General features: G+C 64.4%; 99 protein-coding genes, 2 tRNA genes and 1 pseudogene. 22 read left to right on the top strand and 80 right to left on the bottom strand.

Features of this window, described 5'->3' with window-relative positions:
• The coding region (locus tag MY55_RS18950) for a pyrimidine 5'-nucleotidase (RefSeq protein WP_047236487.1) at positions 1 to 682 on the top strand (682 nt) is incomplete at its 5' end.
• Positions 683 to 761: 79 nt separating this feature from the next.
• On the opposite strand, the gene MY55_RS18945 is transcribed toward MY55_RS18950, so the two are convergent.
• The 6 genes from MY55_RS18945 to MY55_RS18925 form a co-directional block, all read right to left on the bottom strand.
• Complete coding sequence (locus MY55_RS18945) at positions 762 to 1,826, bottom strand: ABC transporter substrate-binding protein (protein WP_043579519.1); 1,065 nt, start codon at positions 1,824 to 1,826, stop codon at positions 762 to 764.
• A 94-nt stretch (positions 1,827 to 1,920) separates the two neighbouring features.
• Positions 1,921 to 2,715, bottom strand: coding sequence for an ABC transporter permease (locus tag MY55_RS18940; protein WP_047236486.1), 795 nt, complete (start codon positions 2,713 to 2,715; stop codon positions 1,921 to 1,923).
• Positions 2,708 to 3,601, bottom strand: coding sequence for an ABC transporter permease (locus MY55_RS18935; protein ID WP_172670362.1), 894 nt, complete (start codon positions 3,599 to 3,601; stop codon positions 2,708 to 2,710). Before MY55_RS18935 ends, MY55_RS18940 begins: the two co-directional genes overlap by 8 nt.
• Positions 3,602 to 3,604: 3 nt before the next feature.
• On the bottom strand, positions 3,605 to 4,690 hold the full coding sequence (locus MY55_RS18930; RefSeq protein ID WP_043579516.1) for an ABC transporter ATP-binding protein: 1,086 nt from the start codon (positions 4,688 to 4,690) through the stop codon (positions 3,605 to 3,607).
• A 145-nt stretch (positions 4,691 to 4,835) separates the two neighbouring features.
• Complete coding sequence (locus MY55_RS23860) at positions 4,836 to 5,192, bottom strand: hypothetical protein (RefSeq protein WP_146008420.1); 357 nt, start codon at positions 5,190 to 5,192, stop codon at positions 4,836 to 4,838.
• A gap of 15 nt (positions 5,193 to 5,207) precedes the next feature.
• The gene (locus tag MY55_RS18925) at positions 5,208 to 5,798 is read right to left on the bottom strand and encodes an OmpW/AlkL family protein (RefSeq protein WP_043579514.1); all 591 of its coding nucleotides are present in this window, start codon (positions 5,796 to 5,798) and stop codon (positions 5,208 to 5,210) included.
• Positions 5,799 to 5,942: 144 nt separating this feature from the next.
• On the opposite strand from MY55_RS18925, the gene ubiD reads away from it, so the two are divergent.
• Entirely contained in the window at positions 5,943 to 7,418 is a 1,476-nt protein-coding gene (gene ubiD, locus MY55_RS18920) for a 4-hydroxy-3-polyprenylbenzoate decarboxylase (RefSeq protein WP_043579512.1), read from the top strand.
• A 54-nt stretch (positions 7,419 to 7,472) separates the two neighbouring features.
• On the opposite strand, the gene MY55_RS18915 is transcribed toward ubiD, so the two are convergent.
• The 3 genes from MY55_RS18915 to MY55_RS18905 form a co-directional block, all read right to left on the bottom strand.
• Positions 7,473 to 8,039 carry a HutD/Ves family protein gene (locus MY55_RS18915; RefSeq protein ID WP_052258325.1) on the bottom strand — a complete coding sequence of 189 codons (567 nt, stop codon included), beginning with the start codon at positions 8,037 to 8,039 and terminating at the stop codon, positions 7,473 to 7,475.
• Between the two features lie 132 nt (positions 8,040 to 8,171).
• Positions 8,172 to 8,486, bottom strand: a complete 315-nt coding sequence (locus MY55_RS18910) for a hypothetical protein (protein ID WP_152681658.1) — start codon at positions 8,484 to 8,486, stop codon at positions 8,172 to 8,174.
• A complete protein-coding gene (locus MY55_RS18905; protein ID WP_043579507.1) occupies positions 8,483 to 10,201 on the bottom strand; it encodes a M30 family zinc metallopeptidase in 1,719 nt (572 codons plus the stop codon). Before MY55_RS18905 ends, MY55_RS18910 begins: the two co-directional genes overlap by 4 nt.
• Positions 10,202 to 10,381: 180 nt before the next feature.
• Here MY55_RS18905 and MY55_RS18900 point away from each other — a divergent pair, with 180 nt between their 5' ends.
• Entirely contained in the window at positions 10,382 to 10,741 is a 360-nt protein-coding gene (locus tag MY55_RS18900; RefSeq protein WP_043579506.1) for a YggL family protein, read from the top strand.
• Between the two features lie 102 nt (positions 10,742 to 10,843).
• Here the strand turns inward: MY55_RS18900 and MY55_RS18895 are convergent, their stop codons facing one another.
• The 6 genes from MY55_RS18895 to MY55_RS18870 form a co-directional block, all read right to left on the bottom strand.
• Positions 10,844 to 11,443 (bottom strand): YdcF family protein, encoded by a 600-nt coding sequence (locus MY55_RS18895; RefSeq protein ID WP_043579503.1) that lies wholly within the window; start codon positions 11,441 to 11,443, stop codon positions 10,844 to 10,846.
• Between the two features lie 81 nt (positions 11,444 to 11,524).
• Positions 11,525 to 11,764, bottom strand: coding sequence for a DUF2164 domain-containing protein (locus tag MY55_RS18890; protein ID WP_047244254.1), 240 nt, complete (start codon positions 11,762 to 11,764; stop codon positions 11,525 to 11,527).
• A gap of 95 nt (positions 11,765 to 11,859) precedes the next feature.
• Positions 11,860 to 12,831, bottom strand: a complete 972-nt coding sequence (locus tag MY55_RS18885; protein WP_208856063.1) for a hypothetical protein — start codon at positions 12,829 to 12,831, stop codon at positions 11,860 to 11,862.
• 228 nt (positions 12,832 to 13,059) lie between these two features.
• Positions 13,060 to 13,419, bottom strand: coding sequence for a hypothetical protein (locus MY55_RS18880; protein WP_157889390.1), 360 nt, complete (start codon positions 13,417 to 13,419; stop codon positions 13,060 to 13,062).
• A gap of 137 nt (positions 13,420 to 13,556) precedes the next feature.
• Positions 13,557 to 14,960 (bottom strand): aspartate ammonia-lyase, encoded by a 1,404-nt coding sequence (gene aspA / locus MY55_RS18875; protein ID WP_065202882.1) that lies wholly within the window; start codon positions 14,958 to 14,960, stop codon positions 13,557 to 13,559.
• 151 nt (positions 14,961 to 15,111) lie between these two features.
• A complete protein-coding gene (locus MY55_RS18870; RefSeq protein WP_065202881.1) occupies positions 15,112 to 16,020 on the bottom strand; it encodes a LysR family transcriptional regulator in 909 nt (302 codons plus the stop codon).
• 134 nt (positions 16,021 to 16,154) lie between these two features.
• Between MY55_RS18870 and MY55_RS23855 the strand changes: the two genes are divergently transcribed.
• Positions 16,155 to 16,736 carry a hypothetical protein gene (locus MY55_RS23855; RefSeq protein WP_155419260.1) on the top strand — a complete coding sequence of 194 codons (582 nt, stop codon included), beginning with the start codon at positions 16,155 to 16,157 and terminating at the stop codon, positions 16,734 to 16,736.
• Between the two features lie 32 nt (positions 16,737 to 16,768).
• Here MY55_RS23855 and MY55_RS18860 read toward each other — a convergent pair whose 3' ends face one another.
• The 19 genes from MY55_RS18860 to MY55_RS18770 all read right to left on the bottom strand — a co-directional run bounded on the left by MY55_RS18860 (position 16,769) and on the right by MY55_RS18770 (position 34,938).
• The gene (locus MY55_RS18860) at positions 16,769 to 18,649 is read right to left on the bottom strand and encodes a polysaccharide biosynthesis protein (protein ID WP_065202879.1); all 1,881 of its coding nucleotides are present in this window, start codon (positions 18,647 to 18,649) and stop codon (positions 16,769 to 16,771) included.
• 2 nt (positions 18,650 to 18,651) lie between these two features.
• Positions 18,652 to 19,119 (bottom strand): GNAT family N-acetyltransferase, encoded by a 468-nt coding sequence (locus MY55_RS18855; RefSeq protein ID WP_047244243.1) that lies wholly within the window; start codon positions 19,117 to 19,119, stop codon positions 18,652 to 18,654.
• Positions 19,116 to 19,784 carry a sugar transferase gene (locus MY55_RS18850; protein ID WP_080509629.1) on the bottom strand — a complete coding sequence of 223 codons (669 nt, stop codon included), beginning with the start codon at positions 19,782 to 19,784 and terminating at the stop codon, positions 19,116 to 19,118. The genes MY55_RS18855 and MY55_RS18850 overlap by 4 nt, the downstream gene beginning before the upstream one ends.
• Positions 19,781 to 20,944, bottom strand: a complete 1,164-nt coding sequence (locus tag MY55_RS18845) for a DegT/DnrJ/EryC1/StrS family aminotransferase (RefSeq protein WP_043579490.1) — start codon at positions 20,942 to 20,944, stop codon at positions 19,781 to 19,783. The genes MY55_RS18850 and MY55_RS18845 overlap by 4 nt, the downstream gene beginning before the upstream one ends.
• 188 nt (positions 20,945 to 21,132) lie before the next feature.
• A complete protein-coding gene (locus MY55_RS18840; RefSeq protein WP_065202878.1) occupies positions 21,133 to 22,362 on the bottom strand; it encodes a glycosyltransferase family 4 protein in 1,230 nt (409 codons plus the stop codon).
• 5 nt (positions 22,363 to 22,367) lie between these two features.
• Positions 22,368 to 22,799, bottom strand: a complete 432-nt coding sequence (locus MY55_RS18835) for a hypothetical protein (RefSeq protein ID WP_043579486.1) — start codon at positions 22,797 to 22,799, stop codon at positions 22,368 to 22,370.
• Positions 22,796 to 23,905, bottom strand: coding sequence for a glycosyltransferase family 4 protein (locus tag MY55_RS18830; RefSeq protein WP_047236475.1), 1,110 nt, complete (start codon positions 23,903 to 23,905; stop codon positions 22,796 to 22,798). The genes MY55_RS18835 and MY55_RS18830 overlap by 4 nt, the downstream gene beginning before the upstream one ends.
• Positions 23,902 to 24,993: a glycosyltransferase family 4 protein gene (locus MY55_RS18825; RefSeq protein WP_065202877.1), complete on the bottom strand. Its 1,092-nt coding sequence runs from the start codon at positions 24,991 to 24,993 to the stop codon at positions 23,902 to 23,904. The genes MY55_RS18830 and MY55_RS18825 overlap by 4 nt, the downstream gene beginning before the upstream one ends.
• A complete protein-coding gene (locus MY55_RS18820; protein WP_065202876.1) occupies positions 24,986 to 25,567 on the bottom strand; it encodes an acyltransferase in 582 nt (193 codons plus the stop codon). The genes MY55_RS18825 and MY55_RS18820 overlap by 8 nt, the downstream gene beginning before the upstream one ends.
• The gene (locus MY55_RS18815) at positions 25,564 to 26,835 is read right to left on the bottom strand and encodes a lipopolysaccharide biosynthesis protein (RefSeq protein ID WP_047258473.1); all 1,272 of its coding nucleotides are present in this window, start codon (positions 26,833 to 26,835) and stop codon (positions 25,564 to 25,566) included. Before MY55_RS18815 ends, MY55_RS18820 begins: the two co-directional genes overlap by 4 nt.
• Before the next feature lie 4 nt (positions 26,836 to 26,839).
• Positions 26,840 to 27,937 carry a DegT/DnrJ/EryC1/StrS family aminotransferase gene (locus MY55_RS18810; protein WP_065202875.1) on the bottom strand — a complete coding sequence of 366 codons (1,098 nt, stop codon included), beginning with the start codon at positions 27,935 to 27,937 and terminating at the stop codon, positions 26,840 to 26,842.
• Between the two features lie 52 nt (positions 27,938 to 27,989).
• On the bottom strand, positions 27,990 to 28,556 hold the full coding sequence (locus MY55_RS18805; RefSeq protein ID WP_043579477.1) for an acyltransferase: 567 nt from the start codon (positions 28,554 to 28,556) through the stop codon (positions 27,990 to 27,992).
• Positions 28,557 to 28,572: 16 nt separating this feature from the next.
• Positions 28,573 to 29,103, bottom strand: a complete 531-nt coding sequence (locus MY55_RS18800; protein WP_043579476.1) for a DUF4337 domain-containing protein — start codon at positions 29,101 to 29,103, stop codon at positions 28,573 to 28,575.
• A 57-nt stretch (positions 29,104 to 29,160) separates the two neighbouring features.
• Positions 29,161 to 30,219 (bottom strand): Gfo/Idh/MocA family protein, encoded by a 1,059-nt coding sequence (locus MY55_RS18795; RefSeq protein ID WP_043579474.1) that lies wholly within the window; start codon positions 30,217 to 30,219, stop codon positions 29,161 to 29,163.
• On the bottom strand, positions 30,220 to 30,801 hold the full coding sequence (locus MY55_RS18790) for a YdcF family protein (RefSeq protein ID WP_043579472.1): 582 nt from the start codon (positions 30,799 to 30,801) through the stop codon (positions 30,220 to 30,222).
• Between the two features lie 3 nt (positions 30,802 to 30,804).
• Complete coding sequence (locus MY55_RS18785) at positions 30,805 to 32,109, bottom strand: nucleotide sugar dehydrogenase (protein WP_047236490.1); 1,305 nt, start codon at positions 32,107 to 32,109, stop codon at positions 30,805 to 30,807.
• A gap of 233 nt (positions 32,110 to 32,342) precedes the next feature.
• Positions 32,343 to 33,086 (bottom strand): polyamine aminopropyltransferase, encoded by a 744-nt coding sequence (locus tag MY55_RS18780; protein ID WP_047236471.1) that lies wholly within the window; start codon positions 33,084 to 33,086, stop codon positions 32,343 to 32,345.
• Positions 33,087 to 33,132: 46 nt separating this feature from the next.
• A complete protein-coding gene (gene ttcA / locus MY55_RS18775; RefSeq protein WP_043579469.1) occupies positions 33,133 to 34,104 on the bottom strand; it encodes a tRNA 2-thiocytidine(32) synthetase TtcA in 972 nt (323 codons plus the stop codon).
• A gap of 75 nt (positions 34,105 to 34,179) precedes the next feature.
• Positions 34,180 to 34,938, bottom strand: coding sequence for a pteridine reductase (locus MY55_RS18770; RefSeq protein ID WP_065202874.1), 759 nt, complete (start codon positions 34,936 to 34,938; stop codon positions 34,180 to 34,182).
• An 81-nt stretch (positions 34,939 to 35,019) separates the two neighbouring features.
• Between MY55_RS18770 and MY55_RS18765 the strand changes: the two genes are divergently transcribed.
• From MY55_RS18765 to MY55_RS18755, 3 genes are all read left to right on the top strand, one after another.
• The gene (locus MY55_RS18765) at positions 35,020 to 36,177 is read left to right on the top strand and encodes a class I SAM-dependent methyltransferase (protein WP_065202873.1); all 1,158 of its coding nucleotides are present in this window, start codon (positions 35,020 to 35,022) and stop codon (positions 36,175 to 36,177) included.
• A gap of 87 nt (positions 36,178 to 36,264) precedes the next feature.
• Positions 36,265 to 36,341: transfer RNA gene (locus tag MY55_RS18760), tRNA-Met, on the top strand.
• 35 nt (positions 36,342 to 36,376) lie between these two features.
• Positions 36,377 to 36,453 (top strand) — tRNA-Met (locus tag MY55_RS18755).
• 73 nt (positions 36,454 to 36,526) lie between these two features.
• Here the strand turns inward: MY55_RS18755 and MY55_RS18750 are convergent.
• The 8 genes from MY55_RS18750 to cysC all read right to left on the bottom strand — a co-directional run bounded on the left by MY55_RS18750 (position 36,527) and on the right by cysC (position 49,113).
• The gene (locus tag MY55_RS18750) at positions 36,527 to 37,525 is read right to left on the bottom strand and encodes a sulfotransferase family protein (protein ID WP_047236468.1); all 999 of its coding nucleotides are present in this window, start codon (positions 37,523 to 37,525) and stop codon (positions 36,527 to 36,529) included.
• Between the two features lie 46 nt (positions 37,526 to 37,571).
• A complete protein-coding gene (locus MY55_RS18745) occupies positions 37,572 to 38,426 on the bottom strand; it encodes a class I SAM-dependent methyltransferase (protein WP_043579463.1) in 855 nt (284 codons plus the stop codon).
• Positions 38,427 to 38,511: 85 nt separating this feature from the next.
• Entirely contained in the window at positions 38,512 to 39,381 is an 870-nt protein-coding gene (locus tag MY55_RS18740) for a TauD/TfdA dioxygenase family protein (RefSeq protein WP_043579461.1), read from the bottom strand.
• On the bottom strand, positions 39,368 to 40,150 hold the full coding sequence (locus tag MY55_RS18735; RefSeq protein WP_047236467.1) for a sulfotransferase family protein: 783 nt from the start codon (positions 40,148 to 40,150) through the stop codon (positions 39,368 to 39,370). The genes MY55_RS18740 and MY55_RS18735 overlap by 14 nt, the downstream gene beginning before the upstream one ends.
• Positions 40,140 to 45,683 carry a non-ribosomal peptide synthetase gene (locus MY55_RS18730; protein WP_167595312.1) on the bottom strand — a complete coding sequence of 1,848 codons (5,544 nt, stop codon included), beginning with the start codon at positions 45,681 to 45,683 and terminating at the stop codon, positions 40,140 to 40,142. Before MY55_RS18730 ends, MY55_RS18735 begins: the two co-directional genes overlap by 11 nt.
• 50 nt (positions 45,684 to 45,733) lie before the next feature.
• On the bottom strand, positions 45,734 to 47,185 hold the full coding sequence (locus MY55_RS18725) for an FAD/NAD(P)-binding protein (protein ID WP_208856062.1): 1,452 nt from the start codon (positions 47,183 to 47,185) through the stop codon (positions 45,734 to 45,736).
• Positions 47,182 to 48,465, bottom strand: a complete 1,284-nt coding sequence (locus MY55_RS18720) for an MFS transporter (RefSeq protein ID WP_065202871.1) — start codon at positions 48,463 to 48,465, stop codon at positions 47,182 to 47,184. Before MY55_RS18720 ends, MY55_RS18725 begins: the two co-directional genes overlap by 4 nt.
• A 30-nt stretch (positions 48,466 to 48,495) precedes the next feature.
• Positions 48,496 to 49,113 (bottom strand): adenylyl-sulfate kinase, encoded by a 618-nt coding sequence (cysC, locus tag MY55_RS18715; RefSeq protein WP_080509572.1) that lies wholly within the window; start codon positions 49,111 to 49,113, stop codon positions 48,496 to 48,498.
• Positions 49,114 to 49,499: 386 nt separating this feature from the next.
• On the opposite strand from cysC, the gene MY55_RS18710 reads away from it, so the two are divergent.
• From MY55_RS18710 to sbnB, 3 genes are all read left to right on the top strand, one after another.
• Positions 49,500 to 49,931 carry a ParB N-terminal domain-containing protein gene (locus tag MY55_RS18710; protein WP_065202870.1) on the top strand — a complete coding sequence of 144 codons (432 nt, stop codon included), beginning with the start codon at positions 49,500 to 49,502 and terminating at the stop codon, positions 49,929 to 49,931.
• 70 nt (positions 49,932 to 50,001) lie between these two features.
• On the top strand, positions 50,002 to 50,991 hold the full coding sequence (sbnA, locus tag MY55_RS18705; RefSeq protein ID WP_043579456.1) for a 2,3-diaminopropionate biosynthesis protein SbnA: 990 nt from the start codon (positions 50,002 to 50,004) through the stop codon (positions 50,989 to 50,991).
• Positions 50,984 to 52,015 carry a 2,3-diaminopropionate biosynthesis protein SbnB gene (sbnB, locus tag MY55_RS18700; protein WP_047258480.1) on the top strand — a complete coding sequence of 344 codons (1,032 nt, stop codon included), beginning with the start codon at positions 50,984 to 50,986 and terminating at the stop codon, positions 52,013 to 52,015. Before sbnA ends, sbnB begins: the two co-directional genes overlap by 8 nt.
• Before the next feature lie 8 nt (positions 52,016 to 52,023).
• Here the strand turns inward: sbnB and MY55_RS24485 are convergent, their stop codons facing one another.
• From MY55_RS24485 to MY55_RS18665, 7 genes are all read right to left on the bottom strand, one after another.
• On the bottom strand, positions 52,024 to 53,676 hold the full coding sequence (locus MY55_RS24485; protein WP_065202869.1) for an acyl-CoA dehydrogenase family protein: 1,653 nt from the start codon (positions 53,674 to 53,676) through the stop codon (positions 52,024 to 52,026).
• Between the two features lie 181 nt (positions 53,677 to 53,857).
• Positions 53,858 to 55,561 (bottom strand): hydrogenase maturation protein, encoded by a 1,704-nt coding sequence (locus MY55_RS18690; RefSeq protein WP_065202868.1) that lies wholly within the window; start codon positions 55,559 to 55,561, stop codon positions 53,858 to 53,860.
• A 138-nt stretch (positions 55,562 to 55,699) separates the two neighbouring features.
• Positions 55,700 to 56,566, bottom strand: coding sequence for an AraC family transcriptional regulator (locus MY55_RS18685; protein ID WP_065202867.1), 867 nt, complete (start codon positions 56,564 to 56,566; stop codon positions 55,700 to 55,702).
• Positions 56,567 to 56,709: 143 nt separating this feature from the next.
• Complete coding sequence (locus MY55_RS23850) at positions 56,710 to 57,669, bottom strand: XVIPCD domain-containing protein (RefSeq protein WP_146008417.1); 960 nt, start codon at positions 57,667 to 57,669, stop codon at positions 56,710 to 56,712.
• 11 nt (positions 57,670 to 57,680) lie between these two features.
• Positions 57,681 to 58,274 carry a hypothetical protein gene (locus MY55_RS23845; RefSeq protein ID WP_146008416.1) on the bottom strand — a complete coding sequence of 198 codons (594 nt, stop codon included), beginning with the start codon at positions 58,272 to 58,274 and terminating at the stop codon, positions 57,681 to 57,683.
• 107 nt (positions 58,275 to 58,381) lie between these two features.
• Positions 58,382 to 60,718 carry a glucosaminidase domain-containing protein gene (locus MY55_RS24040; RefSeq protein ID WP_052941733.1) on the bottom strand — a complete coding sequence of 779 codons (2,337 nt, stop codon included), beginning with the start codon at positions 60,716 to 60,718 and terminating at the stop codon, positions 58,382 to 58,384.
• A 36-nt stretch (positions 60,719 to 60,754) separates the two neighbouring features.
• Positions 60,755 to 61,321, bottom strand: coding sequence for a hypothetical protein (locus MY55_RS18665; protein WP_146008415.1), 567 nt, complete (start codon positions 61,319 to 61,321; stop codon positions 60,755 to 60,757).
• A gap of 257 nt (positions 61,322 to 61,578) precedes the next feature.
• Between MY55_RS18665 and MY55_RS18660 the strand changes: the two genes are divergently transcribed.
• The 10 genes from MY55_RS18660 (at position 61,579) to lnt (ending at position 70,441) form a co-directional block, all read left to right on the top strand.
• Positions 61,579 to 62,280 (top strand): S4 domain-containing protein, encoded by a 702-nt coding sequence (locus MY55_RS18660; protein ID WP_043579435.1) that lies wholly within the window; start codon positions 61,579 to 61,581, stop codon positions 62,278 to 62,280.
• Between the two features lie 233 nt (positions 62,281 to 62,513).
• Positions 62,514 to 63,716: a cation:proton antiporter domain-containing protein gene (locus tag MY55_RS18655; protein WP_052258316.1), complete on the top strand. Its 1,203-nt coding sequence runs from the start codon at positions 62,514 to 62,516 to the stop codon at positions 63,714 to 63,716.
• 85 nt (positions 63,717 to 63,801) lie between these two features.
• Positions 63,802 to 64,179: a hypothetical protein gene (locus tag MY55_RS23835; RefSeq protein WP_043579433.1), complete on the top strand. Its 378-nt coding sequence runs from the start codon at positions 63,802 to 63,804 to the stop codon at positions 64,177 to 64,179.
• A 27-nt stretch (positions 64,180 to 64,206) separates the two neighbouring features.
• Positions 64,207 to 65,541, top strand: a complete 1,335-nt coding sequence (miaB, locus tag MY55_RS18645) for a tRNA (N6-isopentenyl adenosine(37)-C2)-methylthiotransferase MiaB (protein ID WP_043579428.1) — start codon at positions 64,207 to 64,209, stop codon at positions 65,539 to 65,541.
• Between the two features lie 82 nt (positions 65,542 to 65,623).
• A complete protein-coding gene (locus MY55_RS18640; RefSeq protein ID WP_047244234.1) occupies positions 65,624 to 65,911 on the top strand; it encodes a YciI family protein in 288 nt (95 codons plus the stop codon).
• Positions 65,908 to 66,579 (top strand): HAD family hydrolase, encoded by a 672-nt coding sequence (locus MY55_RS18635; protein WP_052878088.1) that lies wholly within the window; start codon positions 65,908 to 65,910, stop codon positions 66,577 to 66,579. The genes MY55_RS18640 and MY55_RS18635 overlap by 4 nt, the downstream gene beginning before the upstream one ends.
• Positions 66,576 to 67,535 carry a PhoH family protein gene (locus MY55_RS18630; RefSeq protein ID WP_043579424.1) on the top strand — a complete coding sequence of 320 codons (960 nt, stop codon included), beginning with the start codon at positions 66,576 to 66,578 and terminating at the stop codon, positions 67,533 to 67,535. The genes MY55_RS18635 and MY55_RS18630 overlap by 4 nt, the downstream gene beginning before the upstream one ends.
• Positions 67,522 to 68,025 carry an rRNA maturation RNase YbeY gene (gene ybeY / locus MY55_RS18625; RefSeq protein WP_043579422.1) on the top strand — a complete coding sequence of 168 codons (504 nt, stop codon included), beginning with the start codon at positions 67,522 to 67,524 and terminating at the stop codon, positions 68,023 to 68,025. Before MY55_RS18630 ends, ybeY begins: the two co-directional genes overlap by 14 nt.
• 3 nt (positions 68,026 to 68,028) lie before the next feature.
• Entirely contained in the window at positions 68,029 to 68,880 is an 852-nt protein-coding gene (locus MY55_RS18620) for an HlyC/CorC family transporter (protein ID WP_043579420.1), read from the top strand.
• Positions 68,881 to 68,950: 70 nt separating this feature from the next.
• Positions 68,951 to 70,441 (top strand): apolipoprotein N-acyltransferase, encoded by a 1,491-nt coding sequence (lnt, locus tag MY55_RS18615; RefSeq protein ID WP_065202866.1) that lies wholly within the window; start codon positions 68,951 to 68,953, stop codon positions 70,439 to 70,441.
• Here lnt and MY55_RS18610 read toward each other — a convergent pair.
• The gene (locus MY55_RS18610) at positions 70,438 to 72,075 is read right to left on the bottom strand and encodes a methyl-accepting chemotaxis protein (RefSeq protein ID WP_244270698.1); all 1,638 of its coding nucleotides are present in this window, start codon (positions 72,073 to 72,075) and stop codon (positions 70,438 to 70,440) included. The genes lnt and MY55_RS18610 overlap by 4 nt on opposite strands.
• A gap of 177 nt (positions 72,076 to 72,252) precedes the next feature.
• Entirely contained in the window at positions 72,253 to 74,130 is a 1,878-nt protein-coding gene (locus tag MY55_RS18605) for a methyl-accepting chemotaxis protein (protein ID WP_043579415.1), read from the bottom strand.
• Positions 74,131 to 74,549: 419 nt separating this feature from the next.
• Between MY55_RS18605 and MY55_RS18600 the strand changes: the two genes are divergently transcribed.
• Complete coding sequence (locus MY55_RS18600) at positions 74,550 to 75,347, top strand: MOSC domain-containing protein (RefSeq protein ID WP_043579413.1); 798 nt, start codon at positions 74,550 to 74,552, stop codon at positions 75,345 to 75,347.
• Positions 75,348 to 75,380: 33 nt separating this feature from the next.
• The gene (locus MY55_RS18595) at positions 75,381 to 76,295 is read left to right on the top strand and encodes a glutaminase (protein ID WP_047258485.1); all 915 of its coding nucleotides are present in this window, start codon (positions 75,381 to 75,383) and stop codon (positions 76,293 to 76,295) included.
• A gap of 79 nt (positions 76,296 to 76,374) precedes the next feature.
• Here the strand turns inward: MY55_RS18595 and rplQ are convergent, their stop codons facing one another.
• The 29 genes and pseudogenes from rplQ to rpsJ form a co-directional block, all read right to left on the bottom strand.
• A complete protein-coding gene (rplQ, locus tag MY55_RS18590) occupies positions 76,375 to 76,770 on the bottom strand; it encodes a 50S ribosomal protein L17 (RefSeq protein ID WP_043579409.1) in 396 nt (131 codons plus the stop codon).
• A gap of 25 nt (positions 76,771 to 76,795) precedes the next feature.
• Positions 76,796 to 77,779: a DNA-directed RNA polymerase subunit alpha gene (locus tag MY55_RS18585; RefSeq protein ID WP_043579524.1), complete on the bottom strand. Its 984-nt coding sequence runs from the start codon at positions 77,777 to 77,779 to the stop codon at positions 76,796 to 76,798.
• Between the two features lie 23 nt (positions 77,780 to 77,802).
• Complete coding sequence (gene rpsD, locus MY55_RS18580) at positions 77,803 to 78,423, bottom strand: 30S ribosomal protein S4 (protein ID WP_043579407.1); 621 nt, start codon at positions 78,421 to 78,423, stop codon at positions 77,803 to 77,805.
• Positions 78,424 to 78,441: 18 nt separating this feature from the next.
• Positions 78,442 to 78,837 (bottom strand): 30S ribosomal protein S11, encoded by a 396-nt coding sequence (rpsK, locus tag MY55_RS18575; protein ID WP_011137709.1) that lies wholly within the window; start codon positions 78,835 to 78,837, stop codon positions 78,442 to 78,444.
• 18 nt (positions 78,838 to 78,855) lie between these two features.
• A complete protein-coding gene (gene rpsM, locus MY55_RS18570) occupies positions 78,856 to 79,218 on the bottom strand; it encodes a 30S ribosomal protein S13 (protein WP_043579405.1) in 363 nt (120 codons plus the stop codon).
• A 70-nt stretch (positions 79,219 to 79,288) separates the two neighbouring features.
• Positions 79,289 to 79,402, bottom strand: a complete 114-nt coding sequence (gene rpmJ, locus MY55_RS22885) for a 50S ribosomal protein L36 (protein WP_011137711.1) — start codon at positions 79,400 to 79,402, stop codon at positions 79,289 to 79,291.
• Between the two features lie 37 nt (positions 79,403 to 79,439).
• Positions 79,440 to 79,653: pseudogene (locus MY55_RS24035) on the bottom strand (S1 domain-containing protein).
• 17 nt (positions 79,654 to 79,670) lie between these two features.
• On the bottom strand, positions 79,671 to 80,990 hold the full coding sequence (gene secY / locus MY55_RS18565; RefSeq protein ID WP_043579403.1) for a preprotein translocase subunit SecY: 1,320 nt from the start codon (positions 80,988 to 80,990) through the stop codon (positions 79,671 to 79,673).
• A gap of 11 nt (positions 80,991 to 81,001) precedes the next feature.
• Positions 81,002 to 81,433: a 50S ribosomal protein L15 gene (gene rplO / locus MY55_RS18560; RefSeq protein WP_047238189.1), complete on the bottom strand. Its 432-nt coding sequence runs from the start codon at positions 81,431 to 81,433 to the stop codon at positions 81,002 to 81,004.
• Between the two features lie 3 nt (positions 81,434 to 81,436).
• Positions 81,437 to 81,622 (bottom strand): 50S ribosomal protein L30, encoded by a 186-nt coding sequence (rpmD, locus tag MY55_RS18555; RefSeq protein WP_011137715.1) that lies wholly within the window; start codon positions 81,620 to 81,622, stop codon positions 81,437 to 81,439.
• Positions 81,615 to 82,133, bottom strand: a complete 519-nt coding sequence (gene rpsE, locus MY55_RS18550; protein ID WP_043579400.1) for a 30S ribosomal protein S5 — start codon at positions 82,131 to 82,133, stop codon at positions 81,615 to 81,617. The genes rpmD and rpsE overlap by 8 nt, the downstream gene beginning before the upstream one ends.
• A gap of 13 nt (positions 82,134 to 82,146) precedes the next feature.
• Entirely contained in the window at positions 82,147 to 82,500 is a 354-nt protein-coding gene (gene rplR / locus MY55_RS18545; protein ID WP_043579398.1) for a 50S ribosomal protein L18, read from the bottom strand.
• Positions 82,501 to 82,513: 13 nt separating this feature from the next.
• Entirely contained in the window at positions 82,514 to 83,047 is a 534-nt protein-coding gene (gene rplF, locus MY55_RS18540) for a 50S ribosomal protein L6 (protein WP_043579396.1), read from the bottom strand.
• 9 nt (positions 83,048 to 83,056) lie between these two features.
• Entirely contained in the window at positions 83,057 to 83,452 is a 396-nt protein-coding gene (rpsH, locus tag MY55_RS18535) for a 30S ribosomal protein S8 (RefSeq protein ID WP_043579394.1), read from the bottom strand.
• Positions 83,453 to 83,466: 14 nt separating this feature from the next.
• On the bottom strand, positions 83,467 to 83,772 hold the full coding sequence (rpsN, locus tag MY55_RS22880) for a 30S ribosomal protein S14 (protein WP_076098371.1): 306 nt from the start codon (positions 83,770 to 83,772) through the stop codon (positions 83,467 to 83,469).
• 4 nt (positions 83,773 to 83,776) lie between these two features.
• A complete protein-coding gene (rplE, locus tag MY55_RS18525) occupies positions 83,777 to 84,316 on the bottom strand; it encodes a 50S ribosomal protein L5 (RefSeq protein ID WP_043579390.1) in 540 nt (179 codons plus the stop codon).
• 9 nt (positions 84,317 to 84,325) lie between these two features.
• Positions 84,326 to 84,640 carry a 50S ribosomal protein L24 gene (gene rplX / locus MY55_RS18520; RefSeq protein ID WP_043579388.1) on the bottom strand — a complete coding sequence of 105 codons (315 nt, stop codon included), beginning with the start codon at positions 84,638 to 84,640 and terminating at the stop codon, positions 84,326 to 84,328.
• Positions 84,641 to 84,649: 9 nt separating this feature from the next.
• The gene (rplN, locus tag MY55_RS18515) at positions 84,650 to 85,018 is read right to left on the bottom strand and encodes a 50S ribosomal protein L14 (RefSeq protein WP_043579386.1); all 369 of its coding nucleotides are present in this window, start codon (positions 85,016 to 85,018) and stop codon (positions 84,650 to 84,652) included.
• 203 nt (positions 85,019 to 85,221) lie between these two features.
• Positions 85,222 to 85,485, bottom strand: coding sequence for a 30S ribosomal protein S17 (gene rpsQ / locus MY55_RS18510; RefSeq protein ID WP_011137724.1), 264 nt, complete (start codon positions 85,483 to 85,485; stop codon positions 85,222 to 85,224).
• Between the two features lies 1 nt (position 85,486).
• Positions 85,487 to 85,675 carry a 50S ribosomal protein L29 gene (gene rpmC, locus MY55_RS18505; protein ID WP_021478360.1) on the bottom strand — a complete coding sequence of 63 codons (189 nt, stop codon included), beginning with the start codon at positions 85,673 to 85,675 and terminating at the stop codon, positions 85,487 to 85,489.
• Complete coding sequence (gene rplP, locus MY55_RS18500) at positions 85,675 to 86,091, bottom strand: 50S ribosomal protein L16 (RefSeq protein WP_043579384.1); 417 nt, start codon at positions 86,089 to 86,091, stop codon at positions 85,675 to 85,677. The genes rpmC and rplP overlap by 1 nt, the downstream gene beginning before the upstream one ends.
• Positions 86,075 to 86,776, bottom strand: coding sequence for a 30S ribosomal protein S3 (gene rpsC, locus MY55_RS18495; RefSeq protein ID WP_043579382.1), 702 nt, complete (start codon positions 86,774 to 86,776; stop codon positions 86,075 to 86,077). The genes rplP and rpsC overlap by 17 nt, the downstream gene beginning before the upstream one ends.
• A 10-nt stretch (positions 86,777 to 86,786) precedes the next feature.
• On the bottom strand, positions 86,787 to 87,116 hold the full coding sequence (rplV, locus tag MY55_RS18490) for a 50S ribosomal protein L22 (RefSeq protein WP_021478358.1): 330 nt from the start codon (positions 87,114 to 87,116) through the stop codon (positions 86,787 to 86,789).
• Positions 87,117 to 87,125: 9 nt separating this feature from the next.
• A complete protein-coding gene (gene rpsS, locus MY55_RS22875) occupies positions 87,126 to 87,404 on the bottom strand; it encodes a 30S ribosomal protein S19 (RefSeq protein WP_011137729.1) in 279 nt (92 codons plus the stop codon).
• A gap of 6 nt (positions 87,405 to 87,410) precedes the next feature.
• Positions 87,411 to 88,244, bottom strand: coding sequence for a 50S ribosomal protein L2 (rplB, locus tag MY55_RS22870; protein WP_076098370.1), 834 nt, complete (start codon positions 88,242 to 88,244; stop codon positions 87,411 to 87,413).
• A gap of 11 nt (positions 88,245 to 88,255) precedes the next feature.
• Entirely contained in the window at positions 88,256 to 88,564 is a 309-nt protein-coding gene (gene rplW / locus MY55_RS18480) for a 50S ribosomal protein L23 (protein WP_043579379.1), read from the bottom strand.
• Positions 88,561 to 89,181, bottom strand: a complete 621-nt coding sequence (gene rplD / locus MY55_RS18475; protein ID WP_043579378.1) for a 50S ribosomal protein L4 — start codon at positions 89,179 to 89,181, stop codon at positions 88,561 to 88,563. Before rplD ends, rplW begins: the two co-directional genes overlap by 4 nt.
• On the bottom strand, positions 89,181 to 89,825 hold the full coding sequence (gene rplC / locus MY55_RS18470) for a 50S ribosomal protein L3 (RefSeq protein WP_043579376.1): 645 nt from the start codon (positions 89,823 to 89,825) through the stop codon (positions 89,181 to 89,183). Before rplC ends, rplD begins: the two co-directional genes overlap by 1 nt.
• Before the next feature lie 157 nt (positions 89,826 to 89,982).
• On the bottom strand, positions 89,983 to 90,294 hold the full coding sequence (gene rpsJ, locus MY55_RS18465; RefSeq protein WP_011137734.1) for a 30S ribosomal protein S10: 312 nt from the start codon (positions 90,292 to 90,294) through the stop codon (positions 89,983 to 89,985).
• Positions 90,295 to 90,334 lie beyond the last annotated feature (40 nt).

The raw sequence follows: 90,334 nt of genomic DNA, 5'->3' as shown, positions 1-90,334 counted from the left end.
AATGGATAATCTGCGTCCCACCTTCATCACCGCATGCAGTCCCAACGTGAACCATAAAACCTGGATTTTCGATCTCGACGACACCTTGCACCACGCCAGCGGCGGCATCTTCGACCACATCAACAAGCTGATGACCGAATACATGATGCGCCACCTCGGCGTGGGCGAAGAAGAAGCCTGCGCGCTGCGCTCGCGCTACTGGGCGCAGTACGGCGCCACCATGCACGGGCTGACTACCCACCACGGCATCGACCCGCAGCAGTTCCTGGTGGATACCCACCCGGTGGATGTGCTGGCTCAATGGCTGCAGTTTGAAGACCGGCTGGCCGACAGCCTGACGGCGCTGCCCGGCCGCAAGATCATCCTGTCCAACGGCCCCAACCATTACGTGGAAGGCATTTTGCAGCGAATGAGCATTCGCCATCATTTCGAATCGGTATACGGCGTCGACAATCTCAATTACGTGCCCAAGCCTCATGTAGACGCTTTCCATACGGTGCTGGCCCGCGAGGGGCTGCGCGCCGAGCATTGCATCATGGTGGAGGATTCGCTGCCCAATCTGCTGACCGCCAAGGAATTGGGCATGACGACGATCTGGGTCAGCAAGGAGCCGCGCCGGCCGGCGCATGTCGATTTCCGCATCGAGCGCATCAGCCAGTTGAAGCGGCTGCAATTGGGCTGAAACGCTCTATATAGATGCGGACGCGAAAAAGGCCGGGGATTCCCGGCCTTTTCTTTTGGCGCCACACGATAGAGTAAGCTTATTTCAGCTTGATCTCCGACCACACCTTGTTCAGTTCGCGGCGGTCCTTGGCGTTCAGGTCATGCAGCTGCTGCAGGCGCGGCAGATCGGTGGCGCTCGGGAAGATGGCCGGGATCTTGGTCAGCTCGGTCTTGACGAACTTGCCGGCGGCGGCGTTGGGGTTGCCGTTGCCCAGCTCGTTGGTCAGGCCGGCGGCGTTCTTGCCGTCCAACATGAAGTTGATGAACTTGTAGGCCAGGTCCTTGCGCGGCGCGTCCTTCAGCACCACGAAGTTATCCAGCGACAGCGTGTTGCCCTCTTTTTGCAGGCTGAAGTTCAGCGCGAAGTTGCGCTTGGCCTTCTTGGCGTCCTGCTGCGCCTGGAACATATCGTTGGAGTAGCCGAAGGCGACGTAGATGTTGCCGACAGTCAGCTCCTTGATGTACGACTGGTTGTTGAAGGCGGCCCAGTACGGCTTGGCCTTCAGGATCACGTCGCGCGCGGCTTTCCAGTCCGCCGGATTGGTGGAGTTGGCCGGCTTGCCCAGGTACATCAGCGCCGCGGACACCAGCTCGCGCTGTGAATCCAGCACGGTGACCTTGCCCTTGATCTTGGCCAGCAGCGCCGGATCGAAGATCAGCGCCCAGGTGTTGACCTTGTCGCCCAGGCCCAGCTGCTTCAGCTTGGTTTCGTTGTAGCCGATCAGGGTGGTGGTGAACGCGTACGGGGCGGAGTACTTGTTGCCCTTGTCGAAGAAGCTGTTCAGATAGCCCGGGTTCAGGTTCTTGAAGTTGGGCAGCTGCGTCTTGTCCAGCGGCTGGGCCTTGCCCTGCTTGATCAGCGCGTCCACCGCGAAGCCGGTGGGCACCACCATGTCGTAGCCCTTGGCGCCGGCGGCCAGCTTGGCCAGCATTTCTTCGTTGTCGCCGTAGTAGTCCTGCACCAGCTTGCACTTGCAGTAGGCTTCAAAGTTTTTGGCTGCCGCTTCGGACAAATAGTTGTTCCAGTTATAGAGATGCAGCTCATCGGCGGCGAACGCCTGGGTGGAGGCCGCCAGCGCCAGCATCGCGAGAATCTTCTTCATATTTTGCTTCCTTTGTATTGCACAGCATGGTGGTACTACGAGAAAGACCGGGCAGCGCCCCTCTGGACTGCCCGACCCCGTCTTGCCCCGCGTCTCAGCCGTTGGCGCGCAGCGCGCTGGGCGACACCCGGGAGGCGATGACGATCAGCGCCAGCGTCAGCAGCATCAGCAAGCTGGATACCGCGTTCACTTCCGGCGTCACCGCGATCTTGATCATCGAGTAGATCTCCAGCGGCAGCATGCTGGCGCCGGCGCCGGCGGTGAAGAAGGTGATCACGAAGTCGTCGATCGACAGCGTGAACGCCATCAAGGCGCCGGCGATGATGCCGGGCTTGATCACCGGCAGCGTGATCAGGCGGAAAGCCTGGAACGGGGTGGCGCCCAGATCGCGCGCCGCCTCCACCAGGCTGTCGTCCATGCCCTGCATCCGCGCACGCACCACGATGGCGACAAAGCCGATGCAGAAGGCGATGTGCGACAGCAGGATAGTGATGAAGCCCAGCTCCAGAATGCCGATCAGCTGGTTGACGATGACGAAGAAAATCACCAGCGACACGCCCATCAGCAATTCGGGGATGGCGATCGGCGTCAGCACCAGGAAGGGCAGCAGCCTCAGCTTGTAGCGATGCAGCGCGACGCCGGCCAGCGTGCCCAGAATGGTGGCGAAGAAGCTGGCGATGACGCCGATCAGCAGCGAGTTGCCGGCGGCGGTCAACATTTTCTGGTTATGGAACAGCTTGTCGTACCACTTCAGCGTGAAGCCCACCCACTCGGCGTTCAGGCGCGAATCGTTGAACGAGTACAGCACCACGATCACCAGCGGCAGGTACAGGAACAGGTAGGTGACGATAGCCGACGCCCACAGCCACTTCGATTGTTTCTTAGCCACGGCCCTTCCCCCTTCTGGCCACCACGGCCCCCAAGGCGGCGATCAGCAGCACGCCGCCGGTCAGCATGATCGACAGCACCGAGCCGAACGGCCAGTCGCGGGTATCCAGAATCTGCTGCTTGATCAGGTTGCCTATCATGATGGATTCGGTGCCGCCCAGGATGTCCGGGATGGCGAACATGCCCAGCGCCGGAATGAACACCAGCGCCGAGCCGGCGAACACGCCGGGCAGCGACTGCGGCCAGGTGACGCGCCAGAAGCGCTGCCAGGCGTTGGCGCCCAGGTCCTGCGCGGCGTCCAGCAGCGCCATGTCGTGCTTTTCCAGATTGGCGTACAGCGGCAGCACCATGAAGGGCAGATGCACGTAGACCAGGCCGACGATCACCGCGAACGAGGTGAACAGCAAGCGCACTGGCTCGAAGCCCAGCGAAGTGAGCACCAGGTTCAGCGCCTTGGTGAACGCCGACTGCGGGCCGAGGATGATCATCCAGGCGTAGATGCGGATCAGGAAGTTGGACCAGAACGGCAGGATCACCAGCAGCAGCATCAGGTCGCGGTATTTCTTGCCGGAGCGCGCGATCAGCCAGGCCAGCGGATAAGCCATCACCAGGCACACCGCGGTGGTGATGGCGGCGTAGCCGGCCGATTTGACGAACAGCTCCAGGTACAGCGGCTCCTCCACCAGGCGGTGGAAGTTGTCCAGCGTCAGCTGCCAGACACGCTGGCCGTCCTCGATGGTGAACAGGGGCGCCAGGCCGCCGTAGTCGCCGGGCTGGCGGAAAGCGGCCACCAGCATGATCAGCGACGGAATCAGAAAGAACAATACCAAGTACAGCAAGGGGGGCCAGGATAGCGCCCACTTGCCGAAACGATCACGGATGGCCATCGCTTACTCCGTCAGGAAGCTGCCGGCGTCGAAGCGCCAGGCGATTTCGACGATGTCGCCGTCGTCGAAGAACTTGGCGACGCCGGGGATGTTGTTGGCCTGCATCGCCTCGATACGCACGCCGTCGGCCACTTCCACCACGTAGAGGGTGACGTCGCCCAGGTACAGGCAATCATGCACGCGGCCCTTCAGATGCGCCTCGTCCGGCTGCGCGGCCAGCGACTTGTCCAGCCGCACCTTCTCCGGCCGCAGCGCCAGCCAGCCCTGCTGGCCGGGCTTGACGCCGTCGACCGCCAGGCACTTCACCTCGCCGCAGCCCTTGATGTCCACCGTCATCGCGCCGCCGTCCAGCGACTTGACCGTGGACTCCAGCACATTGCACTGGCCGAGGAAGTCGGCGACGAAACGATTCTTCGGGTAGCTGTACAGCTGCTCCGGCGCATCCAATTGCTCCACCTGGCCGTGGCTCATCACCGCGATGCGGTGCGACAGCGCCAGCGCCTCGCCCTGGTCATGAGTGACGTAGACGAAGGTGATGCCCACTTCCTTCTGCAGATTGATCAGTTCGATCTGCATCTCCTCGCGCAGCTTGGCGTCGAGCGCCGACAGCGGCTCATCCAGCAGCAGCAGGCGCGGGCGGTCCACCAGCGCGCGGGCGATGGCCACGCGCTGGCGCTGGCCGCCGGACATTTCGTGCGGGTAGCGGCTGCCGAACGGCGTCAGGCGCACGTCGGCCAGAAGCTTGTCCACTTGCGCCTCGATCTTCGCCTTGTCCCACTTGGCCATTTTCAAGGGGAAGGCGATGTTCTCGCGCACCGTCATGTGCGGGAACAGCGCGTAGCTCTGGAACACGGTATGCACCGGGCGCTTCTCCGGCGCCACCTGCGACATGTCCTGGCCATCCAGCAGAATCTGGCCGGCGTCCGGCTGTTCGAAGCCGGCCAGCATGCGCAGCAAGGTGGTCTTGCCGCAACCGGACGGCCCCAGCAGGGTGAAGAACTCGCCCGCCTGGACCGACAGGCTGACGTCGTTGACCGCCGTGTAGTCGCCGAAGCGTTTGACCACGTTTTTGATTTCAAGGAGAGCCATTGATCTTCCCCACCACGAAAAAGGGCGCCAGTTTAACAAAAAACAATTTCCGGGTCCGCTGAAATCCCTTGTAAATTCAAGACCTCAGCGCATTTTCCCACCTAGCCGCGCCAAGCTGGCAAGCCATCTGGATAAGTTGCTCTTTTCAATGAAAAAAACGTTTATGGACAAGGGCTGGCGCGGTGAAAAATATCAGGACTGTCATTGTTGCAAATGATGTATTTTGACAACAAGCTTGTCCCAGCACGGCTTTTCCGGCGCCGAAAGCTGCTTTTGCGGCGGCCTTCGGCGCCATGGCATGGCGCGATAGCCGCGCTTTGGCGCAGGCTGCTGCCCTCGCGCCCTGCAGGATCGACCGCCGCCGCCGGGAAAAATTCACCTTTTGCCGCATTATGACGGCATCAAGCGCGGCGGTCATCGCCAGCGCCATGCCAAAGCCATCAAATGCCGGAATCCCGACCGCCGGCAAAAGAAAAAGGCGCCTCGCGGCGCCTTTTTGCACGATGGAACGTCTCGTTCAGAACTTGGTGCCTACACCCACGCCGAACACCCACGGGTCGACATGCAGCGTGCCCAGCTTGACGTTGCCGGCGCTGACGTCGGTCTGCACCCACAGCTTCTTCACGTCGAAGTTGACGAACCAGCTCTTGTTGATCGCGATGTCCGCGCCGGCTTGCAGCGCCGGGCCGAAGCTGTTCTTCTTCACGGTGATCGCGCCGTTGGCCAGCCCGTCATTGTAGAAACGGGTGTAGTTGAGGCCGGCGCCGACGTACGGACGGAAAGTCGCTTCCGGCGCGAAGTGGTATTGCACGGTCACGGTCGGCGGCAGCACCGACACCTTGCCGATATCGACGCCGTTATTGGTGATCTTGTGGCGCGAAGTGCCCAGGATCAGCTCGGCGCCGATATTGTTGGTGATCATATAGGTGAAATCCAGCTCCGGCGCGGCGGACGATTTGGCGTCCACATGGGTGCCGGCCGCGCCGTTGCTCCAGCTGGCGGACGGGTCCACGTCGATCACGCGGAAGCGGGCCAGAATGTCGCCCTGGGCGGCAAAAGCGCTGGCGGAAATCATGCCGATCGCGGCGGCGAGAGCGAGCTTCTTCATTTTCTGTTCTCCAATGGGGCTGAAAAAACAGCCGTGCGGCCTGCCGGCGTTGACAGCGAACCCTGCCGGCAGTAGCGTGCGGCGTTCGAAGGCAGATTATCCAAGCCCCCTCTTCCACACTTTGCGCCAGATCATGAAAAAATCATGAAATATGCCGATCTACGGGAATTCATCGCCCAACTTGAACAAAAACAGCTGCTGAAGCGCATCGCCTCGCCGGTATCCCCTCATCTGGAAATGACGGAAATCGGCGACCGCGTGCTGAAGGCCGGCGGCCCCGCGCTGCTGTTCGAACAGCCGCGCAGCCCGGACCGGGGCTATGACTTCCCGGTGCTGGCCAATCTGTTCGGCACGCCGGAGCGCGTGGCGATGGGCATGGGCGCCAGCGAGGTGATGCAGCTCAGGGAGATAGGCAAAACGCTGGCCTACCTGAAAGAGCCGGAGCCGCCGAAGGGCCTGAAAGACGCCTGGGACAAGCTGCCGTTGTTGAAGCAGGTATTGTCGATGGCGCCGAAGGAAGTGAAAAAGGCGCCGTGCCAGGACATCGTCTGGGAAGGCGACGCGGTCGATCTGGGAAAGCTGCCGATCCAGCACTGCTGGCCCGGCGACGTCGCGCCCTTGATCACCTGGGGCCTCACCGTCACCCGCGGCCCGAACAAGAAACGGCAGAACCTGGGCATCTACCGCCAGCAGGTGATAGGCAAGAACCGCGTGATCATGCGCTGGCTGGCCCACCGCGGCGGCGCGCTGGACTACCGCGAATTCCGCCAGCAGAACCCGGACCAGCCTTACCCGGTGGCGGTGGTGCTGGGCTGCGATCCGGCGACGATACTGGGCGCGGTGACGCCGGTGCCGGACACGCTGTCCGAATACCAGTTCGCCGGCCTGTTGCGCGGCAGCCGCACCGAGCTGGTCAAATGCATCGGCTCCTACCTGCAAGTGCCGGCGCGCGCCGAAATCGTGCTGGAAGGCCACATCCACCCGAACGATATGGCGATGGAAGGCCCGTACGGCGACCACACCGGCTATTACAACGAGCAGGACAGCTTCCCGGTGCTGACCATAGACCGCATCACGATGCGCGAGAATGCCATCTACCACAGCACCTACACCGGCAAGCCGCCTGACGAGCCGGCGATCCTGGGCGTGGCGCTGAACGAGGTGTTCGTGCCCATCCTGCAAAAGCAGTTTCCGGAGATCGTCGATTTCTACCTGCCGCCGGAAGGCTGCAGCTACCGGATGGCCATCATCAGCATCAAGAAGCAGTACCCCGGCCACGCCAAGCGGGTGATGATGGGCTGCTGGAGCTTCCTGCGCCAGTTCATGTACACCAAGTTCATCGTGGTGGTGGACGACGACGTCGACACCCGCGACTGGAAGGAAGTGATCTGGGCGATCACCACCCGGATGGACCCGGTGCGCGACACCACGCTGATCGACAACACGCCGATCGACTACCTGGACTTCGCCAGCCCGATTTCCGGCCTGGGCGGCAAAATGGGCCTGGACGCCACCAACAAGCTGCCGGGCGAGACCAATCGCGAATGGGGCACCCCTATCGTGATGGACGCCGCCACCCGCCAGCGCGTCGACGCCATCTGGAGCGAACTGGGGCTGTAAGCGCCGTGCCGACGCGGCCCGAAAGCCAACCTCGCGGTTGGCTTTTTTTCGTCCTCAATCCAGCCGGCTGACCCGCGCCAGCCAGGCGACGCCGCCGCCGCTGGCGCGCAACTCCATCGCTTCGTCCTCGGCCGCCAGCAGGCAGCCCGGCGGCAATGCGCTTCCGTCGCAATGCCATTCCCCTTGTTGCAGATACAGCAGGGTCAAGTCGGCCGCCGGCGCCCGCAACACGCCGCCGGCCGGCAGTTGCAAGCGCTCCAGCTCTCCCCGGCCCCAGTCGCGCGCCAGCATCAGGTTGCAATCGCGCAGCGGCCCGCCGAGCAGACGGCAATCCACCCCGGCCTCGCCGGGAAAGGCCGCCACCTGGCCGGCCTGCGCCAGCCGCAACAGGCGGCCATCGTCCAGGCGCAGCTCCATGCCCTCTCCCTCCAGCAGGCCCAGCAGCCGGTCGACGCCGGGAAAATGCGAAAACGGCCCGCCCCGCGCCACATCGGCGATGGACAGCCGCGCGGCGAAGGCGTCCTGCCGGCGCGGGTGCGGCAGCCGGAACAATTCGCAGGTCTGGCCGCCGCCATTGGCCCACGGCATCGGGCGGAAAGCATCTTGGGTGTATAGCCGCATGCGGCAAGCTCCTGTCCAGGCTGAAGACAGCCATCTTGCAGAGACGCGCCGCCGCCGTCCACACCCCGGCGGCGCGCCGATGAAAAAACCCGGCATCGTCGCCGATGCCGGGCTGGTCCGCCAGAAACGCGGCTAGCGCTCCAGCTCCATCTGGCTCAAGACCACCATTTCGCCCGACAGCTTGCTCTGCGCGCTGCGCAGCGCGCGAAAGCGCACCTTGTCGCCGGCGCGCGCCGCGAACGGCGCCAGCTGGCGCTTATCCAGCGCGCCGGTTTCATCGCTCGGCAGTATGGTCAGCAAGGCGCCGTCGCTGCGCTGGATCGCCAGCTGGTTGAACGGCGCGTTGCCGACGCTGACCAGCTTGCCGTGTTCCCACGGCACCTTGGCCATGCCCAGCGAGGCCAGCAGGCCGCAGGCCGCCAAGACGCCCGCCAACAGCCGTCTCATCGCTTCACCAGGCTCAGGCGCGAGTTGGCAGGCACCGTGATGCTCACCTGGCCGGCTACCGGCGCCAGGGTCAAGCGGTATGCTTCCTGAGCGGAGTCTGCCGACAGCTGGACTTCGCTGGGGTTAATGTTGATCTGCGGCAGCGCGATGGTCTTGCCGGCCGGGAAATAGCGGCTGGCTGGCAAGCCCAGCTGCTTGGCCGGGAAGCCGTAGCCGGCAGGCCAGGTGGAGAAGTCCGCCAGCGCCAGGCTGGTATACAGCTGCTGCATCAGGCTGCCGTAGTCGCCGCCGCCTACCGCCGCCAGGCCGTCGTCCAACGCCCGCTCGCCGACATTGGCGCCGGTGACCCAGGGCTTCATCACGCCGGCGCCGTACTGATGCAGCATCAACATGCCGGTGGCCAGCGCTTTCGGATAGCAAGTGGTGCCGAAACTGTCGCCGCTCATCGCCGACCAGCGCTTCAAATCGCAAGCCGGCTGCTTCAGGAACTGGCTGAAGTCGCCGCCCGAGCGCAAATCGGGATGCGAGGTCGCGCTGTCGCCGCGGCCGCCGCCATAGGTATCGGCCGCCACCAGGTAGCCCATGGTCTGCGCCGCCAGCTCGTTCTCCCAAGTCGTGGTGCGCGGGGAGCCCACCATGCGGCGGAACAGCTTATTGTAGCTGTACAGCAAGTGCTGGTACTCATGCCCCAGCGTCGACAGCGTCAGCGCCGGGCCTTTGCCGCTCGGGCTCCAGCTCTGGCCATCGTCGGCGGCCACCAGCGTGTCCACGTTGAGGAAGGTCACCAGCGCTTCATTGCTGTTGGCGAACTCGCTGCAATCGCTGCCGCAAGTGGGGTCCGACGCAGCGGACTTCAGGATAGCGTTGAGAGGGTACGCATAGCCCAGCAAGCCCTGGAAAGCGTTGGCCGGCTGATTCAGCTGCGCCAGCACCAGATGCACATCCTTGGTGCCGGCATCCAGGGTGATGCCCTGCCAGGTCGAATGCACCGGGCCCCACGGCTCGCTGATCACCGCCGCCTCGATCGGGAACACGCTGTTGGCGAAGCGCTCGGCCAGGAAAGCCGCCTGCTGCTGCGTCACCGCGGCCGCGTCGTTTTGCGCCCAGACATAGACGGTTCCGCCATTCGGCAGCGCCTGGCTTGCCTTCATCGTGGCGTTCAACGCGCGGCTGCCGATGCTGTCATACCACGAACGGCTATCGTTGAGCGCGTAACTCCGCGCGGCGATCTGGACGCGTTTCTCCAGGCGCATCCGCGCCTGCGCCCGGCTGGCGACGGCGCCGTAGCTTGCCGCATGCGCGTAGAACTGCTGCATCTTCTGTTCCAGCACTGCCTCCGCCGCCGCATTGTTGCCGCGCGCGGCGCCGCTGCTGCCGCCGTAACCGAGGGGATCGCTGTCCACCTGGGTCATCACCGCGTCCCAGCGGGCTGTCAGCGGGCCGTTGACGGTGATCTGCATGTCCTGGCCGGTATTGTTCTGCAGCTGGTATACCTTGCCGACCGCATCCGCGTTGGCGCTGGCAGGCAGCGCGCAAACGCCGGCCTGGCAGCTCAGGTCGCCAGTGACGGCGGCCTTCTGCGGCGGATTGAGGGTCGTCGCCACCTGATTGCCGGACGTCGTGGAAGAAGAGGAGTCGCCGCCGCCGCCGCCGCAGGCGGACAGCAGCGCAGCCATCACGGACAGAACGAGAATGTTTTGCTTGTTATTCAACATTTTATTAATTAAGTGTAAATTAAACCGTGGATTTGTAAAATGATCGCAACATTGCCAAGAATAAAGACGGAATATCCGTCCAGTCAATTTACCCGCCTGTCCTGCCGCCCGCGCTTCCTTTTTCCAGACACTGGCCGCGCCCCCTGCTATCATCCGGTTGTTTAGAAATAAGGATCGAACATGGCCTTCCCGCGCAATCCCAACTCCGTCCAACGCCTGAAACGCCTCAACAACCGCCAGCGCAAGAAAATGCGCGTCGGCGAGTTCCGCGAACTGGGTTTCCACCTGGTGGCCCAACTGCGCGAAGGCGTGGACACCGACGCGCTGCTGGATGGCTGGCTGACCCGCTTCGACGAAGCCGGCATCAGCTTCGGCGGCCATTTCGACGGCAAGAGCCGATTGGAAGGCGTGGCCTTCCCGGTGAGCGGCAGCCAAATCACCGATGCGGTGCGCGGCGAGCTGGTCGCCTGGCTGCAGGCGCGCGCCGAGGTGCAATCGCTGGAAGCCAGCGAGCTGATCGATCTGTGGCACGCCGCCTGAACGCGGACGCTGCCCAGAAAAAAAGCCGGCTGACGCCGGCTTTTTTCTTGCCCACCCGGCTTATCCACAGCCATCGGCAAAATTCGCTTTTATCCACAATCTTCACGACAACTGGCGAAACGCCCGATAACCGACGTATAGCCAGGTCTCCCGCGCCAGGAAGCGCGACCAGCTGGACAGCGTGCGGAAACGGCTGGACTGGGTGGGCGCCGGGTAGGCGCGCAGGCCCAGATCAGCGGCCATCAGCACCGCCCGGCGCATATGCAGCGGATCGCTGACCAGCAGATAGGAGCGGATGCCAAACTGGCGGCCCAGATCGCGGGCGTTGGACAGATTCTGCCAGGTGGTGCGCGACTCGGTCTCCACCAGCATCGCCGTCATCGGCACGCCCTGGCGCGCGGCGAACTCGCGGCCGACATCGGCCTCGGACGGATAGCCCGGCTGCGGCGTGCCGCCGGTGAACACGATCCAGCGCACCTTGCCGCCCTGGTAAAGCTTCACCGCGTGGTTGATGCGCTCGCGGAACACCGGCGACGGCTTGTTGCCCCAGGCCGCGGCGCCCAGCACCAGCGCCGCGTCGGCGCCGTTCTGCTCGTCCCCGTCGCCGTAGTCGACGATGGTCCAGGCGATGTAGGCGAAACCGAGCACCACCAGCAGCACCGCCAGCAAAAAGCCTTTCATCATCAAACGCAAATAGAGCATCGGCACAACGGCATCAGGGGGAAGGATGAATGATTGTAACCGCAATCGGCGGCGGCCGGCAGCCGCCGTCAAACGGCGGCGCTAGCGCTCCAGCTCCCAGATCGCCGCCTGCAGGGTTTCCATGCGCTCCGCCAGCGCGGTCTGCGCATCCTGCAAGGCCTTGTTGTAGATGTCGCGTCCCATCTTGTCGGCCAGGAAATCCAGCAGGAAGCGGGCGTCGAAGCTGCCGATCTCCAGCCCGAGCTGGTCCGCCAGATAAGCCTGCACTTGCGGGGCCAGGTGTTGCAGTTGCTGCTCGCTGAGAAGGAATTGGGTGGCCATCGTCGCGTCCGGATCAAAAGGGGTGATTATGGCGCGGCGGCCATCTGCCGGATAGCCAGGCAAAAACCGCCCGCGCCCTCTCCTGGGCCGAAGGTCTAGGGGATTTGGCACCTCGGCGCGCCAGCCGGGCAACGCCACAACCAGTTGACCTCGGCAGTCTCAGCCAACTTGATAGAAAACGCCATCGCCGGCGATGACAAGGAAATCGTCGCCAAATCGCTGCTGAAGCTCGTGGTCATCGGTTCGCTGGTGCCGGCCACCGTCTTGAGCGCGATCGGACTGCCCAGCTGTATGCTCAACTGGCTGTTGGCCAGCAGGTAAGCGATATTGTTCTGGATGTACTGACCCAACGGAAAACTGCCGCCGCCGGGCAAGGCCACCACCTTGCCGGGCGGAACCAGCCGGTTCAGGCCAATCAGCAAGTTCTGGTCGGGCTTGTACAGCAAAGTATCCTTGACCTTGGCCAGGGCCGCCTGCACGCTGCTCTGCACCGTGCTGTCTATCTTGCCTTCGGCCTTGCTGATCAGCGCGTCGCCCAATACCGGCAGAATCCAGCTCAAGTTCGAGTCGCAATCGGTGGACGAACTGGAAGTCGCCGTCATGCCGGTCTTGTCGCCGGCGATGGCGCCATTCGCGGCTCCGTACTGGCCGGTAATGACAATATTGCTCAGCGTCAGCGTGTTGGTGCAGGTATAGCTGATTACGCCCCATTTATGGCCGGAATACTGGTTACGCACCTGGTAACTGAGCCCGGACAAGGTCATGTAGACCACGCCGCTGGCATCCGGGCGTATCGTTGCCAACGCGTTGCCGCTGACCACCCCGCCTAGAAAGGTCGCGCCGTTCTGCGCCACCAGTTGCGACACTCGTCCGTTCAAGCCCTGCTGCAAGGTATAGGGCACGGTTTGCAAATCCATGGCGGTCTGCCGCAATTGCCCCATCGACTTGGCATCCTCGCTGTAGCTGAGCGACCCGCCGCCGTAATTGATGGTTGCCCGGTACTGGTCCGACACCAGTGTTGGCGACCAATCCGCCTGCGCCCAGCCCGCGGCAAACAGTCCAATCACAAAAAACGCCTTGCGCATCATGAATATTTCCTCAAGTGAACAAACGCCCGCGCGCCGGATCGGCGCGCAGGCGGACTGAGTGGTCTTCGACAGACTTTCCCTCTCAGAAATTATCCAAATATCATATAACATTGCTCGCAATGCGCGCACGCTAATTTTTACCTCTTTGGCATGTCCGTGCCATTTTCGGTCTGCCTGGCTTCCGGGAACAAGGCGCGCGGCCTGCCGTTATATCCTCGACCATTCCCGCCCCAGCAACAGCAAGCCGCGCTGCCAGACCCGCTGGCTGTGCCGCAGGCAGTCCTGCCATTGGCGGCGCGCTCCTTCGTATGGCAGCGCATGCGCGCCGGCCTGCTCCAGCCATGCGAAACCAGCCGGGCTGCTGTCGTGCCATAACGCGATGCCGTCGGCGCAGCCGCGCCGCGCCAAACGCGCCAGCTTGTCCGGCAAGGGCGCCGGACTCAGCCAAACGCGAGCGCCGTGAAACAGGCTGGAGCGCCAATAGCGCTGCTGGCAGCGCCAGCCGTCCTGCAGGCAGGACCAGGCGCAGGCCGGGAATTCGCAACTCCACCACAGCATCGGACTCATCATGCGCTCCTTGTTTTGTGCAGTGCACAATAAAGTTATACCCGCTGTTGGACGCCATCGCCAGCCGCATGTGAGCGCGCAAAAAAAACCGGCGCACCAGGCGCCGGGAATCACGAGTCAAACAAAGGAGAAACGGTTTACAGCGTCACCCAGCGCGGCCGGGTCAACATGTCGGGCTGCAGGATGTCGTCCAACTGCTCGCGGGTCAGCAGGCCATGGGCCAGCACCACCTCGGCCACGCTGCTGCCGTTGGCGTGCGCTTCGGCGGCCACGCGGGTGGCGGCTTCGTAGCCGATCACCGGGTTCAGCGCGGTCACCAGGCCGATCGAGCTTTCCACGCTCTGGCGCAGGCGCTCGCGGTTGGCGGTGATGCCTTTCACGCAATGCTCGGTCAGGGTGTCGCAGGCGTTGGCCAGGTGGCCGGCGCTGCGGAACAGGCTGTAGGCGATCACCGGCTCGAAGGCGTTCAGCTGCAGCTGGCCGGCTTCGGCGGCCATGGTGATGGTCATGTCGTTGCCGATGACTTCATACGCCACCTGGCTCACCACTTCCGGAATCACCGGATTGACCTTGCCCGGCATGATGGACGAACCGGCCTGGCGCGCCGGCAGATTGATCTCGCCGAAGCCGGCGCGCGGGCCGGACGACAGCAGACGCAGGTCGTTGCAGGTCTTGGACAGCTTGACCGCCACGCGCTTGAGCACGCCGGACAGCTGCACGAAGGCGCCGCAGTCCTGGGTGGCTTCGATCAGATTCGGCGCGGTGATCAGCTGGCTGCCCACCAGCTCGGACAAGTGCAGGCAAACCAGCTTGGCGTAATCCGGATGGGCGGTGATGCCGGTGCCGATGGCGGTGGCGCCGAGGTTGATCTCCAGCATCAGCGCGCTGGCTTCCTTCAGGCGTTGTTCATCTTCGCCCAGCATCACGGCGTAGGTCTGGAATTCCTGGCCCAGGGTCATCGGCACCGCGTCCTGCAGCTGGGTGCGGCCCATCTTCAGGATGTCCTTGAACTCCCCGGCCTTGTCCTCGAAAGCCTTGCGCAGCACTTCCATCCGCGACACCAGCTTCAGCACGCCCCAAAAGGCGGCCAGGCGCAGCGCGGTCGGGTAGACGTCGTTGGTGCTTTGGCACAGGTTGACGTGCTCGTTCGGGTGCAGGTATTGGTACTCGCCCTTGGCGTGGCCCAGCAGCTCCAGCGCGCGGTTGGCGATCACCTCGTTGGCGTTCATATTGGTGGAGGTGCCCGCGCCGCCCTGGATCACGTCGACGACGAACTCTTCATGCAGCTTGCCGGCGCGGATTTCCTCGCAGGCGTCGACGATGGCCTGGGCCAGCTTGGAGTCGAGAATGCCGAGGTCGCGGTTGGCCTGGGCGGCGGCTTGCTTGATGCAGGCCAGCGCGCGGATCAGATCGCCATAGCTGCCTATGGTCTGGCCGGTGATCGGGAAATTCTCGATGGCGCGCAAGGTGTGCACGCCCCAATAGGCGGTGGCCGGCACGTCGCGGTTACCAAGCAAATCGTGTTCGATGCGGGTGGTCATCTGCGGGTCTCCTCAGGGCGGCCGTCATGCGCGGCCTGCAATGCCCCGCACTGTATGCCTGCCCCGCCGGCTTGGCCAATTCCGAATCGGGATGGGGTTATGCAGGAATTGCATAACCTTGCGGCAGCCTGGCCCGCGCGGGCTTACCGCCTCACACCGCCGGGTGGCGCGCCGCCAGATACGCCCACAAAGCCTCTTGTTCCGGCTTGGCGTGGCGCAGATCGCAATACAGCTGGATCTCCATTTCCACGCTCCACTCGTCGCCGCCGGCCGGCAGCAGCAAGCCGGCCTGGCACTCCGCCGCCACCGAGCTTTCCGGCAGGAAAGCCAGGCCGTGGCCGGCCAAGGCCATCTGCTTCAGCCCTTCGGCCATATCGGTTTCGTAGCGCAGCGACAGGTGCGCCGGCTGCGGCCCGCTGACCAGCAGCAAATCGCTCATCAAGCGGAAATAGGCGTTGCTGGCGTAACCCAAAAACGGCAGCGGCGCCTCCTGCCGCCCCGGCAGGGCATACACGGGCGCGCCGTCCGCGGCGATGGCGTACGGCCGCAGGCGCTCGACGCCCAGCCGCAAGCCGCCGTAGCGCGCGTCATGCAACTCTACCGGCTGCTTGGGATGGTGGTAGCACATCAGGAAATCGCTGCCGCCTTCGACGAAGGCCAGCACCGCGTCGTGCACATTGCTGGCCTGCAGTCGGCAGGACAACTGGCCGAAACCGTCCTCCACCGCGGTCAGCCACTTGGGAAAATACGAGAACGACAGCGTGTGCGGCACCGCGAACTCCAGCGTGCCCTGCGGCAAGGGCTGCAGGCCGCGCAGCATGGTGCGGGTGGTGTTGAGCTGAGCCAACAGCGGCACCGCTTGCTGCTGCAGCAGCTTGCCGGCCGCGGTCAGCTTGGTCGGATAAGTGGTGCGGTCTATCAGGTCCGCGCCCAGCCAGCTCTCGAGCGCGCGGATGCGCCGGGAGAAAGCCGGCTGCGTCAGGTGGCGCAGCTCGGCGGAGCGGGTGAAGCTGCCGGTATCGGCCAGCACCAGAAAGTCTTCCAGCCAGCGGGTTTCCATCGCTCAAGGTCCAGATTGCGGATGCCAGATGGTACACCGCCGGGGCACTTTGCGGCGCGCGCGCACTCTACCATGAGTCCCGCCGCCGCAATGTCACAAGCCATGCACCAAACGCAAACAACAATGCCATCAACATGGCAAAGGTCCGCATTTATTTTACAGATATGAGCGCGCTTACCGTTCCCCGCCCTTCGCCGCTGCCACGACGGCCGCTGGCCATCGCCGCAAGCCTGCTGTTGCATGCGCTGGCGCTGTTCGCCTTGAAAGCCGCGCAACAGCAGCCGGCTGCCGCGCCGCAGCCGCTGCGGGTGAGTATGGTGCCCATCACCCTGCCCCCGCCTGACCCGCCATCACGGGCCGCTTCGGCGAAGCCGGCGCCCGCCGCGCGATCGCCACGCCCGGCGCATGCCGCTCGCGCCGCGACAGCCGTTGAAACGACCGCCCGACCGGCGCGGCAGGGGAAAGCCACGGCCAGCGCCGCACGCGCGGAGCCACGCCTAACCATTGAGGGGCTGCGCCAGCAGATGCGGCAGCTGGAACCGGAAAACGCCAACGCCAAACCTCTGCGCGAGGATCCGGAAAAGGCCCGGCTGGCGCGCAATATCAATCGCGCCGAGCGCGCCGACTGCGCCAAGGCCTATGCCAACCTGGGCTTGCTCGCCGCCCCCATGCTGCTGAAAGACGCCTTCGATAAAGACAACGGCTGCAAGTGGTAGCTTGCAGCCGTTGATTTAGGGATAGGGTACGATCAGCCCTGCAGCGTCACCCAGTCCTGCGTCGCCTCCGCGGCCTGGAACTCATGCACCGCCTCCTGCATCAGGGCGAAGGCGGCCGGCGCGTCCAGCCGCTGGCAGGCGTCGGCCAGCCGCTGCAGCAACGATGCCATTTCGGCGTCGGACAGGTGGTACTCCTGCGCGCGCAGGATGCGGGCGTGGTCGGTGGCCAGCACGTTGTCGCCGATCAACAGCTCCTCGTACAGCTTCTCGCCGGGCCTGAGGCCGGTGACGCGGATTTCGATATCGCCGCCCGGATGATCCGCATCCTTCACCTCCAGGCCGGACAGGTGCACCATGCGCCGCGCCAGATCGATGATCTTCACCGGCTCGCCCATGTCCAGCACGAACACGTCGCCGCCGTCGCCCATCGCGCCAGCCTGGATCACCAGCTGCGCCGCTTCCGGGATGGTCATGAAGTAGCGGGTGATGTCGGCATGGGTCAGCGTGATCGGGCCGCCGGCCTTGATCTGGCGGCGGAACAGCGGAACGACCGATCCCGAGCTGCCCAGCACATTGCCGAAGCGCACCATCACGAAGCGGGTGCGGCTGCCGCGGGCGTGGCGGGTCTGCAGGGTCAGCTCGGCCAGCCGCTTGGTGGCGCCCATCACATTGGTGGGGCGCACGGCTTTATCGGTGGAAATCAGCACGAAGGTGTCGACGCCGCAGTCCTCCGCCGCGCGGGCGGTGGTGTCGGTGCCGAAGGCGTTGTTGACGATGCCGGCCACCGGATTGTGCTCCACCATCGGCACGTGCTTGTAGGCGGCGGCGTGGTACACCGTCTCCACCTGGAAGGCGCGCATCACCTGGGTCAGCCGCGCATAGTCGGTGACAGAGCCCAATATCGGCGTGCGCGGGATGCGCGGCGCGATCTGCGCCAGTTCCTGGTCTATGCTGTACAGCGCGAATTCCGACAACTCGAACAATACGATGCGCGCCGGGCGGTTCTTGACGATCTGGCGCGCCAGTTCGGAGCCGATGGAGCCGCCGGCGCCGGTGACCAGCACTACCTTGTCGCGGATGTTGCGCGCCAACAGTTCGGCCTTCGGCGGCACCGGATCGCGGCCCAGCAGATCCTCGATCTCCACCTCCTTCAATTCCTCCACCCGCGCTTCGCCGGACACCAGGTCGGCCATGCCGGGCAGGCGCTTGATCGGCACCCGCAGCCGCTCCAGCGACTCCAGGATTTCGCGCTGGCGGCCGCGGCCGACCGAAGGCATGGCCAGCAGGATGCACTTGGCCTGGGTATCCTTGACCAGCGCCGGCAGCTCGTCCGGCGCATGCACCGCCACGCCGCGATAGGTGCGGCGGCGCAGCTCGGGGTTGTCGTCGACGAAGGCCATCGGCCGGTACTCGCGGCCGGCCTGCAAGGCCAGCATCAGCTGCACGCCGGCCTGGCCGGCGCCGTAGATGATCACCGGATCGCGCGGCGCCTCGGTGGCGTCGATGCGCCTGACCAGACCGCGCAGCAGGAAGCGGCTGCCGCCAATATAGGCCATCGCGAACACCCAGAAGATGATCACCGACGCGCGCGGCATCGCCCAGACGTGGGCCATCTGGATCACCGCCTGCAATACCAGCACCGACAGCGTCACGCCGCTAAACACGGTGAAGATGATCTTGTCGTCCAGGTATTTCAGCACCGCGCGGTACAGGCCCAGCTTGATGAAGATGGGAATCGCCCACAAGGGCGGCACGATGAAGATCCACAGGTGCGGATTGAGCTTGGGGTCCCAATAACCGCCCAGGCGCAGGAATACCGCGCTCCACAACGCCAGCGGCAGCAGCAGCGCGTCCATCAGCGCCAGCATCGCCATCTTGTTGTGTCGGGAGAAGGCTAGCAGTTTTTCAAACATGGTCATTCTTTCCTATCCGGCCGCCATTGATACAGCGCGTCCGGACAGCGTTCCTCGTTATCCAGTCCATCGCCCAGGCTCAGCAATGCGAAGCCATGCGCCTCGTAAAAGCGCCGCGCGCCGGCATTGGCCTGGAACACATGCAGGCGGCAAGCCTGCGCCCGCTCCACCACAACCCGCTGCAACAAAGCCGCGCCTATGCCCGCGCCTTGATGCCGCGCGGCGACATACAGCTGATCCAGCCACCTGAGGCCATCTTGCGCCGAACAGGCGGCGAAGCCGGCGATCTCGCCGCCCCGCTCCGCCAGCCAGACATCGCCCGCCGGCAGCAAGGCCTCGGCGAACCAGGTCCGCACGGCGGCCTCGCCATGCGCCAACGGCGCATAGGGCATCGCGCGGCGGCAATCCAGGTAGATGCCGGCCAATGCATCGGCGTCGGCGGGCATGGCGGCGCGGATCGTGATGGTCATCGGCTGACGATCTTCATCAGGGTGGCGACAATGATGCGGATGTCTTCGAGCAGGCTATGGGTTTCGGCGTAGCGGACGTAATAGCCCAGCTTCTCCGGCAGCACCTCGTCGATATAGGCGCGCTCCGGATCGGCGGCGCGGCCCAGTATCTCGTTTTCATCGATCATCTTTATCGACGCCCAGTCGGTGATGCCTGGGCGCACCGACAGCACGATGTCCTTCACCTCGGCCGGATAGTGCGCGACGTATTTGGGCACCTCCGGCCGCGGGCCGACCAGGCTCATGTCGCCGAACAGCACGTCCAGCAGCTGCGGCAGCTCGTCCAGCTTGGTCTTGCGCAGCACTCGGCCGGCGCCGGTGACGCGGCTGTCGGCGCCCACCGTCAATTGGCCATGGCGTTCGGTATCCACCTGCATGGTGCGGAATTTGTGGATGCGGAACAGCGCGCCGCCGCGCCCCACCCGCACCTGGCGGAAAAACACCGGCCCCGGCGAATCCAGCTTCACCCACAGCGCCACCGCCATAAGCGGCAGCGCCAGCACGGCGAGACCCGCGCCGGCAGCGGCGATGTCGAACAGCCGCTTCAGCAAACGCGAGCCATGGCGGCGCGGCTGGCAGCAAGGCGGCAACAACTCGCCGCCCTCTTTTTCCAACCGATCGCTCATGCGCCCAGGATCTCGCGCACCGCGGCGATGACGCGGGTCTGGTCGTCGTCGGTCATCTTGGTGTACAGCGGCAGCGTCACCTCGGCCTCGAACGCGGCGTCAGCCACCGGGAATTGCTCGCGCGTCAGCTGGTAGCCGTCGCGCCATACCGGCTGGCGGTGCAGCGGGATGAAGTGCACCGAGCAGCCGATGCCCTTCTCCGCCATCTTGGCGATGAAGTCGTCGCGGCTGACGCCGGCTTCCGGTTTGATCCGCACCGGGTACAAGTGCCAGGCGTGGTTGCTGCCCTCGTCCTTGGCGCGCGCCGGCAGGATCAGCGGCAGGCCGGCCAGCTCGCGGTCGAAGCGCTGGGCCATGACTTCGCGCTTGTCGTAAAAGCCGCGGATTTTCTTCAGCTGGTGAATGCCCATCGCCGCGGCGGTGTCCGGCATATTGTACTTGTAGCCTGGAGCCACCACCTCATAGAACCAGGCCGGCGTCTTGGACACATAGCGGTCGAAGGCGTCGCGGCTGATGCCGTGCAGGCGCATCACCTTGCAGCGGGCGATGATGTCCTTGTTCTTCGACACCACCATGCCGCCTTCGCCGGTGGTCATGGTCTTGTTGGCGTAGAAGCTGAACACGGTCACGTCGGAATCCAGCGTGCCCACCAGCTTGCCCTTGTAGTAGGTGGGCATCGCGTGGGCGGCGTCCTCGACGATCTTCAGGCCATGCTCGCGGGCGATGGCGATGATTTCGTCCATCTCGCAAGCGAGGCCGGCGAAGTGAACCGGGATAATGGCTTTGGTCTTGCCGGTGATCGCCGCGCGGATGGCGTCCGGGCGGATGTTGAAGGTGGCCGCGTCCACGTCCACGCACACCGGGTGCGCGCCCAGATAGCGCACCACTTCGGCGGTGGCGGTGAAGGTATAGGACGGCACGATCACTTCGTCGCCCTCGCGGATGCCGATGGCCTCCAGCGCCAGATGCAGGCCGGCGGTGGCGGAGTTCACCGCGATCGCCTCGACGCCGTCGCCGAGGAATTGCGCGAAGTCAGCCTCGAACTGCTTGGTCTTGGGGCCGGTGGTGACCCAACCGGAACGCAGCGCGTCGACCACTTCGTTGATCTCTTCCTCGCCGATGTCCGGCAAGGCAAACGGCAAAAATTTCTGTTCGCTCATTTCTCAGTCTTTCGTCTTAGCGCGGCCTAGCATGGCCGCCGTCCATGTCCATCGCCGCGCGCCTCGCGCGCGGCCTGCAAAATCTTGCGTAGGGCGGAAGCCCCAAAGGGGCGTTCCGCCATTCCATTTATCTCTTGCAACGGCAGAGGCGGAACGCCCGCTATGCGGGCTTCCGCCCTACGCCAAAATCACAGCTTCACCGCCGCCAGAAAGCGTCGCGCCAGCACCGCGTAATCGTGGTTGGCCAGCACATAGGCCTTGCCGGCCGCGCCCATCGCTTCGCGCTCGGCCAAGGGCAGCACCGCCATGCGTTTGACCGCGTCGGCGATGACGGCTGGGTCTTCCACGCCTATGCTCAAGCCCGCGCCGGCATCCTTCACCATGTCGTTGCCGGCCTCCACCGAGTGGATCACCGGCTTGCCGGCCATCATGTAGTCGAACAGCTTGTTCGGGTTGATGCCGAAACGGTAGATCGGCAGCTTGCGCCAGCCTATGTACAGCGCGTCGCATTCTGCCAGGAAGGCCGGCACGCTGCGCTTGGCGATGGCGGGCAGGAACATCACATTGTTCAATTTCAGCTCGGCGGCGCGCGCCACCAGCGCTGCCTTGTCCGGGCCGTCGCCAACCAACACGAAAGTCACCGGCGCGTCCTGCATCAAGGCCGCCGCTTCCAGCAGGTAATCCAGCGCGTTGGCCAGGCCGTGGCCGCCGGCGTAGCCGACGATGAAGCGGCCGTGGGACTTCAGCTCCGCCAGCCGCATCCGGTGCTCGGCGGACAAAGGCTGCGCCTCGCCCTGCCATTCGCCCACATCCACGCCGTTGGGGATCACCGCGTATTTTTCCGGCACCATGCCATGCGCCATCATGTAGTCCCTGGCGCAGGGCAGCATCGACACCACGGTGTCCGCTTTTCTGTAACCGAAGTCCTCCGCCCACTGCAGCAGGCGGATGAACGGGTGTTTCGGCGACATGCCGCCCACTTCCACCGGCGTCAGCGGCCACAGGTCGTGCACCTCGTACACCAGCCGCGCGCCGGTCTTGCCGGCGATCCAGGCCGCCGGGATGGTGTCCAGCGGATAGGTAGACGAGGCGATCACCACGTCCGGCTTCCACTGTTTCAAATAGCGGCCGGACAGGCCCATCACCTTGGCGAGGAAGCTGAAGATGTTCAACACCCGGCCCAAGCCGTTGCCTGCGTAGGGGCGGGTCTTGCACCAGGTGTAGCGGATGCCGTCGATGTCCTCGTCGCGGTACTTGCCGTCCACTTGCGGATGAGTCTGCCGCAGGTGCGACACGTCGGCCGCCAGCATGTTGACTTCGTGCCCGGCCTGCACCCATTCGCGCGCCAGGTAATAGGGACGGAATTCCATGCCGTGGCGCGGACTGCCGGCGTAGTGATTGATGTAGAGAATGCGCATAGTTTCTATTGCTTGTTTTCCATTGCGGCGCGTTGCAGCCGCCGCCAGTCGCGGCTGGCGAAATAGGCGCCGAAGGCCATCCAGAACGCCAGGGTGAACAGCGAGCCGTTCAACAACGGCAAACGCCCGCTGCCCAGCCACTCCATACCCAGCACGAAAGCCAGCATCGGTCCGCCCCGGCCTATCGCCCCATGCAGCAGCAAAAAGCGCATTTGCCCGCCCGCCGCCACTTGCGGCCAGCGACCGCTGGCCAGCATGCTTCGCAGCCAGACGCTCTGCGCCAACAGCGGCGCCGCCGCCAGCAAGGCCACCAGGCTGTGCAGCCATACCGTCTGCGCGGAAAAGGGCGTGCCCTTGAATTGCCAGTTGATCGCCGCCATCAGCGCGCCCAACGGCAGCGCCAACAGCAAGCTCAGCGCGGCGGTACGCCACGTCATTGCGCGCGGCCTTCCAGCTGGCGGTACAGGCCGACCAGCTTTTCCGCCTCGGCCGCCCAGCTGTATTTGCCCAGCACTGCCTGCTTGCCGGCTTCGCCGAGCGCGCGCATCCGCGCCTCGTCGCCCAGCAGTTCGTTGATGGCGGCGGAAATGGCTGCGGCGTCCTGCGGGTCCACCAGCACGCCGCAGCCGGCGTCGTCGACGATCTCGCGCCACACCGGGAAGTCGCTGGCGATCACCGGCATGCCGGCGGCCATGTATTCAAACAGCTTGATCGGCAGCGCGTCGACGTAGTTGGGCGTGGGGAACAAGGTCACCAGGCCGATCTTGCTTTTCGCCAGCACCTCGGCCACGCCCTTGCGGTCCAGCACGCCCAGGTCGTTGACCCGCGCCCAGCCGGGCTCGGCCTGCACCTTGGCGCGCAGATCGCTCTCGCTCCACGGCCCGGCCAGGTTCAGCCGGGTGGCGGTGCCCGGCAAAGCGGCGACGATGGGTTCGATGCCGCGGATGCGGCTGATGCCGCCGATATAGCACACCTCGTTGCGGCGGCTTTCCCACGGCGTGTCGCGCACCAGCTCTTCCAGTATCGGGAAGTTGCACACGTCCAGCGCATTGGCCCCCAGCTTCTCGAAGCGTTTGCGGATGTGCGGGGTGGAGGTGACGATGGCGTCGAAGCGGCGCGCCGCCCAGTCCTCCAGCGTCTCGAAGCCGCCGGACACCAGCGGGCGCACCGCGCCGGGTATCCAGTGCTTGGCCAGAATCTGGCGCGGCACATCCTCGTGCACGTCGTACACCACCTTGATGCCGGCCTGCTTCAGGCGCACGCCGGCCGGAATCAGCTCCGGATCGTGGAAATGCACCACGTCCGGACGCAGCTTCAACGCGGCCTGGTAGACGCGCTTGACGGTGCCGGTCATTCGCGACAGGCGTCCGCCGGTCTTGGGGCCGACGTCGTGGATGCGCACGCCGCCCCGGATTTCCTCGCCCTGGCCGTCGGCGACGATCAAGGTCACCTCATGGCCGGCCGCCGCCAACGAGCTGCACTCCTTGACGAAGATGCGGATGTCGTGGCGCGGATGGGCGGAGGTCAGATGGGCTATCTTCATATTTTTCTACCCTTGTCGGCGGCCAGCTCGCGGTACAGATCGGCGAAACCGGCCATATTGGCCTGGTGCAGCGCCTTGGCCGCCACCAGGCCGCGATTGGTCGCCGCCAGGCTTTGCAGGGCGGCGTCGTCTTCGGCTTGCGCCATCGCTCGCAGCAGTTCCGGCCCCAGCCGGCTCACGTCCTCGGCGATGGCGCCGTTGAGGCCGTCTATCACCCATTCGCCGTTGGCCGGCAGATTGGACAGCAGCGGCAGGCAGCCATGGCCCATCGCCTCCAGCAGGCTGATGCTGGTGGCGTCGGAGCGCGGCACGCTGACGAACACGCGGGAATCGGCGTACAGCTTGCCCAGAGTGGCGCTGTCGACGAAACCGGCGAACTCGACCCGCTTGAGCCCCAGCGCCGCCGCCAGTTGTTTCAAATTGTCGGTCTCGCCGCCGCTGGCGGCGACCACCAGGTTCCAGTCGGCGCAGCGGCCGCTCCTCTCCACTTCGGCCCAGCCCTTGAGGATGGCGTCTATCCGGTACAGCGGCTTGTGCAGCCGGCAGGACAGCACCTGCTTTTTCTTGGCGGCGACAGCGGGTTCCGGCGGCAGCGCGTCTATGCCGTAATTGAGCAGCGCGATGCGGCAGTCGCCGGCCAGCTCGCGGATTTGCGCCGCCATGTACAGCGAATCCGACGTCACCGCGGCGGCGGCCTGGAGGTTGCCGCGCACCATCGCGCGCAGCAGCCGGTTCTGCCGCGGCAGCAGCAGCACGTCCGAGCCCCAGGCGGTCAGCAGCGTCGGAACGTCCGAGCCCGCCAGCGCGCGGCGCGCGTGCCAGGCCACGCTGTTGGCCTGGTGGACATGAACCACGTCCGGCTGGATCTGCTGGATCCAGGCCTTGAGCTTGCCGGCGCTTCCCAGCGCCTTCAGGCTGAAATCGACGCGCAGCTCGCCCTTCAGATTGGCCGGGCACTTGTCCGCCGGCGGCTCGCCGTTGCAGGCCAGGTAGATTTCGCCCACGTGCGGCGCGATGCCGGCGAGGAAGCGCCAGGTATGCACCGAGGCCGAGCCCACCACCAGCAGGCGGCGTATCGCTTCACTCATCGGCCCAGGCCTCGTACAGCGGATGCAGGTCCGGGTGCTGCGCCAGCCATTCGGCGTCCATGTCGCGGGTATCGCCGACCACCCGCGCCGGATTGCCGGCCAGGATGGCGAAATCCGGATACTCGCCGGCCGGCACGAAGCTGTACGCCGATACGATGCTGCCCTTGCCCAGCGTCACGCCCGGCATCAGCACCGAATGCGGGCCGACAAAGCTGTACTTGCCAAGCTTGGTGGGCTTTTTCAGGTAGCCGGCGTGGTTGTCGCGGTCCAGATACTCGCGGCCGTACAGCCGGATGGCGACATGGCTGGAGTGGGTCAGCAAAGACACGTAGTTGGTGATCTGGCAGCCCTCGCCGATGTAAAGGCCGCCGGAAGAGTCGATCAGGTTGAAATGGCCGATATAGACATTGTCCTCGACCATCAGCTTGTCGATATGTTCGATCCGCGTCATGTTGGAGACGCGGGTGCGCTTGAGGAAAACGCCGTCGCCGCGCTGGAAGCCGTACACCATCCGCGGCCGCACCCACGCCGACAGCCGAAAGCGGATGCGGCTGAAAAATCCATTCCAGTTCATCGAGCTGCCTTATAAAGCCAGGTGAAATATGCAATGAAATAGCCGGCCATCACCACCGACACCAGCTGGAAAGTGGGTACGGCATCCTGCCAGATGTGGAAACCCAGCCACAGCGATCCCAGGAACAGCACGGCCTGCACCAGGGACAGGAAAAACGCGAAGCGCTGGCGATTGATCACCGGCGGCACCATGCCCAGCGGCGAGGCGACGAAGTGGAACAGGATGTACAGCGACATCGCCTCGGCGTAGCGGCCGGCGTCGGCCCAATTGTGGCCGAACACCAGCGTGAACAGCGGCTCGCCGAAGATCTGGATCACCAGGAAGGGAAACAGCGCCATGCCAAACAGCGTCAGCATCATCTTGCGCAGGATGGGGCGCAAGGGCTTGCCCAGGTTCCGCGCCTCGGCCAGCTCGCGGTAGGCCACCTGCGCCACCGCCTGGCCGATCAGCGCCGCCGGCAGCTTCAGCACCCGCATCATCAGCCCGTAAAAGCCGACGGCCGAGGTGCTGGCCAGCATCGCCAGCACCACCAGCGTGACCGAATCCAGCATCGCGGTGCTCAGCGCGTGCGGCGCGTTGATCTTGGGAAACTCGATATAGGCGGCGGCGGCCTCGCGCATGCCCTGGCGGCTGAGCTCGCGGCGCCAGGGCATGCGCGACTTGAAGTCGGCCCAGGCTTGCGACAGCAGCGAGCCCAGCTGCCCCGCCAGCTGGCCCAGGATCAACCCGCCAGCGCCGGCGCCCAGCCAGCCGGCCAGCACCTGGGTGCCGGCCATGCCCAGCGACTGCGTCATGCGGCCGTTGGCGTTGGCCTGGTAGCGGCGGTGGCGGTTGTTCCAGTTGGTCCAGGCCTGCATCAGCCCGGCCAGCCATACCGACAGCGGCAGCAACAGCAGCCAGGACTCCAGCTCCGGCGCCCCCAGATGGGCGGCGATGTGCGAATGCCCGCCCAGCAGCACCACCAGGCCGATCAGCAGGGCCAGCGCGCTGGCGCACAGCAAGGACAGGCCCATCAGGTTGCTGGCGCGCTTCTCGTCGGCCGGCAGCACGATGGCCATTTCGTAACGGGCGGTGGCCAGCACCGCCAGCGTCGACATCCACGACACGTACACGGTCTGGATGCCCACCTCGTGCGGGTTGTACAGCCGGGTGATCAGCGGCGACGCCAGCAGCGGCACCACCTGGGCCACGGCGGCGCCGGTGACCAGGGTGATGATGTGGCGGATGAAGCCGCTTTTAGGCATGCGCAGGGAAGCCAGCGTCAGCATCCCCTCAACCCAGCGCCTGCTTCACCGCGGCGACGATGGCGTCCTGCGCGGCTTCCGTCAGGAACGGATGCATCGGCAGGCTCATCACGCGCTTGCCGGCGGCCTCGGCCAGCGGGAAGCTGCCCTCGCCCTGGTCCAGGTGGGCGAAAGCCGGCTGCAGGTGCAGCGGAATCGGGTAATGCACGGCGGTGGGCACGCCCAGCTCTTTCAAGCGCGCCTGCACCGCGTCGCGGTCGTCCACTTCTATGGTGTATTGGGCGTAGACGTGGGTGTTGCCCGCGCCGACCACCGGCACCCGGGCCACATCCTTCAACAGCTGGCTGTAGCGCGCGCCGATGCGCTCGCGCGCGGCCACTTCGTCGGGGAAGCTGGGCATCTTGGCCAGCAACACCGCGGCCTGGATGGTGTCCAGCCGGCCGTTGATGCCGATGGACGGGTGGTGGTAGCGGCGGTCCTGGCCGTGGATGCGGATTTCGCGCATCTTCTTCGCCAGCGCGTCGTCGTTGGTGAAGCAGGCGCCGCCGTCGCCGTAGCAGCCCAGCGGCTTGCTCGGGAAGAAGCTGGTGGTGGCGATGGTGGACAGATTGCCCGACTTCTTGCCATGCTGGCTGGCGCCGAAGCTTTGCGCGCCGTCCTCGATCACCGCGATGCCATGCTTGGCGGCGATGGCGTTGATGGCGGCGAAATCGGCGGCCTGGCCGTACAGGCTGACCGGCATGATGGCGCGGGTGGCCGGCGTGATCGCCGCTTCCAGCAGGTTCGGGTCCAGGTTGTAGCTGATCGGGTCGATATCGACGAACACCGGCTTGGCGCCCAACAGCGCGATCATCTCGCCGGTGGAGATGAAGGTGAACGGCGTGGTGATCACTTCGTCGCCCGGACCGATGTCCAGCGCCATCATCGCGATCAGCAGCGCCTTGGTGCCGTCGCAGACGCCGATGGCGTGCTTGGCGCCGGTGTAGGCCGCCAGTTGCTCCTCCAATTCCTTCACTTCCGGCCCCATGATGTACTGGCCGTGGTCCAGCACCGCGTGGATGCGCGCGTCGATGTCGGCCTTCAGGTGCTGGTACTGCGCTTTCAGATCAATAAACTGGATGGACATGGTCTTCTCGATATTCGGATGAGGGCGGCCAGGCGGGCCGCCCGGACAAAACTCACACCGGCGTGCAGTGATTGCCGCCGACTTCGTAATGGATGCCGCAAGACGCGCAGGAATGGGTGCCGATGTCGTTGGGCAGGCGCTCGCCGCAGCCGCACATCCAGCCGATGCGCTTGGCCGGCGCGCCCACCATCAGCGCGTAGGCCGGCACGTCGCGCGTCACCACCGCCCCGGCGCCGATGAACGCGTACTCGCCGACGGTGTGGCCGCAGACTATGGTGGCGTTGGCGCCGATCGACGCGCCCTTCTTCACCACGGTGCGGCGGTATTCGTTCTTGCGGTTGACGTGGCTGCGCGGATTGTTGACGTTGGTGAACACCATGGACGGGCCGCAGAACACGTCGTCTTCCAGCGTCACCGCGTCGTAGATCGACACATTGTTCTGCACCTTGACGTTGTCGCCGATCAGCACGTCGTTGCCGACGAACACGTTCTGGCCGAACGAACAGCCGGCGCCGATCCTGGCGCCGCCGCAGATGTGGACCCAGTGCCAGACGCGGGTGCCCGCGCCGATCTGCGCGCCTTCGTCGACGATGGCGGAGCTATGGACCGTGTATTCCATGGTGCGAAACCTCTAATCAGAAAAACAGGAAAAAGCCGTCGGCGAAATACACCAGGCCGAGGCCGGCCACCGGCAGCGCCGCCAGCCAGATGCGCTTGCGCTTGAACAGGCCGGCGATCGACGAAATCAGGATCGCCACCTGCAGGAAGATCACTGCCATGCCGAACGGCTTGCCCTGGCGCTGCGCCTGGTTGCGCTCGTCTTCCAGCTGGCGGGCGCTCTTTTCAATCGCCTTGCGCTCTGCACTGTAGCGCTCCGCGCGCTTGGCCGCCTGGTCGATGGCCGCATCGTAGCGCCGGCGCTGCGCATCGCCCGCCGGCAGGTTGTCGCGCTCGAACTGCAGCCGGTCGCGCTCCATCTCGTACAGATTGCCCTTGATGCCCTTGGCCTGGTAATACGCCCACTGGTCCGATGCCTGGGCCTGGGCGATGACGCTGCGGGTGGAATAGCCGCCGCCCTTGAAGGTCGACAGCGTGGCGCACACCGCGAGTATCACCGTGGTGAGCGCCAAATAGTTAAGCCAGGGTTCTTTTTTCTCTTCAGCCATCGCTAGCCAATATCCACGTAACAAGGCCGGCCCAGTCGGGCCGGCCGGATGCCATCATCAATAATCCAGCGGCAGGCTGACGCGGCGGCCGTCGCGCGCCGACAGGTACATCGCGATCAGCAGCTCCAGCGACTTCAGGCCTTCGCGGCCGTCGGTTTCCGGCGTGGCTTCGCCGCGCATGGTCTTGATCACGTTGTCGTAGTACAGCGGGTGGCCGAAGCCATACACGCTGGTCGTCGCGTAGCTGGCGTTCTTGATTTCGTCGTCCATCGCGTGCGGCTCGGCGAATTCCCAGTGCTGGATTTCGTTGACGGCCATGCCGCCCACGCGCACCGAGCCCTTTTCGCCCAGGATGGTGATGCTGCCTTCCAGGTTCTTCGGGTAGGTCAGCATGGTGACGTTCATGCTGCCCAGCGCGCCGGAGCGCCACTTGACGCTGACGGTGCCGGTGTCTTCCACCTCGATATTGCGCGCCAAAGTGGCGGTGTAGGCCTGCACGCTCTCAACCGGGCCGATCAGCCAGTCCAGCAGGTCGACATAGTGGCTGGCCTGGTTCATGAAGGCGCCGCCGTCGAATTCCCAGGTGCCGCGCCAGCCGGCCGCGTCGTAATACTCCTGCGGACGGGTCCAGAACACATTGACGTTGACCATGTAGATGCGGCCGAAGCGCTTTTCCGTCATCGCGCGCTTGAGCAGCTGCAGCGTGTCGTTGCGGCGGTTCTGCTTGACCACGAACAGGTGCTTCTGCGCCTTGTCGGCCGCCTTGACCATTTCCAGGCCGTCTTCCCAGCGGGTGGCCATCGGCTTTTCGGTCATCACGTGGAAGCCGGCTTCCGAGCACTCGATGCTCTGGCGCGGGTGCAGGCCGGACGGCGTGGTGAGAATGACGATGTCGGCGTTGGTCTGCGCCAGCATCGCGGTGAGGTTGTCGTGGCCGCGGGCGCCGGTGCGCTCGACAGCGGCCCGCAGCGCGGCCGGGTCGATGTCGCAGACGTCTACCAGCTCGGCGCGGTCGGCGTGCTTTTCCAGCGAGCCGAAGTGGTTGTTGGCGATGCGGCCGCAGCCCACCAGGGCGAAGCGGATCTTGCGATCGGTAATCGGAGGAGTCACTAACATTCAGAAAGTCCAGTAACGTACTGAATACACCAGTATCTTCAAATATTCGGACAGCACCGCGCCGGCTTCATTGAGCGCCAGGCTGTGGTACAGGTCGTCGCCGGGGTACACCGCGTGCATGCCCCACTCCACGCCGGGCCAGGCCTGGCGGAAGGTTTCCAGCGCGCGCCAGGAATGGAACCACGAGGTCACCAGCGTGATGCGCCTGGGTTGCTGCGCGGCCAGGTAATGCCGGGTGAACTGCGCGTTCTGGTAAGTGCTTTTCGACAGGCACTCGTAGCCGATGCGCGAGCGCGGCACGCCCGCCATCACCAGCCGCTTGACGATCAGCCTGCAATCGCCCTCGCCGCTGACAAACACGAACGGCGCGCGGCCCTGATGAAACAGTTCCGCCGCGCCGATTACCCTTTGCCCGCTCTCCCCGCCCAGCACCACGATCCAGTCGGCGCGCTGCTGCGGCGTTTCCGCCACCAGCAGGGTCTTGGAATAGCGGATCAGCGGCGCCAGCGCCAGCGCGGCCAGCAGGGCGATGCCGCCCACTGCCGCCAGCCACGCGCCCAGACGGGGAAAGCGCTGCCACATGGATCAGGCCTTGACGATGTGCCCGGCCGGCTCCAGGTACTTGCCGCGGCTATCCACCAGCAACTGGGCGTTGGCCTTCAGCATCGCGTAGTCGAACTTGTCGTGGTCGGTGGCCAGCAGCACGCAGTCGTAGCCGGCCACGGTTTCGGCATTCAGCGCCACGCTCTTCAGGTCGAACTTGTGCTCGCGCATCTTCGGGAACACCGGCACGTGCGGATCGCTGTACGCCACTTCGGCGCCCAGGTCGCGCAGTTTTTCCATCAGGAACACCGACGGGCTCTCGCGCATGTCGTCGACGTTCTTCTTGTAGGCGATGCCCAGCACCAGCACGCGGCTGCCGTTGATGGACTTCTTGCGCTGGTTCAGCGCGGCGGCCACCTTGGACACCACGTAGTCGGGCATATTGCTGTTCACTTCGCCGGCCAGTTCGATGAAACGGGTGTTGACGCCGTATTCGCGCGCTTTCCAGGTCAGGTAGAACGGGTCGATCGGGATGCAGTGGCCGCCCAGGCCCGGGCCCGGGTAGTAGGGCACGAAGCCGAACGGCTTGGTGGCCGCGGCGCGGATCACTTCGTGGATGTCGATGCCCATCTTGTCGGCGACGATCTTCATCTCGTTGACCAGGCCGATGTTGACCGCGCGGTGGATGTTCTCCAGCAGCTTGGTCATTTCGGCGGCGCGGGTGGACGACACCGGCACCACCTTGTCGATCACCGCGCTGTAGAGCGCGACGCCGATTTCCTGACAGGCCTCGGTCACGCCGCCGCACACCTTGGGAATGGTGCGGGTGGTGAAGTTCGGGTTGCCCGGATCCTCGCGCTCCGGCGAGAACACCAGGAAGGCGTTGTCGCCGACCTTCAGGCCGCGCGACTCCATCCGCGGCAGCAGCTCTTCGTCGGTGGTGCCCGGGTAGGTGGTGGATTCCAGCGACACCAGCTGGCCTTCGCGCAGGTAGGGCACCAGGCTGTCCATGGTGTCCAGCACGAAGCTGAGGTCGGGCTCGCGGTACTTGTTCAGCGGCGTCGGCACGCACAGGATCAGGGTATCGGCTTCCGGCACGCGGCTGAAGTCGGTGGTGGCCTCGAAGCCGCGCTCCAGCGCGGTGGCGATGCTGTCGGCGGAAATGTGCTCGATATAGCTTTTGCCGGCCATCAGGGCATCGACCTTGCTCTGGTCGATGTCGAAACCCAGCACCTTGTAGCCGACTTCGGCGAAACGCAGCATCAGGGGCAGGCCGACATAGCCCAGGCCCACGATGCCGATCACAGCGGATTTGTCCGCGATACGATTGAGCAGTTGCTGCTTGATCACGATGAATGTCCCAACAGGATGTAAAAGCTTGAGCGGCAGACGCCCGTCTGCCGCCCGGTAACTCGGTACTGCGCCAGCTTCGATGCCGCCCGGCGACGCCGCCGCCGGAGCCTAAGCCCGCAACAGCGCCCAAAGCGCGCGCAACTGGCCATTATACGCTCCGTCGCCGCGGTTTTTGGGTAAGCAAACGTAACCGCATCGACGATTCCGCGCCGGACTCCGCCCGCCGCTCAGATCAGCAAGTGGCCGGCGGTCTGCTGGTTGGTCTGCTTGATGCGGTTGACGAACTCGCCGAACTCCAGGCCGAAGCGATATTCCAGCTCGTCGGCGCGCTTTTTCAGCGCCTCCCACTGCGTCAGGCTCGGGCTCTGGCGGAAGGCGATCACCGCGACATTGCCATGGGTGGCCGCAGGCAGTTCGATCACCCGGCCCTCGAAAACGTTCAACAAACGCTCGATGAAAGCCTGATAGCGCTTGTCGCCGCTCCACCAGTTGGTGACGAACACGCCCTTGGGGCTCAAGGCCCGCTTGCAGTCCTCGAAGAAGTCCTCGGTGGTCAGCGCGTCGACGATCTGCAGGCCGTCGAAACCGTCGACCAGGATGGCGTCGGTGGAGCCGCGGAAAATTTTCACATAGTCGGCGCCGTCGGCCTCGACGATCTCGAAGAAATCGCCCTCCTCCGGCAACTGGAAGAAGGCGCGCGCCACCGCGATCACCTGCGGATTGATATCCACCGCCACGCTGACCGCGTCCGGCAGGTATTCGTCGATGAAGCGGGCGAACGATCCACCGCCCAGGCCGATCTGCAGGATATGCTTGGGATCGTCGTTCCACAGCAGGAAACCCATCATCGCGCGGCTGTAGCTGAGCACCAGCTCCGGCGGATCGTCCAGATCCATCGAGCTTTGGATGGTTTCCGACCCCAGGTGCAGCGAGCGGATATTGCCCTCTTCCGAGATTTCCACCTCCGGCATCGCCTCCACCGCCGGCCTCACGCGGCGGCGGAACGGGTGCAGCGCCCTACGCGCCACAGCCGCTGCCCTCCGGCTTGCGCGAGTCGAGAATGCTGATGGTGCGCTTCTTGGGCGCGGCCTCGGCCGCGTCGTCCTCGTGCGGCGCCGGATCGCGGAACTCTTCCTTGTCGAAGGCGGTATCGCCGCCGGCGAACGGCGCGTCGCCGGTCGTCAAGGACGCGAAATCGTACAGCTTGGTGTCGGCCAGATGCGACGGAACGACGTTTTGCAGCGCGCGGAACATGCTCTCGACGCGGCCGGGGAAACGCTTGTCCCAGTCGTTGACCATCTCCTTCACCACCTGGCGCTGCAGATTGGGCTGCGAGCCGCACAGATTGCACGGAATGATCGGGAATTCGCGCAGCTGGGCGTAACGTTCGATGTCCTTCTCGCGGCAGTAGGCCAGCGGGCGGATCACCATGTGGCGGCCGTCGTCGGACACCAGCTTGGGCGGCATGGACTTCAGCTTGCCGCCGTAGAACATGTTCAGGAACAGCGTGTGCAGGATGTCGTCGCGGTGGTGGCCCAGCGCGATCTTGGTGGCGCCCAGTTCGTCCGCCACGCGGTACAGGATGCCGCGGCGCAGGCGCGAGCACAGGCTGCAGGTGGTCTTGCCTTCCGGCACCAGGCGCTTGACGATGGAATAGGTGTCTTCCTCGACGATGCGGTATTCGACGCCGATGGACTTGAGGTATTCCGGCAGCACATGCTCGGGGAAGCCCGGCTGCTTCTGGTCGAGGTTGACCGCGACGATGGAAAAGTCGATCGGCGCGGACTTCTGCAGGCCCAGCAGGATGTCGAGCAGGGTGTAGCTGTCCTTGCCGCCCGACAGGCAGACCATCACGCGGTCGCCCTCTTCGATCATGTTGAAATCATTGATGGCGTCACCGACATGGTGGCGCAGGCGCTTGGCCAGTTTGTTGCCTTCAAACGCGGCCTTCTTGGCCTTGTCGTCGAGCGCGGCGTTCAGTTCGGACATGGGTACGGCTAAGAAATTGAAAAACAGGCGATTTTACCGTTTCCCGCCGGCAAAAGCCATGCCGGCGCAAAACCGTCACAACACGATGCCGCGGCCGCCGTCCACCGCCAGGATCTGCCCGGTGACATACGTCGCGTCCAGCAGCAAGAAAGCCACCGCCCGGGCGATGTCTTCCGGCACGCCGGCGCGCCGCAAAGGGATGGTTTCCTCTATCCTGGCGCGGGCCTCGGCGCTGAACGACGTCTCGTCTTCCGGCCACAGGTTGACGCCCGGCGCCACGCCGTTGACGCGCACCGCCGGCGCCAGCTCTATCGCCAGGCTGCGGATCAACTGGGCGTGGCCGGCCTTGGCCAGGTTGTACACCACGTGGCGCGCCATCGGCCGCTCCGCATGGATGTCGGCGATGCCGACGATGGCGCCGCCGCGGCGCGCCAGCTCCGGCGCCAACGCCTGGCTGAGAAACAGCGGCGCCTTCAAATTGCTGCCCATCAAGTCGTGCCAGGCGGCCTCGTCTATCCGCCCGACCTCGGTCGGGGAAAAGCTGGAGGCGTTGTTGACCAGGCCGTCGATGCGGCCGAACGCCGCCAGCGCGCGCGCCGCCAACTCCGGCAGCGCCGCGGTGTCCAGCAGATCGGCCCGGACCAGCTTGGCGCTGCCAGGCCGCGCCGCGTTCAATTCCGCCGCCAGCGCCTCGGCATCGGCCTGCGAGCCGCGGTAGTGCAATACCAGCCTCAAGCCGCGCGCATGCAGCAGCCTGACAATGCCCGCCCCCACCCGGCGCGCGGCGCCGGTGACCAGAATCACGCGCTCATCTTGTTGTCGCTCTGTCAGCATTGTTTCCTCGTTTAGAATTGCCTCTTCACGGGCGCGGCGCTTTGCACCACAATCGCGCCACATTGTAGCAGGACGACCACCATGAGCACCCTACCCGCCGCCAGCCCCGAGGCGCTGGCCATCAGCCAGGCCCTGAGCGGCCGCATCAGCCAGGCCATCGCCGACGCCGGCGGCTGGATACCTTTTTCGCATTATATGGAACTGGCGCTGTACGCGTCGGGAATGGGCTATTACGCCGCCGGCAGCAGCAAGCTGGGCGAGGCCGGCGACTTCATCACCGCGCCGGAGCTGACGCCGCTGTTCGGCCAGGCGCTGGCGCGCCAGCTGGCCGAGCTGCTGCCGCAGACCGCCGGCGCGATCTACGAATTCGGCGCTGGCACCGGCAAGCTGGCGATAGACGTGCTCGCCGAGCTGGAGGCGCTGGGCTGCCTGCCGCAAAAATACGTGATCCTAGACCTGTCGCCGGACCTGATCGAGCGGCAACGGCAAAACATCCGCGCCGCGCTGCCTCACCTGGCCGACCGCGTCGAATGGGCCAGCCGCCTGCCGGACGCGATCGACGGCGTCGTCATCGGCAATGAGCTGCTGGACGCGATGCCCTGCGAAATGGTGTTCCGCGATGAAAGCCGCCGGCTGCGCCAGCGCGGCGTCACCGTCCGCGACGGCGCGCTGGCCTACGAGGACCGCGACTTCGCCGACGCCCGGCTGGCCGAGCTGGCCGCGCAACTGGTGCCGGACATTCCGCGCTACGAAACCGAAATCAGCCTGGCCAACCGCGCCTTCGTCGCCACCGTGGCCGGCGCGCTGAGCCGCGGCGCCATCCTGCTGATCGACTACGGCCACGCCGCGTCCGAGTACTATCACCCGGAGCGCAGCATGGGCACGCTGCTGGGCCACTACCGCCACCACACGGTGCAGGACCCGTTCTACCTGCCCGGCCTGATGGACCTGACCTGCCACGTCGACTTCAGCGCGGTCGCGCAAAGCGGCCTCGACGCCGGGCTGGACCTGATAGGCTACGCCAGCCAGGCGCAGTTCCTGCTTAACTGCGGCATCGTCGAGGCGCTGCAGCGGCTGGATCCCAACGACGTCAAGGCCTACCTGCCGGTGGCCAAGGCCGTGCAGCGGCTGCTGTCGCCGCAGGAAATGGGCGAAACCTTCAAGGCGATAGGCTTCGGCAAGGGCGTGGACATAGACTGGCAGGGCTTCGCCCGCGGCGACCGCTGCTACACGCTGTGAGGCTTCGCCACAATCTCGCAAAAGGCGCTTGACAGCCCGAGGGGGCCTAAGTATAGTTCGCGTCTCGGTGCGAAGGCATCGAAATGTGGCGAATTAGCTCAGTCGGTTAGAGCGACGGAATCATAATCCGCAGGTCCGGGGTTCGAGTCCCTGATTCGCCACCACAGTTTGATGAGAAAACGCGCAAGCGGTTTCTCGCGGCGAATTAGCTCAGTCGGTTAGAGCGACGGAATCATAATCCGCAGGTCCGGGGTTCGAGTCCCTGATTCGCCACCAGCGCAGTCAAAAAGCCAGCTCTCCGAGCTGGCTTTTTGCTTTTCCGCCGGCCAGCTTCCAAGCCGGCCCGCCCTCACAGCAGGCGCGCGAGCCCCGCCTCCCGCAACAAGCCCTCCGGCCGCGACTGCCGCCACAAATCCTCGAACTCCTCGACGATGCCATCCGCCACCGGGCGCGCCGCCAGCGTCGAGCGCGCCAGGATGGAGCCTTGCTGCGCGTCGGCGCGCAAGGCCTCCGCCAATGGCGCCTCGAACGCCGCCAGGTCGGCGCGGTGCGGCAAGATGCGCCGCAGCGCGGCGGCCGGGTCGGCCAGCAGGTCCTCGTACCACACCAGCTCCGGCTCGGCCCCGGCCGCGCGCAGGTGCTGAAACGCCTGCGCCGACTGCCGCAGCAGGGCCTCCAGCTCGGCCGCGCTGTCGCCGAACGCGCGCGAATAGGAACGCACCCAGTCCTCCCGCCCGCGGAACATGAACACATAGCGGGCGTTGGGCAGCGCGCGGACAAACGCCGCCGCCGCCAGATTGCACACCGCCCTCAGCTTGATCACCGGCGACGGGCCGCAGGCGCGGCGCAACGCCTCGACGCAGCTGCGCACGATGAGCTCGCCCGCCTCGGCCGCCTGCCGGCCCTGTTCGGCGTTGTCGACCAGGGCGATATTGGTCAGCGCGTCCGGCTCCGACACCGCCTGCTCGCCGACCGCGGCCAGCATCCTGGACAGCAGCGTGGAGCCGCAGCGGCCGATCGAGAAGATGAAGGTCGGCGTCATGCCTTCGGCCTGTCCCAGTTCAGGCAGCCGCTCGAACGGGATGTCGGCCAGCATGGCCGCCTGCCGTCGCTGCCGCTGGTACAGGAACGGCGCGTCCGACAGCGGCGACGCGTCCTCCCAGCGGCTGTAGCGCAGGCGCTCGGCGCGCCAGTCCACGCATAGCGGCAGGTAGCGGCCGAAGTCCTCTATCTGCGCCGCCGCATCCACCGCGGCGACGATATCGCTGGCGAAATCGTCCGGCCGCACCATCCTGGTGCTCTCGCCATGCGTCACGCCGCTCACGCGGCGCAGGTATATCTTTCTCATGCCATCGCTCTTTCAAGCGCCGCGCCCGGCGGGCGCGGCAAACGCTTCAGGACGCGCGGCGTCCCGGCCGCACCACCCAGCTCTCGCGCGAGCCGTTGCGGTAGTCTTCCAGGTCGGTCCAGTCGCTGACCCGCTGCGCCATCCAGTCCACCCGCGCATGCTCCAGGCCAAAGTGCTCGAACAGCATTTCCAGCGCCGAGCGGTTGGCCCAGGCCATCAGCCCGCTGGGGCGCACCGTCGCGCCCGGCGCCTGCGGGTCCTCGTACAGCAGCACCATGCTGCCCACCTTGCTGCCCGGCCCCGGCAACACGCTGGCCATCAGCCGCTTGAAGCGCGCCAGCAAGGACAGGCCGCGGTCGCCGCCCTGCTGGGTGTCGCGCACCCACAGGTTGACCTTGTGGTTGCGCAGCCGCTCGCGCAGGTTCCACTGCTCCTTCGCCACCCAGGTGTCCAGAATGAAGGCGCCCGGCGCGATGCGGCGGATCTCGCGAATGATCTCCACCTGCTCGATCAGGTGGCTGAACACGCCGAAGCACAGCACGGTGTCCACCGAACCGGTCTCGATCTGCTTCAGGTGCTCGACCAGGTCGCCGCACAGCACCTGGTAGCTGTCCGGCGCGTGTCCGGCGCGGCTCAGATTGTGGCGCGCGTGGATCACGTGCTCTTCGCGCGCCTCCACCCCTATCACCTTGCTGGCGCCGTGCTTGAGCGCCGCGTGCATGAAGCGGCCGTCATGGCTGGCCAGGTCGAGCACGCGCTTGCCCTTGAAACAATCGGGGTTGCGGCCCATCAACACCTCGGAGCGCCAATTCAACCGATTGGCCTGCGCCCGCACATTGCTGGATTCGAGGAATATCGATCCATTGAAGTCAACGACTGCCACGCCTGCTTGGTTCGACATCTTGCTACCCATATTGAAGTGAGTGAAAACCACGCGGCCGGCGCGATGCCCGGCCGCTCTTTATCCGCGGCTGCGCCGCCGGCCGTCAGGCCGTTTCCAGCGCGGCGCGCCGGGCTTCGCCCACGCCGAACGGCGCGTCGCCCTTCACGCACACCCGCTGCGCCAGCCGATGCGCGTCGCCGTAGTCGTTGACCGCCACGTGGGTGGTGCAGCGGTTGTCCCACATCGCGACATCGCCTTCCGACCAATGCCAGCGGACGATGAACTCCGGCCGCTCCATCCGGGCGTACAGGAAGTTGAGGATGTTGGCGCTCTCTTCCGAACTGAAGCCGACGATGTGGGACGTGAAGAAGGGATTGACGAACAGGCATTTGCGGCCGGTTTCCGGATGGACCCGCACCAGCGGATGCTCGGCGCGGGAAATCCGCGACATGTCGAGATCGGTGCGCTTGTTGCCGCCCGGCCGCGCGGCGTACTCCGGCGAGTACATGTCGTGCACCGCGCGCTGGCCTTCCAGAAAGGCGCGCATGCCGGGCGACAGCGAGGCGTAGGCGGCCTCGGAATCCGCCCACATCGTGTCGCCGCCGCGCGCCGGACGCTCCTTCACGCACAGCACGCCGAAAGCGGTCGGCGTCTCCGACACCGTCAGGTCGGTATGCCACATTTCGGCGCGGCCGCTGCCGTTGCGGCTGTCGAACAGCGTGATTTCCGGGTTCTCGGCCAGTTTGGGCGCGAACGACGGGAACTCGGTCTCGATCTCGCCGAAAGCCTGGGCGAAGGCGATCTGCCGCGCCATCGACAAGGCCGGCTGGCCGCGGAACAGCAGCACCTTGTATTGCAGCAGCGCGCGGCGGATTTCGCCGGCCAACTCCGGCGACGGCGTCAGGCTGACGTCGCAGCCGCGCACTTCCGCGCCTATGGTGCCGCTGAGCGGGCGAATTTCAAGCGTAGCCATCTTCTGTCCTCTCCTGTGCAATGGGTATCCCGGCCTGTTCCGCCGCCGCGCCGCCGGCCTCGAACAGGCGGCAGGCGAACTGGTACAACTCGACGTCGAAACGATTCTTCTCCAGCACCCGCTCCCTGCAGGCGGCCGACAGCTCCAGTTCGGGGCCGTAGCTGCCGGCGTTCATCTTGCCGGGCGCCGGCAAGTTCCAGCCGAACTTGCGCGCGAAGCGCGCCATCGACTCGTCGAAGCGCTCGGTCAAGCCGAAGGCGGCGAACTCCTCGGCCAGCTTGCGCTTGGCTTCGTCGCAATGCTGCTGCGACACCGGTTCGCGCACCGAGGCGAATTGCGCGCCCGATATCGCCCGCACCTGGTAGTTGTCCAGGTCTATGCTGGCGTCGCTGAGCAGGAAGGGCTCCAGGCCCAGCCGCCGCTTCAGCAGATAGGAATGCAGGTAGTTGCGCTTGTCCTTCAGCGCGTAGAAGTAATAGGAAATCAGCCGCCGCACCGGCTCGCGCAGCAGCGCGACGTAGTCGAAGCCGCGCAGCGCCGGGTCGAAGCCGTGGACGAAATGGCCGCGCAGCAGATCGAAGCCCTGCTTGTCCGCGCCATCCAGCCGGCAGAAGGCCTCGATCTTGCCATTGGCCACCTTGACCTCCTCGTCGGCGTAGAACTTCGCCGTCCGGCGGCCCTGGTACAGCTGGTCCAGAGCATGGCCGAACGCGGTGCCGGCGGTGCGGGGAATATGCACGAATGCCAGTTTCGGCAGCTCAGCGGCCATTTCTCGCCTCCTTGCCGCCGACGCGGCGCCAGATGTCGGCCAGCGAGGCGGCCAGTTCGGCCGGGCAATCGCGCAGCAGGTAATGGCCGATGCCCGGATACTCGATCAGGCTCACCTCGTCGGAGAGCAGGCCCCAGTCGCGATAACGCTCGGCGTAGCCGGACACGATGGGGTCCTCGGTGCCCACCAGGCAGAACACCGGCGCGCCGATGCGCTCGCCGGCCTCAGCGGCCCGCTCCCGCACCAAGTGGTTGTAGTAGCTGTCCGCCATGTGGCAGTCGTAGCTGAAGTCGTGCAGGAAGAACGCCCGCTCGTCGGCCTCGGCCGGCAGCGTGGAGCCGATGGAGCCGAGAAAGGCCACGATCTGCTCGTCGCTGCGCACATCCTTCGGCGTCGGCTCGGTGCGCAGCAAGGCCCCGCCTATGCACAGCGCGCGCAGGTCGGCGCCGCGCCGCTTCCATTCGCGCACGACGCCGAGCGCCAGCGCCGAACCGTTGCACTGCGCGAACACCATCAGCGGCAAAGACGACATCCGGCCCAATTCGTCGCAGACCTCCGCCGCCAGCCGCTCCACCTCCGCCACCATCGCGGCATCGTCGTCCACCTCGTTGCGCGGCAGGTTCACCGCGCATGCCGCCAACGGCACGCCAGCGGCGGAGAATGCCCGGCCCATCTCGATGAAGCTGACCGGTCCGCCGCCCGAATTGGCGATGCACAGCAGCATCGCCTCGGCTTGCACCGGATCGCCGGCGATCGGCGTCAGCGTCTTTTGCGCGTCGCCGTCCAGCCCGGCCAGATGTTCGGCCAGTGCCGCTATCGTCGGGTAGTCGTAAAGATGGGTGACCTCCAGCGGCGCGCCGTACTTGGCCGCGATGCGGATCGCCTTGAAGGAGTCGCCGCCGACATCGAAGAAGTCGTCGCTGATGCCTATGGCCTGGCTGCCGATCACCTCGCGCCAGATATCCGCCAGCCGGCGCTCGACCTCGTTGGTCGGCTCGACGCAGGCGGCGCGCGGCGCCGTCTCTTCGTAACCGGCCAGCAGCGCGCGGCGGTCTATCTTGCCGCTGGGCAGCTGCGGCAGCTCGCTTTCAAAGCGGAAGACCGACGGCACCATATAGGGCGGCAGTTTTTCCTTCAGTTCGGCGACGATGGCTTCGCGCTCGCCGTCGGCGCGCGCCACCGCGAAGGCGCACAGGAAAGCCTCGCGCCCCGCCGGGCGGATTTCCAGCACCGCCGCCTGCCGCACCGCCGGCAAGGCCTGCAGCGCCAGCTCCACGTCTTCCAGCTCGATGCGCATGCCGCGGATCTTGACCTGCTTGTCCTTGCGGCCGTGATAAAGCAGCACGCCGTCCGGCCGCATCACGCCCAGGTCGCCGGTTTTGTACAGCCGGCCGCGGTACTTGTCCGGGAATGGGCTGTCCAGGAAGGCCTGCGCGGTGGCGCCGGCCATGCCGACGTAGCCGCGGCCGACGCCGACGCCGGTGACGACGATTTCACCCATCTCGCCGTACGGCAGCGGCCGCAATTCGTCGTCGACGATGTACACGTCGAAGTTGGCCAGCGCGCGGCCGATCGGCACCGGATTCTCCAGCGCATCGCCCGCCGACATCAGGTGATGGGTGATGTCGTCCGACGCCTCGGTCGGCCCATAGGCGTTCACCGCGTGAGTGTGCGGGAACAGCTTGAACCAGCGCTTGAGCAGCGACGCCTCTATCGTCTCGCCGGTCACCAAAAGGTACTGGACGCTCAGCGCCAGCCCACCCGGGTGCTTGTCCTCGATATGCTCGACCAGCACCGACAGATAGGTCGGCACCACTTCCAGCACGGTGACCCGGTCGGCGGCGAGCCGCGCCAGCAGGCCGGCGACATCGTTGACCGCGCGATCGTCGTACACCACGGTGGCGCCGCCGCGCGCCAGCGCGATGAACATCTGCCAGACCGACACGTCGAAACTCATCGACGCGTTCTGCGCCACCCGGCTGGATTCGGTCACCTTGCAGTCGATCGCCTTGTTGACGATGTTGTTGAGCATGCCGATATGCTCGACCATCGCCCCCTTGGGCTTGCCGGTGGAGCCCGAGGTGTACAGCACGTAGCTCAGGTCGTTGCCGGAGATGTGCACATCCGGATTGCGCTCGTCCAGTCCCGGCAACTGTTCGACGGCGTCGTAAGACACCGCGCGCATACCCAGCGCGGCGGCGTTGTCGGCAGCCGCCTCGACGCTGTCGGCGATCACGAACGCCGCGCCGGCGGTTTCCAGCATGTCCCGCACCCGCTGCGCCGGCAGGACGGGGTCGAGCGGGATATAGGCGGCGCCGGCCTTCCACAAGGCCAGGATGGCGATGACCAGCTTGTCCCCGCGCGGGATGCGCACGCCCACCAGGCTGTCCGCGCCCAACTGCGGAAACTGCTCCAGCAGGTGATTGGCCAGCCGGTTGGCGGCGCGGTTCAACTGTTCGTAGCTGTAGCTGCGCTCGTTGCAGATCAGCGCGATCTGCTCCGGCGTGTCCTGGGCGTGGTTTTCCACCAGATGCGGCACCAGATCCCGTCCCAGCCGCAGGTCGCCCTGGCGCCGCGCCATGCTGAGGCCGGCGGCGTCGCTTGCGGCTTCGGCGCGCGCGGCGGCGCCGACCGCCGCGCTCAGCGGCTCGGCCAGGTTCTGGGGCATGCGGGTAAGCACCGATTCGAGTTTATCGGCCATGGCGTCAATGTCCTTTTTGTGAAACCGCGATGAGTCAAATTCAATGTCGAAGGCCAGCCGCGCCCCGGGCATTACCGACAAGGTGAGCCCGTAATGGGTTTCTCCGGCGTAGCCGCGTTCCGATACGCGCAGGGCCGTCGCCGCGCCGTAATCGGCGGCCGGGTAGTTGTCTACAATCACCACGCTGTCGAACAGCGGCTGGTCGGCGCGCAGGCCGCTCTGGCGCTGGATGTCGATCAGGTCGATGCTGGCATGCCGGTCGCGCAGCAGATGCATGTCGCGCACGGTCCGCAGCCAGTCACCCAGCCTGGCGCCGGGGTCTAGCGCAAATCGGGCGGGCACGGTGTTGATCAGCGGCCCGACGATGCGCTCGACGCCGGGCAGATCGATGGTCCGCCCCGCCGAAGTCACGCCGAAAACCACGTCGGACTGGCCGCTGTAATGCGCCAGCAGCAACGCCCAGGCCGCCTGCATCGTCGCGGCCAGCGTCGTCTGGCCGGCGCGCGCCATCTCCGTCAGCCGGCGGGTCGCCTGCTCGCTCAGCCGGCGCCGCGACTTGGACGCCTCGCCGCCCAGCGGCGGCAGGCCCGGCTGCTCTATCCGCAGCGCCGCGCGCGGGCCGATGCCGGCCAGCGTCTCGCGCCAGTAGCGCAAGCCCTCTTCCCGCGGCTGGCCATGCCGCCAGAACGCCGCCTCGGCGAAAGACGGCGCCGGCGGCAGCGCCGGTTCCTGCCCTGCCCGCAAGGCGCGGTAAGCCTCGAACACCTCGTCCCACACCAGCGTCACGCTCCAGCCGTCGATGATGCTGTGGTGATGGGTCCAGCAAAAACGGTGGCTTTGCTCGCCCACCCGCGCCAGCAGGAAGCGCATCAACGGCGGCCGCCCGAAATCGAACGGCGTCTGGCGATCGGCCTGGCGCCAGCGCTCGAACGCGTCCGGCGCCTGCCCGCGGAGGTCTTCCTCGCGCCAGTCCAGCGCCGGCGCCGCCACCGCCAGCTGCAGCGGCTGCTCGCGCTCGAAACCGACGAAGCCGGCGCGCAGCGCCGGGTGGCGTTCGATGACGATGCGCCAAGCCTCGCGGAACCAGCCGGCATCCAGCTCGCCCTCCAGGGTCAGATAGGCCTGGTTGGTATAAGCGTCGGCATGGCCGGGCAACTGGCTGTGGAAAACCATGCCGATCTGCATGCCGGTGGCCGGGCTCAACTGCTCCAGCGCCGGAAAGCGTTGCCGCCAGCCGGCCAGTTCGGCCGCCGTCAGGCCCAGGCCGGGGAAGTCGGACGGACTCAGGCTGGCGGCTTGCGCCGGGTCGGCGCAGTGCTCCGCCAGCTCGCGCAGCGCCTCGTCCAGCCGCGCCGCCAGCACGTCCAGCCCTTGCGCCGGCACGGCCGCCGCGCGGCAGCTCAGCGTCAGCCGCAAGCAGCCGTCGCGCCGCTCGCCGCGCAGCCGCAACGGCGGCCCGCCGGCGTCGTCATCGTCGTTCGGCAGCGCCAGCCGCGCGATGCCGGCGCGCGCCGCTGCCGGCGCGTCGAAATCGCCGTCGTAACGGAATGCCAGGCGCGCGGTTCGGCCAGCGTCGCCCAGCTCTTGGGTCTGCGCGCGGCAGCCTTCCTTGGCCGCCAGGATCGCCGCCCCCGGCGCAAGCTCGCCGGCCGCCAGCGCCAGCGTCAAACCGCGTTCGACATCGAACTGGCCGACCGTGGCCGCCAGCTCGGCGTCGGCCGCGCGGCCATCTTGCGCCAGCCGCAGAGTAAGCGCCCTCTCGCCCGACCAGCGGCAAGCCGCCAACAGCGCGGCCGCCAGCAACAGCTCCTCCGGCCGCGCCCGATGCTTGCGCAAACCGCTCTCCAGCATGGCGGCGCTGCGCGCCGCATCCAGCTCGGCAACCGGCGCTAAGACCCATTCGCCGCCCGCCGCCAGCCAAGCTGCTTGCCGCGGCTCGCCTTCCCGCTTCTCACACCACTCTTGGTAGCGGCCAAACCCGGCTGCGCCGCGCGCGGAAATGGCGCCGCGCCGCCGCCATTCGTCGAAGGCCGCGCGCAGGTCGGCCAGAATCGTGCGCCACGATGCGGCATCCACCGCCGCCTGCCGGGCGCTGAGCCATAGCCGCGCGCCATCGCGCCCCTTTTCCAGCGCCGCCATCAACACGGGACCGGCATCGGCCTGCGGCTGCGGCGGCATCGACGACGCCGCGCGGCCATCCCGCGCCTCGCGCGCCAGCGCGTCGGCATCGGCGCGGAATTCCGCGCGCCATTCGCCGCCCTGGCGCGCAAACCGCAGCCGCAGCGCATCGTGGCCGGCATGCAGCGCCCGCAGCCAGGCCTGCAGAAAACGCTCGTCCATCTCTTCCGGCACTTGCAGCAACCGGCGGCTCACCGCGCCGCCATCCAGCGCCGCCAGCTGCGCGGGCCGCAGCGCCAACCGCCCCTGGCTGGGCTGCCGTTCGGGCGAGGCCTGGCTGGCGCTCGCCGCCAGCGCCGCGATGGTCTGGTGGCGGAGCAGGTCTTGCGCCGACAAGGCTATGCCCTTGGCGCGCGCCTGCGCCGCCAGTTGCACCGAGGCGATGGAGTCTCCGCCGGCGGCGAAGAAATTGTCGGTCGCCGATAGTCCCTCGACGCCGAGCACCGACTGCCAGATCTCCCGCAGCGCGCTTTCCAGGCCGGCGGCTGCCGGCGCGCCGCCGTCGGCCAGCTGGGCATCGACGTCGTAAGCCAGCAGCCAGTCGTCCGCGGTCATGTCGCAGGCGCGCGGCACGCCGTCGGCGCCGGCGCGCAACGGCGTCCAGGCCGCGTCCGCCGGCGGGGCTTCCTCCCGCGCCAGCATCGGCTCTCTCATCTCTATTCTTGAATTCATCGCCGCTCTTCGGAAAATGTCGTCGGCGGCGCTCACGCGCTTGCCGGTTGCGCCGGCTGCCGCAGCCGCGTTTCATCGCCGCAGTCCAGGCTCAAGGCCTCGGCCAGCCGCGCGACATGAACGCGCAATTCCGGCACCGCGGTCGCCTCCCAGTAACGGCCCTTAAGGAAAGGGCCGACGTAGTGCAGCCAGCGGGAAGCGACGCCGGCGCTGTCGCGCAGCGCGTAGCGCTCGTCCAGCTCGAACCCCAGGCCGAGCGCGTCCGGCACCAGCAGGCCGTCGGCTTGCAGGCTGTCCAGCAGCGGCTCGTCCAGCCGGCGGACATCGCCGCGCGGGCCGGTGCAGTTGATCACCGCCCCCACTTGCAGGCGCAGCGCCTCGCCGCCGCCGCGCGGCTGCAGCGTCGCCTCCACGCCGTCGCCGGTCTCGCGGTAGGCGATGGCCCGGCCGGCGAGCAGGCGCAGCGAGCCGCTCGCCAGTTCGGCGCGCAGCCTTTCCCCGAGTTGCGGCGCGCAGCGGTGCCGATGCACCTCCCAGAACGGCCGCAGCCGCTGCAGGAAGCGGCGCCGTTCCGGCAGCGGCAAGGCCTGCCATAGCTCCGGGGTGCGGGCGCGCAAGCCGCCGACGATGTCGCGCCAGTCGCCGCCGCCGCGCGCATGGCGCGCCGCCGCGCCGCGCACCAGGCTCAGGTAGTTGCGCGCGGTCGGCTCGCTCAGCATCGCGTGCAACAGCGACTCGTCGTAATGCGGCGGGTTGTCCAGCGCCCGGTGCGCCTGCGGCGCCAGGCCGCGGCGCGATATCGCGTGGATGGGCGCGCGATGGCCGCGCTCGCGCAGCTCCAGCAGGATGTCCAGCATGGTGAGGCCGCTGCCTATCACCAGCACCGGCTGCTCCGGCGCGACACGCGCCAGCGCGCCCGGCGCCCAGGGGTCGCGGATGTAGCGGCGGCTGGCGTAAAACCTGCGCTGCGCCGCCGCGATGGGCGGATCCAGCGGCGCGTAGTTGCCGACGCAGAGCACCACCCGGTCGGCGTCCAGCGCGCTGCCGTCATCCAGCGTCAAGCGCGCACCCTCGCCATCGGCGCGCGGCCGCAACGCCGCCACGCCGCCAACCACGGTGCGCAAGCTCGCTCCCGCCGGCGCGTCGCGCTCGGCGTCCCGCAACAGCTGCTCCAGGTAATCGCCGTACAGGCTGCGCGCGACGAAGCTGCCGGGCGCGGCGTCGGCGATCCGCTGGCGGACATAACGGTAAAACCCGTCGCCCCGCTCCGACAGCGCGTCCATCCTGCCCACCGGCACGTTCAGCACCTGGGTCGCGGTGCGGCTGCCATACGCCACGCCGCGCGCCATCGGCCCGGACCGATTGATCAGCACCACCCGCAGCGGCGTGGCCGGCGGCTGCCGCAACAGCCGCGCCGCCAGAGTCGCGCCGCAAAAACCGGCGCCGATAATCGCAATCGTCTTCATCGCTTCGCTCTTGTTCATTTGCAGTGGCCGTCCATTCCGCCGGCACCGCTCACCGCCAGGACCGCGTCCGGCTCGTCCGCCTCCGCCAGCGGCAGCAGCCAGCCCAGCAGGCACGACGCCGACATCAACAGGCCCGACATCAGCAGCGCGGCCCCCACGCCGAGCGGCTCCGCCACGCAGCCCCAGGCGAAGCTGCCCAGCGACATGCCGCCGATGATGCAGGAATGGAACAGGGACAATGCCCGGCCCGCCAGCCGGTCGGGCGCGCCGGTTTGAATCGAAAGATTGAAAGTGGACACCGACGCCACCCAGCTGGCGCCGGCGACGGACAGGCCCAGCAGCGTGCCCGGCAGCGCCGGGCTCACGGCGGCGGCGATAATGCCCAGGCCAAAGGCGAAAGCGCCGCCGCGCACCACCGTTTCCTTGGCGTGGCGCGCCCGCAGCGCGGCTCCGCCCAGCGCGCCGGCGGTGGCGCCGACGCCGAATGCCGCCAGCAGCATGCCGTAGGTGCCGGCGGCGCCGCCGAACTGCTGCTTGGCGAACAGCGGCAGCAACGCCCAAACCGGGCTGCCGAGAAAACCGAACAGCGCGCTGCGGAACAGCGCGTCGCGCATCCGCCGCGCGCGCCAGCAATAAGCGACGCCGCCGGCCAGCGCCGCCAACAGCTTCTCGCGCGGGTGCCGGCGCGGCGGCGGCCGTTTCCACGACAACAGCGCCGCGATCATCACCGCGCCGGCCAGTGCGCTGATCAAGAACGCCGCGCCAGGGGTGAACCTGGCCACGATCAGTCCGCCGAACGCCGGCCCGGCGGCGCGCGCGAAATTCAAGGAAAAGCTGTCCAGGGCGATCGCGGCGGACAGCTGGCTGCGCGGCACCTGTTCGGCCACCGACGACTGCCAGGTCGGCTGAAACAAGGCCGCGCCGCAGCCATTGAGGAAGGTGCAGGCCAGAATCATCGCCGGCGCCAGATAGCCGGCGGCGCTGAAGCCGGTCAAGGCCGCGGCGACGGCGAACACCAGCGCCTGCGACGCCAGCATCACCGCGCGGCGGTCCCAGGCGTCGGCCGCCACGCCGGACAGCAATGCGAACAGGGCGATCGGCACGCTGGCCGCGGTCTGGACCAGCGCCACCATCGTCGGCGTCGGCGCCATCGACGCCATCGCCCAGGACGCGCCCACGCCCTGCACCGTATAGCCGACATTGGCAGCCAGGCTGGTCAGCCAGACGACGGTGAAGGTTCGGTACGCGAACGGGCCTGACAGATCCGCCCACCAGGCGCGCAGCGCAGCTAAGGCCATCGCCAGCGCTCCCTCGTTCCGGCGCCGCGCTCAGCCACAAACGCCAGCCTCGGCGCGGGTGGCCGCCGCGCGCGCCATCGCCTGGTAATGGCCGAGCAGACGCTCCGCCGCCGCTTCCACGCCGGTGACCGTGGTATCGATCCGGATCGCCGGCTCCCGCGGCGGCTCGTAAGCCGCGTGCAGGCCGGTGAAGCCGGTGATCTTGCCGGCGCGGGCCAGCCGGTACAGGCCCTTGGGGTCGCGGGCTTCGGCGACATCGATCGGCGTGTCGATGTAAACCTCGACGAAGCGCTGCGCGCCGACGATGTCGCGCGCCGCCAGGCGGAAAGACGCCAGCGGCGAAATGCAGGACACGATCACCAGCAGGCCGGCGTCCGCCATCAGCGCCGCGACTTCGGCGATGCGCCGCACGTTCTCGGCCCGGTCGCTCTCAGAGAAACCCAGATCGGCGTTCAGCCGGCCGCGCAGCTCGTCGCCGTCCAGCATCGCCGCCGCATGGCCGGATGCCAGGCACAACTGCTTGAGATGGCTGGCGATGGTGGTTTTGCCGGCGCCGGAAATGCCGGTCAGCCACAACACCGCCGGCGCGCCGGTAAGCGGCTGGGGAGAGTGGGGGGTGGCGTAATCGGGAGAAATGCGGTTGCCCATCCATGCCTCGCAAATTTCGGTTTGGCTGGGCAAGGCGCCGCGATGCCGCCGGACCAGCCGCCTCGCCACAGCAAATGAACAAATGACTTTGGTATATGACGAACTTATACATTACACATATCAAAAATTCAATTCATTATGAATAAAAATTTCCTCAAACAATTCAATCCGGAAATTCATCCCAAAGAGCAGCTTCGAACTGGCCATTAGCAGGGATTCCCGATCGCGCATCACGCGCGTGAGCTTAAGTTGACAATCTCATACCTGCATTGTCTAATGTCATTTGATTATGCAAAAAACATATAAGCGCTTTCCCTGATCAATCCATGGCCGCCCTGCGCATGCGGGACCGGCCGGTGGTTTAGATATTCCGCACAAGGGGTGACATGAATCCGAGGCCAATCGAGACCGCCGCAGCCAGGCCCAAGCTTGCGCTGCTGCCGCCGGACCGGCTGAAGCCGACCGAGGAGTTCCTGCCGGAACGCTTGGGGGAGGTGGCCGCGCGGGTGCTGGCCGATGGCGGATGGAAGACGCCGATCCTGGTCGAGCGCCGCACGCTGGTGGTGATGGACGGCCATCATCGCCGCGAATTCGCGCTGCGCCACGGCTTGATGCTGGTGCCCTGCCTGTTGCTGGACTACGCCGACGTCGCGCTGGAGGCCCGCCGCGACGACCTGCTGGTCACGCCGGAAGAGGTGATCGCGCGTGGCCTGGAAGGCCGGCCGTACCCGCCCAAATCCACCCGGCACACGCCGGTGCCGGCGCTGGATTGCAGCTGCTGGTTCGCGCTGGACGAGCTGCTGCCGCCGCGGGCCTGAGCCAGGCGCCCGGCCGCGCCCTTCCCGCCTGCCGGCGGTATTTTCCTTTCACCTGCTGCAGGAATCTTGCATGCGATACGACTCCATCGAACAAGCCGTCTCCGACGATATTTTCCTGAGGCTCGAGCAATTTTCCCCATCGGGCGACGTGCACTTGAAGATAGAAGGCTTCAATCCGGGCGGATCGATCAAGATCAAGACCGCGATGGCGCTGATCCGCGACGCCGAGGAGCGCGGCCAGCTCGCGGCCCGCAAGAAGATAATAGAGTCCAGTTCCGGCAATCTGGGCCTGGCGCTAAGCCAGATCGCCGCGGCGCGCGGCTATGACTTCGTCTGCGTCGTCGACAAGAACACCAGCGCCCAGAACATCGGCATGATGCGCGCGCTGGGCACCACCGTGGTGGTGATCGAGCAGCGCGACGAGCACAACGGCTATCTGGGCAACCGGCTCGCCTACATCCGCCAGGCCATCGCGCGCGACCCCGAGCGGATCTGGCTGAACCAGTACCAGAATCCGGCCAACCCGGCGGTCCATGCCGACATGACCGCGCGCGCCATCCTGAACGAGTTCGGCAGCGTCGACTACCTGTTCGTCGGCGCCGGCACCACCGGCACCCTGATGGGCTGCGCCGCGTTCTTCCGCGGCCATTCGCCGCAAACCCGGCTGATCGCCGTCGACTCGGTAGGCTCGGTGACTTTCGGCACGCCGGGGCAGGCGCGCTATCTGCCTGGGCTGGGCTCCAGCGTGCAGCCCCACTTCTTCGACGCCGCCGCGGTGGACCGGCTGATCCAGATTCCGGAAGCCGAAACCATCGCCGCCTGCCGCGATGTCGCGCTGCGCTACGGCTATCTGGGCGGCGCGTCCACCGGCACGGTGCTGGCCGCGGTGCGGCGCCTGCACGCCGAACTGCCGGCCGACGCCGTGGTGGTGGCCATCTCGCCCGACCTGGGCAACGGCTACCTGGACACGGTCTACGACGACGACTGGTGCGATCAACGCTTCGGCCCGGCATGGCGCCAGGCCTCCCAACCGCTCAACGAGAATCTGACCTATGCATAACTCCGCCCCGAATTTCAGCGTGATCACCGGCGACTTCATCCATGGCGCGCTGGCGCAGGCCAAAACCGAGGTGATCGACATCATCCGCCAGGCCTATTTGCTGCACCACCAGCGCAAGACGGTCAATCCGGACAGCTATTTCCTCCGCTTCGCCGACAGGCCCGAGGCGCGCATCATCGCGCTGCCGGCGGCGATCCGCGACGCCGATTCGGCGCTGGAAGTCTCCGGCATCAAGTGGATAGCCAGCTATCCGGGCAATGTCGACGCTAATCTGCAGCGGGCTTCGGCGGTGGTGCTGCTCAACGACTACCGCACCGGCTATCCGTTCGCCTGCCTGGAAGCGTCCCAGATCAGCTCGGCGCGCACCGCCGCGTCGGCGGTGCTGGCCGCGCAGCAGTTATGGCCCCACGGCCGGCGCGCCGGCTCGCTGGCCATCATCGGCGGCGGCGTGATCGCCGGCAGCATCCTGTCCTTCTTCGATGCCGCCGGCTGGCACTTCGACGACGTGCGCGCCTACGACATCAACGATGCGCATCTGGCGGCGTTCACCCGCAATATGGGCGCGAGCCTGCGCTACCCGATCCGCGCCGCCAGCCGGGACGAGGCCTTGCAAGCCGACATCGTGGTGCTCGCCACCACCGCCGGCACGCCGTGGATTCCCGCCGGCCACGCCTTCGCGCCGTCGCAGCTGATCCTCAACGTCTCGCTGCGCGACCTGGCGCCGGAAACCATCGTCGGCGCCAACAATGTGCTGGACGACGTCGAGCACTGCATGAAAGCCAACACCTCGCCACACCTGGCGGAGCAGCGCTACGGCCATCGCGGCTTCATCGACGGCACGCTGGCGCAAGTGATGCAGGGCGAAATCCGCCTGGATCCCGCCAAACCGACCATCTTCTCGCCCTTCGGCCTGGGCGTGCTGGACCTGTGCCTGGCGATGTTCTTGTACCGGAAAAGCGAAACCGAGGGCGCCAGCCATCCGGTGCCGGGCTTCTTCGCCGACACCCAGCGCTGGAACGGCTGAGCGGCGGCTCAAACCGGCAGGCTGCGCCGCAGGATGGATTCCACATCCATCCCGCCGGCATCCAGCGCGCCAGCCACCCGGCCCCATGCCGCGTCGCGCAGGCGGCTGGCGATGAAAGCGTCGGCGATGAAAGCCGGCGACTGCGCGCGCAGCAGGCAAGCCTGCGCGGTTAGGGCCAGCAGCTGGGCAAAACGGCGGCCCCGCGCCTCCAGTTGCTCCGGCCCCGCCTGCGCCTGCGCGCGCAAATCCCCGATCGCATCCGTCAGCCCGGCCTCGCCCGCGGCCATCGCCGCCAGATCCGCCAGCAGCCGCTCCCAGGCTTCCGGCTCGCGCCGCACCGCGCGCGCCACATCCAGGCACATCACATTGCCTGAACCTTCCCAGATGGAGTTGACCGGCGCCTCGCGGAACAAGCGCGCCATCGGCCCGGCATCGACATAGCCGTTGCCGCCGAAGATCTCCATCGCCTCGCCGCTCCACTCCACCGCGCGCTTGCACACCCAAAACTTGGCGGCCGGCGTGACGATGCGCTTCCAGGCCCGCTCGGCCGGCTCGCCGTCACGCTCGAAAGCCTGCGCCAACCGCATCGCCAGCGCCAGCGCCGCCTCGCTTTCCAGCGCCAGGTCGGCCAATACCGCGCGCATCGCCGCCTGCTCCGCCAACACCTTGCCGAAGGCCATCCGCCGGCGGGTGTACGCCAACGCCTGCGTCGCGGCCTGCCGCAACAGCGCCGCGCTGCCGATCACGCAATTGAGACGGGTATAGGTGGCCATTTCGATGATGGTGGGAATGCCGCGTCCGGGCTCGCCCAGCAGAACGCCCCAGGCGTCCTGGAGTTCCACTTCGCTGCTGGCGTTGCTGCGGTTGCCCACCTTGTCCTTCAGGCGCTGGATCGCCACCGCATTGCGGCTGCCGTCCGGCAGCCAGCGCGGCACATAAAAGCACGACGGCCCGCTGTCCGCCAGCTGCGCCACCACCAGGTGGGCATCGCTGGTCGGCGCGGAGAAAAACCATTTATGGCCGCGCAGCCGGTATTCGCCGCCGCGGCCGCCATGACCGAGCGGCTCGGCCCGGGTGGTGTTGGCGCGCACGTCCGAACCGCCCTGCTTTTCCGTCATCCCCATTCCGATCCAGGCGCAGGCCTTCTGCGCCAGCGGCAGGTCGCGGCCGTCATGGACATGGCTGAACAGCTTGTCCCGCAGCACCTCCCACAACGCCGGCTCCCTGCGCAGCAGCGGAATGGCCGCCTGCGTCATGGTGGCCGGGCACAGCGTGCCCGCCTCCACCTGGCCGTGCAGATAGCTGCCGGCCAGCGTGGCCGCCCAGCGCCCGCCCCGCTCCTCGGCGAAAGGCAGCGACACCAGCCCCTGGCCGCGGTACATCTGCAGCAGCCGGTGCCAGGCCGGGTGGAAATCCACCTGGTCGACGCGTCGGCCGCGCCGGTCGAACGCCCGCAGCCGCGGCGGGAAAAGATTGGCCTCCTCGGCCAGTTCAAAGGTTTCGGCGCGGCCCAGCGTCTCGCCGTAGCCCCGCAGCCAGGGCACGGCCCACTCGGCGCCGGCCCGACTCAGCGCCTCGCCCAAGGCCGGGTCGCTGTCCAGCAGCTTGTAGTCCGTCAGTTCGTCGAACTGATTGCTCACTTCATGCGTTTGCCAGCCCATGTCCCGACTCCTGGATGAATGCCAGCCTGCGCTGGCCGCCGCCAAACTGGCGATGCGCACAGTATAAGGGCGTCGTCCGGCCAGAAAATCCATGATTCAGGCCAGTTTCCCGCCCAGGCGAATCGCGCGTCCGCGCGGCAAAAACGAGCAGTCCGCTTGTCCGCGCCAAGCTTTCCGCCAGCTAGCCTCCCTGCCGCGCCCATGGCGCGACCAAGCGCTGCGGCGTGCCGCAGGCCCGGCGCTTGTGGACGAAGTTGCCGCATTTCTCGATGAACTGGCGGCGGTTGCGCAACATGTCCAGCCGCATTTCGCCCAGCTCCGCCTGCCGGCATCGCTCCAGCTGCGCCAGATCCAGCGTCTCTTTGCGCTCGCGCCAGGCCTGCCAAGCCGGCGTCAACAAAGCCTGCTTCGCCGCTTGCAGCAGCCAGCGGCCGAACTCCTGCTCGTCGCGCGGCCCAATGTCCTGCACCATGCCCAGCCGCCAGGCCTGGCGGGCGCCCAGCGGCAGGCAGTCGTTGCACAGCTTGACCGCCGTTTCGGCCCCCACCGCGCGCGACAGCGTGTAGGTCCAGTACTCGGAGCCGTACAGCCCCATGGTCTGGTAATGCGGATTGAACACCACGCCCTGGCGCGCCAGCACCACGTCGGCGGCCAACGCCAGCATCGCGCCGCCGGCGCCGGCGTTGCCGGCCACGCCCGCCACCACCAGTTGCGGCGCGGTCAATATCTCCAGGCAGACATCGTCTATCGCCTGGATATTGCGCCAGGCCTCGGCGCCCGGGTCCTGCGCCGCCTGGATCACGTTCAGATGGATGCCGTTGCAAAAGCTGCCGCGCCCGCTGCGCAGCAGCAGCACTTCGCAATCCTGCCGCTTGGCCCATTGCAGCGCCCGCTGCAGGCGCCGGCATTGCTCGGTGCTCAGCGCGCCGTTGTAGAACTCGAAGGTCAGCTCGCCCACCTTGCCGACCCGGCGGTAGCGGATAGGCTGATAGGATTCTTCGCAATGCGGATGGGTGGCGATAGACCATTCCAGCCTTGGCACCTCATCCAGCAGGTCCGCCAGCAGATGGCGCGCCGGCAATTTGAAAGTTTCTTCGCCGGCCTCGGGCGCGCGCCGCAGCGCGCCCAGCCACAGGCTGGCGTCGCCGGTTGCCACCAGCACCGCGTCGTCATGCACCGCCAGAATCTGGCCCGGGCTGCCGCGCCTATGATCCAGGTGGGCGTCGTACAGGTAGTAGCGGCCGCCGGCCAGATCCGCCAGCACTCCGGGCTGGCCGTCGCCGGCGTCGATGCGGCGCTTGATCGCCTCCGCCGGCTCGCGCCAGTCGAATGCCCGATCCGCCTGCTTCATATTCGGCTGCAGCCGGCCGCGCACCGCCGGATCGGCATAGTCGACCGCTTGCGGCTGGTAGCCGCCGACGAACTTCTCCACCACGTCGCGTAGGCAATAGATGGCGGCGTCGCTGACCAGGCCGTTGTAAAGTTCGGACTTGCGCAGCCCCGCGGGCAGATCGAACTCGCGGCTGGACCACACCGGGCCGGCGTCCATTTCCTCCACCGCCTGCAACGCGGTCACGCCCCAGCGCTTCTGCTGCAGGCTGATCGCCCAGTCCAGCGCCGACGCGCCGCGGTCGCCGACGATGCCCGGATGAATGATCACCACCGGAAAAGGCGCGTCGCGCCACAGCCGCGCCGGCACCCGGTCTTTCAGAAACGGGCAGATCACCAGCTGCGGCGCCGCCGCCTCTATCTGCCGGCAGACATCGTCCGCATCGTTGAACAGCACCACGCTGGGCTCGTGGCCCGATTCGCGCAGCTCCAACCAGGCGCGCTGGGTAAGGCCGTTGAAGGCCGAGGACAACAGGACGATTCTCAAGGCTTGCATTGCGTTCTTCCCCACGGGATCGATCAGTCGAAACCGGGGATGCTAGGCCGGGCCATCGCAATGACATTTGATTGACGCCAAGTCTCATCCTGTTGAGAACCATGCCCTGGCCAAAATACCAGTGCGTCGATGCCGCCCTCAGCTCAAGGGCAAATAAATGTCCGTCTGCAGCAAATGTTCCGGTGTTGCGCCGACCAGGTTGAGGTACAGGAAATACACCGGGAAGTCGCGCAGGCTCTCGCCGCTGGACGGCAGCCACTGCCGGTACAGGCAGTACACGCTTTCGCCCAGCCGCTGATGCGAGCCGACATGGCGCAGCACCGCGCAGCGGCCGCCGGGAATCTCCTTGGCCACCACCCCCTGGCGGTTGGCCGGCACCGGCCCCGCCACGCTGCCGCAAATGTCGAAGCGGAAATCCGCCGCCGCGGTGGTATCCGGGTTGTCGTAAGCGATGCCGTAAGTCTGGCTGCTGGTCAACGGCGACAGGCCGCTCTCCTTGCGCCACTCAATGAAGCGGCTGGCGCTGTCGTTTACCCGCTCCGGCGCGCCGCGATGCTCCAGCGCGGCCACCCGCACCGTATCCACGACCATGATCTTCACGTCCATATCCTCCATCCTCTCTCTGACGGGAACAGGAAACCGGGTTTGCCAATGCGCCCAATCCGGCGCGCGGCGAAAGGCGCTGGGCGTCTGGCCGAAAGCGTGCTTGAAAGCCCGGGAAAACGACTCCGGATTTTCAAAGCCGGCATCCAGCGCGATGTCGGTGATCCGCAACAAGGGCTGGAACACCAGTTGATACGATGCCCGCCGCAGGCGCTGCAGCTGGATGTAGCGCGCCACGCTGGCGCCGCAATAAGCGGCAAACTGGCGCTGAAAATGAAAGCGGGAAAAATGCGCGACCTGGCTCAGCCGCTCGATATTGAGCGGCTGTTGCAAATGTTGATCGATATGATCGAAAACCCGCGTGAAACGCCGCGCATAGTCGCCGGCCCTGGATCTGCCCATGACACCTCCTTCGCCACGCCGACTATGCCAAAAACGGCAATCGCCGTCCTGACCGGAAATGCTGGATGCGGCAAATCCGCAGGCAAAAAAAGTCCGCGGGTAAAACCGCGGACCAATAGGGTAGAGAAAAAGAATGCCGGCGCTCAGCCCAGGCTCATGCCCCCAGCCGAACGGGAGGCGGTCCGCACCGCCTGGGCCGGCGCGGGCGCTGCCTTGTCCGGCGTCGCCGCCAGCGCTGCCAGCGCCGTCGCCGCCGGCTGCCGGATCGCGCTGTCCACCTCCACGCTGGCATGCTGGATTTTCTGGCCGCCGTCGCGGCCGATCAGCGTGGCCGTGCCCGGATCGGCGGCGTTCAGCACCGCGCCATCGGCCTTGGCCATGCCGTTTTTCCAGCCGCTGTGCGCCAGCGACGCGCTCAGATTGTCTATCTGCCCGGGCTGCAGCGCCGCCAACTTGGGCTCGCGCCGCTGCAGCGCCTCCACCGCCTGCGCGGTTTGCGTGGCGAATTTCTGCTTTTCCGGCGACAGCGCGTCGTTTTCGGTCAGCAGCTTCTGCAGCAACGTCCGGTTTTCCGGCAAGGGGTTGGTTTGCCGATGATTCAATCGGCTATGTGGAATAGGTGCAGGAATGGAGTCAAAATCATTGGCATTGTTGACCGGCTTGAGAGAGCCTTCGTACTTGGGAAGCGCTTGCTGGCCTGCCAGGCCATACGCTTGCATATTCAAACCTGCATGGTTCAAACCTTTCCACGTAAAGTCGATGCAGCTATTGGTAAGTCCATTATAATTCAAGTCGAAATACTTGTTAGAATGATTCTTAGCGGCCTCACCATACTCTTTCAGCTTTTCATACTGCTCTTTAGTTATTTCTATAGTACGGACATAGTACGGAGAACTATATCTCTTCGTATCGCCATGCTCAACTATGCCAGCCCCATGCGTGCTTCCATGATTTTTAGGGGCGAAGCCATAATCATCAACCTTTTTCCCATCAGAAATTCCAAACCACACATGCCCAGCCGCAGAAGTCGCATTCGGGTCATTCTTGTCGCCCATCAGCTTGGTGCCTGGCGCTGCCACATAAATGCTCAATGTGTAAGGCATGATTCTCCCCGCTACTTCCCATAAACAATATGATCAAATACAACTCTGGAGTCCAAGCCCTTCAAACGAGCATCGCCCTTCACAAGTTCGACACTGGCATGATACTGGCCTGGTTCAAATTTATAATCAAGCACATCCAGATCAATATACACCTGTTTTTCATCCTCGCTGCCCTTGCCGGACAAGTCCCCAGACAGATAAACATCTCCGACAGCGCTCTCTCCTTTCTCAGGTTTCTCGCCATATAAGACAACTGGCGACCACTTCACCCCATCGAAACGGGAGACATGCACCCGAAACTCAAGTTTAACTTGCTCCAGCAAATCGGGAACCACATCCTCTGGCCGTTTGAAAACAAACCGGGCAATCACGCCATAGCGGTTAAGGTGTGGGTTAAACTTTCCAGGAACAATCCAAAAAACTGAACTTACTTTTTGGCCAGGCCTATCCATTGGAAAGTCAAAACTCATCGGCGCCTGAGGCTGGACAAACCAATAGCGGTCTTGCGTGCGCTCCCGCCAATAGAAAAACATGCTGACCGCCAAACCGATGGCCAGCACAAAAATCATCAGCAAAAGAACACGACGACTTTGGGGATGGGACACTCAACGCTCCTTCATTTCGCACATCCGGTGCGAGCTGGTGACAGACCGCCATGCTCAAGCACGGCAGCCATCCGGCACAAGCTGCAAAAATCCCGAAATGCGCGCCCTCACATCCCCATCGCCGGCTGCTTGGCGCGCGCCGGCGGCTGGTGCGCCTGCGCCTTGGCCGCTGGCTGGCCATGCTCAGGCGCCGCCGCCAGCAGCGACAGCGAGTGCTGCGCCGACTGCTTGATCGCATCCCTCAGCTCCACCGCGGCGTGCTCGACCTTGTTGGCCGCGCTCTTGTAAAGCATGCTGATCTTGCCGGGGTCGACGGCGTTCACCATCACCGCGCCCACCTTCTCGATGCCCTTTTTCCACCCTTCCACCGCCAGGGCGGCGCTCAGGTTGTCCACCTGGTGCGACGCCAGGTCTTTCAAGCGGCCGTCGCGCTGCTGCAGCGAACCCACGTGCTGCCGCGTCTGCTCCAGCAGGCTTTGCTTGCCGTCGGACAGGCCCGCGTGCTGGGCCGCCTGCGGCGCGGCGTCAGGCTTGTAGAAGTCATCCTTGGGCCGCAGCGCGCCCAGGAAGGCCTGCTTGCTCCAGTAAGGATTGCTGCTCAGATTGACTTCCGCCGGGCCGGTGGAGGTTTGCGAGCCGTAGAACATCTGCTCGCCCTTCTCGTTTTTGCCCTTGTAGACCGCCACGTGCTGGCCGCCGCCCGCCATCTTGAACATCAGGATGTCGCCCGGCTGCAGGTCTTTCTTGTTGTCGATCACATTGAAGTTGCGCTTGGCGTAGTCGGTTATATTGGCGTGGGGATGCTGGCCGCCGTGTCCGCCGTTGAACAAGGTGTGAGTGGTGAAGTTCGCCGCGCTCTTGAAATCATCGGTCACCTTGGTATTGCCCAGCTGCAGCGTGCGCCATACCAGCGATGAGCAATCCACGCCTTTCTTGCCATCGTGATCCGTGTCCGCCTCCAGCCGGCTGCCATCGATGCGATTGCCGTTGGGTTTCTTCTTGTTGGCCAACTGGCCCGCCATGTCGGCGCGGCCATATTCAAAAGTGCCGTCGCCGAAATGCTCCAGCGCGGCGTTGACCATGCGCGAGCCGCGGTCGTTGCCGGCAACCGGCTGCGGATGCTGCGACTTGTCCTGGCCGGCATGCGCCGCCGCTTTGGCTTGAGCATGGGCTGCCTGTGCCGGCATATGCTGAGCGTGAGCCGATTGCGCCGGCCCGGCAGGCGCCGTCGCTTTGGCTGGGCCATGGGCACCCTGTGCTGGCGGATGCGAAACATGAGCCGCCTGCGGCGCGGCGGGCTTCGCCTGCTCGATCTGCGGCTTGGCCGCCGCGGCCTGCTCCACAGGCTTGGCTGGCGTAGGCTGCGCCGGACTGGCGCCGGACTGGGGCTGGGCAGCGACCGTCGATGCCGGCTGGTTTGGCGAGGGCGCGGCCGGCGCCGCGCCGAATTCCGCGCTGACCTGTTGCAGCTTGTTGCCGGCATCCTGCCCCACCAGGCTGATCTTGCCCGGATCGGCGGCGTTGACCACCGCACCGTTGATCTTGGCCATGCCTTGGCGCGCGGCGTCGACCGCCAGTTGGCCGCTCAGATTGTCCAGTTGCGCGGCGTCCAGCTTCTGCAGGCGGGCGTCGCGCTGTTGCAGCGCCTGCACGGCGTTTTTGGCTTCCTGCACCAGATGCTGCTGCGCCTCCGGCAACAGGGTCTGCACCCGCTCCGCGCTGGGCGCGGAAGCCGCCGCGGCGGATGGCTGCGATTGTTTCGGTTGCTGCGCTTGCTGCTGAGCAGCATGCGCGGCGACAGGCTGGGCCGGCTTATCATGCGCGACAGATGCCGAAACGGCTTTGACCGGCGGCGGGGAGGCCTGCGCGGCGCTGGAATGCGGCGCCTGCGAGGCGACGGCCGGCTTTGCCTGGCCCGCCGCGTCAAACTCCGGATGCCGCTTGCGGGCTTCAGCCAGCGCATGGCGCATGGTGCGGCCATGGAACAGTTCGATCATGCTTTCCGCGTAATTTTCTGCAGTAGCGTAGCCGCCTTTCTTCAACGCATGGGCTTCCTTCTCCATATTGCCCTTCACGCCGGGATCCATCAGCCCCGCCTTGGCATAACGCGAGCTGTTCTGCAACATTTGCATCCGGTCTGCCAGAGAATCCGCTACCGAGGGATAAACGCGGAAAGCATCATCCACCCAAACTTTCTTGCCGTTCTGTTTTTCCCAGACATGGTAAACCTTGGAGTCGCCCTTCCAGGACGACCCCGTCTTGATATTGAAGACGTTGTTGCTGCCCGGCAGCACCTTCTCGCCCCAGCCGGTCTCCTGCGCCGCCTGGGCAAGAATCAGCTCCCACGACATGCCGCTCTTGCGCGAGGCCTCTCTCGCCGCCGGATAGAGGGAAACGATGAAATTGATCTTGTCCTGTTGAGAGTAATGCTTCTTTTCTGCCATCACGGTTTCCTTAAAATTGTTCGAATGACAGCCTGATTACTTGGCGACCGTCAGATCAGCCTGCAATTTCACGGAGAATGCCTTGCCCGGCTTGCCGCCCATCGCGTCTCGATAAACTTTGCCGCGCACCACCAGTTGGCCCGCGCCGTCCCACATGAAGGCGGCAGGCCCCTCCCCCACTCTGGCCACGCCGAAATTCTGGCTGCTGTATCGCACCGGCAACATGACCCGCTTCTGCAGGCGGCCATGCTCGATGCGATCGACAAACAGCAATGTCCGCTTGTCGGTCATGATGGAACTGGTATCCAGCTCTTCGACGACGTACAAGGCCGCGCCTTTCTGCAAGCAGGCCATGGCCCTCCCATCGCTGTAATTGGGATCCGGCAACGGCAGAGCGATTCTCTGCCGGACCGCCCCGTTCTTTTTCACCAGCACCACCGACTTGCTGTCGACGAAGTCCTCGGTTTCGCCGCCCGCCACGCAAACGCTGCCATCAGCCAAGGCCGTCTGCCCCAGAGAGGTGAAAGTGACTTCCGGCCCCTCATTCTCCGCGGCCATCGCCTGCTGCCCACTCAACAACCCAGCGCATACCGCCGCTGCCAACAAAACTTTCCCGCACGACATCGTGCCCCCCCATGACTGCCGCAGCCCTCACGCTCCGTGCAGGAGCCCACCGCGACCCAATTGATAAAATGTTTATCAAAGTATATATTATATCAAATATTTTAAAAGGCAAATTACCTTTACCCCGCAGTCGGCCGCGCCAGCCATCCTCCGGCCTGCCCAGCCCGCTACACTGGATTTGTCAGCCGCGCGCCGGCAACGGATAATCGCCGGCCACATACGCAAGGATGTAACCAATGGATGATACAAGCGTGCGCCTGTCCAAGCGCATGGTGGAACTGGGCCTGTGCTCGCGCCGCGAGGCCGATGCCTGCATCGAGCAGGGCCTGGTGAAAGTGGATGGCAAAGTCGTCAATACGCTGGGCGCGCGGGTGCGGCCGGAGCAAGAGATCACGCTGGCCGGCAAGCCGCAGGCCTTGGCCGCGCTGCCGGTGACGATGCTGCTGCACCGCCCGGCAGGCGAGGACGCGCCGCCGGCGCAACTGCTGGGGCAAGACAGCCGTTCGCCGCAGGACGCGTCGGAGCAAGTCTGGCTGGCGCGCCACCGCCAGCACCTGAGCGCCTTCGGCGCCGTGGATGAGCAATGCCACGGCCTGCTGGTGCTGACCCAGGATAAAAAACTGCCCCGCCATCTGGCCGAGTGCGAGATGGAATTCCTGCTGCAAGTGGAGCAGGCGCCGGCGGCCGACGAGCTTAAAGCGCGCGTCGCAGCCATCCGCCTGGACGGCAAACCGTTGCGCCAATGCAAGATCAGCCGCCAGAGCGACCATCAGCTGCGCTGCGCGGTTTACGCGCCGCGCGCCGGTTTCTTCGCCGAAATCAGCCGCCAGCTCGGCGTCCGCCTGCAAAGCGCGCGCTGCATCCGCATCGGCCGCCTGGCCTTGGCCGGACTGCAGCCGGGACAATGGCGCTATCTGCAGCCGTTCGAACGCTTCTGACCCTTGCCCGCGCCAGCCAGCCCGACTCCGCCGCGCGGGCTGGCGCCTCCGGCTTTCCATTTGATGGCGCTGCGCCTTGCTCCGCCGCCGCGGACGCCTCATCGCGAGCAGATCAAGGCTCGCGGCCTGGCTTCGCGCCATGATGAAAGCTGAATGAAATAATAAATTTATCGGAACTCGGTTCCTGATATTCCGTCTTTATACCATCCAGCCATTCAACCGGAATTCCGCCCATGCCCCACGACACCCCCCTGATCACCACCATCGTCGGCGGCCTGGTATTCGCCTTCGCCTTCGGCATGCTGGCGCTGCGCCTGCGCCTGCCGCCGCTGGTGGGTTATCTGTGCGCCGGCATCCTGGTGGGGCCGTTCACGCCCGGCTTCCAGGCCGACACCGCGCTGGCGCCGGAATTGGCCGAGCTGGGGGTGATTCTATTGATGTTCGGCGTCGGCCAGCACTTCTCGATCAAGGACCTGATGGCGGTGAAGGCCATCGCCGTGCCGGGCGCGCTGGCGCAAATCGCGGTGGCCACTTTGCTGGGCATGGGGCTGTCCCACTTCCTGGGCTGGCCGCTGGGCGAAGGCCTGGTGTTCGGCCTGGCGCTGTCGGTGGCCAGCACGGTGGTGCTGCTGCGCGCGCTGGAAGAGCACGGCTGGCTGGAAACCGAGGATGGCAAGATCGCCGTCGGCTGGCTGGTGGTGGAAGACCTGGTGATGGTGCTGACCCTGGTGCTGCTGCCGGCGGTGGCCGGCGCGCTGGGCGGCGCCCAGGCCGCGCCGTCGCTCGAGCAACTGGGCTGGACGCTGATGCTGACGGTGGGCAAGGTGGCGGCCTTCGTCGCGTTGATGCTGGTGGTCGGGCGCCGCTTCATTCCCTGGATGCTGGAGCGCGTCGTCCACACCGGCAGCCGCGAGCTGTTCCGCCTGGGCGTGCTGGCCACCGCGCTGGGCGTGGCCTACGGCGCCACCCAGCTGTTCCAGATTTCGTTCGCGCTGGGCGCCTTCTTCGCCGGCATGGTGATGGCGGAATCGCCGTTCAGCCACCGCGCGGCCGAGGAGTCGCTGCCGCTGCGGGAGGCGTTCGCGGTGCTGTTCTTCGTGTCGGTCGGCATGCTGCTGAATCCGCAAGTGCTGCTCAACGACGCGCCGACGCTGCTGGCCACCGTGCTGATCATCGTGCTGGGCAAATCGCTGGCCGCCTACGGCATCGTGCGGCTGTTCCGCCGCGGCCGCGCCACCAGCCTGCGCATCGCCGCCAGCCTGTCGCAGATCGGCGAATTCTCGTTCATCCTGGCCGGGCTGGGCATGTCGCTGGGCTTGCTCAGCCCGCGCGGCCAGGCGCTGATCCTGGCCGGCTCCATCGTTTCCATCCTGCTCAACCCGATGATGTTCGCGTTGGCCGAACGCTTTCGGCCTGCGGCGCTGGCGGCCGAGTAGCCGGAAAAAATGCTATAAACATCTGGCCCCGCCCGACCAGTCGGGCCGTCTATGGTAGAATCGCGCGCAAAGCGTTCAAATTGCTATGAAAAAGCCCATCGCCGCCCTCTGTCTATGCCTCGCCCTGCCCGCAGCCGCCGGCAGGCTGCTGCCCGACAGCCTGGTGATGGGCAAGTTGGGCGACCAGAACGCCGCCGGCATCGCCTTCGTCCGCGCCGACCAAACCTTCCTGCAGCGGCTAGGGGGGCTGATCGCCGTGCCGCCGCCGCGTTTCGCGCTGGCCCCCGGCCTGCGCATCTTCGATGGCGGCAACCGCTTTCTGCTGAGCGGGCAATTGAATGATCTCAGGGGCAAAACCGTAGGCGTGACCTTCGATCCGCAAGGCAGCATCAACCGCATCTGGGTGCTGGGCGACGATGAGATCGAGGCGCTGAAGCAGCGCCAGGCCCGGACCACCCCTTAAACCGAACCGCAGGAAACCCGAGTAGCAATGAAGAAGGTATACATCAAGACCTTCGGCTGCCAGATGAACGAGTACGATTCCGACAAGATGGCGGACGTGCTGGGCAGCACCGAAGACATGGTCAAGACGGATACTCCGGAAGACGCCGACATCATCCTGTTCAACACCTGCAGCGTGCGCGAGAAGGCCCAGGAGAAAGTGTTCTCCGATCTGGGCCGCGTGCGCCCGCTGAAGGAAGCCAAACCCGGCCTGATCATAGGCGTGGGCGGCTGCGTGGCCAGCCAGGAAGGCGACGCCATCGTCAAGCGCGCGCCCTACGTCGACGTGGTGTTCGGCCCGCAGACGCTGCACCGCCTGCCGGAAATGATCCGCGCCAAGCGCGACAGCGGCCGCGCTCAGGTCGACATCTCCTTCCCGGAAATCGAGAAATTCGACCATATCCCGCCGGCCAAGGTAGACGGCGCCGCCGCCATGGTGTCCATCATGGAAGGCTGTTCCAAATACTGCTCGTTCTGCGTGGTGCCCTACACCCGCGGCGAGGAGGTGTCGCGGCCGTTCGAGGACGTGCTGACCGAAATCGCCGGCCTGGCGGCGCAGGGGGTCAAGGAAATCACGCTCCTGGGCCAGAACGTCAACGCCTACCGCGGCCTGATGGCCGACGGCGAGATCGCCGACTTCGCGCTGCTGCTGGAATACGTGCACGAGGTGCCGGGCGTGGAGCGCATCCGCTTCACCACCAGCCATCCGCGCGAATTTTCCCAACGCATCATCGACTGCTACGCCAAACTGCCCAAACTGGTTTCCCACCTGCACCTGCCGGTGCAGTCCGGCGCCGACCGCGTGCTGATGGCGATGAAGCGCGGCTACACCAGCCTGGAATACAAATCCATCATCCGCAAGCTGCGCGCGATCCGCCCGGACCTGTGCCTGTCGTCCGACTTCATCGTCGGCTTCCCCGGCGAAACCGAGGCCGACTTCGAACAGACGCTGAAGCTGGTGACCGACCTGGCATTCGACTTCAGCTACGTGTTCATCTACAGCCCGCGCCCCGGCACCCCGGCCGCCAATCTGGCGGACGACACCCCGCACGCGGAGAAAGTGCGCCGGCTGGAAGCCTTGAACGCCGTCATCGAAGCCCGCGGCTTCGAAATCAACAAGGCGATGGTCGGCAGCGTGCAGAGGGTGCTGGTGGAAAACGTGTCGCGCAAGGACGACGCCATGCTGGCGGCGCGCACCGCCAACAACCGCGTGGTCAACTTCGCCGGCCATCCGCGGCTGCTGGGCCAGATGATCGACGTGCGCATCACCGAGGCGCGGCCGCACTCGCTGGCCGGCGAGGCGTTGGTTCACGAAAGCGTTTGAGCCGCGTGCATACCATCGCCATGCTATCGTCGGCGCGGCGCCGGGCGTATGCTGTGCATCGTCCCGCCATGGAGAAACCGTGATGTACGTCGTCTCGCTGAGTTACACCGCCCCGCTGTCAGACATCGACGCGCTGCTGCCCGCCCACGTGGCATGGCTGAACCAGGCTTACGCCGACGGGCTGTTCCTGGCCTCCGGCCGCAAGGTGCCGCGCAGCGGCGGCGTGATCCTGGCCCGTGGCGAGCGCGCTGCGCTGGAAGCCCGCCTGGCGGACGACCCGTTCGCCAAAGCCGGCGTGGCCCGCTACGACATCATCGAATTCGTCCCGAGCATGACCGCCGCCGGACTGGAAGGATTGAAGGAAGCATGAAGCCGCAGGGCATCCGGGCGATACTGCTGGATCTGGACGACACGCTGTTCGACGACGCTTACGCCAGCGCGCAGGCGTTCGCAGCGTTCATCGGCCCGCATGCCTCGCGCTTCTCCCAACCGCCCGACGCGCTGCAGGCGCGCTGGCGCGGCTGCATCGACCGCCACTGGCGCCGCTTCGAGCTGGGCGAACTGAGCCTCGCGCAGCAACGCCACGAGCGCCTGCGCGACTTCCTCGGCGCGCCGGACATGAGCGAAGCCGAAGCCGCCCTGCTGTTCCAGCCTTATATGGACGCCTACCGCCGCCACCGCCGGCTCACCCCCGGCGCGGCGGATTTTCTCGACGCCACCCGCCACCTGGTCCGCATCGTGGTCAGCAACGGCGGCGCCGAGCAGCAACGCGCCAAGCTGGAGCACCTGGGCATCGCCCATCATTTCCGCCACCTGCTCACCTGCGACGCCGTCGGCGCCGCCAAGCCCGACGCGCGCATCTTCCGCCGGGCGCTGGAGCTGGCTGGACAAGAAGCGCGCGCCTGCCTGATGGTGGGCGACGACCTCGAACGCGACATAGAACCGGCGCGGCGGCTGGGCATGGCGGTGCGCCATGTCGCGCCCGGCAGCCACGCCGCCATTTTTGCAACGCTTAGCCAACAGCTGCGAAACGCATGAGCACAACCGAACCCCTGAGCTTCAATCCGGTGGACAACGAACGGCTGGCCCGCCTGGCCGGCCCGCTGGACGAAAACCTGAAACAGATCGAAACCGGCCTGGACGTGGTGGTGCAACGCCGCGGCGAAACCTTCCGCGTGCAGGGCGAACAGGCCAAGCTGGCGGTGGAGGCGCTGACCCGGCTCTACTTGCTGGCCGCCCAGCAGGACGTATCGATAGACGACGTGCAGCTGTCGCTGGTGGAGCTGCGCCAGCGCCAGACCAGCGGCGAGCAGGAAGAGTCGCCGGTGCTGGCCACCCGCCGCGGCGACCTCAAGGGCCGCACGCCGAATCAGGCGCGCTATATCAAGGCCATTCTGCAACACGACGTCACCTTCGGCATCGGCCCGGCCGGCACCGGCAAAACCTATCTGGCCGTCGCCTGCGCGGTGGACGCGATGGAGCGCGACGCGGTCAAGCGCATCGTGCTGGTGCGCCCGGCGGTGGAGGCAGGCGAGAAGCTGGGCTTCCTGCCTGGCGACCTGGCGCAGAAGGTGGACCCTTACCTGCGCCCGCTGTACGACGCGCTGTACGACCTGATGGGCTTCGACCGCGTCACCCGGCTGTTCGAAAAGAACCTGATCGAGATCGCGCCCTTGGCCTATATGCGCGGCCGCACGCTGAACCACGCCTTCATCATTCTGGACGAGGCGCAGAACACCACGCCGGAGCAGATGAAAATGTTCCTCACCCGCATCGGCTTCGGCTCGCGCGCGGTGATCACCGGCGACGTCACCCAGATCGACCTGGCCCGCCACCAGAAGAGCGGCCTGGTCGAGGTGGAGCGCATCCTCGGCCAGGTGCGCGGCATCCATTTCCATCATTTCAATAGCCAAGATGTGGTGCGCCACCCGCTGGTGCAGAAAATCGTCGACGCCTACGACACTTACCAAAGCAAGCAAGATGAAACAAGCTAAACGCCACCCCCTGCTGGCCCGCCTGCGCGCGCGGCTGGAGCTGACCCTGGACGTGCGCAGCGATGCCGCGCTGCCGCCGCCGGCGCTGATCCGCCGCGCCTGCCAGGCCGCGCTGCAGCGCGGCGTCGAAAAAGCGCAGATCAGCATCGTCATCGTCGACGCCGCTGAAGGCCGTCAGCTCAACAACGACTACCGCGGCAAGGATTATGCGACCAATGTCCTGTCCTTCGCGCTGAACGAAGGCGAGCCGGTGGCCGGCCTGCCGCTGTTCGGCGACCTGGTGCTGTGCGCGCCGGTGGTGGAGAAGGAAGCCGCGGAGCAGAACAAGGACCTGATGGCCCATTACGCGCACCTCTTGGTGCACGGCATGCTGCACCTGCAAGGCTTCGACCACGAAGAAGACGACGAAGCCGAGGCGATGGAAGCGCTTGAAACCGTCATCGTTAAACAGCTAGGATATCCCGACCCCTACCACGAGGAGCAGTTCTAAGAAATGGAAGACCCCAGTAAACCGCGGCCCAGTTGGCTTGAACGCCTGTCCACCATGCTCTTGCGCGAGCCGGAAGACCGCGAGGAGTTGATCGAGCTGCTGCACAACGCCTTCGAGCGCAACCTGCTGGATGCCGAGGCCCTCGGCATGATAGAAGGCGTGCTGGAAGTGAGCGAACTGACCGTCCGGGACGTGATGATCCCGCGCAGCCAGATGCACGTGCTCAACATCGACGACCCGATCTCCCGCTTCCTGCCGACCGTCATCGACTCCGGCCACTCGCGCTTCCCGGTGATAGGCGAAAGCAAGGATGACGTGCAAGGCATCCTGCTGGCCAAGGAGTTGCTGCGTTACTTCCATGCGCCCGCCACCTTCAATTTGAAGAACGTGCTGCGCCCGGCGGTGTTCGTGCCGGAATCGAAACCGCTGAACGTGCTGCTGCGCGACTTCCGCGCCACCCACAACCACATGGCGGTGGTGGTCGACGAATACGGCGGCGTCTGCGGCCTGGTCACCATCGAAGACGTGATTGAACAGATCGTCGGCGACATCGAGGACGAATACGACATCGAGGACGACGAGGACGACATCGTGCCGGTGCGCGGCAACGAGCGTTACCGCGTCAAGGCGCTGACCGAGATCGAAGACTTCAATCACTACTTCGGCACCGACTACGCCGACGACGATGTCGACACCGTCGGCGGCCTGGTGATCTCGCTCACCGGCCATTTGCCCAAGCGCGGCGAAAAAATCGAGGCCGCCGGCCTGCGCTTCACCGTGCTGCGCGCCGACAGCCGCCGCCTGGACAGCCTGCTGGTGGAACGCATCCAGCTGAGCGCCGGCCAGGCCGAATAAGGCCTATGCTGAAGGCAGCCTGCGCCGCGCCGGCTGCCGCCCTCCCACTACCGCAAACGACACGCTAGCCATGCGAATACTGATCCTGCTCCTGGCCGCCGCGCTAGCCGGCGCCCTCACCGTGTTTTCCTTCGCGCCCTACCGGCTGTTCTGGCTGATGCCGCTGTGCCTGGCCGCGCTGCTGGAGCTGATACAGCGCGAGCCGCGCCGCGCCTTCTGGATAGGCTATGTCTGGGGCCTGGCCGCCTACACCAGCAACTTCCACTGGCTGTACGCCAGCCTGCACGATGTCGCCGGCCTGCCGGCCCTGATCGCCGCGCCGCTGGTGCTGCTGCTGCCGGCCTATCTGGCGCTGTACCCGGGCCTGGCCGCCTGGGTGGCCTGCCGCGTCGACCCTCGCCCCTGGGTGCGCTACCTGGTGGCCTTCCCCGCCGCCTGGGAGCTGGGCGAATGGCTGCGCAGCTGGGTGATGACCGGCTTCCCCTGGGCCGCCGCCGGCTATTCGCAAATCACCGAAAGCCCGCTGTCCGGCTACGCGCCGATCGGCGGCATCCACTTGGTCAGCTATCTGGTGGCGCTGTCCGCCGGCGCGCTGATGATGCTGGCGCGCAGCGGCATGCGCTTGCGGCTGGGCATCGTGATCGCCACCTCGCTGCTGTGGCTGAGCGGCTTCTGGCTGCGCGATGTGGAGTGGACCGCGCCTCAGGGCAAGCCGATCAGCGTGGCGCTGGCCCAGGGCAATATCGCCCAGGAATTGAAGTGGACGCCGGAAAACCTGGAGCAGTCGCTGCTCACTTACTACCGCCAGGTGGCGATGACCCGCGCCGATCTGATGATACTGCCGGAAACCGCGCTGCCGCTATTCCTGGACGACCTGCCTTCCGGCTATCTGTCGATGATGCGCGGCGAGGCCAGCCGCGCCGGCATGGCGCTGGCCAGCGGCATTCCGCGCCGCACCAACGATGGCCGCGGCTATCTGAACGCGGTGGTGGCGTTGTCCGATCCGAAAATGCCGTACTACGCCAAGGACCACCTGGTGCCGTTCGGCGAGTTCATCCCGCTGCCCGGCCTGATAGGCTGGATCTACCAGTATATGAACATGCCGCTGTCCGGCTTCAGCCGCGGCGGCGCCAACCAGCCGCCGCTGCTGCTGGCCGGCCAGAAAGTGGCCTTCAACGTCTGCTACGAGGATAGTTTCGGCGAAGAGCTGTCCGGCCCGGCGGCGCAGGCCGGCATGCTGGCCAACGTCAGCAACCTGGCCTGGTTCGGCAAGAGCGAGGCGATGAGCCAGCACCTGCAGCTGTCGCAGGCCCGTTCGCTGGAAACCGGCCGCTACATGCTGCGCGCCACCAATAACGGCATGACCGCCATCATCCGGCCGGACGGCGAAATTTCCGCCATCGCCGCGCCGTTCACCGCCCAGGTGCTGACCGGCTTCGCCCAGAGCCGCCAGGGCCTGACCCCATACATGCGCGTCGGCAACCTGCCGGTGGCGCTGGGCTGCGGCTTGCTGCTGCTGGCGGCGCTGGCGCTGGGCTGGCGCCGCCGCGGCCAGCACTAGGCGGAGCGCTCGCCCACCGAGAAGCGCGCCACCAGCTGGCGCAGATTCGATGCCAGCTGGTCCATATTCTGGATGGCGCGCGCCGCCGCCTGGGTGGCGACGGCGTTGCTGCTGGCGCTGTGGGCGATCTGCTCGACATGCTGGGCGATGGTCTGGCTGGCCACGCTCTGCTCCTGCAAAGCGAAGGAGATGTCGCCGACCACCGCGATCACGCCGTTGGCGCTGTCCTGGATGCGGGCGATCTCGTCGCCGGCCTGTTCGGCCAGCCCCAAGCCCGCCTTCACCCGCGCCACCGCCTCCTCCATGCTGCTGCGCGAATTCTGCGCGCCCTGCTGCACGTCCTGGATCATGGTGGCGATTTCCTGCGTCGCCTGCGCGGTGCGCTCCGACAGCTTGCGCACCTCGTCGGCCACCACCGCGAAGCCGCGGCCCATCTCGCCGGCGCGCGCCGCCTCGATCGCCGCGTTCAAGGCCAGCAGATTGGTCTGGTCGGCGATGTCGCGGATCACCTGCATGATGCTGGAGATAGTATCGGTCTTGTCGGCCAGGCTGGTGATGATGCCGGAAGTCTGGTCCACCGCCTCGTTGATGCGGCGCATCTCGCTCACCGCCTCGGCGATCACCGCGCTGCCGCTCTTGGAGCGGCTGCCGGACTCGCTGGCCAGGTCGCGCGCGTCCTGCGAACGATCGGCGATGTGATTGACGCTGACCGTCAATTGCTCGATCGACGCCGCCATCGCGGTGGCCGCCTCGCTCTGCTGTTCCGAGCCCTTGCCGACCACCGCCGCTTCGCTGGTCACCTCGCCGCTCATCCGCGACAGCTGGTTGGCGTCGGCGACGATGTCGCGCACCAGCCGCCTGAGCTCCTCCTGCATGCCGCTGACCGCGGCCATCAGGCTGGTCTGGTCGCCGCGCTTCAGGCTGACCGGCTCGGCCAATTGGCCGGAGGCGATGCGCTTGACCACCGCCACCGTCTCCAAGGGATCGGCCCCCAGCTGCCCCAGCACATTGCGCAGCACCAGGCCGCCCAGCCCCAACAGCAGCAGCAACGCCACCGCCAGCACCACGCCCAGGGTCAGCAGCTGATCGCGGAAGGCCGCGTTGACGTCGTCCAGGTAGATGCCAGTGCCCACCACCCAATGCCAACCCGGCGTGGTGGTGACGTATGACATCTTGGGCTGCGGCTTGTCGAAGCCTGGCTTGTTCCACACGTATTCGCCGAAACCGCCTCCGCCCGGCGAGGCGATGGCCCTGGCGAACAGATCCTTCAGCTCCACGCCGTTGGGGTCTTTGACGCCGGCCAGGTTCTTGCCTATCAATTCCGGCTTGGCGCCGTGGGCGACATAGTTCCAGTCGGCGTCATAGGCGAAAAAATACTCGCGCTGGTCATAGTGCATCGAACTGAGCACCTGTGACACCGTGCGCTTGGCGTCGGCCTCGCTGATCTTGCCGCTTTGCGCCAAGCGCTCGTAGGTGGACACCAGGGTCACCGCGCTCTCCACCAGATTGCGCACCTTGTCCTGGCGGTCCTGCATCATCGCCTGGCGCTGGCTGAACACCGTCGCCACCCCCAATGCGCACACCACCAGCACCACCAGCGCCATCAAGCCGAACAGCCTGGTCTTCAGGCTCATTCCCGCCATGCTTCCCATTTCCCGCTCCTTCCCCTGGCACATGTCTAAGATGTGCTCATTCTGATAGTTCTACTATGGACTTATTCTAGAAAGCGCCTCCCCCCGCCGCCATGCCGAATTGGCCGCGGCGCGCAATAAAAAGCCCGGCATTGCCGGGCTGGGGGATTTCCTGCTGGCTTACACGCGGAAGCTGGAGAACAGCTGGCGCATGCTGCTGGCCGAATGCGACAACTCGCTCAGCGTGTCGCGGACGGTCTGCAGCGCATCGTCGCTGTCGACGATGCGGCCGTTGATCTGCTCGGTGCTCTGCGCGATCAGCGTGGTGGCCTTGTGCTGCTCGCTGGTGGACAAGGTGATTTCGTTCATCTTGGCCATCACTTCTTCCATCGCCTTCTGGATCTGCTCGATGCGCTCCACCGCGCCCATCGTCAGCTCGACGCCGCCATCCACCGAGTTGACGGTGCGCTGCATATTGCTGACCGCCTGGCTGGTTTCCTCGCGGATCGTGCTGACCATGCCGGAGATCTCCACCGTGGCCTGGCCGGTGCGTTCGGCCAGCTTGCGCACTTCGTCGGCCACCACCGCGAAGCCGCGGCCCATTTCGCCGGCGCGCGCTGCTTCGATCGCCGCGTTCAGCGCCAGCAGGTTGGTCTGGTCGGCGATGTCCTTGATCACATTGGTGATGCCGCTGATCTGCTGCGAACGCTGATCCAGCGACGACAGCATGCCGGACAAGCCCTTCACCGCCTCCACCGTGCTGTTCATCTCGCTGGAGATCCGCTGCATGCCGCTGGCGCTCTCGCTGGACACGTCTCCGGTATGGGTCACCAGGCCGTCCGCTTCCCGCGCGGCGTCGGCGATGTGCGAGATGCTGACGGTGATCTGCTCCAGCGTAGCGGCGTTGGAACTGGACACGTCGGCGATCTGGCGCGAATCGTGCGCCACCTTGTCCACGGTCTGGGTGACGCTCTCCACCCCGCCGGTGACTTTCTCGGCCTCTTCCTTCACTGCGATGAACATCTTCTGCAGTTGGCCGATGAAGCGGTTGAAGGCGGTGGCGGTTTCGGCGATCTCGTCCTGGCCGGTCACCTCGATGCGGCGGGTCAGGTCGCCCTCGCCCTGGGAAATCTCCAGCATCGCGCTGCGCAGGCGGCCGAGGCCGGCCAGCATCTTGCTCAGCATCACGCTGGCGACCGGGATCAGAATCAGCACGCACAGCGCGCCCAGGCCGACGATGGTCATCAGCAAGGTGTGCAGCGGGCTGGACACCACCGACTCGTCGGTCACCACGCCCAGCAGCCAGTTGGTGCCGTCAACCGGCTGCACTTCCACCAGTTTCTCTTCGCCGCCGACGCTGATGCGGCCCATTTCGTTGCTGTTGGCCAGCTGCGTCAGGCGGTCTGCGGTCAGCTCGGGCACTTTCTCCGTCAGCGGCTTCAAGGTCAGGCTGTTGTCGGGGTGGGCGATCACCTTGCCGCTCTTGTCGGTGAGGAAGGCGTAGCCGTTGCCGCGCAACTTCACCGACAGCACAGTCTTGACCAGATCATCGATGAAGATGTCGCCGCCGACCACCGCCTTCAGGCCGCTGCCGTCTTTCACCGGCGACACGAAGGTCACCACCAGCTTCTTGGTGTCGAAATCGACATAGGGGTCAGACACGCCGGGATTGCCGCTGGCGGCCGCTTGCTGGTACCACGGCCGCGCCACCGGGTCGTAGCCTTGCGGTTGCGGCTTCATGTCGGAGCGCAGCATCACGTGCTGCGCGGTGCCGATATAGGTCATGTCGAAGCCGCCAGCCTGGCTCAGCCGGGCCAGGGTCTGGCGCGGGTCGGTTTCGCCAACCAAAGGATTGGCCGCGATCACCACCCCCACCTTGCTCTTGTACCAGCCGCTCACAAGGCTGGCATACCCTTTCGAAGTGCCGTCCAGCTCGTTTTCCACGCCATGGATGATCTCGTTACGCATCTGGCCGTAGACCAGAATCGTAATCACCACGCCCAGCACCACCAACAACAAGGCAATAAAAGCAATCAGTTTCACACGCAAAGAGCGCATAGCACTTTCTCCTCATCCCCAATCACTTGCGACGCCATCACAGCTCCAGCGTCGCTGCGTCAGGCACTGTTATGATGTATTGCTACTCAGGTTGTAGTCTCTATCCAAACAAAGCTCAACGCCCAATTCCATCGCGCCTCCACATTGCCAGGGCATCAGCCATCGACGTTTGATCCCGATCACGAAGCCGCCGCGCGAGACGGCATTTCGGACAACATCAAAACAATCCGACAATAAGCAGCTGGGTAATCAATTTAAATTGCCGGGCGAATATATGCAATGGCCCCCTTACAAACAGCGCAGCGCTTACTGTGGCCAGCGCTTAAAAACCGCTTCGTCGGACAACTCGGCGCCCACTCGGCAACACTCCACGGCCTTGCGGTGGTAGCATCCCGCTGGAATGCAATGTGGAGATAGCAATGCAATTGACCAGCATGTTCGTTCATCCTCTCAAATCGACCCGCGGCATCGCCTTCGAGCGCGCCTTCGCCGGCAAGCTCGGCCTGCTGCACGACCGCGAGTGGATACTGACCACCCCCGACGGCGACCAGATCACCGCCCGCTCCCACCCGCAGCTGGTTCGCGTCGGCGTGGAGCTGATGCCTGGCGGCATCCTGCTGCATTACGAGGGCAAGGCGCCGATCTTCGCGATGGCCACCGCCTACACCCGACCGCATCGCGCCCAGGTATGGAAGGACGAATTCCAGGCCTGGCACGGCGACCAACGGCTGGATGCCTGGTTCGCCGACATACTGGGCCAGGAGTGCCGGCTGTTGTGGCTGGGCGCTCAATCCGGCCGCGCCTTCAAAGGCGGCGCGGAGAAAATGAGCTTTGCCGACGGCTACCCCTTCCTGCTGGTCAACCAGGCTTCGCTCGACGACCTGAACCGCCAGCTGCAACGCCCGGTCACGCTGCGCCACTTCCGCCCCAATCTGGTGATAGACGGCGACTACCCGTGGATGGAGGACGAATGGCAAGTCATCCGCATCGGCGAAGTGGAATTCGATGTGATGAAGCCCTGCACCCGCTGCGTGCTGACTACGGTAGACCCCGACACCGGCAGCAAGGATGCCGACGGCGAACCGTTGCGCACGCTGGTGCGCACCCGCAGGCTGGAAGAAGGTGTCTGCTTCGGCATGAACCTGCGCGCCCGCAACGAGGGCATGCTGGAAATCGGCGCGCCGCTGGAGGTATTGCAGGAGCGCTATAGCTTCTAGACTGATGCCATCGCCGCTGCTTACAATCATTGAATGAATCTGCAAGCACTCATTGAAGATATCCGGCAGCAGACGCTGCCGTTCTACGACCACGGCCAGGTGGCCGACTACATCCCGGCGCTGGCATCGGTGCCGCCGCACCAATTCGGCATGGCCATCAGCACGCTGGATGGCCGGCACTACGCCTGCGGCGACGCCGAACAGCCATTCTCCATCCAGAGCATCAGCAAGGCCTTCATGCTGGCGCTGACGCTGCAGGCCGATGGCGAAGCCCTGTGGCAGCACGTCGGCAAGGAGCCCTCCGGCAATCCTTTCAATTCGCTGGTGCAGCTGGAGTACGAGCACGGCATTCCGCGCAATCCCTTCATCAACGCCGGCGCCTTGGTGGTGACCGACCGCGCCATCCGCCACTTCGGCGACGCCCACCGCCAGCTGCTGGACTGGCTCCGCGAGGAAAGCGGCGCGCCCGGGCTGGCGGCCAACGAGCGCATCGCCGCTTCCGAGCGCGAGCACGGCGACCGCAACGCCGCGCTGGCGCACTTCATGAAGAGCTACGGCAATCTGCGACATCCGGTTGAGCAGGTTCTGGAGCAATACTTCCATAACTGCAGCATCGAAATGAGTTGCCGACAGCTGGCCCGCGCCGGCCTGTTCCTGGCCAACCATGGCGTCTCGCCCGTCACCACGCGACAATACCTGAGCCGCAGCCAGGCCAAACAGGTGAACGCTGTCATGCTGACCTGCGGCACCTACGACGCGGCCGGCGAATTCGCCTATCGGGTGGGCTTGCCGGTGAAGAGCGGCGTGGGAGGAGGTTTGCTGGCGGTGATACCGGGCAAGATGAGCATCGCGGTGTGGAGCCCGCAACTGGATTCGCGCGGCAATTCGGTATTGGGGCTGGAGGCGCTGGATCGCTTCACCACCCGCACCGGGCTATCCATCTTTTGATTTGATTCTCGCGGCCGACAGCGGCCGCAAATGAAAAAAGCCAGCTCTTGCGAGCTGGCTTTTTTCTCAACCCTGCCGATTACTCGGCGGAGTCGTCTACAACGGCAACGGCATCTTCAGCGCGGTCCACCAGCTCTACCAGAGCCATCGGGGCGTTGTCGCCCTTGCGGAAACCGTACTTCAGGATACGCACGTAACCGCCATTGCGGGCGGAGAAGCGCGGGCCGAGCACGTCGAAGAGTTTAACCACGATATCGCGGTCACGGGTGCGGTCGAACGCCAGACGACGGTTGGCGAGCGACGGCTTTTTGCCGAGCGTGATGAGCGGCTCGGCCACACGACGCAGTTCCTTGGCTTTCGGCAGCGTGGTCACGATTACTTCGTGCTTCAGCAGCGAGTTAGCCATGTTGCGCAGCATCGCCAGACGATGGCTGGTCGTGCGGTTCAGTTTACGATTACTGTAACGATGACGCATTGTTAATGTCCTTTTATCTCAAACCTTACGGCTTTTCGAGGCCAGCAGGCGGCCAGTTCTCCAGCTTCATGCCGAGAGTCAGGCCCTTGGAAGCGAGAACTTCCTTGATCTCGTTCAGCGACTTGCGGCCGAGGTTCGGAGTTTTCAGAAGCTCGGTTTCAGTACGCTGGATCAGATCGCCGATGTAATAAATGTTCTCAGCTTTCAGGCAGTTGGCCGAACGAACCGTCAGTTCAAGATCGTCTACCGGACGCAGCAGGATCGGATCGATCGGCGGCGCCTTTTCAACGACTTCTTCAACCGCTGTGCCCTGGAGATCAGCAAAGATCGACAGCTGGTCCATCAGGATGCGGGCTGCGTTGCGCACAGCCTGCTCCGGCTCGATGACGCCATTGGTCTCGATGTCGAGAACCAGGCGGTCGAGGTCGGTACGTTGTTCCACACGGGCGCTTTCCACAGCGAAGCTCACGCGGCGAACCGGCGAGAAGGAAGCGTCCAGTTGGATGGTACCGATGGAACGGTTGTCATCATGGCTGGATCGAACGGACACCGGCTGATAGCCGCGGCCCTTTTCGATCTTGATCTCCATGTCGATCTTGCCGCCGGAGGAGAGGTGACAAATCACGTGTTCCGGATTGATCACTTCCACATCATGCGGCAGCTCGATATCGCTAGCCAAGACAGCGCCTTCACCGTCCTTTTTCAAGGTCAGCACGACACTGTCGCGACCATGCAGCTTAAGCACTACGCCCTTGAGGTTGAGGAGGATGTCGACGACATCCTCGCGCACGCCATCAAGCGCGGAATACTCATGCAAAACGCCAGCGATAGTCACTTCGGTCGGAGCGTAGCCCGGCATCGACGACAGCAGAATACGGCGCAGCGAGTTGCCCAGGGTATGGGCATAGCCGCGCTCGAACGGCTCCATCGACACACGAGCGTGAGTTGCGGAAACCGGCTGTACGTCGATGAGACGGGGTTTCAGAAATTCCGAAGCGCTGTTTTGCATAGTCATTCCCTAAGAGCTAGCGATTACTTGGAGTAGAATTCCACAACGAGTTGTTCGTTGATATCGCTAGACAGTTCGGAACGTTCCGGTGCGGATTTGAAGACGCCTTCCATTTTCTTGGAGTCAACCGACACCCAAGACGGGAAGCCGCCTTGCTCGGCCAGAGCCAGGCCTTCAGCGATACGGGCCTGCTTCTTGGCCTTTTCGCGGACGGACACTACGTCACCGGCTTTAACCTGGTAGGACGGAATGTTCACAACCTGGCCATTCACAACAATAGCCTTGTGGCTAACCAGCTGGCGCGCTTCGGCGCGAGTGGAGCCAAAGCCCATGCGATATACAACGTTGTCCAGGCGGGACTCAAGCAGCTTCAGCAGGTTTTCGCCCGTGGAGCCCTTGCGGCGCACAGCTTCCGCAAAGTAGTTGCGGAACTGACGCTCGAGTACGCCGTAGATGCGGCGGATTTTTTGCTTTTCGCGCAGCTGGACGCCGTAGTCGGACAGGCGACCGCGACGGGCGCCATGCTGACCAGGAGGGGTATCCAGTTTGCACTTGGAATCCAGTGCACGACGCGCGCTCTTCAGGAAAAGGTCGGTGCCTTCACGACGAGCGAGCTTGCACTTCGGGCCAATATAACGTGCCATGTTCTCACACTCTCCGAATTAGATACGACGTTTTTTGGGCGGACGGCAACCGTTGTGCGGTACCGGCGTCACGTCGGAGATGCTGGTGATCTTGAAGCCCAGCGAGTTGAGTGCGCGAACAGCGGATTCACGACCCGGGCCCGGGCCTTTAATACGAACTTCCAGGTTCTTCACACCGTATTCTTGGGCAACTTTACCAGCGTGCTCTGCAGCTACCTGAGCGGCAAAGGGTGTACTCTTGCGCGAGCCCTTAAAACCAGCGCCGCCAGAGGTAGCCCAAGACAGTGCATTGCCTTGACGGTCGGTGATAGTGATGATGGTGTTGTTGAACGAAGCGTGAACGTGCACGATACCTTCGCTAACAGACTTGCGCACTTTTTTACGTACACGGACAGCTGTGTTTGCTTTAGCCATTCTCTGTGTTCCTTAAGATTACTTCTTGCCGGCGATCGCCTTACGCGGTCCCTTGCGGGTACGAGCGTTAGTGCGAGTGCGCTGACCGCGGCACGGCAAGCCACGACGATGGCGCATGCCGCGGTAGCAGCCCATGTCCATCAGACGTTTGATGCTCATGGTGATTTCGCGGCGCAGGTCACCTTCAACGGTGAACTTGGCAACTTGATCACGCAGAGCTTCCATTTCAGCTTCAGTCAGATCCTTCACCTTGGTGGAGGGATTCACGCTGGCTGCAGCACAGATGTGCTGAGCGCGAGTCTGACCGACGCCGAAGATTGCCTGCAGGCCGATAACGGCATGCGCATGATTGGGGATGTTTACCCCTGCAATACGGGCCATACTCTTTCCTTAAGCCTTAAGACCTTGAAAAGTTTGCGATTGTATCACGCAAATCCAGGTCTAACAAATGTTAGCCTTGTTTTTGCTTGTGACGCGGGTCCGTGCAGATCACGCGTACTACGCGATTGCGACGAATGATTTTGCAATTACGGCAAATCTTCTTTACAGAAGGCTGTACTCGCATGTTCAGATCCTTTCAAATCCAAAAAAGAGCGAATGCGTTACTTCGCACGGAACACAATCCATGCCTGGGACGGATCGCGCGGGCTTCCCCGCGCCAGCCTTGTCGCCGGACAGGATGCGGATGCCAGGCATCCGCACCGTGCCGGAGATATGCCCCAGAACCACGTGTCCACTTTCGAACCGACCGGAAAATCGCGTGAAGCGAATCTACCAAACCGGGCCCGGAAACTGGATAGTGTCTTCCTTAGCCATGTAACCCAGTGTATGTGTCAGCGGGTGAGAGCGTTGCCTTTGAAGTTAGCCTTCTTCAACAAGCTCTCGTACTGATGCGACAACACATAGGACTGCACTTGCGCCATGAAGTCCATGGTTACCACCACCATGATCAGCAGCGACGTACCACCAAAGTAGAACGGCACGTGCCACTTCAGGATCAGGAACTCAGGCAGCAGGCAGACCAGCGTGATGTAGATCGCACCGATCAGCGTCAACCGCAGGATGATCTTCTCGATGTACCGAGAAGTCTGCTCACCCGGACGGATGCCGGGAATGAACGCCCCGCTCTTCTTCAGGTTATCCGCCGTTTCCTTCGGGCTGAATACCAGCGCCGTGTAGAAATAGCAGAAGAAGACGATCGCGGCGGCATACAGCAGCACATAGATCGGCTGACCCGGATGCAGCTTGTCAGCCACGCCCTTCAGCCACGACATATGTTCGCCCTGACCGAACCAACCAAGAATGGTGGCCGGGAACAGGATGATGCTCGACGCGAAGATCGGAGGGATCACGCCCGCCATGTTGAGTTTGAGCGGCAGATGCGTGCTCTGACCCTGCATGACGCGGTTGCCGACCTGACGCTTGGCATAGTTCACCAACACCTTGCGCTGGCCGCGCTCCGCAAACACCACCACGTAGGTGACGAGGATCACGCCGACGAACAGCGCGATGGCGACCAGAGCGTTCATCGCACCCAGGCTCGTTTGAGTCAGGGTTTTGCCGATGGCGCCCGGCACGCCCGAAGCGATACCTGCGCAGATGATCAGCGAGATACCGTTGCCGATGCCCCGCTCGGTGATTTGCTCGCCGAGCCACATCAGGAACATCGTTCCGGTGACCAGCGACACCACCGACGTCAGGTAAAACTCCCACTGAGCGGTCATCACCAGGTTGGGCTGCCTATACAACATTGCCGCGATGCCGAAACTTTGGAAAGTCGCGAGCAGCACGGTTGCATAGCGCGTGTACTGGGTTATTTTGCGACGTCCCGCATCACCTTCCTTCTTCAACTGCTTCAGGCTGGGCAATGCCTCGGCCGCAAGCTGCAGAATGATGGAGGCCGAGATGTACGGCGTGATGCCCAAGGCAAACACCGTGAACCTCGACAAGGCGCCGCCCGAGAACATGTTGAACATGTCGAGCAGGCCCGTCTGCGGTGTGTGGAACAACTTCGCTAGCTCGGCAGGGCTGACACCCGGCACCGGAATGTGCGCACCGATACGGTAAACGATCAATGCTCCAATCAGGAACCAGATTCGACGCTTCAGATCACCAAACTTATTGGCATTTGCCACTAGAGAAGTATTCGCCACAAATTTATGCCTTATTCAATGCTGCCGCCGGCAGCCTCGATGGCAGCGCGGGCGCCAGCGGTAACGCTGATACCACGCAGTTTGACCGCGCGCTCAACCTTACCGGACAGCACTACCTTGGCAACTTGTGCCTGGGCAGATACCAGACCGGCTTGCTTGAGAGCCAGCAGATCGATTTCATCGACCGGCAGCAGGTTCAGTTCGGACAGGCGAACTTCGCAAACGAAGCGAGCCGTCAGCGACTTGAAGCCGCGCTTCGGCAGACGACGTTGCAGCGGCATTTGACCGCCTTCGAAGCCGACCTTGTGGAAACCACCAGCGCGGCTCTTCTGACCCTTGTGGCCGCGGCCGCAAGTCTTGCCCAGGCCGGAGCCGATGCCACGGCCTACACGGCGCTTGGCATGCTTGGCGCCGACGCCCGGTTGTACGGTGTTCAGCAGCATCTCTTAGCCCTCGAATTTGAGCAGGTAGCTGATCTTGTTGATCATGCCACGGTTTTCAGGGGTATCGAGCACTTCAACAGTCTGGCGAATCTTCTTCAGACCCAGACCACGGGCGCAGGCCTTGTGAGACTCCAGGCGACCGATCAGGCTCTTTACCAGAGTGACCTTGACAGTCTTGGCGTTACTCATGACCCACCCCCAGGATGTCCTCGACGCTCAGGCCACGCTTGGCGGCGATTTGCGCCGGAGTGTTGATGTTGCTCAGGCCGTTCAGAGTTGCACGAACCACGTTGTACGGGTTGGTGGAACCATGAATCTTGGCCGAAACATTGTGAACACCCATTGCGTCGAAGATCGCGCGCATCGGGCCGCCGGCCTTCACGCCGGTACCTTCTTTAGCCGGCTGGATGAAGACGGTGGTAGCACCGTGCTTACCCACTACAGTGTGCTGCAGCGTGCCGTTTTTCAGCGGGATCTTGACCATGGTGTGGCGGGCTTGTTCCATTGCCTTTTGTACGGCAACCGGAACTTCCTTGGAACGGCCCTTACCCATGCCGATACCGCCATCGCCATCACCAACTACGGTCAGGGCAGAGAAAGCCATGATACGGCCGCCCTTGACCACTTTGGTGACGCGGTTGACGCTGATCATTTTCTCGACCAGACCGTCGCCGCGATCTTCCATTTCGTGCTTAGCCATTCTTCACTCCGAATTAGAATACGAGGCCGTGTTCGCGAGCGGCGTCAGCCAGTGCCTTCATGCGACCGTGGTATTTGAAACCGGAACGATCGAAAGCCACTTTCTCGATGCCAGCAGCCTTTGCCTTTTCGGCAATGCGCTTGCCGATCACGGCCGCAGCTGCCACGTTGCCGCCGTTGGAGAGTTCAGCGCGTACATCGGCTTCCAGCGAGGAAGCGCTAGCCAGTACCTTGCTGCCGGTCTCGTCAACGATCTGGGCGTAAATGTGGCTGTTGGTGCGGTACACAGTGAGACGCACCATCTTGAGCTCCGCGATCCGGGCACGGGTTTTACGTGCGCGGCGGAGTCGAGCTTGTTTCTTGTCCATATCAGTGCCTCAGTTACTTCTTCTTGGTTTCTTTCAGAACCACAACTTCATCAGCGTAGCGAACGCCCTTGCCCTTGTACGGCTCGGGAGCGCGGTAAGCGCGGATTTCAGCTGCGATCTGGCCTACGAGCTGCTTGTTAGCGCCCTTAACCAGGATCTCGGTCTGAGTCGGGGTTTCCACTTTGATGCCTTCGGGCATCTTGTGGGCCACCGGGTGGGAGAAACCAAGAGACAGGTTCAGCGTGTCGCCTTGGGCTTGGGCACGATAGCCCACGCCTACCAGCTGCAGCTTCTTCTCGAAGCCCTTGGATACGCCGTTAACCATGTTGTTCAACAGAGCGCGCAGGGTGCCGGACATGGCACGTGCGAACTTGCTGTCGTTCTTGGCAGCGAAAGTCAGCTGGCCGTTGTCCAGCTTGATTTCAACTTCTTCGCACAGAGCGGTGCTCAGGGTGCCCAGGGCGCCCTTCACAGTCACTTCTGCAGCATTGAACTTAACTTCAACGCCAGCCGGAATGGCTACGGGATTCTTAGCTACGCGAGACATTTGACCCCCTTAAGCCACGACGCAGAGCAGCTCGCCACCGATGCCGGTGGAGCGTGCCTTACGGTCAGTCATGATGCCCTTGGAAGTGGACAGGATCGCCACGCCCAGACCATTCATGACCTTCGGGATTTCGGTGGAGCCCTTGTACACGCGCAGGCCAGGACGGGAAACGCGGTCGATGCGCTCAATCACCGGACGGCCAGCGTAGTACTTGAGCTGGATATCGAGAACAGGCTTCTTGGCTTCGCCGGCAACGGCGAAGTCTTCGATGTAGCCTTCTTCTTTCAGCACCTGCGCCAGCGCAACCTTCAGCTTGGAAGACGGCATGGAAACAGCCACCTTGGAAGCGCGTTGGCCGTTGCGGATGCGGGTCAACATATCGGAAATAGGATCGTGCATGCTCATTTATGTGTCTCCTATTACCAGCTGGCCTTCACAACGCCCGGAATCTCGCCCTTCATGGCGATCTCACGCAGCTTGTTGCGACCCAAACCGAATTTGCGGAATACGCCACGCGGACGACCGGTGATGGCGCAGCGACGACGCTGGCGTACCGGGGAAGCATTGCGCGGCAGTTGCTGCAGTTGCAGGCGGGCGGCGAAACGCTCTTCTTCCGAGAGGCTCTGGTTGTTGATGGTGGCGATCAGGGCTTCACGCTTGGCGGAGAACTTCTCAGCCAGCTTGACGCGCTTTTCTTCACGGTTAATCAGTGCAAGTCGTGCCATGTGCTTAACCCTTGAACGGGAACTTGAACGCGGCCAGCAGTGCGCGGGCCTCTTCGTCAGTCTTCGCCGTAGTGGTGACAGTGATGTTCATACCACGCAGAGCATCGATCTTGTCGTACTCGATTTCCGGGAAGATGATCTGTTCTTTGACGCCCATGTTGTAGTTGCCGCGGCCGTCGAAGGACTTGGCGGATACACCACGGAAATCGCGAACGCGCGGCAGCGCGATGGTTACCAGGCGGTCCAGGAACTCGTACATGCGTTCGCGACGCAGAGTTACCTTGCAACCTACCGGGTAGTTGTCGCGGATCTTGAAGCCGGCGATGGACTTGCGAGCGGTGGTGACAACCGGCTTTTGACCGGCGATCTTTTCCATATCGCCCACGGCGAATTCCATTACCTTTTTATCGGCAACGGCTTCGCCCACGCCCATGTTCACGGTGATCTTCTCGATACGCGGAACTTGCATGATCGACTTGTAGCCGAACTGTTTCATCAGTTCCGGCACTACGCTGTCTTTGTAGAAATCGTAGAGACGTGCCATGTTTGCTCCTTAGGCGCCGATAACTTCGCCGCTGGACTTGAACACGCGTACCTTACGGCCGTCTTCAAGAACCTTGAAGCCCACGCGGTCAGCCTTTTGGCTTGCCGGATTGAAAATCGCGACGTTCGATGCGTCCACAGGCATGGTTTTTTCAACGATGCCGCCAGCCACGCCACGTACCGGATTCGGCTTCTGGTGTTTCTTGGCGACGTTAACGCCTTCAACAACCAGCTTCTCATCCAGAACACGCAGGACGGTGCCGCGCTTACCCTTGTCTTTGCCGGTGATTACTACGACTTCATCACCTTTACGAATTTTGCGCATGTGACCTCCTTACAGCACTTCAGGAGCCAGCGAAACGATCTTCATGAAGCGTTCGGTACGCAGTTCACGCGTAACGGGCCCGAAGATACGAGTGCCGATCGGCTCAAGCTTGTTGTTGAGCAGAACAGCAGCGTTGCTGTCAAACTTGATCAAAGAGCCATCCGGACGGCGCACGCCTTTGGCAGTGCGAACCACGACCGCATTGTAGACGTCGCCTTTTTTGACGCGACCACGCGGAGCGGCATCCTTGATGCTCACCTTGATAATGTCACCTACGCTAGCATAGCGACGCTTGGAGCCACCCAACACCTTGATGCACATAACGTGACGCGCACCAGTGTTGTCAGCGACCTCAAGCATGGTCTGCATTTGGATCATTTGATGATTACCTTTCTAATCCAACTTTATCCGTCACTTTCACCTGCCGGTTTCTCGCATAAGAGCAAGACCAAACAGACGAAACGCCACAGACAACCTGTGGCGTGTCAAACGGCCAGTTTTGGACCCCGTAAGGGCGGAACTCTTGCAAAGTAGATGCAAGAGCTGGCCATTATACAGAGGACCGAAGTCCTCTGCAAGCTTTATACCTGGCGAGATTTCTCAACCAGGCCAGTTACCACCCACGACTTGGTCTTCGAGAGCGGACGGGACTCGCTGATGACTACCAGGTCGCCTGCCTTGAACTCGTTGTTCTCGTCGTGTGCGTGGAACTTCTTGGAGCGACGGATAATCTTGCCGTAGATCGGGTGCTTAACCTTGCGCTCGACCAGAACGGTTACAGTCTTATCCATCTTGTCGCTGACCACAACGCCGGTCAGCGTACGTACTACTTTGGTTTCGCTCATCTTAAACTGCCTTTTCTTTCAGAACGGTGCGAACGCGAGCGATGTCGCGACGCACTTTCTTCAGTTCAGAGGTCTTGGCGAGTTGCTGAGTAGCGTGCTGCATGCGCAGCGCAAACTGGGCCTTCAGCAGGCTCAGCAGTTCCACCTTCAGCTCATCAACAGTTTTGGCTTTCAGTTCGGACGCTTTCATTACTGACCTACCTGTTTGGTTACGAACACAGTGGCGATCGGCAACTTAGCTGCGGCCAGACGGAAAGCTTCGCGAGCGAGTTCCTCGGATACGCCATCCATTTCGTACAGCATCTTGCCAGGCTGAATTTCAGCCACGTAGTACTCCGGAGAGCCCTTACCCCCGCCCATACGGACTTCGGCAGGCTTGGAGGTGATCGGCTTGTCCGGGAAGATACGGATCCAGATGCGACCGCCACGTTTGATGTGACGGGTCATCGCACGACGCGCAGCTTCGATCTGGCGCGCCGTCAAGCGACCGCGACCCATAGCCTTCAGACCGAAATCGCCAAAGCTCACCTTGTTGCCACGAGTGGCGATACCGGTGTTACGGCCTTTGTGCTGTTTGCGGTACTTGAGTCTAGTTGGCTGCAGCATTGCGGGCACCCTTTCTCATTTTCTTCTCGGGAGCTGCCGGCGCGGCCACAACTTGGCCCGGCTTCAGCTCGCCTTTGTATACCCATACCTTGATGCCGATGATACCGTAGGTGGTCTTGGCTTCCGAGGTAGCGTAATCCACGTCGGCGCGCAGGGTATGCAGCGGCACGCGGCCTTCGCGGTACCATTCGCTACGAGCGATGTCGATACCGTTCAGACGGCCGGACGACATGATCTTGATGCCTTCGGCACCCAGACGCATGGCGTTCTGCATGGCGCGCTTCATGGCGCGACGGAACATCACGCGCTTCTCCAGCTGGGAAGCGATGCCGTCGGCGATGATTTGCGCGTCCAGTTCCGGCTTGCGAACTTCTTCGATGTTCACGTGAACCGGGACGCCCAGGCGCTTTTGCAGTTCTTGCTTCAGAACTTCAATGTCTTCGCCCTTCTTACCGATCACAACACCCGGACGGGCGCTGTGAATGGTGATGCGGGCGGACTTGGCCGGACGCTCGATGGTGACGCGGCCAACCGAAGCATGACCCAGACGCTTCTTCAGGAATTCGCGAACTTCGATGTCCTGCTTCAGCATTTCCGGGAAGTTCTGCGAGGACGCGAACCACTTGGAAGACCAGTTTTTGTTAACGGCAAGACGGAATCCCGTCGGATGAATCTTCTGACCCATTTCTTACCCCTTAATTGCCAACGGTCAACGAGATGTGGCAGGTCTGCTTTTCGATGCGGTTGCCACGACCCTTAGCACGGGCAGTGAAACGCTTCAGACTAGCGCCCTTGTCAACGAAGATGCTGGTGACACGCAGGGTGTCGATGTCAGCGCCTTCGTTGTGCTCGGCGTTAGCGATTGCAGATTCCAGCACTTTCTTGATGATTACCGCGCCCTTCTTCGGGGAGAAGGCCAGGATATTCAGCGCCTGGGCTACGGATTGACCGCGGACCAGATCGGCCACCAGACGGCACTTTTGAGCCGACAGGCGAACACTTTTCAGATTTGCAGATACTCTCATCGCTTCACCTTACTTCTTCTTCGCCTTCTTATCGGCAGCATGGCCTTTGAAAGTGCGAGTCAGCGAGAATTCACCCAGTTTGTGGCCGACCATGTTTTCAGAAACATAGACGGGAACGTGAGTGCGACCGTTGTGTACAGCGATGGTCAAGCCAATGAAGTCCGGCAGGATGGTCGAACGACGGGACCAGGTCTTGATCGGACGCTTGTCGCTGGTTGCCCGTACCGCATCTACCTTTTTCAGGAGATGCAGGTCAACGAACGGGCCTTTTTTCTGCGAACGTGCCATTGTCAATTACCCTTTGTTGGAATAGCGACGGCGTACGATCATGTTGTCGGTACGCTTGTTGCGACGGGTACGGAAGCCCTTGGCCGGAGTGCCCCACGGGCTAACCGGTACGCGGCCTTCGCCAGTGCGGCCTTCACCACCACCGTGCGGGTGATCGATCGGGTTCATCGCCGTACCGCGAACGGTCGGGCGGATGCCGCGCCAACGAGTAGCACCTGCTTTACCCAGCTTGCGCAGGGAGTGCTCTTCATTACCCACTTCACCAACGGTCGCACGGCAATCGACGTGCACCAGGCGGATTTCGCCCGAGCGCAGACGCAGTTGAGCGTATACGCCTTCGCGAGCCAGCAGCATTGCGGAAGCACCAGCGGAGCGAACCATCTGGGCACCCTTGCCAGGTTGCAGTTCCACGCAGTGGATAGTAGTACCCACCGGGATGTTGCGGATCGGCAGGGTGTTGCCGGCCTTGATCGGGGCTTCCGAGCCGGACAGCAGCACGGCGCCAACCTTCACGCCGCGCGGCGCGATGATGTAGCGACGTTCGCCATCGGCGTAGCACAGGAGGGCGATGTGGGCAGTGCGGTTCGGATCGTATTCGATGCGTTCCACTTTTGCCGGGATGCCATCCTTGTTGCGACGGAAGTCGATCAGACGGTAGTGCTTCTTGTGACCGCCACCACGATGACGCGTGGTGATGTGGCCATTGTTGTTACGGCCGCCGGTCGAGTTTTTCTTCTCAACCAGGGCTGCGTGCGGAGCACCTTTGTACAGGTCAGGGTGTACTACCTTGACAACGGCACGGCGACCCGCGGAAGTCGGTTTTACCTTAACGATAGGCATGCTCTATCTCCTTACTCCGCCGCGGCCGGGGTAGCGGTCAGGTCGATTTCTTGACCTTCGACCAAGCTAACGTAGGCCTTTTTCCAGTCACTGCGACGACCGGTGGAACGGCCGAAACGCTTAACCTTGCCCTTGACGTTCACAGTGGAAACGCCTTCAACTTTTACGTTGAACAGCATTTCGACGGCCGCCTTGATTTCCGGCTTGGTTGCGTTGGTAGCAACACGGAACGCCATTTGCTGATGCTTCTCAGCGATCATGGTGCTCTTTTCGGAAACGATGGGAGCAAGGATTACTTGCAACAGACGTTCTTGGTTCATGCCCACTGCTCCTCCAGTTGCTTCACGGCGTCGCGGGTGATCACGGTCTTCTTGAAGCGCAGCAGGCTGTACGGGTCAGCTTGTTGAGCTTCGATAACCAGCACGTTCGGCAGGTTACGCGAAGAGAGATAGAGGTTTTCGTTCAGTTCACCAGTGATGAACAGAGCCTGTTCCAGACCCATCGGCTGAACAGTACCTACGAATTCCTTGGTCTTCGGGCTGGCTACATTCAGCTCGTCCACGATGATCAGGCGCTCGTCGCGCACCAGTTGCGACAGGATGGCCGCCATGCCGGCGCGGAACATCTTGCGGTTGACCTTCTGGGTGAAGTTCTCGTCCGGCTTGTTCGGGAAGGCACGGCCACCACCACGACGGTTCGGGGTGGAAGTCATACCGGCACGAGCGTTACCAGTGCCCTTCTGACGGAACGGCTTCTTGGTCGAGTGCTTCACTTCAGCACGAGTCAGCTGGGCACGGTTGCCGCTGCGAGCGTTCGCCAGGAACGCGGTCACAACTTGGTGAACCAGAGCTTCGTTGTAGTCGCGGCCGAACAGGGAGTCGGACACTTGCAGGCTGCCAACAGCCTTGCCTTGGGTATTGATTACATTCAATTCCATCACGCACCCGCTTTCACGCTGGGACGCACGACTACGTCGCCGTTCTTGGCGCCCGGGACTGCGCCCTTGACCAGAATCAGCTGACGCTCGGCGTCGATACGAACGATCTCGAGGCACTGTACAGTGCTCTTGACGTTACCGTACTGACCGGCCATGCGCTTACCCGGGAATACACGGCCCGGATCCTGAGCCTGACCGATGGAACCCGGCGTATTGTGCGAACGCGAGTTACCGTGGGAAGCACGGTTGGAAGAGAAGTTGTGACGCTTGATCACGCCGGAGAAGCCCTTACCCTTGGAGGTGCCGGTTACATCAACCAGCTGGCCAACGGAGAGGGTTTCAACTGCGACTGCGTCGCCCAGCTTGAAGCTGGAAACAGCGTCGGCCGACAGAGCGAACTCTACCAGGACTTCGCCTGCCTCAACGCCAGCTTTGGCGAAGTGACCGGCTGCTGCCTTGTTGACGCGATTGGCTTTCTTGGAGCCAAAAGTAACCTGCACGGCGTTGTAGCCGTCGGTTTCTGCAGTTTTGATTTGCGTGACGCGGTTAGCGGACATGTCCAGCACAGTTACCGGGATGGTTGCGCCATCTTCGGCAAAAATGCGGGTCATGCCGACTTTGCGACCGACAAGACCTAAACTCATGTTTATTTCCTTTTTCAGGCGCCGATTGCGATTGACCGGCATAAAAAACACGACATAAAAACAAAAACGGACTCGCCAAATTGGCGAGTCCGCTAATGTATCACAGAAAATTCAAGAATCGCAAGCACTTAGCTCGCAAACCCTTGAACTTAAGCGATTACTGCAGCTTGATTTCCACATCCACACCGGCCGGCAGGTCGAGCTTCATCAGAGCATCAACAGTCTTGTCGGTCGGATCTACGATGTCCATCAGGCGCAGGTGAGTGCGGATTTCCAGCTGGTCGCGGGAAGTCTTGTTCACGTGCGGCGAACGCAGAACGTTGAAACGCTCGATCTTGGTCGGCAGCGGAACCGGACCCTTGACCACGGCGCCAGTGCGCTTGGCGGTTTCAACGATTTCCTGGGCGGAACGGTCGATCAGGTTGTAATCGAACGCCTTCAGACGGATGCGGATTTTTTGGCTAGACATGAAAATCTCCGGTCCGATTAAGCGATGATCTTGGAAACAA

The organism is Chromobacterium subtsugae (assembly GCF_001676875.1).
GTDB classification, from domain to species: domain Bacteria; phylum Pseudomonadota; class Gammaproteobacteria; order Burkholderiales; family Chromobacteriaceae; genus Chromobacterium; species Chromobacterium subtsugae.
The sequence above is the reverse complement of the archived record's forward strand: the minus strand, read 5'-3'. Positions and strand labels throughout refer to the sequence as shown.

Excerpts from the sequence above, each read along its gene's own strand:
- rplV (WP_021478358.1), bottom strand. The coding sequence starts at position 87,116 with ATGAGAGTATCTGCAAATCTGAAAAGTGTTCGCCTGTCGGCTCAAAAG.
- MY55_RS18935 (WP_172670362.1), bottom strand. The coding sequence starts at position 3,601 with ATGGCCATCCGTGATCGTTTCGGCAAGTGGGCGCTATCCTGGCCCCCC.
- MY55_RS18765 (WP_065202873.1), top strand. The coding sequence starts at position 35,020 with ATGAGCACCCTACCCGCCGCCAGCCCCGAGGCGCTGGCCATCAGCCAG.
- MY55_RS18620 (WP_043579420.1), top strand. The coding sequence starts at position 68,029 with ATGGAAGACCCCAGTAAACCGCGGCCCAGTTGGCTTGAACGCCTGTCC.
- rpsJ (WP_011137734.1), bottom strand. The coding sequence starts at position 90,294 with ATGTCTAGCCAAAAAATCCGCATCCGTCTGAAGGCGTTCGATTACAAC.
- MY55_RS18685 (WP_065202867.1), bottom strand. The coding sequence starts at position 56,566 with ATGGGCAGATCCAGGGCCGGCGACTATGCGCGGCGTTTCACGCGGGTT.
- rpmD (WP_011137715.1), bottom strand. The coding sequence starts at position 81,622 with ATGAGTAACGCCAAGACTGTCAAGGTCACTCTGGTAAAGAGCCTGATC.
- rpsD (WP_043579407.1), bottom strand. The coding sequence starts at position 78,423 with ATGGCACGTTATATTGGCCCGAAGTGCAAGCTCGCTCGTCGTGAAGGC.
- MY55_RS18735 (WP_047236467.1), bottom strand. The coding sequence starts at position 40,150 with ATGGCCGCTGAGCTGCCGAAACTGGCATTCGTGCATATTCCCCGCACC.
- sbnA (WP_043579456.1), top strand. The coding sequence starts at position 50,002 with ATGCGATACGACTCCATCGAACAAGCCGTCTCCGACGATATTTTCCTG.
- MY55_RS18660 (WP_043579435.1), top strand. The coding sequence starts at position 61,579 with ATGGATGATACAAGCGTGCGCCTGTCCAAGCGCATGGTGGAACTGGGC.
- MY55_RS18840 (WP_065202878.1), bottom strand. The coding sequence starts at position 22,362 with ATGCGCATTCTCTACATCAATCACTACGCCGGCAGTCCGCGCCACGGC.
- MY55_RS18900 (WP_043579506.1), top strand. The coding sequence starts at position 10,382 with ATGGCCTTCCCGCGCAATCCCAACTCCGTCCAACGCCTGAAACGCCTC.
- rpsN (WP_076098371.1), bottom strand. The coding sequence starts at position 83,772 with ATGGCACGACTTGCACTGATTAACCGTGAAGAAAAGCGCGTCAAGCTG.
- MY55_RS18730 (WP_167595312.1), bottom strand. The coding sequence starts at position 45,683 with ATGAGAGAGCCGATGCTGGCGCGGGAGGAAGCCCCGCCGGCGGACGCG.
- MY55_RS18630 (WP_043579424.1), top strand. The coding sequence starts at position 66,576 with ATGAGCACAACCGAACCCCTGAGCTTCAATCCGGTGGACAACGAACGG.
- MY55_RS18790 (WP_043579472.1), bottom strand. The coding sequence starts at position 30,801 with ATGTGGCAGCGCTTTCCCCGTCTGGGCGCGTGGCTGGCGGCAGTGGGC.
- MY55_RS18930 (WP_043579516.1), bottom strand. The coding sequence starts at position 4,690 with ATGGCTCTCCTTGAAATCAAAAACGTGGTCAAACGCTTCGGCGACTAC.
- MY55_RS18635 (WP_052878088.1), top strand. The coding sequence starts at position 65,908 with ATGAAGCCGCAGGGCATCCGGGCGATACTGCTGGATCTGGACGACACG.
- MY55_RS23850 (WP_146008417.1), bottom strand. The coding sequence starts at position 57,669 with ATGCCTTACACATTGAGCATTTATGTGGCAGCGCCAGGCACCAAGCTG.
- rplX (WP_043579388.1), bottom strand. The coding sequence starts at position 84,640 with ATGCGCAAAATTCGTAAAGGTGATGAAGTCGTAGTAATCACCGGCAAA.
- MY55_RS18945 (WP_043579519.1), bottom strand. The coding sequence starts at position 1,826 with ATGAAGAAGATTCTCGCGATGCTGGCGCTGGCGGCCTCCACCCAGGCG.
- MY55_RS18815 (WP_047258473.1), bottom strand. The coding sequence starts at position 26,835 with ATGCTGACGCTGGCTTCCCTGCGCATGCCTAAAAGCGGCTTCATCCGC.
- MY55_RS18810 (WP_065202875.1), bottom strand. The coding sequence starts at position 27,937 with ATGTCCATCCAGTTTATTGATCTGAAAGCGCAGTACCAGCACCTGAAG.
- MY55_RS24485 (WP_065202869.1), bottom strand. The coding sequence starts at position 53,676 with ATGGGCTGGCAAACGCATGAAGTGAGCAATCAGTTCGACGAACTGACG.
- lnt (WP_065202866.1), top strand. The coding sequence starts at position 68,951 with ATGCGAATACTGATCCTGCTCCTGGCCGCCGCGCTAGCCGGCGCCCTC.
- MY55_RS18910 (WP_152681658.1), bottom strand. The coding sequence starts at position 8,486 with ATGAGACGGCTGTTGGCGGGCGTCTTGGCGGCCTGCGGCCTGCTGGCC.
- MY55_RS18595 (WP_047258485.1), top strand. The coding sequence starts at position 75,381 with ATGAATCTGCAAGCACTCATTGAAGATATCCGGCAGCAGACGCTGCCG.
- MY55_RS18605 (WP_043579415.1), bottom strand. The coding sequence starts at position 74,130 with ATGCGCTCTTTGCGTGTGAAACTGATTGCTTTTATTGCCTTGTTGTTG.
- rplW (WP_043579379.1), bottom strand. The coding sequence starts at position 88,564 with ATGAACCAAGAACGTCTGTTGCAAGTAATCCTTGCTCCCATCGTTTCC.
- MY55_RS18830 (WP_047236475.1), bottom strand. The coding sequence starts at position 23,905 with ATGAAGATAGCCCATCTGACCTCCGCCCATCCGCGCCACGACATCCGC.
- MY55_RS18880 (WP_157889390.1), bottom strand. The coding sequence starts at position 13,419 with ATGAGTCCGATGCTGTGGTGGAGTTGCGAATTCCCGGCCTGCGCCTGG.
- MY55_RS18725 (WP_208856062.1), bottom strand. The coding sequence starts at position 47,185 with ATGAACAAGAGCGAAGCGATGAAGACGATTGCGATTATCGGCGCCGGT.
- ubiD (WP_043579512.1), top strand. The coding sequence starts at position 5,943 with ATGAAATATGCCGATCTACGGGAATTCATCGCCCAACTTGAACAAAAA.
- MY55_RS18820 (WP_065202876.1), bottom strand. The coding sequence starts at position 25,567 with ATGAACTGGAATGGATTTTTCAGCCGCATCCGCTTTCGGCTGTCGGCG.
- MY55_RS18825 (WP_065202877.1), bottom strand. The coding sequence starts at position 24,993 with ATGAGTGAAGCGATACGCCGCCTGCTGGTGGTGGGCTCGGCCTCGGTG.
- MY55_RS18835 (WP_043579486.1), bottom strand. The coding sequence starts at position 22,799 with ATGACGTGGCGTACCGCCGCGCTGAGCTTGCTGTTGGCGCTGCCGTTG.
- MY55_RS18925 (WP_043579514.1), bottom strand. The coding sequence starts at position 5,798 with ATGAAGAAGCTCGCTCTCGCCGCCGCGATCGGCATGATTTCCGCCAGC.
- MY55_RS18655 (WP_052258316.1), top strand. The coding sequence starts at position 62,514 with ATGCCCCACGACACCCCCCTGATCACCACCATCGTCGGCGGCCTGGTA.
- ybeY (WP_043579422.1), top strand. The coding sequence starts at position 67,522 with ATGAAACAAGCTAAACGCCACCCCCTGCTGGCCCGCCTGCGCGCGCGG.
- MY55_RS18600 (WP_043579413.1), top strand. The coding sequence starts at position 74,550 with ATGCAATTGACCAGCATGTTCGTTCATCCTCTCAAATCGACCCGCGGC.
- rpsC (WP_043579382.1), bottom strand. The coding sequence starts at position 86,776 with ATGGGTCAGAAGATTCATCCGACGGGATTCCGTCTTGCCGTTAACAAA.
- MY55_RS18750 (WP_047236468.1), bottom strand. The coding sequence starts at position 37,525 with ATGAGAAAGATATACCTGCGCCGCGTGAGCGGCGTGACGCATGGCGAG.
- MY55_RS18745 (WP_043579463.1), bottom strand. The coding sequence starts at position 38,426 with ATGTCGAACCAAGCAGGCGTGGCAGTCGTTGACTTCAATGGATCGATA.
- MY55_RS18585 (WP_043579524.1), bottom strand. The coding sequence starts at position 77,779 with ATGCAAAACAGCGCTTCGGAATTTCTGAAACCCCGTCTCATCGACGTA.
- rpmC (WP_021478360.1), bottom strand. The coding sequence starts at position 85,675 with ATGAAAGCGTCCGAACTGAAAGCCAAAACTGTTGATGAGCTGAAGGTG.
- rplF (WP_043579396.1), bottom strand. The coding sequence starts at position 83,047 with ATGTCTCGCGTAGCTAAGAATCCCGTAGCCATTCCGGCTGGCGTTGAA.
- rplB (WP_076098370.1), bottom strand. The coding sequence starts at position 88,244 with ATGCCTATCGTTAAGGTAAAACCGACTTCCGCGGGTCGCCGTGCCGTT.
- rplP (WP_043579384.1), bottom strand. The coding sequence starts at position 86,091 with ATGCTGCAGCCAACTAGACTCAAGTACCGCAAACAGCACAAAGGCCGT.
- rpsE (WP_043579400.1), bottom strand. The coding sequence starts at position 82,133 with ATGGCTAAGCACGAAATGGAAGATCGCGGCGACGGTCTGGTCGAGAAA.
- MY55_RS18845 (WP_043579490.1), bottom strand. The coding sequence starts at position 20,944 with ATGAGCGAACAGAAATTTTTGCCGTTTGCCTTGCCGGACATCGGCGAG.
- MY55_RS18860 (WP_065202879.1), bottom strand. The coding sequence starts at position 18,649 with ATGTTTGAAAAACTGCTAGCCTTCTCCCGACACAACAAGATGGCGATG.
- MY55_RS18710 (WP_065202870.1), top strand. The coding sequence starts at position 49,500 with ATGAATCCGAGGCCAATCGAGACCGCCGCAGCCAGGCCCAAGCTTGCG.
- rpmJ (WP_011137711.1), bottom strand. The coding sequence starts at position 79,402 with ATGCGAGTACAGCCTTCTGTAAAGAAGATTTGCCGTAATTGCAAAATC.
- rplR (WP_043579398.1), bottom strand. The coding sequence starts at position 82,500 with ATGGACAAGAAACAAGCTCGACTCCGCCGCGCACGTAAAACCCGTGCC.
- MY55_RS18895 (WP_043579503.1), bottom strand. The coding sequence starts at position 11,443 with ATGCTCTATTTGCGTTTGATGATGAAAGGCTTTTTGCTGGCGGTGCTG.
- MY55_RS18795 (WP_043579474.1), bottom strand. The coding sequence starts at position 30,219 with ATGTTAGTGACTCCTCCGATTACCGATCGCAAGATCCGCTTCGCCCTG.
- sbnB (WP_047258480.1), top strand. The coding sequence starts at position 50,984 with ATGCATAACTCCGCCCCGAATTTCAGCGTGATCACCGGCGACTTCATC.
- MY55_RS23835 (WP_043579433.1), top strand. The coding sequence starts at position 63,802 with ATGAAAAAGCCCATCGCCGCCCTCTGTCTATGCCTCGCCCTGCCCGCA.
- MY55_RS18915 (WP_052258325.1), bottom strand. The coding sequence starts at position 8,039 with ATGCGGCTATACACCCAAGATGCTTTCCGCCCGATGCCGTGGGCCAAT.
- MY55_RS23855 (WP_155419260.1), top strand. The coding sequence starts at position 16,155 with ATGGCAAAGGTCCGCATTTATTTTACAGATATGAGCGCGCTTACCGTT.
- MY55_RS18890 (WP_047244254.1), bottom strand. The coding sequence starts at position 11,764 with ATGGCCACCCAATTCCTTCTCAGCGAGCAGCAACTGCAACACCTGGCC.
- MY55_RS18690 (WP_065202868.1), bottom strand. The coding sequence starts at position 55,561 with ATGCAAGCCTTGAGAATCGTCCTGTTGTCCTCGGCCTTCAACGGCCTT.
- MY55_RS18610 (WP_244270698.1), bottom strand. The coding sequence starts at position 72,075 with ATGAGCCTGAAGACCAGGCTGTTCGGCTTGATGGCGCTGGTGGTGCTG.
- MY55_RS18780 (WP_047236471.1), bottom strand. The coding sequence starts at position 33,086 with ATGCCGGAGGTGGAAATCTCGGAAGAGGGCAATATCCGCTCGCTGCAC.
- rpsH (WP_043579394.1), bottom strand. The coding sequence starts at position 83,452 with ATGAGCATGCACGATCCTATTTCCGATATGTTGACCCGCATCCGCAAC.
- MY55_RS18850 (WP_080509629.1), bottom strand. The coding sequence starts at position 19,784 with ATGAGCGATCGGTTGGAAAAAGAGGGCGGCGAGTTGTTGCCGCCTTGC.
- miaB (WP_043579428.1), top strand. The coding sequence starts at position 64,207 with ATGAAGAAGGTATACATCAAGACCTTCGGCTGCCAGATGAACGAGTAC.
- rplN (WP_043579386.1), bottom strand. The coding sequence starts at position 85,018 with ATGATCCAAATGCAGACCATGCTTGAGGTCGCTGACAACACTGGTGCG.
- rplQ (WP_043579409.1), bottom strand. The coding sequence starts at position 76,770 with ATGCGTCATCGTTACAGTAATCGTAAACTGAACCGCACGACCAGCCAT.
- MY55_RS18905 (WP_043579507.1), bottom strand. The coding sequence starts at position 10,201 with ATGTTGAATAACAAGCAAAACATTCTCGTTCTGTCCGTGATGGCTGCG.
- rplO (WP_047238189.1), bottom strand. The coding sequence starts at position 81,433 with ATGCTGCTGAACACCGTACAACCGGGCGTCGGCGCCAAGCATGCCAAG.
- aspA (WP_065202882.1), bottom strand. The coding sequence starts at position 14,960 with ATGACCACCCGCATCGAACACGATTTGCTTGGTAACCGCGACGTGCCG.
- rplD (WP_043579378.1), bottom strand. The coding sequence starts at position 89,181 with ATGGAATTGAATGTAATCAATACCCAAGGCAAGGCTGTTGGCAGCCTG.
- rpsK (WP_011137709.1), bottom strand. The coding sequence starts at position 78,837 with ATGGCTAAAGCAAACACAGCTGTCCGTGTACGTAAAAAAGTGCGCAAG.
- rpsS (WP_011137729.1), bottom strand. The coding sequence starts at position 87,404 with ATGGCACGTTCGCAGAAAAAAGGCCCGTTCGTTGACCTGCATCTCCTG.
- MY55_RS24040 (WP_052941733.1), bottom strand. The coding sequence starts at position 60,718 with ATGGCAGAAAAGAAGCATTACTCTCAACAGGACAAGATCAATTTCATC.
- rplE (WP_043579390.1), bottom strand. The coding sequence starts at position 84,316 with ATGGCACGTCTCTACGATTTCTACAAAGACAGCGTAGTGCCGGAACTG.
- MY55_RS18800 (WP_043579476.1), bottom strand. The coding sequence starts at position 29,103 with ATGGCTGAAGAGAAAAAAGAACCCTGGCTTAACTATTTGGCGCTCACC.
- MY55_RS18870 (WP_065202881.1), bottom strand. The coding sequence starts at position 16,020 with ATGGAAACCCGCTGGCTGGAAGACTTTCTGGTGCTGGCCGATACCGGC.
- cysC (WP_080509572.1), bottom strand. The coding sequence starts at position 49,113 with ATGGGCAACCGCATTTCTCCCGATTACGCCACCCCCCACTCTCCCCAG.
- rplC (WP_043579376.1), bottom strand. The coding sequence starts at position 89,825 with ATGAGTTTAGGTCTTGTCGGTCGCAAAGTCGGCATGACCCGCATTTTT.
- MY55_RS18720 (WP_065202871.1), bottom strand. The coding sequence starts at position 48,465 with ATGGCCTTAGCTGCGCTGCGCGCCTGGTGGGCGGATCTGTCAGGCCCG.
- MY55_RS18770 (WP_065202874.1), bottom strand. The coding sequence starts at position 34,938 with ATGCTGACAGAGCGACAACAAGATGAGCGCGTGATTCTGGTCACCGGC.
- MY55_RS18740 (WP_043579461.1), bottom strand. The coding sequence starts at position 39,381 with ATGGCTACGCTTGAAATTCGCCCGCTCAGCGGCACCATAGGCGCGGAA.
- MY55_RS18855 (WP_047244243.1), bottom strand. The coding sequence starts at position 19,119 with ATGACCATCACGATCCGCGCCGCCATGCCCGCCGACGCCGATGCATTG.
- MY55_RS18640 (WP_047244234.1), top strand. The coding sequence starts at position 65,624 with ATGTACGTCGTCTCGCTGAGTTACACCGCCCCGCTGTCAGACATCGAC.
- MY55_RS18805 (WP_043579477.1), bottom strand. The coding sequence starts at position 28,556 with ATGGAATACACGGTCCATAGCTCCGCCATCGTCGACGAAGGCGCGCAG.
- ttcA (WP_043579469.1), bottom strand. The coding sequence starts at position 34,104 with ATGTCCGAACTGAACGCCGCGCTCGACGACAAGGCCAAGAAGGCCGCG.
- rpsQ (WP_011137724.1), bottom strand. The coding sequence starts at position 85,485 with ATGAGCGAAACCAAAGTAGTACGTACGCTGACCGGCGTTGTGGTCAGC.
- rpsM (WP_043579405.1), bottom strand. The coding sequence starts at position 79,218 with ATGGCCCGTATTGCAGGGGTAAACATCCCCAATCATGCGCATGCCGTT.